Consider the following 115,343-nt stretch of genomic DNA (forward strand, 5'->3'; position numbering starts at 1 on the left):
GACTCCACCGACTGCAAGGATTCCGATCCCACGCTACCTCGTGGCTTCAGCCAGGATAATGATGGGGACGGGTATGGGGATATCTGGGCACTGAGCCCCGCCCCCTTTGGATGCACTCCGCCCGCGGGCTACTCCGCCACGTCCAACGACTGCGACGACGGGAACAGAAGCGTGCATCCCGGCGCCGCCGAGGTGTGCTGGGACGGGGTGGACAACAACTGCAGTGGCTCGGTCGACGAAAGCCCGGTTTGTATTCCCATCACGTGCTCGGCGTGGTTCAGCACCAGCACAGTCCCCAGTGGTGGCACGGCGACCTTCGGTTTCTCGACGTCGGGCTCCATCCCCGCGGGCTCCAGGGCCTACCTGTATGGAACGAGGGATGGCGTGATGGATACGAACGGCACGGTGTCCTACGACCAGACCACGTTCTCCTTCCTCGTCCTCAACTCCCCCGGCCTCCAGGGCTACTATCAGAGGTATGTCGTCATCCGAGGGCCCAACAACGCCACCCTCTGTACGACCAACACCACCTCCCAGTGGTTCCTCCCTCCGTAATCTTTCGAGAGGTCCCCTGGAGGTGCGCGCGCCTCCACGGCGAGGAGCCGGGAGGCGCGCGGGGTTCAGCCTGTCATCCGGCCGCGCTCAGTACGGATAGAGCTCCGACGCCGCCCGCATGTCGCAGGTCGTGATGTTGGCCGCACACACGGTGGGGTTGTAATACATGCTCGAGTTACAATCCCCGTAGCAGGTGTTCAACCGGCTCATGGCGCTCGTCATGCAGCTGCCGCTGGCGTTGTCGTTCGCGCACCCGTACCAGCCATTGGCGACGTCATTGGCCTCGTACACCATGACGTCGGACGTGCCGCTGGCGCGCCAGTAGAGATACAGGCTGTTGTTGCGGAATCCCGCACCAGCTCTGGGCGCTCGGCCCGGTGGGGCGAGCCTCCATCATGCGTGGCCATCGACGGTAGCGGCCCGGCGCTGCGAGCCCGCGTCCTGGATGAGGCCTCGCGCACCGGGAGGCGACCCAGCGGGCCGCCCGTCGCCCTACCGCCGTGATCGTCCTCGTATCAGGCGGGTCTCCGGTGAAGTACATTTCCCGACTTATAAGACTTTACGGCTATTCTCATGACTCCGTGTCCTGACGAGAACGAGCTGCTGGAGTGGGAGCAGGGGCGCCTGTCAGCGGAGGCCGTGGCCGGGCTCGAGGCCCACCTGGATGGGTGCGCGGCATGCTGCGCGGTGGCTGCGGGACTGAGGGGTGGGGAGGCCCTGTCCACGGAGGACCTGGAGCCCCCGGGGCCGCTGACGCCTGGGCCTGGGGCGCACGTGGGGCGCTACGTGCTGCAGCGCCGCGTGGGCGAGGGCGGCATGGGAGTCGTCTTCGCCGCGTATGACCCGGATCTGGACCGGGAGGTGGCGCTCAAGCTGCTCAAGCCCGGGGCGGTGGCGGACGAGGAGGCACGGGGACGGCTGGTGCGCGAGGCCCAGGCCCTGGCCCGGTTGTCCCATCCGAACGTCGTCATCGTCCATGAGGTGAGCCAGGACGGCGACACCGTCTTCCTCGCCATGGAGCTGGTGCGGGGGCGGACGCTGCGCCAGTGGCTGGCGGAGGCCCCCCGGCCGTGGCGCGAGGTGCTCTCACGTTTCCTCCTGGCGGGCCAGGGGCTGGCCGCCGCGCACGCGGTGGGGCTGGTGCACCGCGACTTCAAGCCGGACAACGTGCTGCTGGGGGACGACGGCCAGGTGCGCGTCACCGACTTCGGCCTCGCGCGCGCGGTGCTCACCCCCCGGGCGCCACCGGAGCCGAGGGCCGGAGAAGGCGCCGTCCGGGAGACTCCGCCACGGGGAGTCGACACCGCCACCGGCGTCCGGCTGGGCACGCCCGCGTATATGTCCCCGGAGCAGTGGCGGGGCCTGCGCGCGGACGCACGCAGCGACCAGTTCAGCTTCTGCGTCGCGCTGTACGAGGCCCTCTTCGGCCAGCGGCCCTTCGCGGGTGGCTCGCCCGAGGAGCGCATCCAGGCCCTGCGTGAGGGACGGGTGATGCCACCGCCCCGCGGCTCGCGCGTGCCCGGCGCCGTGCGCGAGGCCGTGCTGCGAGGCCTGGCCGCCGAGCCGGACTCGCGCCACCCCACCCTGGACGCCCTGCTCACCCGGCTCGCTTCCGGCTCACGTGCGCGCCGCGGGCGCTGGGCGGCGGCGGCACTCGCCACGGGAGTGGCGGCCAGCGCCGCCGCGGGCTTCGGCCTGGCCAGGGGTGACGCCTCGCGGGTGTGCACCGGCTTCGAGGCCCGGCTGGAGGGCACCTGGGACGCGGCGCGCCGGGCCCGGCTGGAGCAGCGCTTCCGTCAGGGCGCGCCGCCGGGACGGGGGGACAGCTTCGAGTCCACCGCGCGGGCACTGGACGCCTATGCCCAGGCGCTGGTGGCCCAGGAGCGGCAGTCCTGCGAGGACACACGCGTGCGGCGGGCGCAGTCCGAGCAATTGATGGACCTGCGCGCCGCGTGCCTGGATGGGCGGCGCCAGGCGTTGCACGACCTGGTGGAGCTGCTGGAGGGAGGCGAGCGGGAGGCCCTCACGCGGGCGACCGAGGCCGCGCGGCAGCTCCCCTCGCTGGCCGCGTGCGCGGACCGGGACGCGCTCGCTCGCGTGGACCCGCTGCCGGAAGCCCCGGAGGCCCGGCGGCAACTGGCGGCGCTGCGCCGGGAGGTGGACGGACTGCGCGTGCGGGGCTCGGCCGGCTTCCATGAGCGTGCGCTGCCCCGGCTGGAGGAGATGGTGGTGGCGCTGCGCGGGCTGGGACACCGGCCCACGCTGGCGTGGGCCCTGCTCCTGCTGGGCGAGCTGCGCGGCACCGCGGGGAACTTCGCCGCGGCACGCGAGGTGCTGGAGGAGGCGGTGCGCGTGGCGGAGGCCGGGCACGACGACGAGACGGCCGCGCGCGCGTGGAACCGTCTCCTTTATACGGAAGTCCAGGGCATGGGCCTGGACAAGGAGGCCCAGCGCACCGCGCGCATGGCGGAGGCGGCCCTGGAACGGCTGGGGCCCGAGGCCTCCCTGGAGGTGGCGGCGGAGCTGCGCCGCGTCCGCAGCAGCCTCAGCTACCGGCAGGGCGACTACGCGCGCGCTCTCACGGATGCCAGCGAGGCCCTGTCCCTGATGGAGCGGGCGCGCGGCCCCCAGGACGTGGCGCTCGCCGATGTGCTGATAGGCACGGGCCTGGCCCTCAACGCGCTGGGGCGCTACGCGGAGGCGGAGCGGCACTACGCGCGCGCCCTGGCCCTGGTGGAGGCGGTGTACGGCCAGGAGCACCCGCTGCGTGCGGCCCACCTCAACAACGTGGCCACCGCGCTGCGGCTCCAGGGAAAGGTGGCCGAGGCGGTGGCTCGCTACGGCGAGGCGCTGGAGCTCAGCGAGCGGCTCCTGGGAGCGGAGCACTCCAGCACCAGCATGATCCGGGTGAACCTGGGCGACGCGCTCTCGCGGCAGGGCCAATTGACGGAGGCCCTGCCCCACTACGAGCGAGCCCTGGCCAGTCTGCGCAAGGGAAGGGACGGCGAGCAACTCCGGGTGGCCAACGTGCTGCTGAGCCTGGGCAATGCACAGGGGGACCTGGGACAGCACACGCGGGCGGAGGCGGCCTACCGCGAGGCGCTCGCCATCCAGGAGGCGCAGCTCGGCCCCCGGCACCCGGACGTGGCCCTGTCGCGCAACAACCTGGGCTGGGTGGCGATGGACACGGGCCGCCTGCGCGACGCGCGCGACCATTTCGAGGCGGCGCGCGCGCTGTGGGAGGCCACGATCGGCCCCGAGCACCCGAAGGTGGCCAGCGCCCTGTACAACCTGGGGCACGTGGAGCTGCGCCTGCGCAGGGTGCGTCCGGCGCTCCTCCACCTGCGGCGGGCGCTGGAGTTGCGCGAGAAATCGCTCGGAGCGGAACACCCCCGGGTGGCACAGACGCTCGCGATGCTGGGCGAAGCGTTGGTGGAAGGCGGCCAGTTGCGCGAGGCCCGCGAGCCGCTGGAGCGGGCGGTGGCGCTCTCCACGCGGGTGGAGCTGGCCCCACCCGAGCTGGCCCGGGCACGCTTCGCGCTCGCCCGAGTCCTCTGGCCGTCGCGGGAGGAACGGCCCCGGGCGCTCTCCCTGGCGCGCGAGGCCCACGAGGCCTACGCCCAGGGCGCGCCCGCCTACCAGCCCCGCGCACGCGAGGTACAGTCCTGGCTGTCCGCCCGTGGGTGGAGGTGAGCCGTGACGTCCGAGCAGACCGAGTTCTTCCTGTCGCGGGCGCCGCATGCGCTCGTCCCGGCGCTGCGAGCGCTTCCCGGGCTGGAGGAAGCACTCGCGGGGCTGGTGGAGCAGGCGCGCGAGGCCTGGCCGGAGGTGGGCATGGACGCGAGGGCCTTCCTGGCCTACGTGGCCGAGCGGCTGCCTTCCACGGGAGAGGCCCGCGAGGTGCTCGAGAGCCTGCGCGCGGGGGACTTCTTCCTCGCCTTCGCCTGCGTGCGAGGGGAGGCATGGGCACTCGAGGCGCTCGACGCGCACGTATTATCCCAGGTGGGAACGTGGCTGCCGCGCGAGGACTCCGCCCTCGTGGACGAGCTGCGGCAGCTGTTGCGCCAGCGGCTGCTGGTGCCGGTGGAGGAGGCACCACCCAAGCTGGCCTCCTACTCCGGGCGGGGTCCACTGGGGCAGTGGGTGCGAGCGGTGGCGCTCCGGCTTCACATCGACCGGCAGCGCGCCGCGCCACGCGAGCGGCCCCTGGAGGAGGCCCCGGCGGCCCTGGCGGATCGGCTGGGCGCGGACCCCGAGCTGGCCTTCATCCGCGAGCGGCACCAGGAGGACTTCCGGGTGGCCTTCCGCGCCGCGCTGGGCCGGCTGGAGGCCCGGGAGCGCAACCTGCTGCGGCTGCACCACGTGCACGGCCAGTCCATGGACGCGGTGAGCGCCACCTATCAGGCGCCCCGCTCCACCGTGGCCCGCTGGATTGCCCGTGCCCGCGAGCGGCTGCTGACCCTCACCCGAGAGGAGCTGACGGCGCGGCTGGGGCTGACGCCCGACGAGCTGGACAGCCTGCTGCGCCTCGTGCGCAGCCAGCTCGACGTCAGCCTGCGCCTGCTCCTGGTGGATTGAATGTCCCCCATCAACCACACGGTTTCACTCAGGGAGTGGAGGGTCTCCGCCGGTCTCCCTGTGGTCGCAGGTAGCCCAGGATGAGCGCACTCAGCTCCTCCACGAACTCGGGGGTGCCCATCAGCTCGGGCCGCTCGACGACCGTGGCCCACACGGCGCTGCGCAGGGCCCGGATGATGATGAAGACCACCAGCCCCAGGTTGCGCGGATGCTCGAACTCCAGGTTCTGGGCGAGCACGATCTGCACGAGTGACTCCACGCGCGCCTCGATCTGCTGGACGGCCTGAAGGGGTCCAATGCGAGGCGCCTGCTCCAGGAGGACCCGCTGCAGGCGCGGATTCTCCGCGTAGAACTCCACCAGGACCCGCACCAACTCACGCACCTCCTGCTCCAGATCCGTGATCGGGTGGGGCGCCAGCTTGTCGGAGAGCACCTGCAAGGCCCGCTGGTGGAACCGCTCGAGCAGCATGGCCACCAGCGCCTCCTTGCTCGGGAAGTACTGGTAGAGAGAACCGATGCTCACGCCCGCCCGCTCGGCGACCGCCTTGGTGGTGGCCCCTTCGTAGCCGGAGCTGACCAGAACGTGAGCCGCCGCCTCCAGGATCGTCTCCACCGTGGCCTTCGCCCGCTCCTGACGTGGCCGTTTCCGAGGAGCGGACCGGTTGCGCTTGCTCATGTCACCGCGTCTCCAAAAAGTGAGCCCAATGCGAATTTCGCTCGCGCGAGCGGAGCACTATTCATGGGCCCTGCCCAACTGGAATTCCCATGAGCAAGCCCGCCCTGTCCACGAACATCCCCCAGCCACGCCCTCGCCCCCTCCTGGGGAACGCGCCCGACATCGGCTCCGAAATCCCCCTGCAGAACATGATGAAGCTCGCGCGCCAGCTCGGGCCCATCTTCCGGCTGTCCTTCCCGGGGGCCTCCGTCCAGGTGATCGGCTCGTACGAGCTGGTGGCGGACGCCTGTGACGAGGCGCGCTTCGAGAAGATGGTGACCCAGGCGCTCCAGAACCTGCGCGCCCTGGGAGGCGAGGGCCTCTTCACCGTGGAGACGGAGGACCCCAGGTGGGGCAAGGCCCACCGCCTGTTGGTGCCCGCCTTCAGCCCCGCGGCCATGCGCGACTACCATGACGGCATGCTCGACGTGGCCGACCAGATGCTCACCCGCTGGGCGCGCTTCGGACCCGAGACGGACATCCACGTGTCCGACGACATGACGCGGCTGACGCTCGACACCATCGCGTTGTGCGGCTTCTCCTTCCGCTTCAACTCCTTCTACCAGACGCAGCTGCACCCCTTCGTCGACTCCATGGTGCGAGCCCTGGAGGAGGCGGGCAACCGCACCCGGCGCCTGCCCGTGCAGACGCAGCTCATGGTGCGCACCCGGCGCCAGTTCGAGGCGGACACCGGCTTCCTGCGCGAGCTGACGCAGCAGCTCATCGAGAAGCGCCGGGCCACCCGGCCCGACGAGGCCCCCCGCGACATCCTGAGCCTCATGCTCGAGGCGGTGGATCCCCTCACCGGCGAGAGGCTCGATGACACCAACATCCGCGATCAGCTCGTGACCTTCCTCATCGCGGGCCACGAGACGACGAGCGGCCTGTTGTCCTTCGCTCTCTACTACCTGCTCCACTACCCCGAGGTGCTCCAGAAGGCCCAGGCCGAGGTGGACCGGGTGTTCGGCGCGGAGACGCCGCGCTTCGAGCAGGTCTCCCAACTGCAGTACATCGATCAAATCCTCCGAGAGACGCTGCGCCTGTGGCCCACCGCGCCGGCCTTCAGCCTGCACGCCAAGGCCCACGACACCCTGCTGGGAGGGCGCTACCCCGTCGGGCCCGACGATCCGTTGCTGGTGCTCATTCCCATGCTGCACCGCGACCCCGCCGTGTGGAAGGACCCCGAGCGCTTCGACCCGGAGCGTTTCGCTCCCGAGGTGCGCGACAGCATTCCCCCGCACGCGTGGAAGCCCTTCGGCAACGGGATGCGCGCGTGCATCGGCCGGGCGTTCGCGATGCAGGAGGCCACGCTCGTGCTCGGCATGATGCTGCAGCGCTTCCACCTCTCCGAGCCCGAGCCATACAAGCTCCGCATCCGAGAGACGCTCACGCTCAAGCCCGATGGCCTCAAGCTCCGCGTCCGCGAGCGCAAACCCGCCTCCCGGCCGCTCGCGCCCCGGCCCACGCCCCGCCCCGCGGTGCCCGTGTCCCAGCCGTCCCAGCCGTCGGAGAAGGCGGCCGCGCATGGCACGCCGCTGTTGCTGCTCTACGGCTCCAACTCGGGGGCCTCCGAGGCCTTCGCCCGGCGCATCGCGAGTGATGGGCTCGCGCGTGGCTACTCGGCGAGGGTGTCGCCCCTGGACGAGTACACCGGCAAGCTGCCCACGGAAGGCGCGGTCTTCATCGTGACGGCCTCCTACAACGGCAAGCCGCCGGACAACGCGCGCGCGTTCCACGCGTGGGTGTCCCAGCTCCCCGAGGGCTCGCTGAAGAACGTGCGCTACGCCGTGTTCGGCTGCGGCAACAAGGATTGGGGCGACACCTACCAGGCCGTTCCCCGGCACCTCGACGAGCGGCTGAGCGCCGCGGGAGCCCAGAGGCTCTTCGCGCGCGGCGAGGCGGATGCACGGGCGGATTTCTTCGGGGAGTTCGAGCAGTGGTACGCGCCCTTCTGGGACGGAGTGGGCACGGCGCTCGGCGTGTCCTCGCGCCAGGTGGCTTCCGGTCCGCTCTTCACGGTGGAGGTGGTGCCGTCTGCCAGCGTGGAGCTGGTGAGGCAGAACAAGCTCGAGCTGGCGACAGTGGTGGAGAACCGCGAGCTCGTCGACATGACGTCGCCGTTCGGACGCTCCAAGCGGCACCTCGTGTTCAAGCTGCCCGAGGGCGTGACATACGCGGCGGGTGACTACCTCGCCGTGCTGCCGGAGAACCATCCGGAGCTCGTGGAGCGGGCCGCTCGCCGCTTCGGGGTGCGCACGGATGCCGCCATCGTCCTGCGCTCGACCCGGGGCGACCAGGCCTCCTCGCTTCCCACGGGCAGGCCCCTGTCGGTGCAGGAGCTGCTGGGCCGGCACGTGGAGCTGTCCGCGCCCGCCACGCGCAAGGACCTGGAGCGGCTGGCGGAGAAGAACCCGTGCCCGCCACACGCGATGCACCTGGCCGCCCTGGCCCAGGACGCCGAGCGGTACAAGAAGGAGATCCTCGACAAGCGCGTGAGCGTGCTGGACCTGCTGGAGCAGTACGACTCGTGCATCCTGTCCTTCGGAGACTTCCTCGAGCTGCTGCCCGCCATGCGCGTGCGGCAGTACTCGGTGTCCTCGTCTCCGCTGGCGGATGCCACGCGGTGCACGCTGACGGTGGCGGTGGTGGACGCGGAGGCCTGGTCCGGCCGGGGCCGTTTCCACGGCACCTGCTCGAGCTACCTCGCGCGGCTGCGTCCCGGGGAGCAGGCCGCGGTCGCGGTGCGCACGCCGAACGTGCCCTTCTACCCGCCCACCTCGAACGCCACGCCCATCATCCTGGTGGGCGCGGGCACGGGACTGGCGCCCTTCCGGGGCTTCCTCCAGGAGCGGGCGCTGCGCCACGCGCGAGGGGAGACGGCCGGGCCGGCGTTGCTCTTCTTCGGCTGCGACCACCCGGACGTGGACTTCCTCTACCGGGACGAGCTGGCGAAGTGGGAGCGGGAGGGAGTGGTGGAGGTGCTGCCCGCCTTCTTCCGCCAGCCCGACGGTGACGTCACGTTCGTGCAGCACCGCCTGTGGAAGGAACGCGCGCGGGTGAAGGCGCTGCTCGGCCAGGGAGCCCTGTTCTTCATCTGCGGGGATGGCCAGCGCATGGCGCCCGCGGTCCGGGAGACGCTCGCGAGGCTCCACCAGGAGGCCGTGGGCTGCTCCGCGGAGGAAGCCACGGAATGGCTCTCGGACATGGAGAAGCAAGGCCGGCTGGTCTCCGACGTCTTCACTTGATGAGCTCGCCAGGAGACCTGGCGGGCCCGCGAGGAAAGCACCTGACCGGGCGCGCCCGTCTTGGACAGGTGCCCGACGCTCTGACACCCTGGGTCCCATGCCCACCTCCCCCATCCCACGTGCCGCGCCCTGGTGGGTCGAGCGCGCCGAGACCCTCCTGGACACGAAGGACCTGCCCACGCTGGGCCTGGGTGCGCTGTGGGAGCTCTTCGAGCGGTTCTCCTTCGTGAAGGAGAACGTGGAGCCGGACCTCCTCCTCCTCGATGTGCAGGCGCGTCCGGAGCTCCAGGCCCTCTGGGCAGCACTGGAGGCGCGAGCCCTCTCGGTGACCGAGGCGCTGGATGCGGCCGGAGACGAGGTCGCCCAGCAGCTTCGCACGGGAGCCCTCACGGCTGCTCACTTCCGGGAGCGGTGGGAAGGGTTTGGTTTCACCGAGGCGGAGGGCCGCGCGAGCACCGCGGCGGATGACTGGCTCGAGGGCCTGCTACGCATCACCCGCATCACCACCGGCCAGGACCGGCCTCCATTCGGTCAGGTGAACATGGCCTCGCGGGCCCACCGCATCTCCGACTTCCTCTCCCTCATCAATCCCGGGAAGCGCGACACGGTCTATGACCTCGGCTGCGGCAACGGGAAGTTCGCCATCACCGTGGCCGCGAGCTCCTCGGCCCGGGTCAAGGGAGTGGAGTACGGCCAGACGTACGTCGAGTCCGCGCGCCGCACCGCCGAGCGTTTCACGCTGCCGAACCTGGAGTTCATCCACGCGGATGTCCGCGATGTGGACATGTCGGACGGTACCGCCTTCTATCTGTACTTCCCCTTCTGGGGAGAAGTGGCGCACGCGGTGGCTCGGGTGTTGGGGGGCATCGCGCGAGCCCGGGACATCACCGTGTACGCCTCGGGCCCTCGCCACGACTATGGCGAGCACTTCCTCGAGCAGGTGTCGCAGGGGGCGCTGTGTCTCGCACCGCACCGCATGGACTTCGCGGATGTGATGGTCCTGCGCAGCGCCGCCTTCGCGTGAGGGAGCCAGAAAGCCCCCCCATCTTTCCTATGCGCCTGACTGCATCTTCTCCCGCAGCCAGGTCTCGAGCTCGGAGATGGCGACGCGCTCCTGCGCCATGCTGTCACGGTGGCGCACGGTGACGGTGTTCTTGAGCGCCGTGTCGTTGCCTTCACCGAGCGTGTCGAAGTCCACCGTGATGCAGAACGGTGTGCCGATCTCGTCCTGGCGCCGGTAGAGCTTTCCGATCGCTCCGGTGTCGTCGTAGACGATGCGCATCGCACCGGTCGACTGGAGCTTCCTCCGGATGCTCTTCGCGGTGCTGACGATCTCCGGGTGGTTCTTCTTGAGCGGAAGCACCGCCACCTTGATGGGCGCCAGGTGCGGCTTGAAGTGCAGCACCGTCCGGTAGAACTCATCCACCACCGGGTCCACCTGGCCGCGCAGCTTCTTCGCCACCTCGATGCTCTCCGCGCCGGGCATCGACAGCAGCCCCGTGATGGACGGCAGCCGCTCGCCGAGCGCCTGGGCGATCCGCTCGCCCTCGGCCAGGAGGGCCTCCTTGGCCTGGGCCGGAATCTTGTCGTTGCGGCCCACCGACTTGAGGAACGTGCCGAGCGCCTCCTGCACCGGCTTCAAGCGGTCCGCCGGGGCGGGCTTCACCTGCTCCTCCGCGTAGGCCTCGCTCAAGAGCGCGAGCACCCCGCGGTCCACGCCAGCCGACGGCTCGATCACGAAGGGCACCACGTGCTGCTTCGTCTCGGGGTCGAAATACGTGAGCTTGTCGGTGCTGTGCGAATTGGGGCTGACGCGCGCCCTCAATCCGAGCGCGCCCTGGTCCTTGCTGTGCGAGCCCAGGTCGTAGTCGGTACGGTTGGCGATGCCCTCGAGCTCTTCCAGCCCATGCGGGAAGCGGTAGAGCAGGTCCACCGTCGCCTTGGCGTAGTGGGCGAGCTCCTCGGGCTTCTGGTGGTACGGCTCGAGGTTCCGCCGGGACAGACCCACGGACAGCCACCAGTTGATCCGATCCTCCACCCACTTCTCGTGCCACGCCTCGTCCTCGCCCGGACGAACGAAGAACTCGATCTCCATCTGCTCGAACTCGCGAACCCGGAAGATGAAGTTGCGCGGGGTGATCTCGTTGCGGAACGCCTTGCCGATCTGCGCGATGCCGAACGGGAGCTTGCGCGACGTGGAGTCGAGCACGTGCTTGAAGTTGACGAAGATGCCCTGCGCCGTCTCGGGCCGAAGGTACGAGAACGACTCGGGGTCCGGCACGGGCCCGATCTGCGTCTTGAACATCAAGTTGAACGGACGCGGCTCGGTGAGATCCGTCGACGCGCAATTCGGGCACTTGCCGGAGATCTGATCCGCACGCCACCGCATCTTGCAGTTCTTGCAGTCGACCATCGGGTCCACGAAGGTCTCTTCGTGGCCGGAGTAGCGCCAGGTCAGCTTGTTCATCAGGATGGCCGCGTCGATCCCCTCCATGTCCTCGCGCTCCCAGACATTGGCGCGCCACCACGCGAGCTTGAGGTTGTTCTTCAGCTCGACGCCGAGCGGACCGTAGTCATAGGTGCCCTGAAGACCGCCGTATACCGCCGAGCCAGGAAAGATGAATCCCCGGCGCTTACACAGGGAAACCAACTGCTCCATCGTCTGCGCGGCCATCCGTGTATCGCTCCTTCACCTGCCAGATTGGCGGGGCGGTCAGCCTACACCGATTGGAAAAGAGGAACGGATTCCGGCTACCCTATCCCGTCCAATGGCCACTGGACTCACCGACCCCGCCCGGATCAAGTCATACAAGTTCTCCATTCCTTTCGTGGGCGAAATGCAGTGGGAGCCCGACCCGACCCAGCGGCGCGCGGCCTGGGCCCTCTATGTCGAGCTCGTCACGCGCACCTCGACCCAGCCCCTCGACCTGGATCTGGGGCTCATCCGCGAGGCCCTCAACTCACTCAACGGCATCTTCTCCACGACGCGGCAGATCCTGCGCGAGTCAGGACCCGCGGTGGGCGCCGGGCCGAACACCGTCGGCGGCGTCGCCATCGCCGTGCTCAACAAGGGGCTGCGCCCCTTCCTCTCCAAGTGGCATCCCCTGCTCCAGGCGTATGAGACGCAGCGGCCCCCCAGCACCTCGCCCAAGGAGTGGGAGAAGCAGTGGGACAAGGAGGCCCGGCTGCGCGGCGAGTTGGAAGCGCTGCGCGGCGACCTGGAGAAGTACGCCCAGGCCCTCGCGGAGATGGCGGGCATCAACGACTGAAGTGATTCCACGACGACAGGAGCCCCACCGTTGATGTCGACGCCCACCTACCACCCCAGCCTGGCGCTGTACGTGGTCTGGCACCCGGGTGCTCCCGCGGTGTCGCCTCCGCCAGAGGCCGGGCAGCTCGCCCACGCACTCCACGCCCATTTCCACCGGGACGCCAGGCGGCTCCTCTCCCGGGGCCTCGGCATCCCCGTCTTCTTCCGCGGCGTCCCGACGACGCCCGGCGGTCCTCCAGCGGACATCCCCCTGGACGACGCCGAGCACACCGTCGTCATCCTGCTCATCGATGACACCTTCATCATCGACCCGGCCTGGGAGCAGTACGCCCTGCGGCTCCACCAGAGGGTGGCGGGCCACGCCCCCGGCAAGCACCTGCTCCTGCCCGTGCAGATGGGCGCGAACCGGCTGGAGCTCGGGACACGCAACGCCATCCGGCTCACGGCGAGCGCGCCCCTGGAGCGCGAGCGGCAGCTGACCCTCTCCATCACCCACGAGCTGTGCCGCCTGCTGCTGGGCCATCAACCCGCTCGGAACGGTGCCGGCCAGACGCCCCTCAGCTCCGCTCCCGTGAAGCTCTTCCTCAGTCACGCCAAACTGGATGGTCAGCAGCTCGCCGAGAAGCTCCACCAGTACCTGAGCTCGTCGCGCAGCATTGGCGTGGAGACCTTCTTCGACTCACGCGACATCCCCGCGGGCTCGGACTTCGCCCAGGAAATCGAGGGCAATGTCGAGCGCAGCGCCCTGGTGGTCCTCCAGACGGATGCCTATTCCTCGCGCCCCTGGTGCCGCCGCGAGGTGCTCACCGCCAAGCGCCTGGGCTGCCCGGTGGTCGTGGTCAACGCCATCACCTCCGAGGAGGAGCGCTCGTTCCCCTACCTGGGCAACACTCCGTCGCTGCGCTGGGAGCCCCAGGGCGCGGACCGGGCCCGGGACGTGCTCGACATGGCACTGCGCGAGGTGCTGCGGGCCACCTACATGCGATTCCACCTGCGGAGCCTTCAGCGGATGGGGTGGATTCCCGCCCAGGCCGAGCTACAGCCCCGGCTGCCAGAAGTCATCACCTGCCTGGCCCCCTCCACGCTGGGCGCCTCCCAGGAGGACTCCACGCTGGTGGTATACCCGGACCCGCCGCTGGGCCAGGAGGAGCTGGAGCTCCTGGCCGAGGCCAACCCGCGATTGCGCCTGAGCACCCCCACGGCCCTGGCCATGGGCGGCACCTTCGCGAGCGGCCCCCGGACCCTGGACAAGCGCAAGGTGGCCCTGTCCACCTCCGAGAGCGCGGAGCTACCGGGGCTGGGGCTGGAGCAGGAGCACCTGGATGTGGCGTGGTTGGAGTTCGTCCGTCACCTGCTGGCGGCCGGCTCCACCGTGCTCTACGGAGGGGACCTGCGCAGCGGCGGCTTCACGGAGGCGCTGGTGGACCTCGTGATGGAGCACCGCCGCTCGGCACGGGAGCTGGAGGGCAGCATCGTCAGCTACATCGCCTGGCCCTGGTCCATGGAGGTCTCCGCGGCAAGCGAGGCCCAGCTGGTGCCGAAGCTGCGCTTCCGCAAGCTCACCGAGGACACGGGGATGTCCCCCGAGGAGCAACAGGTGCGCCGGGTCCGGCTGGGCTCCCTGGCCAGGCCCACGGATGGCACGGTGGAGGACCAGCACGTGCTGGCGCTGAACCTGACGGCGATGCGCGGGACGATGGCCCAGGAGTCCCACGCGAGCATCCTGCTCGGGGGCCGGATGCGGGGCTTCCGGGGAACGATGCCCGGGCTGGTGGAGGAGGCCTGGCTGACGATGAAGGACCAGCGGCCCCTCTACGTGGTGGGCGGATTTGGGGGCTGCTCGCGAGCCATCGCCAACGCGCTCCTGGGACAGCCGGCTCCGGGCCTGGAGCTCGCGGCGAGGGAAGACTCCGCGCGGGCGCTCGTGGAGTACCGGCGCGAGCTGGGCATGCCCGCGGGCAACACCCAGGTACCCGAGGACACCCATGCCGCGGAGCAGTTCTTCCGTGCCCGGGGTCTGGCCGGCCTGAACAACGGGCTGAGCGAGGAGGAGAACCGCCGCCTCATGGTGACGCCGCACGTGCCGGAGATGATCTTCCTGGTGCTCAAGGGGCTGTCGCGACTGCCCGAGCCCGGCCGGCCCGCGCTTCCAGCATGACGCGGAAGTAGACGTCATCGAACAGGTGGCCTACCGGCATCCCCGCCGCTCGTGCATCGGCGAGCGGGATGTCGCCGCGCCCTCATCCGTGGGTTGTGCCGCGTTGCGTCGCTCGAATTCCGTGACCTCTCCCTTGTCTTTCTTCGGACAGTGGATAAAGTCGGCGATGGCGCGTTTTACAACTCTGGCGCGGAATCCCCCTCCCCTTCGTTTCACCTTCCTGAGGACCCCCTATGAATCCTCGCAAGCTTCATTTCCGTTTCCTGGCCACGTGCTGTCTCGCCGCCCTCCAGGGGTGCGCGATGGATCCTTCCGCGCTCCCCGAGGAGGTTGACCTCGGGAGCCACGAGCAGGCGGAGCTGGGCTACAACCCGGGCGCCGGCTGGAACCTCGTCTGGCAGGACGAGTTCGACGGCACGGCCGTCAACGGCAACAACTGGACCGTGCTGACGAGCAACTGGGACCCCGTCACCAACAACTGCAACTTCGGCACGGGCGAGCTGGAGTTCCCCCGGGCGCAGAACGTCACGGTGGGCGGCGGCAAGCTCGTCATCACCGCCGAGCGCACGAGCGACAACCCCGTGGACTCGCGGTGCACCGGCTATGGCGCGCGCTCCTTCTACTCCGGCCGCCTGCACACCAAGGGCAAGGTGGAGCGGCGGTACGGGAAGGTCGCCGCCAGCATCAAGATTCCCTCGGGCTACGGCATGTGGCCGGCCTTCTGGACGCTGGGCGCCAACATCTCCAACGTCGGGTGGCCGAGCAGCGGGGAGATAGACATCCTGGAGTGGCACTCCAATGAGCCCACGTGGATGAAGTCCGCCACGCATTGGTACAACGGCGGGCAGGCGGACTGGGGCACGGGCCAGAGCGGCGGCTACAACCTGGCCGACTCCTTCCACACCTACGAGGTGGAGTGGACGGCCAGCAGCATGGTGTTCCGTCTGGACGGCCAGCGCGTGGGCGCCACGTACTACCACAACGAGACCGAGTTCCAGCAGCCGCACTACCTCATCCTGAACCTGGCGCTGGGCGGCAACTGGTACGGCCACCCGAGCCCCGCCAGCATCGCGCTGCCCGCGGGCACGAGGAAGACGATGGAGGTGGAGTGGGTGCGCTGGTACCAGCAGGGCGGCTCCAGCGGTGTCTCGCTCACCAACCCGGGCTTCGAGTCGGGCATGACGGGCTGGGCCACCTGGAGCCCCAACGGCACCGAGGCCGCGGACTTCTCCGAGACGTACAACGGCGGCCACTCGGGCGCCTACCACCTGACGCACTGGAGCGGTTCGCCCTTCGAGGTGTGGACGTACCAGACGCGTACGGGGCTCGCGACGGGCAACTACAAGGTGCGCGCGTGGGTGCGCAAGGGAGGCGGCTTCGACATCGCGCGGCTGCAGGCGAAGACGTGCGGCTCGTGCGGGCCTGTCTCCACGGACCTGGGCACGTACGGCAACTGGACACTGGTGGAGACGCCCGCCATCTACGTCTCCGGTGGCTACCTCGAGCTGGGCTTCCACACCCGCGCCAGCGTGGGCAACTCGGCCAACTTCATCCACATGGATGATGTGGAGTTGATCCGCTTGTAAAGCCAGGCGGGGAGGTTGGGCACCTCATACCAAGGTATGGGTTGCCCAACCCCACGTAGAATGGCCTTGGGCGCGCGACCGGCGCATCCTGTTCGCCATGACGTTTCCCACCCCGTCGAAGACGCTCGTCCTCATCCACGGCGTCGAGGAGGACTGGGAAGAGGTGGCTGACTTCGTCCTCGACTGGGCCGTCGATGCGGCCCGGGCCACCGCGCCCACCCACGCCGGTTTGGGTCGTCCAGCCCAACGTACAAAAGACGGCACGAAGGCCCGTCATCATAATCACTCTCGAGCTTCGTGAAGGTGAGGCCACCGCGAGCCTGCCCTCACGCCAGCCAACCGCCCGCTCGAAGTGAGCCCATGCCGACACAGAGTTGCCTTTCACCCGGAGGCTCCTCCTCCATGACCCGGAGCTCTCATATGCCATCCCCCATCCCTACCGCCGTCAACACGCCCACCCGCTTCGTCGAGCTGAAGGGGCGCCGCCTCGCCTATCGTGACCTCGGCCAGGGCGTACCCATCATCCTGTGCCTGCGGTTTCGCGGCATTCTGGATTCGTGGGACCCCGCCTTCCTCGATGCGCTGGCGGCCCACCACCGCGTCATCACCTTCGACTATTCCGGCCTGGGCCAGTCCACCGGCACGCCCAGCTATGTGCGCACGAAGATGGCACAAGATGCCGTCGACCTGGCCGACGCGCTCGGCCTGGAGCGCTTCGTCATCGGTGGCTGGTCACTGGGTGGGATCGCGGCCCAGGTGGTGGCGCGCCTGCACCCCCAGCGCGTCATCAAGGCCCTCCTGATTGGCACCACCCCGCCAGGCAGGGTGCGCGTGCCGGCGAAGCCCATCTTCTTCGAGCGCGCCTTGAAGCCAGTGAACGACCTGGATGATGAGACCGTGCTGTTCTTCCATCCGGAGTCAGAGAAGTCCCGCGCCGCCGCCGTGGCATCCCACCATCGCATCGCGGCGCGCACGACGGATACCAGTCCGGCGATTCCCATCGACACCGTCCTGAGGCTGTTGGCCGAGACCAAGGGCGATGATGTCTTCGTGGATGACAACGGCTACCGCGACTTCCTCGAGACGACGGACATCCCCATGCTGGTCATCTCCGGAGACCAGGAGATCGTCTTCCCGGTCGAGAACTGGTTCGACCTGACGCCGCGGACGAAGTCGGTCCACCTGATGGTGTTCCCGCAGATGGGCCATGGCCCTCAGCACGAGGCGCCGCAAGTCTGTGCCGACCTGATCGCCAGTTTCATCCGGAACTTCTGAGGACCCACCCAGGCACCCGGCACGGACCGTGCGCGGTTCAGACGGCCCGGGCCGCGGACCGGCTGGCATTTGAAGCGTCCTTGACGAACTCCGCCAGCACGGCCTCGAAGTCCGCTCTCGCTTCGAGGAATGGCAGGTGCCCCACGTTGGAGAACCACGTGCATCGGGCCGTGCGTGCACGTGCCAGCACCACCTCCGAGCTCATGGCCGGGAGAACCACCTGATCGAGCCCGCCATGCAGCACGGCCAACGGACAACCACAGCGCTCGAGCTCCACCGAATAGTCTTCCGCGCGCGACAGGAGCGCGCGGCGGACATGCAGCGGCACACGCAGCATGGTGCGAACGCTCTCCTCGGCCAGCTTCGGGTCCATCCGTCGCGCCGCGCAAGCATCGAAGAAGGAGCGCGCCGCTGCCTCGTAGGACTCCACGTCCTCCGCCAGCAGGCCGCGTGCGTTCGCGAGCATGCCCGGTCCGAACAAGGCGCGGGCGGGCCTTCCCGTCCTCAGCGACGCGGCCACGAAGAAGAGTCCGCCCAGGGCCGCGTCCCCGTGGTGCCGGAGATAGTCGCCGACGACGACCCCCCCGTACGACCAGGCGGCCACGACGGGCCGCTCCAGGCCGAGCTTCTGGATGACCGCCTGGAGATCATCGGCGAAGTGAACGCCGTTCACGTACGGCTCGTCCCCTTCGGGCTTGTCCGAGTCGCCGTGTCCGCGCAAATCGACCGCGACGAGGCGATGGTTCCGCGCGAGACCGCCCTGGAGGACCGCCTCCCAGCTCTGGCGGCTCTGGGCGAAGCCATGCACGAAGAGCACGGACGGAGCCCCTGATGAAGGGCCCGTCTCACTCACCGCGAGCCGAACGCCACCCGGACCTTCGACGAATGAAGTGCGTAGCATGCCGCCGCGAGCCAGTACGCGCATGCGGCCGGGGCGTCAACCCTTCTTGCGGATGCTCCTCGTTTTTGTCGGCAATTCCTTCTCGGTGGGAGGGAGGCCGGCACGCAGACCCGGATGGCCCGCGAGGACGAGCTCGGTCGTCTTCGCGATGTGCTCGGTCAAGAGCGCGCAGGCGCGCTCCGCATCGCGGTCCAGGGTGGCTCGCACGAGGGCGGTGTGCTCGCCGCCGACGTCCCGCCCGGCCTTGCCATACGCCTGGGCAAGGCGGCGGTAGCGCTCGGTCTGGTCGAACAACATCGCATGAAACTTGAGGAGCCAGGGCGAGCCGCACGCGCCGAGCAGGGTCGCATGGAAGCGCGCGTGCTCGAGCTCCCAGGCCTCGTCGAGCGTTCCGCTTCCCGAGGCTGGAACCCTCCGCAGGAGGCGGTGGAGGGCCGCGGTCACCTCGCCCTCCCAGGTGATGTCACCCTGGGCGATCGCCGCGCGCAGCGCGAGGGTTTCAATCTGTTGGCGCGTCCGTGTCAGGTCCAACAGGTCGGCGCGTGAGATGGGCGCCACCCGGAAGCCGCGCTGGTCCTCGATGGTGACGAGCCCCTCGGACGCGAGGCGGCAGCAGGCCTCGCGCAACGGCGTCCGCCCGACGCCATAGCGAGGCGCCAGATGTTCGAGCCTCAGCTTCTCGCCTGGCGGCAACACCCCATGAAGGATGTCGCCGCGAAGCCGGTCCACGACCGCCGACGCGAGCGTGGGTTCGGACACCGGGCCTGGGGCGCGGGATGAAGCAGTCATCGACCTCCTCACGGGAACATCGGCCGTATACGACATGGCCAGGAATTGACACAAGGCGTCGAAATGAATGCAAAGTGAATTTTGTCGACATTCCGTTGATGTGACCCGCCACCCCCGCTAGGTTGAGCGCGCAGGGAGGGCAGCACCATGCGGATTGCTTCGATTCTCGTGAAGGACGGACCGGCGCTCGGTGTGCGTACACCCGGGGGGATGGTCAACCTGACGTCCCTGGATCCGTCGCTCGGGAACTCGCTGCGTGCCCTGCTCGAACGCGGCCCTGGCGCGCTGAAGTCCCTGGTTGGCCGCGCGGCGGAGGCGGCCGAGCGGTACCGGCTCGCTCCCTCGGAATTCCGCTACCTGCCCCTCGTGCCGGAGCCGAGCAAGTTTCTCTGCCTCGGACTGAACTACGTCGCCCATGCGTCGGAGGCGACCTACGAGACACCTCGCTACCCCGTGGTGTTCACCCGCGTGCCATCGAGTCTGCTCGCGCATGGCGAGCCCCTGGTGGTGCCCACCTGCTCGAATCAACTCGACTACGAGGCCGAGCTCGCCGTGGTGGTGGGACGTCCGGGGCGCAACATCCCGCGCGAACGGGCTCTGGAGTGGGTCGCGGGGTACACGCTCTTCAACGACGGTTCGATTCGCGACTACCAGAAGCGCACCCACCAATGGACGATCGGGAAGAACTTCGACGGGACGGGCGCCCTGGGCCCCGAGCTCGTGACGCCTGATGAGCTGCCGGAGGGGGCCAAGGGGCTGCGCATCCAGATGCGCGTCGGGGATGAGCTCGTGCAGGACGCGAACACGTCGGACATGATTTTCGACGTCACCACCGTCCTCGCCGAGCTCTCCGAGGCCATGACGCTCCAGCCGGGTGATGTGATCGCCATGGGCACTCCGAGCGGTGTGGGCGCCGCGCGAACGCCGCCGCGATTCCTCCGCGCCGGCGACGTGTGCGAGGTCTCGATCGAGCGCATCGGTGTGCTGCGCAACCCCGTCGTCGACACAACTCGATGAACCCCACCAAGGAGGACGAATGACCACGTCAGCGAAACTGCCGAGCCGGCTTCACCACACGGCCTACGTGACGAAGGATCTCGAGGCGACGCGGAAGTTCTACGAGGAGCTGATCGGCCTGCCGCTCGTCGCGACCTGGTGTGAATCGGACGAGCTGTTTGGCGCCGTCCGCACCTATTGCCACACGTTCTTCGAGCTCGGCGACGGGAGCGCGCTCGCGTTCTTCCAGTTCGAGAAACCGGAGGATCAAAAGCTCTTCGGACCGGAGATGCCTCCCTCCCCGTTCCACCACATCGCGCTGAATGTCGATCCCGAGACCCAGCGTGGCATCGAGCAACGCCTGCGGGCCGCCGGCTACACCGAGCCCGGGTTGTACGTGCTCGAGCATGGCTACTGCCGATCGCTCTACGTCGAGGATCCGAACGGGATGATCGTCGAGTTCACGCATGACAGCCCGGAGGCCGTGAAGCCCGAGCTGGTGCAGGCCCGCCGCGCCAAAGCACACCGCGAGCTGGCGCGTTGGCTCGCGGGCGACCGCACCTCCAACAACATGTTCCGATGAGACTGCTCACGCTCTCGTTCGACAACGGGCCTGACCCCCACGTGACGCCGAGGGTGCTCGACATCCTGGCGTCGCATGCGGTCACCGCGCATTTCTTCGTGCTGGGGAAGAACCTCGTCGCGGATGAAGGGCGGCGTCTCGTCGAACGTGCGCGCGACGAGGGACACCTCGTCGGAAACCACTCCTTCACGCACGCCGTACCGCTCGGAGAGGATGTACGCCCGGAGGCGGTGGAGGCGGAGATCGCCGCCACGGATGCACTCCTCTCCCCGCTGGTGCCTCCACCGAAGAGGTTCCGCCCCTTCGGCGGCGGAGGCAAGCTGGGCCCGCACCTCCTGAATCAGGGCGCGGTCGACCATCTGCTCACCCACCGGTACTCATGCGTTCTCTGGAATAGCGTTCCAGGCGATTGGCTGGATCCCAAGGGATGGCCAGAGCGGGCGCTCGAGGATTGCACCACCCGCCCTCATACGCTGATGGTCCTGCATGACATTCCGGATGCCTGCCTCGAGGGACTCGATGGATTCCTCCGCGAGGCGAAAGCCCTGGGCCTGCACTTCACCACGGAATGTCCGCGGGACTGTGTGCCCATTGACGAGGGACGCCTCGTCGGCGACCTCACGGGCCTCGTGGCGCCGGCGTGAGCTGAGCCTCGAGGGTACGCGCCCAGTGGGCGAGCACCTTGCGGCGCCGCGCGGTGTCGTCGTTGAGCAGGTTCGCGAGCGCCAGGCCACGGAGGAGGTCCAGTGTCGCGCGCACGGCGTCACGGACCTCACGTTCGCGCTCCTCGAGGCCGAGCAGCTCGACGGTGAGCCGGTGCACCTCCCGGCCCACGTGCGTTTCGAGCGGCAGAAGAAGTGCCTTCAGCTCCGCGTCGGCCACGGCCGCCACCCATAGATGCGTCGCGGCCGTGAAGAGCGGACCCGCGTAGATGTCATAGAGCAGATTCAGCAGTGGCTCGACGCGCCGCCGGCTCTGCGGCAGGCTCTTCGCGCGCTGCGCGAGCTCCTCGACCTGCTGGTGGGAGACATGCTCGACCGCGGCCGTGACGAGCGCCGTCCGCGTCGGGAAGTGGTGTTGGCAGGCACCCCGAGACACCCCCGCCCGCTCGGCGATGGCGCCGGTCGTCGCCCCTGCCCAGCCCTGCTCCGCGAGCACCTCGATGGCGGCCGTCATCAGCTTCTGCCGCGTCACACGGCTGCGTTCCTGCTCCTGCCTCGTCGCTCCGCTCGCCGGACCGCTCATGCCCCTACCCTCTTTCAACATCTGGAAAAAATCAATCACGCTTGCTTTTTTCCGGGCGAGGGGGACAGACTCACCCCTCACCGTCACGGGAGGGTCGATGGACGCGCGATCGCTGCGAATCGGCAATGCATCCGGCTTCTATGGCGACCGCTTCTCCGCGTTCCGCGAGATGCTGGAAGGCGGTCCTCTCGACGTCCTCACGGGCGACTACCTGGCCGAGCTGACGCTCCTCATCCTGGGCCGCGACCGGCTCAAGAACCCGGCGAGCGGATACGCCAAGACCTTCCTGCGCCAGCTCGAGGAGACGCTCGGCCTCGCCATGGAGAAGAAGGTCCGCATCGTCGCGAACGCGGGTGGCCTCAACCCGGCGGGGCTCGCGAACGACCTGCGCGCGCTCGCCACGAAGCTCGGTCTGTCCGTCCGCATCGCGCACGTCGAGGGTGACGACCTCGTCGGACGAGCGGACGAGCTCGGCTTCGGTCAGCCCCTCACGGCGAACGCGTACCTCGGCGGCTGGGGCATCGCGGCGTGTCTCGACGCGGGCGCGGACATCGTCGTCACGGGGCGGGTGACCGATGCCGCGCTCGTCGTCGGCCCCGCCGCCTCCCACTTCGGCTGGAAGCGCCACGACTGGGACCGCCTCGCTGGCGCCATGGTCGCCGGCCACGTCCTCGAGTGCGGCGCCCAGGCGACCGGTGGCAACTTCGCGTTCTTCGGAGAGCTCGACATGCGCCGGCCCGGATTCCCGCTCGCGGAGATCTTCGCCGACGGCTCGAGCATCATCACGAAACACCCGGGCACCGGCGGCGCCGTCACCGTCGATACCGTGAAGGCCCAGCTCGTCTACGAGATCGCCAGCCCCCGCTATGCCGGCCCCGACGCCACCGCGCGCTTCGACACCATCACGATCGAGGCCGCTGGCACCGACCGGGTGCGCCTGTCGGGCGTACGCGGTGAACCGCCGCCTCCGGATGTGAAGGTGTGCCTGAACCGGCTCGGCGGGTTCCGCAACGAGGCCAACTTCGTGCTCGTCGGCCTCGACATCGAGGAGAAGGCCGCGCTCGTGCGGGCGCAGTTCGACGCGGCGCTCGACCCGCGGCCGGCCGAGCTCGTCTACACCCTCGCGCGCACCGACCACGCCGACGCAGCGAGCGAGGAGCAGGCCTCGGCGACACTGCGCGTCAGCGCGAAGGATGCCGATTCGAAGGTCGTCGGACGCCACTTCAGCAGCGCCGCGGTGGAGCTCGCGCTGGCCAGCTACCCTGGCTTCTTCATGACCGCGATTCCCGGCGACGCCTCGCCCTTCGGTGTCTACACGCCGGCCTGGGTCGATGCGCGGAAGGTGCCGCACGTCTCCGTGCTTCCGGATGGAACACGCATCGACGTGGCGCCCCCGGAGGAGACGCTCGGGCTCGAAGCGGTTGCGGAGCCGGCACCGCCAGCACCCCTGCCGCCGGGACCCACCCGGCGCGTGCCGCTCGGCCGGGTGGCCCTGGCCCGCAGTGGAGACAAGGGCGGGGACGCGAACATCGGCGTCTGGGTCCGCACCGAGGAGGCGTGGCGCTGGCTCGTGCACACCCTCACGGAGGAGAAGCTGCGCGCGCTGCTGCCAGAGACGCGCGCGCTTCGGATCCACCGGCACGTGCTTCCGAACCTGCGCGCCTTGAATTTCGTCGTCGAGGGCCTCCTCGGAGAGGGCGTCTCGTCGTCCACCCGCTTCGACCCACAGGCCAAGGCGCTCGGCGAGTGGCTGCGCGCACGCCACGTCGAGGTACCGGAACAGCTTCTCTGACCCTTCGCAGGCTCCCAAGCCCACCGAGAAAGCCCATGCAGCAGACCCAGGAACACCGCGCCATCCGCCAGACCGTCCGCAAGTTCGTCGAACAGGAACTGAACCCGCACATCGACGCCTGGGAGGCCGCGGAGATCTTCCCCGCGCGAGAGGTGTTCCGGAAGCTCGGTGAGCTCGGGTTGCTCGGCATCACCAAGCCGGCGGAGTTCGGCGGGCTCGGGCTCGACGCGTCGTTCTCGGTCGCCTTCGCCGAGGAGCTCGGCCACTGCACCTGCGGCGCGCTGCCCATGGCGATCGGTGTCGTCACCGACATGGCGACGCCCGCCCTCGCCCGCTTCGGCAGCGACGCGCTGCGGCGGGAGTTCCTCGCGCCGACGCTCACTGGCGAGCGCGTCTGCTCCATCGCGGTGAGCGAGCCTGGTGCCGGCTCCGACGTCGCGGGGGTGACGACCACCGCGCGCCGCGACGGCGACGACTACGTCATCGACGGCAGCAAGATGTGGATCACCAACGGCATGCAGGCGGATTGGATCTGCCTGCTCGCCAACACGGGCGACGGGCCGGCACACGCGAACAAGTCGCTCATCGTCGTGCCGATGGACCGCCCCGGCATCACCCGGTCGAAGATCCGCAAGCTCGGCATGTGGGCGTCCGACACGGCGCAGCTCTTCTTCGACGGCGTGCGCGTGCCGGTGCGCTTCCGCATCGGCGAGGAGGGGCGCGGCTTCGCCATGCAGATGCAGCAGTTCCAGGAGGAGCGGCTCTTCGTGGCGGCGAGCACGCTCGTCACCTTCGACCGGCTCATCGCGCAGACGGCGGAGTACACGCGGCAGCGCAAGGCGTTCGGGCAGCCGATTCTCGACAACCAGACCGTGCACTTCAGGCTCGCCGAGCTGCAAACAGAGGTCGAGGCGCTCCGGGCGCTCATCTACCGCACCGTCGAGCTGTACGTGGAGAACAAGGACGACGCCGAGGTCGTGAAGCTCGCCTCGATGTGCAAGCTCAAGTCGGGCCGCCTCGCCCGCGAGCTCGCCGACGGGTGTCTCCAGTACTGGGGCGGCATGGGCTTCACCTGGGACAACCCCGTCGCACGCGCCTACCGCGACCTGCGCCTCGGCTCCATCGGCGGCGGAGCCGATGAGGTGATGCTCGGAATCATCAGCAAGGCAATGGGCACCCTGCCCCGCAAGTCGCGCGGCTGAGGCGGAGACACACCATGGGATACCGTTCAGTCTTCGCTCCTGGAACCTTCGCGAACCGCACCATCATCGTTACCGGCGCGGGCAGCGGCATCGGCCGGTGCACCGCCCACGAGCTCGCGTCGCTCGGCGCACACGTCGTCCTCATCGGCCGCAAGCCGGAGAAGCTCGCGCGCGTCGCCGGAGAACTCGCCGCCGAGGGACACACGTCCACGCAGCACGCCGTGGACATCCGCGACGAGGAAGCGGTGCGCACCATGGTCGCCACCGTCGTCCAGGCGCGTGGCCGCATCGACGGACTCGTGAACAACGCCGGAGGGCAGTTCCCCTCGCCGCTCACGCAGATCTCCAAGAAGGGCTTCGAGGCGGTCGTCGCGACGAACCTCACCGGCGGATTCCTCGTCGCACGCGAGGTGTTCGCACAGTCCATGAGCGAGCACGGCGGCGCCATCGTGAACATGCTCGCGGACGCCTGGAATGGCATGCCGGGCATGGGGCACTCGGGCGCGGCGCGTGCCGGCATGTTCAACCTGACGCAGACGGCCGCCGTCGAGTGGGCCTCCGCCGGGGTTCGCGTGAACGCCGTCGCGCCCGGCTGGGTCGCCTCGAGCGGCCTCGACACCTACGAGGATCCGGCCATCCGCGCGCTCATTCCCCAGCTGCGCCGGCAGGTGCCCCTGCACCGGCTCGCCACCGAGGCCGAGGTGAGCGGAGCCATCGTGTTCCTCCTCTCCGACGTGGCGGCGTTCATCACCGGCGAGGTCATCCGCATCGACGGGGGCGCGTCCTGCAACACGAAGACCCTCCCGCTGCCAGCGCACTCGCGCTCGAAGCCATACGACGGGTTCCATCTCGCCGCGCCGCCGAAGATCCTCGACGGCCCGAAGGAGAAGTGACGTGCCGACGCTCGCCTCCCGCATCGAACCGGCCTCCCCCGCCTTCGTCACGAACCGGAAGGAGATGCTCGCCCGTGTCGCCGAGCTGCGCGCCATCGAGCAGAAGTCGCGTGACACCGAGCAACTGGCCCGCGAGAAGTTCCAGCAGCGCGGGCAGCTCCTGCCGCGCGAACGCCTGGCGCTGCTGCTCGACCGGGGCTCCCCCTTCCTCGAGCTCTCGACGCTCTGCGGCTACAAGCACCACGACGACACCGATGGCTCGCTCGCCGGCGGCAATACCATCATCGGCATCGGGTTCGTCTCGGGCGTGCGCTGCCTCGTGAGCGTGAGCAACTCCGCCGTGAAGGGCGGCACCGCGACGCCCTGGGGAACCCAGAAGGTGCTGCGCGCGCAGGAGATCGCGCGTGAGAACCGGCTGCCCGTCGTGTCGCTCATCGAGAGCGGCGGCGCGAACCTGCTCTATCAGCAGGAGATCTTCATCCCGGGCGGGGAGACCTTCTACAACCAGGCGAAGCTGTCGGCGGCCGGCATCCCCCAGGTCACCATCGTCCACGGCTCGAGCACGGCCGGCGGCGCGTACATTCCGGGGCTCTCCGACCACGTCATCATGGTCCGAGGAAAGGCGAAGGTGTTCCTCGCCGGCCCGCCCCTCCTGCGCGCGGCCACGGGCGAGGTCGCCACGGACGAAGAGCTCGGCGGCGCCGAGATGCACGCCACCGTTGCCGGCACCGCGGACCATCTCGCCGAGGACGACTCCGATGGGGTCCGCATCGCGCGTGAGATCATCGCGTCGCTCGGGTGGAACGATGCCTTGCCACCGCTCGCGCGCTCCGCCTTCGAGCCCCCCCGCTACCCGGCGGAGGAGCTGTGTGGCGTCGTACCCATCGACTACCGGCGGCCCTACGACTGCCGCGAGGTGATCGCGCGGCTCGTGGATGGCTCGGACTTCACGCCCTTCAAGGACGACTACGACGCGCTCACCGTCTGCGGCTGGGCGCGCCTCGAGGGCCGGGCGATTGGCATCATCGGCAACAACGGGCCCATCACGCCGAGGGGCTCGACGAAGGCGGGGCAGTTCATCCAGCTCTGCTGTCAGGCGCGGACGCCCATCGTCTACCTGCAGAACACGACCGGCTACATGGTGGGAACCCAGTCGGAGCAGGGCGGCATCGTGAAGCACGGCGCGAAGATGCTGCAGGCGGTGGCCAACGCGACCGTGCCGCAAGTGACGATCCTGCTCGGGGGTTCCTTTGGCGCGGGCAACTACGGCATGTGCGGCCGCGCGTTCCACCCGCGCTTCATCTTCGCCTGGCCGAACGCGCGCACGGCGGTCATGGGCGGCGAGCAGGCGGCGAAGGTGCTCTCCATCGTCATGGCCGAGAAGGCCCGGCGCTCCGGCCAGCCTGTCGACGAGGAAGCGATGAACGAGTTCGCGCGGCCCCTCATCGAGCAGTTCGACCGCGAGTCGGATGCCTTCCACTGCAGCGCGCGGCTGTTCGACGACGGCGTCATCGATCCACGGGACACGCGGCGGGTGCTCGGGTTCATCCTGGCCACGTGCGAGGAGGCCGAGCGCCGCACGGTCTCGCCCAACACCTTCGGCGTCGCCCGGCTGTAGCGAGGGAACCATGAAGCGCATTCACAAGGTGCTGGTGGCGAACCGGGGTGAGATCGCCGTGCGCGTGCTGCGGACCTGCCGCCGCCTCGGCCTGCGCACGGTCGCCGTCTTCTCCGACGCGGACCAGGACGCCCCCCACGTACGGCTCGCCGACGAGGCGGTGCGCCTGGGGCCGGCACCAGCGAAGGAGTCGTACCTCTCCATCGAGCGGGTGCTCGCGGCGGCGGCGGCGTCCGGTGCCAATGCCATCCATCCCGGTTACGGCTTCCTCTCGGAGAACGAGGACTTCGCGCGCGCGTGCGCGGAGGCCGGCCTCGTGTTCATCGGGCCACCGGCGGAAGCCATCGAGCTGATGGGAAACAAGCGGCAGGCGAAGCTGCGCATGCAGGCCGCCGACGTGCCGTGCATCCCCGGCTACGAGGCCGCCCGTCCCGGCGAGTCGCTCGACGACGAAGCCCTGGCCGGTGAAGGCAAGCGCATCGGGTTCCCCGTCATGGTGAAGGCGGCGGCGGGCGGCGGCGGGCGTGGCATGCGCCTCGTCCGCGAGCCCGGTGCACTGCTCGACGCCATCCGCTCCGCACGCTCGGAGGCGGAGAACGCCTTCGGCAGTGGCGAGCTCATTCTCGAGCGTGCGATCGAAGGCGCGCGTCACGTCGAGGTGCAGGTCTTCGCGGACGAGCATGGGAACGCGGTGCACCTCGGCGAGCGCGACTGCTCCATCCAGCGGCGGCACCAGAAGGTGGTCGAGGAGAGCCCGTCCCCCGCCGTCACGCCAGCGCTTCGCGAGCGCATGGGGGCCGTGGCGGTGCAGGCGGTCCGCGCCATCGGCTACCGCGGCGCGGGGACCATCGAGTTCCTCCTCGCTCCGAGCGGCGACTTCTTCTTCATGGAGATGAACACGCGCCTGCAGGTCGAGCACCCCGTGACGGAGCTCGTGACGGGGCTCGACCTGGTCGAGTGGCAGTTGCGTGTCGCGGACGGCGAGCCGCTCCCGCTGACGCAGCCGGAAATCGACTTCCGTGGGCATGCCATCGAGGTGCGGCTGTGCGCGGAGGACCCGGCCCACGGGTTCCTTCCCCAGACGGGCCGGCTCCTCGCGTGGGCTCCGCCAGCCGGCGAGGGCATCCGTGTCGACCACGGCGTGCGCGAGGGCCAGGAAATCACGCCGTTCTATGACTCCATGCAGGCGAAGCTCATCGCGCACGGGCCGGACCGTGAGACAGCGCGCGAGCGGCTGGCCGCGGCGCTGCGGGAGCTGACGGTGTTCGGTGTCACCACGAATGGCACTTTCCTCCAGCACGTCCTCGCGCACGAGGCGTTCCGCTCGGGCCACTACGACACGGGCTTCGTCGCCACGCACATGCCCCCGGAGACGCTGCGTGCGCTGGGGCAGGCTTCCGCCGAGGACCAGGCCGTCGTGGCCGCCCTGCTCTTCCACGACGACGCGGTGGCGCTCGCGCGGCGGGGAGGCTTCGACGCGACGCTCGCCGGATGGAGCAGCTCCTACGCCCTACCGGTGCCGATCGTCCTGAATGATGGGGCCTCGGAGTTCCGCGCATCGGTCCGCCCCGTCGCTCCGGCGGAGTACGAGGTCCACATCGGCGACATCCGTGTCGCGCTGTCCCTGCGCTCCATCGCCCCCGAGCACGCCGAGGTCGAAGTGGCGGGAAGGCGCCGCGCGGTCCGGTACCGGCGCGCGGGTGGAACCCTGTGGTGCTCGCTCGATGGCGTCACGCGCCACCTCCACGACGTCTCCTTCCGGCTGCCCTCCGAGCGTGAGCGCGCCAGCGACGGCCGCCTGCGTGCGCCGATGGACGGCCGCATCATCCGGGTGAACGCCGAGGCCGGCGCGACCGTGAAACGGGGCGACGTGCTGGTGGTGCTCGAGGCGATGAAGATGGAGTCGCCGCTCGTCGCGCCCACCGACGGTGTCGTCACGGCGGTGAACGTCACGGTCGGGGCGCAGGTGCCGGCACGCCACGTCGTCGCGGTCGTCTCGCCGGGGGGAGAGTGAGCGGCCTGCTCGCCCTCTGTACGCACAGGAAGTGCGTCCAGTTCGAGGGGCCCGACTACCAGGTCACCGGCATCTCGTACGCGCCGAGCACGTTGTCGTTCCGCTTGAAGGGGATGTCCTGGACAGGCACGGCCAGGCGCAGGGTGGGGATTCGCCGGAGCAGTGTGGGGAACACCACCTCGAGCTCGATGAGGGCGAGCGCCCGTCCCGTGCACAGGTGGATCCCATGACCCAGGGCGAGGTTGCGCTGCGGTGTGCGGTGGATGTCCAGGCGGTCCGGATCGGGAAAGACCGTCTCATCGCGGTTGGCGGAGTCCGTCTGGACGAGGACGCCTTCACCGGCGCGGATGAGCTGACCGCCCATCACGAGGTCCTCCGTGGCGACGCGTTGCCGGCCGCTGTGTGAGACGGTGACGTAACGCAGCAGTTCCTGGATGGCCGCGGAGAGCTGCGTGGGGTCATCCGCGATCGCACGCAGCTCGCCGCGCTGGTCCGGGTCGAGCAACAGCGCCAGCGTGCCCATGATGATCATGTACGCGGACGGCCCATGCCCGGCGTGGAACAGCATCTGGAACATGGCGGCTGCATCCTGCTCGCTCAGCATCCCCTTTCGCACGTACTCGGCCACGACGCGGCCGACCACCGTGTCGCTGGGATTGCGCACGTTCTCGGCCACGAGGCGTTCGAAGTAGCCATCCAGCTCCTTCAGGGCCCGCCCCGCAGCATCCTTCGGCGAGTCACGAGACCCGACCGTGCAGCTGAGGCCGTGCAGGTACTCGCAATCGTCTTGGGAGACGCCGAGCAACTCGCAGATGACGCGAATGGACACGGGGAGCGCGAAGGCCCCCAGCAGGTCAGCCGGCCGCGGCCCGGCCAGCATCGCGTCGAGCGCCTCGTCGGCAATACGCTGGATGCGCGGCCGCAGGACCTCCATCCGCCGAGGCGAGAACTCCTGCATGATCATGGCCCGCTGGGCCCTGTGCTCCGAATCGGAGCGGAACGAGAACGGCAGGACTGATTCCAGCCGGGCGGCCGATGAGGGCGACGTGTGGGGGAAGCCCGGCAGCCTGAAATCCAGGCTCAGCCGCGGGTCGCCGAGGGCCTGACAGGCGTCGTCGTAGCGGGTGATCAGCCACGGCGTGCTTCCATCCCATACGCGAACCCGAGTCACCGGGGCCTCTCTCCTGAGCCGCTTGTACTCGGCTGGAGGGTCTAGCGGGCAGCTCCAGTTCTTGGGCAAGGGATAGGAATCAGTCATCGTGACGCTCCTGGTTGCGCCAGCAGGGCAGCGGCTCCGGCCGCCGTTGGGGTTGCGTACAAGTCGCGCAGCCCGATGTGACGGCCAAGCTCGGCACGGACCCGGACGGCCACGTCGATCAGCTGCAAGGAATGGCCGCCGAGACGGAAGAAGTCGTCGTGTGGCCCGACGGATTCGAGACCCAGCACGTCGGCGAAGATCCGGGTGAGGGCTCGTTCGGTCGCGGAGCTCGCGGGTAGCAAGCGAGACACCGGTACATCGGGAGCAACGGCGCGCAGGACCGACTCATACGCCGACAGCAGGCTGTCGATGAAGCCGGTGTCGAACACGCTCTCGTCGAACTCGGCCCAGACGATGCCCGCGCCGCTGCCGGTCTCCTCGACACGAAGGGTGAGCTCGAACTTCGCGGTGGCGAAGTCCCGTGGGTGTTCCGTCACCGAACAGCCATGCAGCGCCAGCACACCCGCCGTGCCCACGGGGTGGTAGGCGAAGTTGACCTGCACGATCGGCGACCGGGTGGGGTCTCTCGGCGGGGCGAGCTCCGCGACGAGCTGCTCGAAGGGCAGATCCTTGTGAGCGTAGGAGGCGGCCAGCGTCGTGGCGACCCGTGCGAGCAGTTCGCGGAAGGTGGGGTCTCCACTCAGGTCGACCCGCAGCGCGACGGTGTTGACGAAGAACCCGAGAACCCGCTCGAGCTCCGGCGGCTCGCGATTGGCCACGGCCAGACCGAGCAGCACCTGTGGCCTGTGCGCGCGGTGCCCGAGCACGGCCCCACATGCGGCGGCCAGGACCGTGAAGACGGTCTGACGCTCGGACCTCGCGAAAGCATGCACCGCCGTGACGACCTCGGAGGGAAGCGCTCGATGCATGCGCCTCCCCCTCCCCTGCGCGCGGCGGGGCGGAACGAGGTCCAGCACCAGCGGCAGTCCGGAAAGTTGCTGACGCCACCAGCGTGATAGCTCCGCCCGCCGCTGCCCGGTGAGCTGCTCTCGCTGCCACGCCGCCCAGTCCACGTACTGCACGGGCAGCTCGGGCAACACGACGGGCTCGCCGGTGACCGCCGCCCGGTAGGCGATGGCCAGTTCCTCGAAGAAGACCTGCAGCGAACAGCCGTCGGCCACCAGGAGATGCATCGAGAGCACGAGGTAGTGCGTCTCTGGCGCCTGCCGGAGCACGGTGAGCCGCAGCAGCGGCCCGTGTTCGAGGTCGAACGGCTGGGACACCACGGCGTCCGCTTGCCGTAGCGCCTCGGATTCGTCCGGCACGTCGAGCACCCGCACATGTCCGCATCCCTCTGGCAGCACATGCTGATGCGCACCGAGCGGAAAGACGGTCCGCAGCGCTTCGTGCCGGGCCACCAGCATGTCCACCGCCACACGCACCGCGGCGGTGTCCAGCGGGCCCGTGATCCGGAAGCAGCGTGCCGAGCTCTGGGCGAAGCCCGAGGGGTCGAGCCAGTGCAGGAAGCACAGCCGTTGCTGGGCGAAGGACATCGGGAACACGGCCGTCATGTGCGCGGCTGCTTCCCGATGGCCGGCCGTGCGGGCGGCAGGGTGGTGAGCACGTCGGCGAGCTGAGCAATGGTCGGGCCCGCGAGAACGGTGGCGAGAGAGACCTCCCGGCCGCTCATCCTGCTCAGCCGCGAGGCGAGCTTCATGGCCTGCAAGGAATGCATGCCCAGCGCGTACAGGCTGTCGTGGACACTGACCCGCTCCACCCGCAGCAGCTCGATGACGAGTGCGGCGATCCGGGCTTCGGTGTCGTTCCTGGGAGCCGTGAACGGCGTATCCGTGCTCCCATGAGCTCTGGGCAGCCGGGACCGGTCGAGCTTGCCATTGGTGGTCAACGGCCACGCGTCGAGGACCAGAACGGCACCAGGCACGAGATGTCCGGGCAACCTGCGCGCCACGTCCTCGCGCACGGCGTGGCCGGAGACCTCCGAGCCCGGTGCGGCCAGGACGTAGCCGATGAGCCGCCCCTCGCCCTCCGTGCGATCAGCGAGAGCCAGGGCGTCGGCCACCCCGGGGTAGGCGGCCAATGCGGTCCGGACCTCGGCCAGCTCCACCCGGACTCCGCGGATCTTCACCTGCTCGTCGCGGCGACCCAGGAAATCGATCACCCCGCCGGGGAGCCACCGGCCCAGGTCCCCGGTGCGATACAGCCGTTCGCCCGGAAGCACCCCGAATGGGTTCTCCACGAACCGCTCGGACGTGAGCTCCGGCATGCCGAGGTACCCACGCCCCACGACAGGCCCGCCGATGCAGATCTCCCCGGCCACACCGGGCGGCACCACCTGGAGGTGCTCGTCGAGCACGACGAGCTGCGAGTTGGACAGCGCTCGGCCAATGGGCACACGGTTTCCATCCACGTCGTGCCAATCCTCGAGCCGCTGAGCGCTGACCACGATGGTCGTCTCGGTGGGCCCGTAGACGTTCGTCACCCTCGTGAACCCCCGGCGCCAAAGCGCCCGGAACGCGTCCGGAGAGACGACATCGCCCCCGACCAGAACCCGCTCCATGGAGTCGAACACCTCCGGGCTCTCCGCCACCAACGGGTGGAACACCGCGGGCGAGAGAAAGGCGTGGGTGATCGCATCGTGGGTGAGGCACCGCGCCAGGCCCTGCATCTCCCAGCCAGGACTCAAGAAGTGGATCGCGGCACCGTTCAAGAGCGCTCCCCAGATCTCCAGCACCGACACGTCGAAGGCGACCGATGCCATGGCCAGCAGGGTCTTGCCCGGCCCCACCTCGAGCGCTTCCGTCTGGTACAGACGGGCCACGACCGAGCGGTGCTCGATCTGGACTCCCTTGGGCCTGCCGGTCGACCCGGACGTGTAGATGACGTACGCGAGGTCGGTGGGCGCTCCCGAAGGCAGCGGGACCTCCGGCGAGTCGGGAACGTCATCCAGCACCACGGCCGGAATGACTCCCGATACCCGATGGGCCAGCCCGGCCGTCGAGACCACGGCTCGTGCCCCAGCGTCCTGAACGAGCAGCTCCAGACGGGACGGCGGATGGCTCGGATCCAGCGGGAGGTAGGCCGCACCCGACTGGAGAACCCCGAGCTGCGCCACGACGAGCTCCGCCGAGTGAGGGGCACACACCGCCACCACGTCTCCGCGGCCAATCCCCATCCCACGGAGATGGCGCGCCAGCCGCCCCGCCCGGAACATGAGCTCGCGGTAGGACATCGGTGCGTCACCCGATGTCACGGCGGGTGCGTCTGGAGTGCGTTCGGCCTGAAGCGCGACGAGGTCGGGCAACCATTCCGCCGGCGCGTCACGCCGGGGGCCCGTGACGACGAGCGCCAGCCGTTCCGCATCGTCCAGGAGGGGCAACCTCGACACCGGGGTGTCTGGAGCAGTGGTGATGGCGTGCAGCAGCCGCTGGTACGCGGACAGCATCCCGGCGATGAAGAACTCCTCGAAGAGGTCGGAGTCGAACTCCCAGGAGAGTGTGATCCCGCACAAGGACGAGCGCGGGCTGGCACGCACCGGGGCATCGGACCTGGGAATACGCACGACATCACCCGCCAGCTTGCTGATGTGCCCCGGCTCGGCGTAGCGGGGAACCGCGACGACGGACAGCTCGAACTTGGCCGAGCCATTGCCGAGCCCCTCGACGATGGAGACCTCGAGCGGAGCCTCGCTGAGCGAGCCTGGCGAGGAGTCATGGAAGCTGAACATGGCCTGGATCAACGGGTTGAGCCCACCGTGATGCCGTGCGGGCGACTCCGCGAAGATCATCTCGTACGGCAGCTCCTGGTTGTCGTAGACCGCCAGGGAGGTCCGCCGCACCCGCGCCAGGAACTCCTCGAACGTGGGGTCTCCGTGCAACCGGCCGCGCAGCACGACCGTGTTGACGAACATGCCCAGGACATTCTCCGTGTCCTGCCAGCGCCGGTTGGCGACGCCGGAGCCGACGAGGATGTCCCGGGACCCGGTGTACCTGTGTAGCAGGACGAAGAACGCCGCGAGGAGCGTGTTGAACAGCGACGTCTGGTTCCGGTCGGCCAGTGCCTGGAGGCGGCGCGCGAGCTCGCCGTCAATATCCATCCGGGGTGCCCTTCCGCGGAACTTCCTCGAGTCAGGCTCCGCGCGGCGGGGGAGCTGGAGCACGGTCTCGGCACCGTCCAGCTCCTGGCGCCAGAAGCGGCGCTGCGCCGCCGCGGCCTCCGTGCCACACCACTGCCGCTGCCATCGCGCGTAGTCGGAGTACTGCACGGGAAGGTCCGGACGCCGCACCCGGCCGTGGCGCACGAAGTCGGCATAGCCGTCGAGCAGCTCGCGAACGAAGACGTTGAACGACCATCCGTCATGCACGACGTGGTGCTCGACATGCACGAAGACGTGCTCGTCCGCGCTGAGCCTGAGCAGCAACCAGCGGAACGGCCTGCCATCGGCGAGCGAGAACGGAGCATGAACCATGTCGCGAACGGCCGCACCGACCAGGGCCTCCTGCTCGGCCTCGTCCGCGCCGCTGAAGTCCCGCAGTGGGACTTCCACTTCCCAGGGCGGATCCACCTCACACGTCAGCTCCCCGTCCACCTCGGGAAAACGTGTGCGCAGCGCGCTGTGGCGCCGGATGATGTCCGACAGGCTGGCGTGCAGGGCGGTGATGTCCAGCGCTCCCGCCAGCCTGAGCACCGCCTGCGTGTGGTAGGCCCGTGCGTCCGGGTTGAGCTTGTGCATCAGCCACACCCGCTGCTGGGCGTACGACGGAGCAAGCTCGGCGCCAGGTTCCGCCCTCCTCGGGCCGAGCTCCGCACCGTCGAGCCGGTCACCGATCGTCGCCGCGATCTCGGCGACCGTGGGGGACTGGAGGACAGCACTCAGCTCGACATGTGCCCTCAACGCACCACGTGCCCTGGCGACGAGCTGGGTGGCGAACAGGGAATGGCCGCCCCACTCGAACAGGTTGTCGTGCACCCCCACCTGCCCCATCCCGAGCAGCTCCGCCGCGATCCCCGCCAGCACTTCTTCCACGGGCGTGCGCGGCGGCTGATAGCCGGTGCTGTCCGCCCGTTGGAGCCGGGGCAGCCGGGTGCGATCGACCTTGCCGCTAGTCGTCAGCGGCCACTCGCCGACCGGCACGATGACATCCGGAACCAGGTAACCCGGCAGGAGACGGCGGAGCTCGGCGCGCATCCCGTCCACCGACAACACCGTGCCAGCGGCCGGTATCACGTATCCCAGGAGGCGTTCACCCCTCCCATCGATGACGGCGACCGCGTCACGCACGCCTGGCAGTGAGGCCAGTGCCTCCTCGACCTGGCCTGTCTCGATGCGCACGCCGCGGACCTTGACCTGGTTGTCGCGCCGGCCGAGGAACTCGATCGTCCCGTCCGCCAGCAGTCTGCCGGCATCCCCACTGCGGTACAGCCGGCTCCCCGGCATCGGACTGAACGGATCGTGAACGAACCGCTCGGCGGTGAGGCCGGGCTGTCCCAGGTAGCCGCGCCCGACGCCGTCCCCGCCGATGCAGATCTCTCCCGGGGTTCCATCGGGAACCGGCCGCAGGTGCTCGTCGAGGATGACGACGTGGCAGTTGGAGATGGGGCGGCCGATGGGCACTCGCTCGCCGTCCTGGGCATCCACCGGGTGCAGCGTGCTGGCCACCGTTACCTCCGTCGGGCCGTAGCCATTGACGAAGCGATGGAACGCCGCCCATTGCCGAGCGGTCTCCGGCAGGCAGACATCGCCGACACTCATCACCACCTCGAGGTCGGTGAACAGGCCCGGGTGCAGCGTGCGCAGGACAGCCGCGGGCAGCACCGCGTGGGTCACCCGGCGGGTCAACAGCACGTCCGCCAGCGGCTCTCCGGAAATCTGTGAGTCGTCGATGCACTCCAATCGGCCGCCATTGGCGAGCGCCAGCACGAGATCGAACACGGCCGCATCGAAGGCCGGGTGAGCGAACTGCAGCACCCGCATTCCGGGCCCCAGCTCTCCCAGGAAGTCCCGCTGGGCATGGAGCAGATGGGAGACCCCCCGATGCTCGAGCATGACCAGCTTGGGCTCACCGGTCGATCCGGAGGTGCAGATGATGTACGCCAGGTCATCCGGGGCGAGCGCTTCCCCGCCCGATGCGTCCTCGAGCGCTGGCACGGAGGAAACGGGAGCACCGCCCAGCTCGAGGTGGGGCACGCCCGGCATGGCGCTGGCCCGGGACTGACCCACGACCAATGCCGCCCCCGCCTTCCGAATGACGTCCTCGCGCCATGCCGCCGGGTGGGCAGGAGCCAGCGGGAGATAGGCCGCACCACTCCGCCAGACGGCGAGCACGATCTCGACGAAAGTGGGTCCGCGGTCCATCACGACCGCGACGACATCACCGCGCCCGATTCCCCTGGCTCGCAGCATCCCGGTCAGGGTGAGGGTCCGCTTCCACATCTGAGCGTAGGTCACCTCGAGGGATGCATCCGCGATCGCGACGCGGTCTGCGTGCAAGCGCGACTGCTCCTCGAGCACGTCCAACACCGACCGCCAGGGACCGTGGTCTTTCCGGCTGTCCCGCACGCGTGAGGCGATCCGAGAACCGTCTACCTCTTCCGGCGGTGCACTCCGAGCGGGCTCCGATTCCACCGCCCACGGGCTCTTCAGCCGGAGGCTGGACAGCAGTCGTTCGTACTCGGTTCCAGTGACCAGGGTGGCCGGGGGCGTGGAATGCAACGATGCCTCCTGAGGAGATCCGAGACGGATGTAGAGCACCGTGCCTTGGGACAACACCCCCGAAAGTGCATGAAAACCTTCACTCAGAAGAGGGAGCGATCACTCACCTCCCCTGGTGACACATGACCGGTCTCGCCGATCGTCACTTGTCGATGCGCTCCTGGACCTCGAAGCTCCCGGCCTTCACGACGTGCTTCTCGACCACGAGCTTGCTGGCACGCAGCGTGCCGCGAACCTCCAGCGCATAGTCGTTGTAGTAGGCATCGACGAGCGAGGCCTGGAGGTTGCCGCCGATGATGACCGGGCCCTCCGTCTTGAACGTCTCGCATGTGAAGTCGCCGCCCACGAAAAGCGCGCGGCCCTGGACGTTGGACGCGGTGCCCTTCACCGTGAGGTTGCCCGTCACCAGCAGCGAGCCGATCTTCAGGTTGCCGTCGATCTCCAGATTGCCGTGGTGGCACAGCGTCGAGGCCGAGAGCTTCTTGACCTTCTTGTCCTTGGGCGCGCGCGTGGACACCGCCCGGATGAGCCCGATGGCGGCGAAGACAAGGTCCGGGCTGAACGAGGACTGCTCCTCGATGCCCTCGTAGAACTCGTCGATGTTGACGGAGTGCGCCTCCACGAAGACGCCCTCCATGAGCAGCCGCAGCCGAGCCCAGGACTCGGCGCTCACGCCCGCGGGCGCCTCCGCCGCGAGGTAGCGCAGGACGTTCTCCTCGGAGAGGTCCTTCGCCTTCTTGGGAGGCGGCGGCCGCTGCGACTTCGTTGGCTTCAGCAACTCCACCAGCAGGGACACCACGCCCTTGCTGTGCTGCGAGCCGCGCGCGCGGCCCAGGACGGTGCTCCCGCCTGGTGACGGCGCGCGCGGGTCCATGCCCTGCTCGATGAGGAAGCGCACCACGCGCGCCGCGCCGAACTCCGCGGCACGGTGCAGCGGCGTGTCGTAGTGGACGGGCGCGCGGATGTCCGCGCCGTACTCCATGAGGAGCTGGATCAGCTCGACGTTGTCCTGGGTGACGGCGATGAGCAGCGGCGTGTGGCCGTTCACCGTCTCGAAGTCCAGTCCTACGCCCGAGGCGAGGAGCTTCCGGATCTCCCCGAGCGTCACCTCGTTCTCCGCCTGCTCCTCCTTCAGACGTTCGAGGTACTCGGCCTCGTTCTTCGTCTTGACGTAGGTCTCGATGTAGTGGTGGCTCTGGATCCTGCGGATCAGCGTCTCCAACTCGTACTGCTGTTGCGTCATGTGTGCCTCCTGAACCTTCATGGGTCACGACCCGCGCTTGCGCGGCTTCCGCTCCGCCGCGGCCTGGCGTGCGACGTCCACGAAGGCCCGCAGGGCCGGCGAGACCTGGGCACGGCTGGGGAAGTAGAGGAAGAGGCCCGGGACCACGGGCGCGAAGGGCTCCAGGACCACCTTCAAGCTCCCGCGCCGTAGCCGCTCGGCGACGGTGGGCTCGAACGCGTACATGAGCCCCATGCCGGCCTCGACCATCTCCAGCATCAGCGTCGTGTCGTTGGTGATGATGGGCCCCTGGACCGGGATGCGCCAGCTCCGCTGCCCGCGCTCCAGCTCCCACTGATAGAGGCCACCCGTGGTCGTGGAGCGGATGCAGATGCAGTCGTGGGACAGCAGCGCCTTCGGCGTCTCCGGGACGCCCTTCCGCTCGAGGTACGCTGGCGCGGCCACCACGACGAAACGGCTGGGCTCGAACAGCCGGACCTGCACCATGTCGCGCTCGATGGACTCCGACAGACGGATGCCCGCGTCGAGCTCCTCCGCCACGATGTCCACGAAGCGGTCCTCGACCCTGGCTTCCACCTCCACCTTCGGGTAGAGCGCATGGAAGCGGGGCAGCAAGGGAGCGACGACGACGGGCACGGCGATTGCCGGGACGGACAGCCGGACCCGTCCCGTCACCTCGCCTGGCTGAGCCGAGGCCGTCTTGAGGGCGTCGAGCGCCTGGTCCACGGCCGGCCCGGCGTTCTCCAGCAGGCGCCGGCCCGCCTCCGTGAGCGCCACGCTTCTGGAGGTTCGGGTGAGCAGGGTGACACCCAAGCGCTCCTCCAGCTGGCGGACGGCCTGGCTCAGGGCGGACGGAGAGACGCCCAACATGGAGGCGGCGGGCGCGAAGCCACGGTGGCGGGCGACTGCGAGGAAGCCGTGCAGGGCATTGAGTGGGGTCAGGGCCATCGTGAAGATTTTCTAAGTGGCCCATATGCATTCCGCCAGTTTCGAATGCGATGTATCCGGTGCATATCAGGAGCGGTCGAGTCAATCCCCCTCCTGAAGGAAGACACCATGCTGAAAGCCATCGCTTACGCCGCCGCCGCCGCTGACAAGCCCCTGGCGCCGTTCTCGTTCGAGCAGCGCGAGCCCGGTCCCCATGACGTGCTCATCGACATCCTCTACTGCGGCGTCTGCCACTCCGACATCCATCAGGCGCGTGACGAGTGGGGCGGCTCCATCTTCCCCATGGTGCCGGGTCACGAGATCATCGGCCGGGTCAAGCAGGTCGGCCAGCACGTCACGAAGCTCAAGGTGGGCGACATGGCGGGCGTCGGCTGCATGGTGGATTCCTGCCGTGACTGCTCGTCGTGCCGTCAGGATCTGGAGCAGTTCTGCCTGAAGGGCGTCGCCTACACCTACAACAGCACCGAGATGGATCGGAAGACGCCGACCCGCGGCGGTTACGCCTCGCAGATCGTCGTCGCCGAGCACTTCGCCCTGAAGGTCCCCGCGGGCCTGGACCCCGCGAGCGCGGCGCCCCTCCTGTGCGCCGGCATCACGACGTATTCGCCGCTGCGGCAGTGGAACTGCAAGAAGGGCGACCGCGTGGGCGTGGTGGGCCTGGGCGGGCTCGGCCACATGGCGGTGAAGTTCGCCGCGTCCATGGGGGCCGAGGTGACGGTGCTCAGCACCTCGCGCGCGAAGGAGGCCGATGCCCGCCGGTTGGGCGCACAGGGGTTCGAGGTCACTCGGGATGAAGCCACCTTCCGGAAGCTCGCGGGCCGCCTCGACCTCATCATCGACACCATCTCCGCGCAGCACGACTACAACCAGTACCTGAGCCTGCTGCGCCCCCAGGGCGCGATGGTGCTCGTCGGCGTTCCGCCAGAGCCGACGCCCGTGGGCGCGTTCTCGCTCATCAACGGAAACAAGCGGCTGGCCGGCTCCAGCATCGGAGGCATCGCCGAGACGCAGGAGATGCTCGACTACTGCGCCAAACACCAGATCGTCTCCGACATCGAGATCATCCCCATCCAGAAGATCAACGAGGCCTACGAGCGCATGATCAAGGGGGATGTCCGCTACCGCTTCGTCATCGATCTGGCATCGCTCTCCAACGAGAACGCCCGGTAGGCGTCAGCCGGAGCTCCCCTCCCGCACGGGTGACGCACGCGCGGCGGCGAGCACCTGCTCACGAAGCCACCGGTGCGCGGGCTCCTGTTGCCGATGCGGGTGCCAGAGCTGCTGCACGCGGAGCGGCTCGTGGGGGCGCTCCACCGGCACCACGGTGAGCGGGAAGGCCTCGGCGAAGCGGCGCGCCACCCGCTCTGGCAGCGCTGCGATGATGTCGGTGCTCGCCAGCACCCAGGGCGCCACGAGGTAGTGCGGGGTGAAGAGCACCACGTTGCGGCGGAGCTTTGTCTTGCGCTCGAAGCGCCCCTCGATGCCGCCGCGCGGTGAGACATGGAGCTGTGGCAGTGACAGGTCGAACCGCCGCGGATCGCGCAAGGCGGGATGGTGCGCGCGGCCGACGAGCATGAAGCGCTCGCGCACCAGCACCTGCCGCTGGAGTCCTCGCGGTGCACGGTCCCCCGGAGCGAGGTCGAAGACGCCGAGGACCAGGTCGAGCTCTCCGGATTCCAGCTCGACGGTGGGAAAGTCACGCGGGAGCGGTACCACGCGGAACTTCACGCCGGGGTAACGCGCGAGCTGGGCCGCGAGCTGGGGAAGCACGATGAGCTGGGCGTGGTCGCTCGCGGCCAGCACGAAGGTGCGGTGCGCGGTCTCGGGCACGAAGTCCTCGGGCGGCATCAGGGCTTCCTGGAGCTGCCGCAGCGCGAGCGTGAGCGGCCCGCGCAGGGCCTGGGCCCGTGCGGTGGGCACCATGCCCTGACGGCTTCGCACGAAGAGGGGGTCTCCGAGCGCGTCTCGCAGGCGGGCCAGTGCGTTGCTGGTGGCCGGCTGCGAGAGCCGCAAGCGAGCCGCCGCGCGCCCCACGCTCTGCTCGATGAAGAGCGCGTCGAGCACGCGGAGCAGGTTCAGGTCGAAAGTGGCGAGATTCACGCCATGAATCTCAATCATTCCCACATCCAGAAGGCAAATGACGCGGCCGACGGGCACCTTTCGCTCGAACCCTCCAGGAGGAGTGCCTCATGCGAAAGCTCATCGTGTTGTCGTTGCTGTCCACCGCGTGCGCGTCGTTGCCCCCGGCGGCGCCCCACGCCTTCGTCCCCCCACCGTCCCCGGGCACGCCGCTCCAGGTGTGCTGGGTGGACACGGGCGGCTTGACGGCGCCAGGGGGGTACGGCGCGGGCGGCGCCACCGTCGCCGACACGTGGGAGGTCACTTCCGCGGCGCTCGTCATCCGCCACCCGAAGGGCGATCTCGTGCTCGACACCGGCATCTCTCCCCACGCGCAGGAGGAGAAGCGGGAGCTGGGCGCCTGGAAACGCTTCATCTTCTCGCAGACGGCGGGCCGCAACGTGCCACGGCGGAACTTGAAGGACGCCCTCACCGCGCTCGGGGTGACGCGGCCGAAGGCGCTGCTGCTCTCTCACGTACACGCCGACCATGCCGGCGGAGTGGCGTCGCTGCCGGACGTGCCGGTGTGGCTGGCCGCCGAGGAGAAGCAGCTCATCGAAGCGGAGCTCGAGCACCCGCACGGGGTGACGCTCCCCGCGCATGCCCGGGCCTTGAAGGGCCGCATGGTGCCCATCCCCTTCGCGGCGGAGCCCTACGCGAACTACGAGACCCGCTTCGACGTCTTCGGTGATGGCACCGTGGTGGTGGTGCCCACCTTCGGGCACACACCGGGCAGCGTGGCGACGTTCGTGAACGTGTCACCCACCCAGCGCTTCGTGCACGTGGGAGACCTCATCAACCTGAGGGAATCCATCGAGCGGAACGTGGGGAAGTCGTGGTTGATGCGGCAGTTCACCGACGAAGACCTCGCACGCACCCAGGCGGAGGTGGCGAAGCTGGTGCAGCTCCACGCGCGGGCTCCAGGGTTGCTCATCCTGCCCGCGCACGATCGCCGCGCCTTCGTGGAGCTCTTCGGCGCCGACGACCATGAGGTGCCACCGTGCATTGGCGTACCGCCAGCGGCACCGTCAGCCGGGTAACGTCATGGCGAGGACGAGCGTCACGAGCTCACCCCGGCTTCCCCACCCGTCAAGCCTCGGCTGAGCCCGGCTGGAGGCCAGGGTTTCCCTCGAGCGCCCCCTGGAGCGGCCGCGGGTGCTCCCCGGCGAAGCGTCCTTATCCGACCTATGCGCTCCGGTGCGTCAGAAACAGGACACCCCTTGCAGACATCTGCATGTGAGACCAGTTCCAGCCCTACGAGGCATCTGACACCTTCGGCGGTGTGGGGGGGACCCATCTTCGAACGGTGGTCGTATGACCCGTGAGGTGTGGCCATGAAGGACTCACTCCCCCCTGACCCGGCATCACATGCATGGCCCTGGTTCCTGGACAACGGCAGCGAGATGGGACGACGCATCCTGGCGAGGGATTGGTCCCAGACGCCGCTCGGGCCCATTGAATCCTGGCCCCAGCCGTTGCGCACCGCGCTGGGCATGTGCCTGTCGACCCGCTTCCCCATGTTCATCTACTGGGGGCCCGAGCGTTTCCAGCTCTACAACGACCCTGGCATTCCCATCATGGGAGACAGGCACCCGCACACGGCCATGGCACCCGTGCGCGAGGTGTTCCCCGAAATCTGGCACGTCATCCGGCGGATGTTCGACGACATCGAGCGCACGGGACAGCCAACGTGGTCGGAGAACCAGCTCCTGCCGCTCGAGCGGAACGGCATCGCCGAGGAGCGCTACTTCACCTTCTCGTACAGCCCCATCCGCGATGACGCCGGGGCGGTCGCCGGTTTCTACACCACGGCCATGGAGACGACGGGCCAGGTGCTGGGCCAGCGCCGCCTTCGCACCCTCCAGGCCATCGTGGACCGCGCGGCTGGCTCCACCTCCGTGGAGGCCGCGTGCCGTGAGGCGCTGAACGCGCTCGGGGACAACTCCGCGGACGTGCCCTTCACGGTGCTGTATCTCACGGACGCGGATGGCTCGAGTGCGTCACGGATGGGCGCCCGCGGCGTGGAGCCCGAGAGCGCGGGTCTCCCTTCACGCGTGGATTTGCGCACGGCCTCCGACGATCCATCGGGATGGCTCCTGGCCCCCGTCGCGAGCACCGGCCAGGCCCAGCTCGTCACGGACTTGAAGACCCGGCTTCGCGCATTGCCGGACCCGAACGGAGCGGGCGCACCCCACTCCGCGCTCGTGCTTCCGCTGGCGACAGCGCAAGGAGAGAGCGCCTTCGGCTTCCTGGTCGTGGGACTCAGCCGGTGGCTGGTCCCGGATGGTGAATACCGGAGCTTCCTCGAGCTCGCGGCCGGGGCCATGGTACGGGCTGCCTCCAGCGCCCGCATCCAGCAGGAAGCGCGCGAACGGGCCGAGCGGCTCGCGGCCGTGGACCGGGCCAAGACCACCTTCTTCAGCAACGTCAGCCACGAGTTCCGGACACCGCTCACGCTGATGATGGGGCCCCTGGAGGACGCGCTCAACGACTCCGAGGAAGCCCTGGGCCCTCGCCAACGCGAGCGGCTGGTGCTTCTGCGGCGCAACGCGGTGCGCCTCTTGAAGCTCGTCAACACGCTTCTCGAGTTCAGCCGCCTGGAGGCAGGACGCGCACAGGCCTCGTTCGAACCGGTGGACCTGTCCACCTTCACCCGGGAGCTGGTGGGCCACTTCGAGTCGACGGCCAGGCGTGCGGGCCTCACCCTCACGCGGCATGCGCCCCCCCTCCCCGAGCCCGTGTGGGTGGATCGTTCCTCGTGGGAGAAGGTCGTCTTCAACCTGCTCTCCAATGCCTTCAAGTTCACCTTCGAGGGTGGCATCACGGTGTCCCTCTTCCTGGAGGGAGCGGAGGTGGTGCTGCGCGTGGAGGACACGGGCACGGGTATTCCCGAGAGGGAGTTGAGCCACCTCTTCGAGCGCTTCCACCGCGTGGAGGGCGCCAGGAGCCGGAGCCACGAAGGCAGTGGTATCGGCCTCGCGCTGGTGCAGGAGCTGGTGAAGTTGCACGGAGGCAGCGTGGGCGTGGAGAGTACGCTCGGCCAGGGCTCGGCCTTCACGGTCCGCATTCCTCGAGGACACTCCCACCTGCCATCCGAGCGCGTACGACAGGAAGCGCTGCCGACGAATGGAAGTCACGAGCGGGCGGAGGGATACCTGCAGGAGGTGGCGAGCTGGTTGGCGGCGGAACCCTCGAAGGGTGTCCCCGCGAACGCAAGCGCCGGACGGCCGCTGTCCGGTGCCCGCGTGCTGGTGGCGGATGACAATGCCGACCTGCGCGCCTACCTCGAGAGCCTCCTCGCTCCCCATTTCTCGGTGGAGACGGTGGGAGATGGGCATGCGGCCTTGGAGGCGGCGCGAGCGCGCAAGCCAGACCTCATCCTCTCCGATGTGATGATGCCGATCCTGGGAGGCTTCGGCCTGTTGCGCGCACTGAGGGCCGACCCTTCCTTGCGCGCCATCCCCTTCATCCTTCTCTCGGCCCGGGCGGGCGAGGAGGCGAACGTCGAGGGCCTGGAGGCGGGCGCGGACGACTACCTGGTGAAACCCTTCAGCGCACGCGAGCTGTTGGCGCGTGTGAGCACCCAGCTGGAAATGGCCCGGGTGCGCCGTCAGGTCGCGGCGCATGAAGCCCGGGAAGCCATGTTGGAGGAGGCGGTCCGCGCCCGGGACGACTTCCTGTCCGTGGCGAGCCACGAGCTCAAGACTCCCCTGGCCGCGTTCCGGCTACAGCTCGAGCTGCTCGAGCGAGCCCTGGGTGCCGAGGCGCGGACTCACCTGAGCGAGCGCCTGTCCGTCACGCACCGGCAGGTGCAGCGGCTGGCTTCCGTGGTGGAGATGCTCCTGGACGTCTCGCAAATCACCTCCGGCCACTTGCGTCTGCGCCTCGAGGAGCTGGACCTCGCGACCCTCGTCACCGAGAGCGTGAGCCGGATGCGTGAGGAGATGACGGTGGCGGGGCATCTGGTGACGCTCACGGCCACCGCCGCGGTCGTGGGCCACTTCGACCGCGAACGCATGGAGCAGATGGTGCGGAATCTCCTGTCCAACGCCATGAAGTTCGGGCAGGGCAAACCCATCGAGGTGAGCATCAGTCTGGCGGGAGGGCTGGCGCGCTTGAGGGTGGTGGATCATGGCATCGGCATCCCCCCCGAGGAGCACGAGCGCATCTTCGGGCGATTCGAGCGTGCCGTGTCCGCGACCCACTATGGCGGCCTGGGTCTGGGGTTGTGGATGACACGGCAGGTCGCGGAGGCGCACGGCGGCTCGGTAGACGTGGCGGATACAGCCGGCGGTGGAGCCACCTTCATCGTGGAGCTGCCGCTCGCTCCGGAGACGGTGTCCGCAAAGGCCCAGGCTTGAACCTGGAGGCCACGTGTAGCAAAACCCGTCTCAGTCTGGCCGCCAGCGCTCCGGGTCCACCGCGACGATCCGGAACTCGCCCGTGTACGTGTGGCCCTCGGCATCCGGCAGCCAGGTGTGGTCGATCGCCGGGAGCATCTCGGAGACGAATACCGACTTCGCGCCCTGGAGCATCCGCAGGAAGTTGTCCACGGCGTGGGGACTCTCCAGGTCCAGGTAGCTGGGCTTGCGCTCCGAGGAGGCCTTGAAGAAGAGGAAGCGGGGCAGACCGTGGGCACGGGCCCAGCGGCGCACGCCGATGAGGCGCTCCACGGTGGTGGGGGCCTGGACGAAGGGCAGCTCGGCCACCTGGAAACGCCACGCCTCGCGCGCCACCACGAGGCCGTCGATGGTGATGCGTGGCATGTACGGCAGCGGGGGCAGCAGCGGGACGGTGATGACGGGGAGGATGACCTGCGCCACCTGCATGACGTCCCAGCACCGGGAGCCATCGCGCGTACAGGACATGAGCCGTCCGTCCACCATCCGCATCACCAGGTCGCTGAGCGCCACCACCTGGGAGCGCGGGCGCCAGGAGCGGGAGGCACCGAACTCGAAGACGACGTCCTCGGGGTGATCCGCGAGGGGGGTGACACCGCGGGCACTGTAGATGTCTCCCTTCATCACGACGGGAGAGAAGCGCGGCCCCACGTCCTCGGCGATGGCACCCAGCAGCCGCGCGGGCTCCGGGTGCGAGTCCATGAAGAACTCCTGCTCGAGGGAATTGACCGCGAAGTGGAGCTCGCCCAGGACGACCTGATAGTCGCCGCGCTGGAGGGCCTCCAGGCTCCTGGCGTTGATCATCAGATCCGGCGAGTGGTAGCGGGAGTTGGGCCAGCCGGGATGGGGGGCGGCGAAGAGCTCGCGAACGAGGGGCTCGAGCGCGTCCGAGGAAAGCTCGAGCACGCGCTGCCCAGGAGCCTGGGGCATGCCGAAGACGCGGGACCAGCGGGCCGTGAAGTCGGCCAACACGGGTTCGGCGAAGGCGGGGGGCTTGTTGACGTTCTCGGGGAAGATCTCGGTGGCGGCGGGCCAGAACAGGACGCCCTCCACGGTGTCCGTCCCCAGCTGCTCGCACATGGAGCGGAAGAGCCCGACCAGGGTCTCATGGCACCGGAGACCGATCTGGTAGCAGTACCAGCGCCCGCCGAGCATCAGCAGCGAGAGGGGACGCCGGATGCGGTCGAGCAGCTCGGGGCCGAACGTCACGTCGAGGCCCCGGCGGCAGTCCTCGTAGATCATGGTGCGCCCGCCGTACGTCATGCCGGCGTTGCGGGTGGCCCCCATGGACGTCAGGCGGCTGAAGCGGCTCTCCACCTCGCCGAGGGCCCGGTCCAGCGCGGCCGGGTCTCCCGCCGCGCGGGTGACGGCCTCGCGGGCATCCACCAACTCCGCGAGCTCGGCGAGCGCGGTGGAGCGCGCGGCCTCATCGCCGATCCGCTCCAGCAGTTGCCGCAGGACCACCTCGCGCCCATGCGCCCGGGTGGGCAGCTCCAGCTCCCAGACGAGGACGCCGCGGGAGCGCTTCTCCTCCAGCGCGGCGTAGACGTCCTCCTTCGAGGAGAACAGGCCCTCGGCGATCACCGTGGTGGCGATCTCCCGGGCCATCCGCGCGCCATCGCACAACGTGAGCAGGCGCAGCGGCGTGGGAGGCAGCTCTTCGCGTCCCAGGGGCATGTGCAAGGTCCGCCCCTCGAGGCGCGCATAGGCCATGAGGCGGGGAGCGAGCCACGGCCTGATGCCGGGGAACCTGGAGAACTTCTGGGCCAGCGCCTCGATGGGCCAGAAATCGAGGGACACCCGGCGGCCATCGATGAGCGAGGGGCCGGGAAGAGCCGAGACGGAGGGGCCCTCCTCGGAGAAGGTGCCCCAACCGAGCGGGCCGAAGAAGCCGATGGAGTCGTTCTTGACGGTGTAGCGCTGGAGGTAGTTGGCGACGAGCTGCTCCCGGGTGCGGCTCTTGGCGCTGCGCTCATCCGGCGGGCTGCGCAGCAACGGCTCGATGGCCGAGTGGAGCGCGGCGCGGTTCTGCCACACGAGCGCCTCGCGGAACAGGCTCTCGCGAGCCTGGGCCCGGAGGATCTCACCGAGGCGGGTGCTCTCGCGTTCGAACAGCGTGTCCAGGCGGGCCCGGGCCGCCTCCTGCTCCGCCAGGCTGGAGCGCAATGCCTCGAAGCGCGTGTGGGCCTCGTCCCCGGCCTGGAGCTCCTGGGGCAGTCCTCCCCGGGCCAGACGTTTGATGGCGCCGTTGAGCGCGCGGGCCTCGTCCGGAGGCAACCCTTGCCGTACGCGATCGAGGGAGGCGATGAGCTCTTGACGGAGCGCGCGGGTGCGCTCCTCGAGGTCCAACCACGCGTCCACCGCCGAGGCGAGCTCCCTGCTGGCGAGCTTCAGCACATCCGAAGCGGGGAACCCCGCGCCACGAACGCAGAAGTCCTTCCAGAGAGACCAGCCATTCGAGAGGGGGACCAGATGTCCAGGGGCGCTCTTCGGCATTGTCCGGACTTTCTAGCCCCCCGGACACAGGGCTGACAATGGTGGCCCCTGGAGCGACTAGGCTGCGAGCCCATGGGACTCGACCGCATCTATCAGGCCATCCCCGCCACGGCCGGCCTCATCGAGCGGGCGCGGGAAGACGCCTCGTTGGGTGAGTGGCTCGGGCTCGCGCCCGCGTGGTTCCGGAAGGGACCTGGCGGCGCCCTGGCGCCAGGGAAACCCGATCCGGGTGAGCTCGAGCTGTGGCAACGCGTCCACGCGCTCCTCGAGCAGCAACCAGGACTGGAGGAGCGGAACTGCGACCTGGGGCGGAGTTGGGACCAGCTCCACTACGTGCTGTCCGCCCACCGTCGAGGCGAACCGGGTTCGGAGGCCGACGCGCTGCTCGATGTGGCGGTGCGCGGGGAGTCCCTCATCGCCGAGCACGTGCGCTCGGGACAAGGCGTGCCGGTGCGCTACACGCCCCCCGAGCGGGTCGCGGAGATCGCCCGGGTGCTCGCCCCGATGACGTGGGAGTCACTCGAGAAGCAGTGCGTCCCGGACAGAATGGAAGCCGCGAGGGTCTACAAGTTCTTCGCCAGCCACGCCAACGAGCAGGAGTGGAGCTGGCTCCGCGAGTACTTCCACCGCTTCCGCGCCTTCTACCTGACGGCCGCCGAGCACGGGAACACCGTGCTGGTCTGCACGGATTGAGCTCTCGGCTGCTCAGCCCAGGAGCTGATCGCCGAGCAGGTAGCCAACGGTCATGGCCAGCACCAGCAGTGCGCCTTGCAGTTTCGGCGGTGCGGGCAAGGGGATGTCGAGCAGGCGGCAGCCGGCACCGATGGCCAACGCCAGGACAGGACCGACCATGAGGTGCATCATGTGCGTGTCTCCCGGGTCTCACCGCTGGGCCCGCCGCAGTCGTGGCGATGCTTCGCGGGGTGTGTCGCGATGAAATGGTCCGCCAGCAGGTAGCCGCTCGTCATGGCGACAACGAGGGACGCCCCCACCAGCATGGGCGGCGCGGGGACAGGAATGCCCAGCCAGCGGCAACCCAGGCCGATGGCGAGACCGAGCAGCAGACCAATACAGAATTTCCAGCTCAAGGAACGTTCTCCAGCGCGACGATGTGAGTGCTCGCGGGTGTGGCTCCGACGAAGTGGCGCACGGACGGAGGCCGCGCGTCGCGATGCAGGGCGCGGAGCTTGTCCTGCAAGTGCTGCTCCTCGTGGGTGACACGCTCATGCTGGCGGAGATGCTCCAGCCAGGAATCGAGGATGAAATATTCGAGAAAGCGGCCCGGCTGCGCCGCGTCTTCCATGACGCCCCACTGCACCGCCCCGTCGCGCCGGCGGGTGCCTCCGAGCAGGTGGATGTGATGCAGGAACTCCTCACGATCCGCCGGCTCGATGAGGTACTCCACCGTCACGAGCACCGGACCCCGGGCATGGCTCACCTCCGCGGCCACGGCCGGCCGCGGCCAATGCGCGGACGGAGTGGTATCCCGTGCCATGGCCGCGCTCAGACGGAAACGCAGCGAGAAGATACCCGCGAGCACCGTCGAGACCGCCGCCACGGTCAGCGAGACCCCGGTGCCAGCCTGCTGCGCGAGCGCCCCCCAGATCAGACTGCCCCCCGCCATGCCCGCGGAGAAGACCACGATGTAGAGCGAAAGCGCCCGGGCGCGTACCCAGCCGGGTACCGAGACATGCGCGGCTGTCTGCAGCGATGACAGCACGGTGATCCACGACATGCCGTTGGCCAGCATCGCCACGCAGAGAATCCGCGTGTCGCGGATGCCCGCCAGGGCCAGCATGGTGAGGGCGTAGAGCAGGGTCGCGGCTGGCACCAGCTTGTCGGTATCGAACTGTTTGCGGAGCTTCGGCAAGGCGATGGCGCCACCGATCGCACCCGCCCCGATGAACCCCAGCAACATTCCGTAGGTGCCCGCTCCAGCGGAGAGCTCCTGTCGGACCACGATCGCCAGCAGGGCGGGGGCGGCACTGGCGAACACGAAGAAGCAGGCCGCCTTGACCAGCACCGACCGGAACTCACCGGCTTGCAGCGCATAGCGCAACCCCGCGCGCAGTGCGCCGCCGAAGGACTCGGCCGGCAGGGCCGAGGCGGACTTCGACGGTTTCCATTGCCACAGGACGAACACCAGCCCCAGGAACGACAGCGCATTCAGGGAGAACGCCCAGGCCGCGCCGAATCGCGCCACGACCAGCCCGCCCAGCGCGGGGCCGATGGAGCGCGCGATATTCATACCGATGGAGCTCAAGGCCACCGCCGGTGCCAGCGCCTCGCGCGGGACCATGTCGGCGGTGAGCGCGGCCTGGGCGGGCATCGCCATCGCCGCGCCCGTGCCGAGCGCGAATGTCAGACACAGCAACAACCAGGCATCGAGCCGGCCGGCATGTGCCGCCAGGGAGACCAGCGTGGCCACGAAGAGCATCCACAGCTGCACCCCGATCAGGTATCGCCGCCGGTCAACGATGTCCGCCAGCGTGCCGGCAACGAGCGCGAACGTCACGACCGGCAGCGTCGTCGCGGACTGCACGGCCGCGACCATGAGCGGAGAGCCCGTCCGCTCCGACATGAACCAGGAGGCGGCGACATCCTGGACCCAGGTTCCGATGTTGCTGGCCAGGACCGCCAGCCAGAGCGCACGGAACCCGGAGTGGCGAAGCGGGGCCCATGCCCCAACCGCCGGAGCTTCAGAAGGCATAGCACAAGCATCCCAATGCACCCCAGAAGTCACGCAGCCCGCCGCCGGGCGGGGGGTGATGTGCGGCGTGATCCTTGCCGTGACCATGCACGGCACACGACGTTCCGGGTGAGTGCGAATGCCGTTGCGCTCGGGCGAACAGGGCACGGGCCTGAGCCTGGGTGCCGCCCTGGTAGCCACCGAACCGGTTCACCGGCGACCAGTCCGGCATGGGCTTGGGCAACGCGGGAGCGAGCGGGCCGAAGTCATCGCTGCCGTGCACCACCCTGCCACCCACCACGGTCAACACACTGGTGATGTCCTGGATGGCTTCTTCCGGCACACGGAGGAAATCCGAGGACAGCAGCGCGAAATCGGCATAGTGGCCCACCTTCAGGAGGCCCTTGCGATCCTGCTCATGGGAGAACCACGCGCTGCCGTGCGTATACAGGCGCAGCGCTTCTTCCCGTTCCAGCCTGTTGTCTTCGCCATACATCGACAGGCCGCCCACCGTGCGGCCGGTGCTCAGCCAGTACAACGACACCCACGGGTTGTAACTGGCCACACGCGTGGCATCGGTGCCAGCACCGACCGGCACGCCCGCGTCCAGCATCTTGCGCACCGGCGGCGTGTTCCGGGTCGCCTCACTGCCGTAGCGCTCCGCGAAGTACTCGCCCTGGTACGCCATGCGATGCTGGACGGCGATACCGCCCCGCAGCGCGCGCACGCGTTCGATATTGCGCTCGGAGATGGTCTCGGCGTGATCGATGAACCAGTGCAATCCGTCGAAGGGCACCTCGCGGTTCACCTTCTCGTAGACATCGAGCACACGGCTGATGCTCTCGTCGTAGGTGGCATGGATGCGGAAGGGCCAGCGGCGCTGCGCCAGCAGGCGGACCACGTCTTCCAGCTCGCCCTCCATCCCCTGTGGCAGTTCCGGGCGCGGTTCACGGAAATCCTCGAAGTCCGCCGCCGAGAAGACCAGCATCTCGCCCGCGCCGTTGTGGCGCAGCATGCCGTCACCCTGGAGCGGCGTCAGCATCCGCGACCACCTGTCGAAGTCCGCGAGCTCGCCCCCCTTCTTCTGGGTGAACAAATTGTAGGCGATGCGCACCGTCAGCTCGCCATCGGCATGCAGCTTCTGGATGATCTCGTAGTCTTCCGGGTAGTTCTGGAAGCCTCCGCCAGCGTCAATCACCGAGGTGATGCCCAGCCGGTTCAGCTCGCGCATGAAATGGCGGGTGGAGTTGAGCTGGAATTCCGGCGGCAGCTTCGGTCCCATCGCCAACGTCGCGTAGAGGATCAGCGCATTGGGTTTGGCCAGCAGCAGTCCGGTGGGATTGCCGGCCTGGTCCCGCTCGAGCCGCCCACCGGGCGGATCCGGACTGTCCTTGGTGTAGCCCACGGCGCGCAATGCGGCGCGGTTGAGGAGGGCCCGGTCGTACAGATGCAGGATGAAGACCGGGGTCTCCGGCGCGGCCTCGTTGAGCTCCCGCAGCGTCGGCAGCCGCTTCTCGGCGAACTGGTGCTCGCTGAAGCCGCCCACCACGCGCACCCACTGCGGCGCCGGCGTCCGAGCCACCTGCTCCTCGAGCATCGCCATCGCGTCGGCCAGCGTGCGCACGCCGTCCCAACGCAGCTCCAGGTTGTAATTCAGGCCACCGCGGATCAGATGGAGGTGGCTGTCATTGAGACCGGGGATGATGCGCCGGCCCCCGGCGTCGATGATCCGGGTCCCCGCGGTGGCATGTGCCATCACCGTGGCATCGTCACCGATGGCCAGCAAGTTGCCACCGGCGACGGCCAACGCCGTCGCCGATGGGTTGTCCCGGTCCAGGGTGGTGATCCGGGCGTTTCTGACGATCATGTCGGCCATCGGTACAGTCCTTCCCATTCCGGCGACTCGAGCCGGAAACAATCGTTATCGCCTACGACATCCCGATGGCCGCATGGCCATCAGTGACCGCCTTCGGACGCGCTGAACATCGTCTTGGCGTACTGGATGCCGATTCCGTAGCCGCCGCCGTGGGTCTTGGCGATGCCGGTGGTCAGGCCATACGTGGCCTCCCGCGCCCAGTCGCGCTGCAGCTCGAGCAGGTACTGCAGGCTGGTCATCGGAGCCGCACCGGCCTGGATCATCCGCTGCACCGCGCGCTCGTGCGCCTCGTCGGACACGTCGCCGCAGGCATCGGTGATGACGAACGTCTTGAAGCCCTGGTCGATCGCCGACAGAACGGGGCCGACGATGCACACGCCGGTCCACAGTCCCGCGAACACCAGCCGCTCCTTCTCGAACGCGTTGATCTGGGCGATCACCTGCTTGTCTTCCCAGGCATTCATGCTGGTGCGGTCATAGACCTTCGCGCCAGGAAACGCCTCGGTGATCTCCGGGAACAGCGGCCCCGAGAAGCTCTTCTCCGCGACCGTGGTCAGCAGGGTCGACACGCGGAAGCCAGCGGCGGCCTTGGAGATCAGCGCGGTGTTGTTGCGCAGCGTGGCGATGTCGATCGAATGCGTCGCGAACGTCATCTGCGACTGGTGATCGATCAGGATCAGCGCATGGTCGGTGGGGGACAGAAGGCCCTTTCCGGGCGTAGGGGTAGCCTTGAGCGACATGGAATGACTCCTCTTCGGGTTGGGGTTTCAGCTCGGTTTCTGTCAAACAGACTAGAGCGTCAGGATTTGATGGAAAACACCCGAAAGCGCATGAAACGACTCACCCAAAAGAGGGAGCGGACACCCACCGGCCCGCTATTCATCAACGCGGGTGTTCTTGCGCGGCGGCAGGGTGATGCTTCAGGAAGGGTCACGCCGCCCATGCTCAGGAAGTCGTAGAACGAGAACAGGCCACACACGATCGCGAGGAGGGGTGTCAGCACGCCCAGGCAGAGGCCGAGGGCCGTGAGCGCGAGCGCCGCATGCACCAGCGGTCCACCGGAGGGGTGGAGCAGCAGTGACAGGGCAACCGACAGGCGGAGCAACAACAGTCCGGCCCCGGGGCCACCTTCGGGAAACATGGAGAAGAGGCGTTGCACCCGTCAACCTTCCCCCCCTGGTGCACCCTGGTTATATCTGGGATAAGGGAGCCCGGCCTCCCCATTTCGGGGGATTCCAACGATGTCGATGCCGGGTATCCAGCATTCATTCGCTGGCCGAGCCAACGGGATGAAGCCGATGTTTCCACGACGAAGCGCGATGATTCCCGGTGGAATTGCCTCGTGGGGCGGCATGGACCGCGCTGGCCGCCCGGCGGAGGGCTCTGAGCGATGAGCGCCACGAATCCACCCATTCGCATCCTGATTGTCGACGACCATCCGCTGCTTCGCGAAGGGCTCAGCAGCCTGATCGCCGGGCAACCGGACATGACGCTGGTCGCCGAGGCGGAGAATGGGGAGCAGGCCCTGCGAGCCTTCCGCGACCATCAGCCAGACATCACGCTGATGGACGTGCAGATGCCCACCATGAATGGCATCGATGCGATCACGGCCATCCGCACCGGGTTCCCCACCGCGAGAATCATCGTCCTGACGACCTACAAGGGCGACATGCAGGCGTTGCGCGCCATCAAGGCGGGCGCATCCGGATATCTGCTCAAGAGCATGCTGCGCAAGGAGTTGGTGGAAACCATCCGCAGCGTGCATGCGGGACGCCGCCGCATCGCCGCCGACATCGCCACCGAAATGGCCGAGCACGTGGCGGACGACGAATTGACTGCAAGGGAATGTGACGTCCTGCGCCTCGTGGCCCTCGGCAGCGCCAACAAGGAAGTCGCCGCCCGGATGGGCATCTCCGAGGAGACGGTCAAGACGCACATGAAGAACGTTTTGACCAAGCTCGGCGCCAGGGACAGGACGCATGCGGTGGTCGTCGCGCTGAAGCGGGGAATCATCGACATCTGAGCGTGGATGCGGGGACCGATGGATGTAACGAGGCTCAAGGGACCCCTCGGGGTCTGGCTCCAGAGGCTGTTCCTCGTGCTCGTCGCGGTGCTTTCGTCCGCCGCGGATACGGTGCTGGCGTTCAGTCAGGACCGGCGCCTCACGCAGTTCCACCACACCCGGTGGACGATCAAGGAAGGAGCTCCCGGCCAGATCTCCGCGATCGCCCAGACGGAAGACGGGTATCTGTGGATCAGCGCCGCCGCGGCGCTGTACCGGTTCGACGGCGTCCGCTTCGAGCGGTTCGAGCCGCCCTCGGGCGATCCCTTCTCCGCCATCCAGACCTTGTACGCCCCGCCCGGTGGAGGGCTGTGGATCGGCTTCCAGATGGGCGGCATCGCGTTCCTGAAAGGGGGACGCTTGACCCGGTATCGTGGCACCGAGGGCGCACCGGCCAGGCAGGTTTCCGCCTTCGCCACGGACCGGAACGGCGACGTCTGGACCTCCGAATTGGCTGGAGGACTGTTCCGTCTGTCCGGCGGGCGCTGGGAACAGGTCGGAGAATCCTGGGGATATGCCGGCAAGGAGTCCCGGTACCTGTTCGTGGACCAGGACGGCACGCTGTGGGTCGCCGCCGAGAAGACCCTGCTGTATCTGCCGCACGGCGCGCGCAGATTCATTCCCACGGGCACCAACGTCGGGTGGGTGTTGCAGTTGAGGCAGGCGCCGGATGGAAGGATCTGGATGACGGAATCAGGCGGTGACGTGCGGCCGATTCCGGTGCCCGGCCACGGACAGACGGAGAATCCCCCTTCCCTGCACGTGGATTCGGCGGGCGTGCAGTTCGCCCGCGACGGGAGCATGTGGCTCACCACCCTGGGTGATGGGCTCCGCCGCATCCCCCACCCCGAGCGATTGCCGGCCGGCGACGTGGCGTCGGTGGCCGGGGCGGTGGAATCATTCACCGAGAAGGACGGCCTGAGCGGAGATTACGCGTGGCCGGTGCTCGAGGATCGCGAGGGCAATCTCTGGGTGGGAACCAGTGGCGGGCTGGATCGCTTCCGCGTCAGCTCGATGGTGCTGGCGGAGTTCCCGCGCGGTTCACACGACTTCGCCCTGGTCGCGGGGAATGCCGGCGAGCTCTGGGCGGGTACCACCAACCGCCCGCTGATGCGCCTGAGCCATGGCGAGGTCTCGTTCGAACAGCCCGGTGCCCCGGTCCGCTCCGCCTACCGCGACCAGGAGGGGGTGATCTGGCTGGGAGCGGACAACGGCCTGTGGCGGGTGGAGGACGGCCGTCTGAGTCACGTCACGCCGATGCCGGTTCCGCTCTCGCAGGTGCAGGCCATGACTCGCGATCACCGTGGCACGCTCTGGGTGTCGCTGACGGGCCACCCACAGATGCAGTGGGTGGATGGCCGTTGGAACCCGGTCACGGAGCGGCTGGGATTCTCGGACAAAGAGCGCATCCACACCGCGATGACCGATGCTCGCGGGCGGGTATGGCTGGGCCATAAACGGGGCATCATCACCCGGGTCGACGGCGACGAAGTCCGGCGGTTCACCGAGGAAGACGGGCTCCGGCTGGGAGTCATCACCGCCCTGACCGCTGGCCGCCAGTATGTGTGGGTCGGCGGCCAGTTCGGACTGGCCCTCCATGACGGCCAGCGCTTTCGTCCACTCGTCGCCGACGGTGACGAGCCATTCCGCAACGTGAGTGGCATCATCGAGCGTTCCGACGGCAGCCTGTGGGTGCATGCCGTGCCGGGTGTCTTCCACATCCCGGCGGAGGAGGTCCAGCGCGCGCTGGGCGATCCCAGCCATCGCGTGCGCTACGAGTTGTTCGACTTCCTCGACGGACTTCCAGCCAGGCCGACGCTGCTGCGTCCGCTGCCCACGGCGGTCGCGGGCGACGACGGGCGCCTGTGGTTCGCCACCAGCAACGGCGTGGTCTGGATCGATCCGCAGCGGATCACCCGCAATCCCATGCCTCCACCGGTGTCCATCCTCGCCGTGCGGGCCGATGGCCGCCGGTACGCGCCCGCGTCGGACGTGACGCTTCCCATCCACCCCGCCAACCTGGAGATCGATTACACCGCGCTCAGTCTGTCCATCCCCGAGCGCGTGCGCATCCGCTACCGGCTGGAAGGCGTGGACGAGCACTGGCAGGACGTCGGTACGCGGCGCACCGCCTATTATGGCAACCTGGCTCCGGGGCGGTACCGCTTCCAGGTGATCGCATCGAACAACGACGGCGTGTGGAACGAGCGCGGCGCGAGTCTCGAGCTCGTCGTTCCGCCCGCGGTCCACCAGACCTGGTGGTTCCGCACGCTCTGCGTGGCGGCAGGATTCCTGCTGCTCTGGCTGCTGTATCTGCTGCGTCTGCGCCAACTGACCGCGAAGATGCGTGGCCGTCTGGAGGAGCGGCATGCGGAGCGCGAGCGGATCGCCCGGGAACTGCATGACACCCTGCTGCAGAGCGTGCAGGGGCTGGTGCTCCGGTTACAAGCCGTCGCCGAGCAGCTCCCCGCGCACGAGCCGGCACGGCAGGCGATGGAGAAGGCCCTGGACCGCGCGGACCAGGTACTGGCCGAGGGCCGCGACCGGGTGATGGAGCTGCGCTCGTCCATCCATGCTGACCGCGACCTGTCGGACGCGCTCGTGCAGGTCGGGGAAGAGCTGGCGGAGGACATCCCGGCGTCGTTCCGTCTGATCGTGGAAGGAGTACCGCGAGAGCTGGACGCGGCCGTGCAGGTGGAGATCTTCTTGATCGGCCGGGAGGCCCTGCTCAACGCGTTCCAGCACGCCGGGGGCACGGCCGTGGAAGCGGAGCTCCACTACGACTCCGACGAGTTGCGCGTGCGGATCCGGGACGACGGCGCGGGCGTGGCCCCGGAGATTCTCGAAATGGGCGGCCGTCCGGGGCACTGGGGCCTCGCGGGGATGCACGAACGGGCAGCGAGGATCGGAGCCACACTTCAAGTGTGGAGCCAGACCAATGCCGGCACGGAGGTGGAATTGAAGGTCCCGGCCGCGATCATCTACCGGCGGAAGCCGAATGCGCCCCTGTGGCGCAGACTGAAGGGTGCCGCCCGCATGGGACGAGGGCGATGAGCGCGCCCCAAACATAGGAGTTCCAACCACTTGCGCAGCCGGCGACGATTTCGAACGACCGACCGATGAGTACCCTGCCCTTCCTCGATGAGGCAGCGCGGTAGCTCGAGGTATCGGCGTCCTCGGTAGACGGAGTGGAGGCGGCGGGACTCGAGCCCGCCGCCGGAAACCTGCTCCTGGAGCTACGGGGACTTCGTGCCGGGGTACAGCGGCCCCGTCGGCGAGGGCTCCAACGGACCGGGGTCGACCAGGGACTGGCACGACCACTTCCGGTTGCTGAGGCACCTGCAGGTCCCCGCGACAGCCCTGCCGACGCAGCAGCTCCGCGAGGAACCAATGGTCGAGCACGTCGTCCCATTGAGATTCGTGCAGGAGTTGCTCGAGGAGCAGGTCGGAGTGGGATCAATGACGAGCCCACAGGTCTGGGTGAGACCATCACACGTGACACTCTGGCCATCCGTGGCGGAACAAGTCGTCCCCTGACAGGAGAGGGAGGTTCCGTTCGGGCAGGTCGTCGAACAGGTGGAGAGCGCGCTCTCGCTCTGTCCCAGGAGGCCCTCGTCGTGCTCCAGCTCCGTGCCACCACAGCCAGACACAACGGTCAGGACAAACGTCGCAAGAATGAGCAGGGATTTCTTCATGTCTGACTCCTGTCAGCGGGTCTGACATTCACCGTACAAACCTCACGAATGCACGTCAATTCCTCGCGTGCACAACGGTTGAATCACCTTGATTCCCTCTCAATTCGTTGCTGCAGAGGCAACAAGCCAGAACAAAGGTCTGTCATAATTTCCTGGCACTTGCTGGCTTTGTTGCCCTCGAGGCGACAAGAGGCAATGCGCCCTGGCCGTCTTGTCAGGCTATCAGACTCCAAGAAATATCATCTGCTCAGTGCCGGGGCGCCGTGCCGCTCAGAAGGTCGTGCCCAGGCGCAGCAGGTTGAGGTTGATGCCCAACACCGGCGCCGAGCCCCGCCTGGACTCGTAGCCCAGGAACTCCGGGTGAAAGACTCGGCTGGGTACGAAGGCGGGGCCGCCCGACAGCGTCCTTCCGCCCCCGCCAGGCATGTTGAAGCCATAGCCCACGCTCACCCCGAGCACGGGCGCGATATAGACGCTCCCGACGGCGAACTGCCACCCGACGTCCAGCCCCAGGTGCAGCTCCAGGCTCGCGCCTCCGGCGTGATCATCGTCACCGTAGCCGTACGCTGGCTCATACGAGAAGTTGGTGAGCAGTTTCGGCTGCACGAAGGGACCCGACACGGGTCCGCCCGACCGCGCCAGCGGGAACACGGGGCCGGCCGCGGCCAGCACGCGCCAGTAGTTCGGCACCGCTCGGCTGCCGCCACCTCGGTACTCATGGGTGGAGCGCATGGGGAGCCCGTCGTCACCGTGAGCTCGACCCCGAGGCCCGTGCTCGAGTCCTCCCCCAGCGGATGGTTGGCGCCAAGCGAAAGGTAGAAGGCGGAGTTCTCCCGCATGGCCAGCCCCACGAAGGCGGTGCCGATGGGTTGAATCCAGATGCTCCGGCGCGGGGCCGAGGCCTCGCTGGGAGTGGTGACGGGAGCCTGTGAAGACGCGACGACGAGCAACGTGGTGAGCAGGGCGTGCATGCCCGCCCGTGGAGCAACGAGCATGCCGCGCGATGGCGCCTCTCGGTGAAGGCGCACACCGCACTGGCGATATCGAGCAGGGTCTCAGGAATTCGACGCTGGCGAGACGTCGATGCCTCTACGCCTCCAGCCGGACGCCGGGCTCCGGACGAGCCGCCTGCGTGCGGAGTGGCAGCCCCACGAGGGTGAGCATCGTCGCGGGGGCACCGGGCGCCCGCGGGTGGGCGATCTCCCACTGGTAGTCCGGCGCCTCCAGCCCCGCCAGGAGCTCCCGCAGATCCTCCTCGGTGTACGTGCGTGCGTTCGACACGGCCCCGTCCCAGGCGATGAGCAGCGGGAGCACGGGAAGTACGTAGGTGAGCAGCACCTGCCGCAGCCGGAGGGGGCGGATGAGGGGCGTCAGCAGGAGCACCATCAGCACGCCGGCGGGGATGGCCGTCCACCAGAGCCAGCGCGGCTGGGAGTTGTCGCTGATCTCGAGCACGCAGAGCGCCTGCCGCTTCTCGAACGCGTCCTGGAGGATGCGGCGCGCGACCGGCGGGGGCATGTGGTGGAAGCTGCAGACCATGGTCCGGACGCCCTGGAGCGTGTCGGGGACCTGGCCCGCGTCGACCGGGTTCTGGAGGTAGCGAACCCGCGCCGCTTCCCCTGCCGCGTTGATGCGCGCGGCAGCGTCCGTGTTCGGATAGAGGTCGGTGAGGGTCACGTCTGGCCGGAGACCGTGGTCGGCTTCGAGCCGTGCGGTGGTTTGCAGCAGGGGCCCGCCGCCCCCTGAGCAGAGGTCCACGACACGGTCGGTGGCCGATGCCTCCAGGGCCCTCGCCAGCAGGGGCGCCAGGAGCCGCTCGGTGCCGAGCACCCGGTGCATCGCGGCGATGTAGAGCGTCAGGCACTCCCGGAGGCCGCCCGGGAACCAGCGGAAGTCCTCGAACTCGAACAGTGACATGCGCTTCATGGTGTTGACCCCCTTCGCGCCCGCACTCTAGGTCACGGCGCGAAGAGACGTGACGCACCGGCATTGCTCGGACTGATGGGGCCTGGAAGCGCGCACTGTCAGTCCTTATGTGATTTCACGTATATGATTTTACGTTTGGGCTCCCACCGCCAATCGTTGGCGGCTCCCGCCTCTTTGTCATGGTTCTGATGACGGAGGCTGATGTCCGAAGTTCTGGTGGGCGGGCCAATGATGAAGCTCGACGCTGTCCCCCGTTACGCGCTATTCTCGGAATCCGTGGAAGTCAGTGTTGTAAAGGCCCTGGTGAGTCCAGAGGAGAAGCGTGACATGTGCCAGATGCTCTGTGGAAACGACTCGAATCATGGCGGTGAGCCCACTCAAGAGGGCTCCTCCCGTCGCGAGTTTCTCGCCAAGGGGGCTTCCGCCCTCGGTGCCGCGATGGTCTCTTCGGCGCCCATACCGGCGCTGGCCGCGTCCGCACAGGGTGGCCTGTCGCCGGAGAGCGATGCCAGGAACCAGGACCTGCCAAGGGACACTGGCGCTTCGCACCGGCGTTACCTGCTGAAAGGCGGCGCGGTCCTCAGCATGGATCCCCAGGTGGGAAACTTCGCCCGGGGTGACGTGCTCATCGAGGGCAAGCGGATCGTCGCGGTGGGGGCCAACCTGCATGCTCCCGGTGCGGCGATCATCGACGCCGCGGGCATGATCGTCATGCCAGGGTTCGTCGACACCCACCACCACCAATACCAGACCGCGCTGCGGAGCTTCCTGTCAGACGGCCTGCTGTTCAACGATGGGCTGCCGCACGGCGAGAAGAACTACCTCGACTACATCCACACGAGGCTCACGCCGGTCTTCAGGCCGGAGGACGCCTACCTCGCCGAGCTCGTCTCTTCGCTCAGCCAGCTGGACGCGGGGGTGACCACGGTCGTCGACACGTCGCAGGTGGGCCATACGCCGGCACACACCGATGCCGTCATCCGGGGGCTTCAGGATGCGGGCCGCCGCGCGGTCTTCGTGTACTCACCGGGCGCGGGCCCCGGCAACATCTTCCCGAATGATCTCCAGCGGATCCGGAGCCGGTACTTCGCCTCGGCCGATCAGCTCCTGACCCTGGCCATGGGCGGAGAGGTGTTCGACCCCGCGTTCCGGACCTACTGGGCCATCGGGCGCCAGAATGGCCTGCCCATCGTGACGCACCTCGTCGGCAGCCTCGGCCAGGAGACGCTCGTGGAGCAGCTCGCGAGCGAGGGCCTGCTCGGACCCGACCTCGTGTTCATCCACGCCAGCCGCATCTCGGAGGGCTCCTGGCAGGCGATCGCCCAGTCGGGTGTGAACGTCTCCATCGCCGCCCCCATCGAGATGGCCATGCGGCATGGCATGCCGCCGATCCAGTCCGCGCTCGATCATGGAGTCCAGCCCGCGCTCAGCACGGATGTCGAGTGCACGATGACCGCGGACTTCTTCACCCAGATGCGGACCGTCTTCACGCTCCAGCGGGCGCTCATCAACGAGCGCGCGCTGAATGGCGAGACGAACCTGCCCGAGCTCCTCACGTGCCGCGATGTGATTCGCTTCGCCACGCTCGAAGGGGCCCGGGTGGCCCGGCTCGCCCACAAGATCGGCTCCCTGACGCCGGGCAAGGAGGCGGACATCCTCCTGCTACGCTCGGATGCCCTCAACGTGGCCCCGCTCAACAACGTGCCGGGGGCCGTCGTCACGTTGATGGATCGCGGCAACGTGGACACGGTCATCGTCGCGGGAAGGATCCGCAAGTGGCGGGGAGCCCTGCTCGATATGAACTGGACCCGTCTCCGCGCCGCCCTCGAGGCGTCCAGGGACTACCTCCTCCGGGCGGCGGGAGTCGAGCGAGCGCTCTTCTGAGAGGGGGGCTCCAGGGACTTGCATGAGCGGGTCCCTGGGGGTGGACTCCCTCCATGTTGAACCTCCCAGGCTACACGCTCCGCCGCCCGGTCCGCGCCACTGACTCGAACATGCTGTTCCTGGCGGTGCGCGAGGCGGATGGCGCACCGGTCATCATCAAGACGCCGACGGGCCCCACCGTGGGGCCGCGTGAGGAGGAGCGGTATCGCCGGGAGCACGGCATCCTGCAACGGCTGCTGGGCGTGCGCGGCGTCACCCAGCCCCATGGTTGCGAGCGGGTCAACGACCGTCCCGTCCTGGTCCTGGAGGAGGTGCATGGGGTGGCCCTCTCCGAGGCGGTGGGCAGACCCTTCGAGATCGCCCGCTTCCTCGAGCTGGCCGTCGCCCTGGCCTCGACCCTGGCGGAGATTCACCTCCGGGGCGTCATCCACAAGGACATCAAGCCCTCCAACATCATCGTCACGCCCTCCGGCGAGCCGCGCATCATCGACTTTGGCGCCGCCACCCTCCAGCGGACCGAGCACGTGGACGCGGCTCCGACCCACCTGCTCGAGGGAACGCTGGCCTACATGTCCCCGGAGCAGACCGGGCGCATGAACCGGGCGGTGGACTACCGCACCGACTTCTACTCGCTGGGCGTGACGTTCTACGAGCTCCTCACGGGCGCCCGGCCGTTCCAGGGGCGTGACGCGCTCGAGTGGTTCCATGCGCACATGGCCCAGATGCCGAGGCCGCCGCACGAGCTCGTCGCCAGCGTCCCGCCCGTGCTGTCCGCGATCGTGATGAGGTGTCTGGCCAAGATCGCCGAGGAGCGCTACCAGAGCGCCGAGGGGCTGAGGCACGACCTCGCGGAGTGCGTGGAGGGCCTGCGCCGGGGCGCCCTCGAGCTCTTCGTGCTGGGCAAGCGGGACATCCCCAGCCGCTTCCAGCTCCCCCAGCGGCTCTACGGGCGCGACGCCCACGTCGCCACCCTGCTCCAGGGCTTCGAGCGAATCGTGCGCGGAGGCAGGCCCGAGCTCATCCTGGTCCGCGGCTACTCCGGCATCGGCAAGTCGTCGGTGGTCCACGAGCTGCACAAGCCCGTGGTCCAGCGGCGAGGGTTCTTCCTGAGCGGCAAGTTCGATCAGCTCCAGCGGGATGTTCCCTACGCCACCCTGGCCCAGGCCATCCGGGGCCTGGTGCAGCACCTGCTGGTGGGCACCGATGAGGAGGTGGCCCGGTGGCGTGAGCGCCTGCGGGAGGCCCTCCAGGGCAACGGCCAGGTCATCGTGGACCTGGTTCCACAGCTCGCGCTCCTCCTGGGCCCACAGCCGGCGGTGCCGGAGCTTCCGCCCGCCGAGGCGCAGCACCGCTTCAAGCAGGTCTTCCTCCAGTTCCTCGGCGTCTTCGCCACCGCCGAGCACCCGCTCGTCATGTTCCTGGACGATCTGCAATGGGCGGACCTGGCCAGCCTCCGGCTCCTCCAATCCCTGCTCACCGAGGAGGACGCGCCACCCGTGCTGTGGATCGGCGCCTACCGGGACAACGAGGTCAGCCCCTCCCACCCGCTGATGATGACGCTCGGGGAGGTGCGCAAGGCGAACGTCCCGGTGACCGACCTCCAACTCGAGCCGCTGAGCCTGGAGCAGCTCCAGCAGCTCGTGGGCGATGCGCTCCCCGGGGCGGGAGCGGAGCTCATCGTGCCCCTCTCGGGACAGGTGTACGAGAAGACGGGCGGCAACCCGTTCTTCCTCCTCCAGTTGATACTGGCGTTGCACCACGATGGCCTCCTCGGCCGCACGCCCGGAGGGGGCTGGCGGTGGGATGCCGAGAGCGTCCGGGCCAGGGGGTACTCCGACAACATCGTCGACTTCATGGCGCGCAATCTGCACCAGCTTCCCGAGCGCACCCAGCACCTGCTCCCCCTGGCGGCGTGCGTGGGCAACAGCTTCTCGCTCGGGATGCTGGCCCTCATCTCTGGCCTGGAGGTGGTCGAGGTGGAGCGGGGCCTCGAGCCGGCGCTCCAGGAAGGCCTGGTGGTGCGCAGCGACTCGGAGCAGTACCGGTTCCTGCATGACCGCATCCAGCAGGCGGCGCATGCCCTCATCCCCGAAGGGGAGCTCAAGGCGGTCCACCTGCGCATCGGGCGCCTGATGCTGGAACGTCTGTCTCCCGAGGAGGTGCGCGAGAAGCTCTTCGAGATCGTGAGCCAGCTCAACACCGGGGTGGAGCTGATCAGCGACCACGAGGAGCGCCACCACCTCGCGCGCCTGAACGCCGAGGCGGGCAGGAAGGCCCAGGCCTCGAGCGCGCACGACTCGGCCGCCGCCTATCTCTCGATGGCCTTCGCGCTCATCCCGGGCGACCCCTGGGAGACGGACCCCGCGCTGGCCTTCAAGGTACAGCTCGAGCAGGCGGGCAGCGAGCTCGTGAGCGGCAACTTCGCCCAGACCCTCCGCCTCCTGGAGGGGCTGCGCTCTCGAGCGCGAAGGCGGGTGGACATCGCCGCCGTCTACGGCCTGAGGCATGAGGTGCACCTCATCGCCGGCGAGATCGAGGCCTCCGTCACCTGCCTCCTGGAGTGCCTGGCCCTGCTGGGCATGCCGATGGACCCCCACCCCACCTGGGAGGAGGCCCTGGCCGCCCGTGAGGAGGTCCAGGCGCTGCTGGGAGGCCGTCCCATCGAGAGCCTCATCGAGCTGCCGCTGATGACGGACGCGGACATGAAGCCGGTGATGAGCGTCCTGGCCCGCCTCTTCCCGTCCGCCTACCTCACCGACAACAACCTGCTCATCCTCCATGTCTGCCGGCTGGTCGCCCTGAGCCTCCGCTACGGCAACACCAACGAGTCGGTGATCGCGTATAGCTCGCTCGGCGTGCTGCTCGGCCAGTTCTTCAAGAGCTATCAGGAGGGCCATGCCTATGGAATGCTCGCCTGCGCGCTCGTCGACCGGCACAACCTGACCCATGAGCGGGTCCGGGCGCTCTTCAACCTGGAGATGATCAGCTACTGGTGCCGGCCCCTGGCCGTCGCACACGAGCACGCCCTGAGCGCCTTCCAGCACGCACTCCAGACCAACAACTACCTGTACGCCTGCTACATCGTCGGCCACGTCGTCTGGAACCGGCAGGCCATGGGGCACCCCCTGGACGACGTCTACCAGGACGCGATCGCCCGGATGGACTTCATGCGCAAGACGGGCTTCGTGGGAGTGGTGGACACCACCCTCATCGTCCTGCGCTACATGCAGACCCTGCGGGGCCACTCGCCCACGTTCGGCACGCTGGATGGGGAGGGTTTCGACGAGAAGGCCCTCGAGGCCTCGCTGTCGCCGGCCCACATGAGCAGCATGGTGTGCCAGTACTGGCTCTCCAAGATGCAGGCGCGCTTCATGTGCGGCGCCTACGCGGAGGCCCGTGAGGCGGGGGACAAGGCGGCGGCGTTCATCTGGTCCTTCATCAGCATCATCCCGCGCCTGGACTTCTACCTCTTCCGCGCCCTGAGCCTGATCGCGTGCTGCGAGGGAGCGGCGGAAGAGGAGCGGCAGCGGTACCTCGAGGGAGCCGAGGCGCACTGGAAACAGCTCGAGGAGTGGGCAGCCAACTGTCCCGAGACCTTCCGCGCGCTCGAGCGGCTGGTCTTCGCGGAGCTGGCCCGTATCCGGGGCGGCCTGGACCAGGCGCTCCCCGCGTACGAGGAGGCCCTTCGCGCGGCCCGCGAGAACGGCTTCATCCAGCACGTGGCCCTCGTGTGCGAGCTGGCGGCGAACTTCTACCGCAAGCGGCAGGCCCCCTTCATCGCGGAGGCCTACGCGCGCCAGGCCCGGGAGGCGTACGCGCAGTGGGGGGCCCACGGCAAGGTCAAGCAGCTGGACGCCCTGTGGCCATCCCTGGTCACCCTGGCGGCACCCACGAGCACCGCCACCACCACCTCCTCCTCGGAGTCCCGGGAGCTCGACGCGCTCGCCGTGGTCAAGGCCCAGCAGGCCGTCTCCAGCGAGATCGTCCTCGAGCGGCTGGTGTCCACGCTCATGCGGGTCGCCACCGAGAACGCGGGGGCCCAGCGTGGAGCCCTGCTGCTGCCGCGCGGTGACAAGCTCGAGGTCGTGGCCGACACGGAGGGCGCCTCGGAGGCCGCGCTGCCCTGGACGCTCCTCTCCTACGTCCGGCGCACGCACGAGCATGTCCTCATCGGCGACGCGGCGGCGTCCCACCCGTTCTCGGGCGAGCCCTACCTCGAGCACAGCGGAGCCAGGTCCGTGCTCTGCCTGCCGCTGATGCGCCAGGAGTCGCTGTCGGGAGTGATGTACCTGGAGAACAGGTTCGCCTCCGGGGCGTTCACCCCCGAGCGCATCACGCTGCTGGGACAGCTCGCCTCGCAGGCCGCCATCTCCATCGAGAACGCACGGCTGTACGCCGAGCTCCAGCGCACCGAGGCCGCCCTGCGCAGCGCCAACGACGGGCTGGAGCGGCGGGTGGAGGAGCGCACGCGAGAGCTCAAGCAGGCGCAGGCCCAGCTGGTGGACACGGCACGTGCGGCGGGCATGGCCGAGGTCGCCTCGGATGTGTTGCACAACGTGGGCAACGTCCTCACCAGCGCCGTCATCAACCTGGAGCAGATGCGCTCCGCGGTCGCGGCCTCGCGCTTCGACCGGGCGGCGCAGCTCTCCGCCATGCTCAAGGAGCACGAGGAGGATCTCGTGGGGTTCCTGACGCGCGACCCGCGTGGCCGCGTCCTGCCGAACTACCTCTCGGCCCTCACCGAGGAGCTCTGCCACGAGCGGACCCAACTCCAGACGAGCCTGAACGAGATGGGCCTGCACCTCGAGCACATCCACGCCATCATCCGGGTGCAGCAGGACTACGCCAGGACGGCACTCCTCCTCGGGGAGTGGGACCTCGCCCAGCTCATCGAGGACAGCCTGCGCTTCCAGATGACCACGCTGCAGCGCCACGGCGTTTCCGTGACGCGTGAGTTCACCTCCATCCCCAGGATGCAGGTGGACAAGCACAAGGTGCTGCAGATCCTCATCAACCTCCTCAGCAACGCCAAGGACGCCATGGCCGAGGTCCCCGAGGGGCAACGTCACCTGTGCGTACGGCTCACGGCCCAGGGGAATGTGGCCCGGATCCAGGTGGTGGACAACGGCAAGGGCTTCACGCCGGAGCTCCGCAAGCAGCTCTTCGCGCTGGGATTCACCACACGCAAGGAGGGGCATGGCTTTGGCCTGCACTCGAGCGCGCTGGCGGCACAGGTGATGGGGGGACGCCTGCTACTGGAGAGCGAGGGTCCCGGCCAGGGCGCCACGGCCACGCTCGAACTCCCTGTCTCACAGTCCCGCTGACAGGGGACACGGCCCCCCCTTCCCTGGCATACCGCTGCCCGGCCTCCCTCTCCGCCACGGCGCCGGACGCGAACGGCGTGGCGGTGTCCTACGCCCCGGCCACCGCCACGGATGACCGGGATCCCCCCGTCATCGAGTATGGACGGGCGTCGGGCAGCATCTTCCCGGTGGGCACCACGGCGGTGACGGAGGCGGCGAACACGATACCGATCGCGATGAGCCACATCGGCACGACGAACGTCCAGAATGACGGGGCCGCGAGGAGCTGCCCGGCTGTCAGCAACGCCGCGCCCAGCAACAACATGAGCATGCCCCGAGTGAGGCTTCCCGCCAGCCCCAGCTCGCCACGAAGCGCTTGGCGAAGCGCGTCGTCAGAATCATCGCGAGCGCGGCGGTGGCGAATGGCCGCGGCAACGGTTGACGTGTCGCCGCGGCTCACTCATCCGCGGATGCCGTGGTTCCCATCGGGCTGTCACCCCTGTGCGTAGAATCAGGACACGAAGGCCGAGTCTGGGTCCAGACCATCACCCGGCCGTGGCCGGACGGGACGAAGACGCCGAGCCCTTCCTGACATGGGGTGACTGAGCGCCAGGCGACCCAGCCCACACCAGGAAATTCAATCCCTTGCCGGGGTCCTACACCGGCCCGGCGGCCCCGTCATCGGGGCTACGTCAGGCCCATCTCGTATACAGCCACGGGTAGTGCCCACGCTCCCCAAGGGCGCGTGAGGCCCTTCCTTCGACCGCTCCGCACCTCAACCCAACCGCGTGGAAGCACCGCGACACTCAACGAGGAGGCAGTAGATGACTGCGCCCACGAAGTTCACACCCGAGACCGTGTCCGCCGTTCCAGAGTCGAGCCATGCCGAGATGGTCGACCAGGTGAAGTCCCGCTTCCGCTATGCCACCACCCGCTACATCAAGAACCTGATGGAGCAATCCGACGCGGTGCGCAAGCAGTTCGAGCCCAGCTTCTATGAGCTGATGGATTTCGGCAAGGAACAGCCTTTCGAAGAAGGCAAGGACAACTCCGGCATCTATGGCCTGGAGCGCATCTACGAAGATCGCGCCGTCATTACTCCCTACTTTGGCTGCGCCTCCTACTGTCGCTACTGTTTCAAGAAGACCCGCACCCTTGGCGGTGACAACAAGGTGATGGCGGAAGAAAACATCGATGCCGCGTTGGAGTACATCCGCTCGGATTCGCGCATCACGACGGCGTTGATCACCGGCGGAGATCCCCTGGCCAAGCCCGCGCTGGTGTACAAGATCCTGGAGCAGCTCTCGGCGATTCCGCACATCACCAAGATTCGCATCGGCAGCCGGCACATCCTGTTCCAGCCCGACAGGATCACCACGGAGCTGGCCGAGCGCATTTCCAGCTACAACCGGGTCGATCCCGAGAAGCCCCTGGCCTCGAAGAACATCTCCATCGGTGTCTCCATCAATCACGCCGACGAGCTGCAGCCGGAGGTGATCCGCGCGGTGCAGCAGTTCACCAGGCGCGGCGTCACGGTGCGCGGCCAGATGGTGCTGATGAAAGGCATCAACGACGACGTCGCCACCCTGAAGAACCTGCTGGATCACTTCCTGGCCACCGGCATCGTCCCCTACTACCTGTTCCACTGCATGGATGTGGTTGGCACCTACCACATGCGGACCAGCGTGCAGCGGGGGTTGGACATCCTGGCGCAATTGGCCGAGTTCTCCGGGACCTACTCGGTGCCCTACGTCTACGTCACGCCCGTTGGCAAGCACCGCGTGTCGCCGGGCATGAAGCTGGACTACGAGGAGATCGACGGCAAGCGGTATATCCGCAGGACCTCGCCCTACAAGGCCGAGCGCTTCCTTGCCTTCTCCGGCAAGAAGAGCCTGCCCGAGCTCCATGAAGTGGACGAGAACGGCTACATCGTGTCCCGTTACCTCGACGGCAACGACACCTACCTGCCCTACTGAGCGAGAGCCCGGCCGCTGGCCACCCGCCGCCCGATAGGGATTGGCGGCGTGGCCGGCCCGCGCTTCAGCGAGAGACTCACATGCCCCAACCGACAATCATCCTTCTGGAGAAGTTCTCCTTCTATTCGACCCGTGCGGTCGCCCGCCGAGCGGTGGACATGGGCTTCGCGGTGGTGGTCGTGGCACCGACGACGATCCCCGGGCATCTGGTCGCGGATCAACCGTTCGAGGTGGTTCGGACCGATGACTGGTCGTCCGCCAACCTGGGTGCCATCTACCAGGAGCTGGCCAGCACACGGCACATCGTGGGCATCAACACCATCCTTGGCTTCTTCACGGGCCAGGGGTTGTTGGGCATGCAAGTCGCTGAACTGGCACGCCAGCATGGCTTGCCACACAACAACCCGGATGCCCTGCTGCGGGCCAACAACAAGTATTTGATGCGCCAGACCCTGCAGCAGGCGGGGGTCTATACCGTGCGGCATGCGCTGGCCGCCAACGAAGCGGAACTCGATGAAGCGATCCGCACGGTGGGCTTCCCACTGATCATCAAGCCGCTCGTCGGAGTGGGCTCCAGCTTCATCTCCCGCTGCACCACGCCGCAGCAGGCGCGCGAGGTGCTCCGGCACTACCTCGAAAACGTGCGCAAGGGCTACTACGCGCACTTCTTCGCGGCCCATGAGTACCAGGATCCCCAACATGGCACGCGGCGCTTCGACCCATTGGCCCAGGTGCTGGTGGAGGAGGCCATCGACGGCTGGGAACTCAGCGTGGAGTTCCTCTGTACCGAGGACAAGGCCTACCCGGTGCTCATCCATGACAAGCTCGACGTCACGCAAGAGGCCTATTGCTCCTATGAGAATCTGCTGGTCACTCCGCCCGTGCGGCTGGACGAGACCATGCAACAGCGCGTCCGGGACTATACCGTCGACGTCATCCGCAGCCTGGGGTTGAAGAACTGCTTCTGCCACGTCGAGTTGCGCTACGACAGCCAGGGGCGCCCGAGCGTCATCGAGGTCAACCCGCGCATCGGTGGCATGCGGGTGAGCGACAGCTTCAAGACGCTCGCGCATGTCGACTACGCGGACACCTTCATCCGGCAGACCGTGGGCCAACCTGTCGCCGAGCCTGTCGTCCAGAAGCCCGAGGGTCTGTACGGCATGATGGCCCTCTACCCACGCCGTGGAGGCAAGCTCCGGAGCATCACCGGGTTGGAGCAGGCGTCCGCCATTCCCGGCATGATGGATATCGCGGGCTATGCCAAGCCTGGAGATCACGTGGGCGGTGACTACGAGGAGGTGTTCGTGGTGGACGCCTGGTTCAAGGGCAACTCGGTGGCCGACATCCGCCGCATCGATGAGCAGATCAGGGCGCTGGTCTCGGTGGAGGTGGACGTTGGCGCCTGAATCCCCCGGCGCCCCTCCGCCGGCCTCCAACGCGGTGCTGCTGGTCTCGGCCCGCTTCGTCTCCGACGTGGGGGCCTTCCTCAACATGGTGGCACTGTCCACCTACGTCTACCTGCAGAGCCAGAACGCCATCATGGTGGGGCTGTTTCTCGCCTGCCGCGTCGGCGGCGGCATCGCCGCCAGCCTGATGGGCACCGTCTTCTTCCGCCGCTTCCCAGGCCGCGCCCCGCTCGTGGTGCTCGATGGAATCCGTGCTGGCGCCATTGCCGTGTTGCTCCTGCTTCCCTCGGAGCTGCATGTGCCCGTGCTGCCATTCATCGCCCTGGCACTGGGGCTGTGCAACTCGCTGTTCTCCATTGGCCTCAACAGCCAGTTGCCAAGACTGGTGCGGCAAGAGCTGCTCATGAGGGTGAACGCCTGGCTGACGTCCGTATCGTCGCTGGGCATGGTGCTGGGCAGTCTGGCCTCCGGTCTGCTCATCGCCCTGGCCAGCTATCAGGCGGTATTCGCCATCAATGTGCTGACCTACCTGGTGGCGGGGCTGCTCATCCTTCCGCTGCGGTTGGATGGGAGCGCTGCGGGCAGCCGGAGCAGAGGGAGCAGCTATCTGGACGAGTGGCGGCAGCTGCGCGTTGGCCTGCGAGCGCTGCCGGTCCTGGCATCCATGCTGCTGGTGACGCTGTTCGATACCCTGGGGAGCGCCGCCCACAACGTCGGCTTCCCGGTACTCGCCAGGCTCATCGATGCCCAGGGCGCCGCCCGGGTGATGGGTTTCCTGCTGGCGTGCTGGGCCATTGGCAAGTTCACCGGGGCCCGGCTGGCCAGTAGCCTCGGCCGGCGCGCCCCCCGGCCGGAGCTCTGGTTGGAACGGATGTTCTTCGCCGGCGTGGTGATGATGTCCGCCGGCTTCATCCTCTGTTTCCGCCAGGACGGCCTGCCGCTGCTCCTGCCCTTCGCGGCATTGGCGGGGCTGGGTGACGGATTGGCCGAGGTGTCGCTGGTGTCCCGCGCCCAGCGGACGAGTGACGAGCTCCGGCTGCCCATCTTCAGCCTGCTCACCCTCATGCAGATGGTGGGGTTTGGCATTGGCATGCTGATCTCCGCGCCGTTCTTCGAGTGGATGAGCCCGGCGGGAGTGGTTTCGCTGTTCCACGGCTTGCCGCTGCTGGCGGTGGCGATCATCGGCTTGCGCCTGCTCACGGCGGGGCGCCGTCCGAAGCTCGGCGTCGAAGCATCCTGACTCGTTGAGCACCCAGGAAGGAAGCAAGACAGTGTCAAGGCTCGCGGGATTGATAGCGGCGTGGGTGGCATTGCCCACGCTGGCGGCGGTGGAGGGGCCTGGGGTGGGGCAGCTCATCCAGGCCACTCACACCACGGCGCAGATCCGGGCGGATGGGAAGTTGGACGAGCCCGCCTGGCAGCAAGCGCCGGTGTTCGACGCCTTCGTGCAGACCTTTCCCAAGGCCAATGCTGCTCCGTCCCAACGCACGCAGATGCGTGTCTTGTACGACGAGAACAACCTCTACTTTGGCTTCCACCTCCAGGACTCGCACCCGGAGGAGATCATCCGCAAGCTGGGGCGGAGGGATCAACCGCCCCACTCGGACGCCATCCAGGTGATCATCGACTCGGCGCATGACCACCGCACCGGCTATGTCTTCAAGGTGACCGCGGGCGGGGTGCAGGCCGACTCGCTCTTGTTCCAGGACAACAAGGAGACGCTGGAATGGGATGCCGTCTGGGACGGCGCCGCCTCCATGGCTCCCGACGGCTGGACGGCGGAGATCGTCATCCCCTTGCGGATCCTCCGTTTCCCGTCCGCCCCGGTGCAGACGTGGGGCTTCGCCGCCCAGCGCACCATCGCCCGGCTCTACGAGGAGAACCTCTCGGTCTTCATCCCTCGCGACGCCAACGGCAGGGTGTCCCGGTTGGGCCACCTCACCGGGATGGAGCAACTCCAGAATACGCGGCGTCTGGAGCTCACGCCCTACATCGCGACCCGCATGGTGCTGCGGCCACAGTTCTCCGACGCGACCATTCCCGATCCACGTCTGTTGGATCCCTCCGCGGATCTGGGGTTGGACGTGAAGGCCGCGCTCACCTCCGAGCTGACGCTCAATGCCACCATCAACCCGGACTTCGGACAGGTGGAGGCGGATCAGCTCATCCTCAATCTCTCCACCTTCGAGCAGTACCTCCCGGAGAAGCGGCCCTTCTTCACCCAGGGGATGGATCTGTTCCAGTCCGTGCTGGGCACGGATTCGCCGCACCAGCTCTTCTACTCGAGACGAATCGGCCTGGACGCACCCATCCTGGGTGCGGCGAAGCTGACAGGGACGGTGGGCAAGGGGCTGGACGTGGGGTTTCTGGACGTGCTCGTGGCGGGCGCGCAACGGAACAACGTGGACGAGGCCCGGCCGGATCGCACCCTCCGGTTCAATCTGATGCGGCCGCTGCACCTGGGCCCGGACCACGAGCTGCCCGCCACCCTGCCAGTGCCGCAGAATTACTTCATGGGCGTGGTGCGCGGCGCGGTAGGCCCCAACTCCACCGTGGGTGGGCGCGTCAGCTCGGCGGTTCCCCTCACCGGCCGCTGCACCGAGGCGGAGGCCGCCCTGCCCATCCCGCCACCCTCCTGCACCGCCCAGGGCGGCAACGTGGCCGCGGTGGACTGGGATCTCCACACCGCGGACGGCACCTGGGCGCTCCAGGGGCAGATGGAGGGCTCCCAGGTGGTGGGCGGGCCCCCCTCGCGAACGCTGCTGGACGGCGTCGTGCTGGCTCGAGGGGCGGGCGGCTTCGGCGGCTACATCACCGCCGGAAAGCTGGGCGGCGAGCCGTTCCGCTTCGACGTCAACTACCGCTACGCCTCGCCCACCTTGGATCTCAACGCGGTGGGGTTCCTCCGCAGCCAGAATCAGCAGATCGCCGGACTGGGATTGCACTACACGCGGCCCAATGGAGTGGGCATGCTCCACCGCTTCGACGTGGACTTCACCGCGTCGCAGTCCTGGACCACGGATGGCCGCCTCCTGCCGCGCAACGGGGCGGTGAACCTCAACGTCCGCGGCGTCTTCCCAGGCTGGTACACCCTGGGCACCGAGGTGGGCATGACCCTGCTCGGATACGACGTGCGGGAGATCTCCGGAACGGGCCTCGGCTTCTACCGCCGGCCGGAGCTCTACATGGCGGTCCTCTGGAACACGGACGAGAGCAAGTCCTTCTTCGTGAACACCTTCGCGGCCATCGGCTTCAACAAGCAGATGGATGGCAGCGTGAAGCTGGGTTACGGCTCCACCGTGAGCGCCATCTTCCGGCCGAATGACTGGCTGGAGACGCGGCTGAGCGTCAACGTGGACCGCACCGTGCACGGGCCCCGCTACGTGGAACCCGGAGAGGCAGGGCAATACTTCTTCGGGGAGCTGCACTCGGAGTTCGCCTCGCTCACCCTGCGGCAGCAGTGGGTGGTCACCCCGAAGCTGACGCTCCAGGCGTACGCGCAGCTCTTCACGGATTTCGGCCGTTATGGCGCCTTCTACGAGGCCCGCTCCAGTGGCGCGCCCATCCGGGTGGACAGGGATCTGACGCCGTCCAGCTACGTGGGTCCCCCTGGCTTCCACGACGCGGCGCTGAATCTGAACCTGGTGCTGCGCTGGGAGTACCGGCTGGGCTCCACCCTGTTCCTCGTCTACAGCCGCGCGCAGCACGAGGGCCCCTACCCCAGGGGGGTCACTCCGCCCGCGACACTCCTGCCCGCCAACCTCTTCTCGGGGCCAGCCAACGACGCATTGCTCCTCAAGTGGTCCTATTGGTGGAGCGTCTGAGCGGGTGTTGGTGAGTGGCCGTGCATTCACCGGATGGATCGCCGCGTCGGCGGAAACGCAGCTGACGCCGGGCCTCCGCGCTTCAACCCCGGAACAGGTCGAGGGAGTGGCACCCTGATTACCGGGGCGCCACTCCCTCCCTCGCCCCCTACGAATCTGACACCCGGGCGCTCTCGCACCCGGATCAGGCCGCCGTCCCCGCTCGCCCCCCCAGACGCGGGCGTGCTCCGGGCGTGCCTTGCCCGAATACCGAGCACCCGGATCGGCAGGAGGGCCATCCACCCACGGCCCTCACAAATCCAGCTCCCCTCTCTAACCCTGTAGGCCGCGGCGAGCCTGAGTCCCTGGCCACCGCCCGAGCCTCGAACGCCTCGTGGACCACGCCCCCAGGCTGGACCACGACCGCCCCTGATTCGCCTCCGAGGAGCACCCGTGATGACCCATGACGAACTCCTGCCCGCCACCGAGCCGGACACGGACACCCTGCCCGACCCCGTCCCGCTCATGGGCTGCCCCTACAAGGCCAACCCCTACCCCCTGTACGAGCGGATGCGTGAGGCCGGTCCGGTCCACCGCGTGCTCTTCCCCAGCGGCGTCCGGGCCTGGCTCGTCACCGGCTACGAGGCCGCGCGCTCCGCGCTGAACGACGACCGCCTCGGCAAGAACCATGACCGGGGCAACGACCGCTGGCGGGCCCGCGCCGCGATCATGCCGGAGCCGCAGCACTCGCAGCTCCAGGTGCACCTGCTCCACCAGGACCCGCCCCGGCACACCCGCCTGCGCCGGTTCGTGACGGACGCCTTCACGCCCCGACGCATCGAACAGCTCCGCCCCCGTTTCCAGGAACTGGCCGACGCGCTCGTCGACGGGCTACCCGAGTACGGCCCGGCGGACCTGGTCACCGGCTTCGCCGCCCGCTTTCCCTTCCAGGTCCTCGCCGAAGTCATCGGTCTCCCACCCGGGTTGGCGGGCCGCTTCGACCGCGACTGGGGAAAGGTCGTCCAGCCAGTCGGCCCCACCGACCCCGGCCGGCCGCTGTACGAGGCACGCCTGCACGGCCTGCAGCGCTACATCGCCGACGTCGTCGCCCACAAACGCGAGCACGGGGAGGACGACCTGCTCAGCCGCCTCGTCGTGGCCCGCGACCGCGGTGAACTGTCCCAGGAGGAGCTGGACTCGATGATCTTCCAGCTCCTCGTCGCCGGCCAGGAGCCTGTCACCAACCAGCTCACCACCGCACTGATCGCCCTGTTCCGTCACCCCAACCAGCTCGCCCGCCTCCGCGGCAACCCGGACCTGTTGCCTCACGCCGTCGAGGAGCTCCTGCGCTACGACAGCGCCTTCGAGCTGACCACCTGGCGCTTCTTCGACCGGGACAGCGACCTGCACGGCGCGCGCGTCCCCGCCGGCGACTCGGTGATCGTCTCCTTGTGCGCCGCCAACCGCGACCCGCGCCGCTTCCCCGAGCCCGACACCCTCGAGCTCGACCGCGGCACCAATCCCCACCTCGCCTTCGGCCACGGCATCCACTTCTGCCCCGGCGCCACCCTCGCCCGCACGGAGCTCCAGACCGCCCTCGGCACCCTGCTCGCCCGGCTGCCCGGCCTGCACCTGACCCTCAGAGAGGAGGACCTCGAGTGGATCCCGGCCGTCCTCGGCCGCGGCACCCACCACCTGCCCGTCGGCTACGACCGACGCCTCTGACACCGGCACACGGCTGACCGGGCCCGGCCGCACCGCCCGACCCGGCCAACCGACTCCACCCGATACCCGACGGCGCCCGGCCGTATCCCCCACGGCGCCATGCCCCCAGGAGAACCGCCATGCAGATGACGACCGTACCGGATGCCCTCACCACGAGCATCAGCACCTCGATCCTGAACCTCCTCCTCCGTCACCACCGCACGACCGACCCAACGCCCGCCCCCGCGATGGCGTTCCCCCACCAACTGCGCCACATCTCCGCATTCGTCCGCGAGGGTGCCCCCGTCGTCTTCACCCTGCCCGGATTCCCCTGCAAGTCCCCCAACCCGGCCAAGGTCCTGGGCCACCTGCCCGACCAGGGAGAACGTCTCTCCCTCACCTTCCTGGACAACCTCTGCACCGATATCCAACGGCTCCATCCGCCCGGCGCCCGCGTGATCATCTGCTCCGACGGCCACATCTTCGGTGACTTCATCGGCGTCCCCGACAACCACATCGACGCCTATACCGACGAGCTCCGCACACAGATAGGTCAATTGGGCCTGAAGAGACTGTGTGTCTTCGACCTGCGCGACGTCCTCGGCAACCTCCCACACCCCGAGAAACGCACCCACGTCCACGACCGCTACGCCCCCGCCCTGGATGATCTGCGCGCCGAGATTCACGCCGACGACAACACCCTCTCTCTCTACCGGGGCATCACGCGCTTCCTCGTCGAGGACACCCCCCACTGGCCCGGCACCCGCTCCGCGCTCCAACGCGTCTGCCGGTCACGCGCCTATGGTGTCATCCAGCGCAGCCGCGCCTGGGGCAACCTCATCGCCGAGCACCACCCGAACGCCGTACGACTGTCCATCCACCCCCAGCCCGTCGGCGCGGCCAAACTCGGCATCCGCCTCCTCGACGCCCCCGACGCCTGGACCACTCCCTGGCACTCGGCGGCCCTGCGCCGCGCGGACGGTACCTGGACCCTCATGCCGCGCGCGAAGGCCGCGGGACTCGGGCGTCTGGTGCACCTCGACGGCAAACCCAGCCACTTCCAGCAGGACTGAGCAGGAGCCCGCCTCGTGTTGCGCCTCAGCGCAGGTCGTACACGTACTCGTAGTAGCGCGAGCAGCCGGTGCAGACGTCGAAGATGCCGAAGCCATGCGGCCCTTCTCGGCGGGCGGAGGCCATCCAAACCTTCTCGAAGGAGACGAGCCGAAGGAGCGTCTGGTGGACTACTTCGGGCGCGAGAAGCATGAGCGCCTCCGGGCGCTGAAGCGCACGTGGGATCCATAGAACGTCTTCCATCGAAACGAGAACATCGAGCCGTAACCGGTTGGGAACAGGGAACATCGTCAATCCCGGGCCCTGTGTTCTACACCGCTCAATTCCTGTCCAGGTGCCCCTTGGGGCTCCTCTGGGATTGGGCGGAAGTAGCTAGGTTGGCGTGCCATGCGCGCTCTCTTCGCCCTGATGTTGCTCGTCGCCGCCTCCGCCCGAGCGGAGCTGCCCCTGCAGGAGCTCCTCGAGCGACTCGGTGAAGCCGAGGAGAAGAAGCTGGCTGTTCCCGCCTGCCTCTTCGTGGAGAGCTCGGTGACGGAGCAGTTGGACAAGGAGGGGAAGAGCCTGGGGCGGATCACCCGCAGTTACGAGGTGCTCCGCGCGGGGACGAAGGTGGTGTCGCGCAAGAAACTCTCCGAGAAGGAAGAGGGAGAGCTGGTCGGCCAGCTCAAGGCCGAGCCCCGGGATCAGAATCAGAATGAAGATCCACGCGGGCAGCTCTCACCCTTCCACCCCGGGATGCGCGACGAATACCAGTTCGAGCAATCCCCGGGTCCTCGCGAGGGATGGGTCACGGTGAAGATCACCCCGCGCGAGAAGGACAAGAAACGGATGAAGGGCACGGCGGTGGTGGATTCGAGGACGGCCCAGCTCATCTCCCTGCACCTGTCACCCTCGGTACTGCCCGCCATGCTCGACAGATTCCAGGTCGACTTCGTCTACGCGGATACCCCCTGCGAGCGGCATCCCACCCAGCTCCAGTTCGCGGGCTCGGGCGGCGTGCTCGTCTACAAGGTGCGCTTCCGCACGCAGGTGATGATCTCCGGACACCGGCGTTTGGACTCCGCCGCCGTGGGGGGCAGCGGTCCCTGAGCAGCTCACCAGGAGCGGTCGCTCGCGTCAGCGCCCCGGCGGACGGCCGCGCTCCGGGCGCAAGATCGCCACCTCTCCATCGAACGCCCCTTCTCCCAGGCGGGAGAGATGGAGCGCCTCTGGCCCCGCATGCAAGACGAGATCGTCCGCGTCCAGGAGCCCGTTTGCATTCCCGTCGGAGTAGAAGGCCCCCACGTGCTGGAACTGCCTCGCACGGGTGTACCGCACGGCGAACAGATCGCCCGGCCGGACGTCCTTGCCAATGGATAGAGCCCGATCCGGCGCGCCCTGGCGGATCTGGACCGTGGCCGCCCTGGGAAGCTCCTCCACCAAGGAGGCGACGTTGAAGTCGCGCTCGAGCGGCTTGCCCATCCAGCGGGCGCGCGCGGCCATGAGCACGTCCGCGCAGTCCACGCCGATGTAGTTGTAGCTCTGGTGCGGAACGGAGCCGAACACGCCCGGGACATTGAAGAAGGAGGTGAGGTAGCCCAGGTACCCTTCCCCCTCGCGGATGGAGATTCGGAACACTTGGGGTGAAAGACCTCGGTGATCGCTCCGTTCGAGCCCCGGGGAGCGCGAGACGGCGCCGCCTGCCTCCACCTCGGCCTGGAACCAGAAGGTGCCCACGTCTTCCACGTAGTGGGGTGCCTTGGCCGGATGCGGCTCCAGCTCCTCGCCCCGGAGGACTCTCCCGGAGGTGTCGAGCGGGTTGATCTCCCAGCGGCCGCGCAGGCCCTGGAGCTCCTCGCGGAGGTAGGGAATCTTCCCCCAGCCCGCCCAAGCATACGGGGAGGGCTCCCAGGGATGGTTGGCGTTCTTGTAGTAGCGCGAGAGGTCCGCGTAGATGCGGTACCAGCGAATCGTAGCGCCTGGGCGGGGAGCCACACGCAGGGCGATGGCCTCGCCCTTGCGTGGCGAGATGGACGCCCCACGCATCCAGCGCCCGGAGTCAACGCGGGCCTCGAGCGAGAGGTCTCCAGCCCGGGAAGAGAGGGCGGCCAGCAGGCTCGCCGAGAAGAGCAACGCTCGTGGTCCCATGGACCCTACGGTAGCACTGCTCGCGAATGGGTCTCTCGTGAGCCCCGGCACCGCCGCGGCCGACCTCAACACCGCCCCCATTCCGCCATGCTCCCGTCGCGGCGTCAGAATGTCGCCGTCATCGGATCGGGACCGATGCGGCCATTCGCGCTATCGAGCTTCGCGATCCGCGCCATGTCTTCTGCATCGAGCCTGAAGCCGAAGACATCGAAGTTTTCCTTGATGCGGGCGGGCGTTACCGACTTCGGGATGACGACCAGGCCATTGTCGATATGCCAGCGGATCACGACCTGCGCCGGCGTGCGCTTGTGCCTGGCGGCGAGCTGGCCGATCACCGGATCCGACAGCAGCTGGCCCTGGCCGAGCGGGCTCCAGGACTGGGTGACGATGTTGTGCCTGGCATGGGCCTCGCGCAGCGCCTTCTGCTGGAAGCGCGGATGCAGTTCGATCTGGTTCAGCACCGGGACGATGCCGGTCTCGCCGATGATGCGGTCGAGATGCTCGGCGGTGAAGTTCGAGACGCCGATGGATCTGGCGCGGCCCTCTTCCTTCAGGCGCTTCAGCGCCTTCCAGCTCTCGACATAGAGGCCCTTGCGTGGCGCGGGCCAGTGGATCAGGTAGAGATCGACGTAATCGAGGCCGAGGCGCTTCAGGCTCTGGTCGAAGGCCTCGAGCGCGCTGTCACCGCCCTGCGCACTGTTCCACAGCTTGGTGGTGATGAAGACCTCCTCGCGCTTCACGCCGGAGGCACGCAGGCCCTCGCCAACGCCTTTCTCGTTGTCGTAGATCGCGGCCGTATCGACATGGCGGTAACCGGCCTCGAGCGCGGTGCGCACGGCAAGTGCCGCCTGCTCGTTCGAGGACTGCCAGACGCCGAGCCCGACCTGTGGGATGGAACGGCCGTCATTGAGTTGGATGGAAGTCTGGGCGGACATGGGGAACTCCTCTTTGGCTCGAAACAAGAGGGTTGGCACGATAGGGCCCAACCGGTCCGCCGAACAGGGAATGGGCGGTACGGAAATGACGACGCCGGAGCTCCGGGGGAGGACCCCAGCGCTCCGGCGTCAGACTTCACGTCAGCCACCCCTCCCCCACCCAGACACCGGAGGGGGAGGGACGCCGCGGCTCAGTTCAGCCGACGGCGGCGCAGCAGACTCAGCAGGCCGAGGCCCAGCAGGCCCATCGGCGCGCCGGCGCCCGTGGACGAGCAGCCTCCCCTCACCGGCGTCACCATCACGCTGACGATGGAGGCCGAGCTCGCCGAGGAGCCATCGCGCACCACGAGGCTGAAGCGCAGCTCCGTCTCCACATCCACCTCGGGGGCGGTGAAGGACGGAGTGGCGGTGTCCGCCCCGGACAGCGACACCGTCGGGCCAGCCACCTGCGTCCACTCGTAGGTCACCGCATCGCCGTCCGCGTCCACGCTGGCACTGCCGTCCAGCTGGACCTGGTCGCCCGGGGTGCTCAGCTGGGCGGTGCCCGCCTGCGCCTGGGGCTCACGGTTCACGTTGCGCACCGTCACCTTCACCTGGCGGGTGACGGAGGTCTGGCCGTCGAACGCCATCACCTCGAAGACGATCTCGGTGTCGGCGGCGACGTCACCCGCCACGAAGGTGGCGCGAGAGGAGTCCTCGTTCTGCAGCGTCACCATGGGGCCGGACAGCTGCATCCAGTGGTAGCTGAGCGTGTCGCCGTCCGGATCCGAGGCCAGGGCCACGAGCTCGACGGGGCGACGCTCGTCCGCGCTCAGGTCCGCCACCAGCAGGGTGGGCCCACGGTTGAGGTTCTTCACCAGCACCTCCACCGTGGAGGTGATGGTGTCCTTGCCGTCGTTCACGCTCAGCTCGAAGGCGAGCGTCTCGTCCGCCATCACCTCCGGAGCGGTGAAGGTGGGGTAGAGCGTGTTGGCGTTGCCGAGCGTCACCGCCGTGCCCGCCGTCTGGCGCCACGCGTAGGTGAGGCTGTCGCCGTCCACGTCCGACGCGGAGCCCGTCAGCGTGTAGCGGGAGCGCTCGTCCGCCACGCCGGTCACGCCCGCGTTGACGGTGGGCGCGCGGTTCACGTCGCGCACCGTCACGTTCACCGTGGAGCTGACGCTCTCGCGGCCGTCGCTGACCGTGAGCGAGAAGCTCAGCGTCTCATCCAGGGTGACCTCCGGCGCGACGAAGCTCGCGGTGAGCTTGTCCGCGTTGCTCAGCGCCACCGGCGTACCGGCCGTCTGCGCCCAGCGGTAGGCGAGCGCGTCGCCATCCGCGTCCGTCGAGGAGCCCATCAGCGTGTGGGTGGCACGCTCGTTCACCATGCCCGCCACGCCCGCGTTGACGGTGGGGGCGCGGTTGACGTTGCGAATCGTCACGTTCACCGTGTCGATCACCGAGCGCTTGTCGTTGGAGACGGTCAGCTGGAGCACCACGACGGAGTCCGCCGTCACGTTCGGCGCCGTGAAGGACGGGGTGAGCGTGGCGGGGTTCACGAGCGTCACGGCGGGGCCGGACAGCTGCGTCCAGTTGTAGAGCAGGCTCTTGCCCGCCGGATCCGTGGCGCTGCCCGTCAGGTTCACCACCGCGCGCTCGTTGGCCGTGAGGTCCGGACCCGCCGAGGCCACCGGCGAGGAATCCGTGCCGCACACCCCCGACTGGGGAGCGAGCGCCGTGAAGGGCTTGTTCGTCAGACCCGAGAACTGCAGGTCATCCAGCACCCAGCCCGCGCCCGCGGAGGCGTTGTCCGAGCCGATGCGGAAGCGCACCTGCACCGTCTTGCCCGCCCAGGCGGTGCCCAGGTCGAGCGTGGCGGTGGTCAGGGCGGGGTAGCCCGCGCTGCGGCCCACGATGGCCTGCTTGCCCTTGAGGGGGTTGCCGTTGGTCGGGTAGAGCACCGGATCGTGGAACAGGCTGCCCGCGTACAGGGCGCTGCCCACGTCCACCCAGTCCGACGTGCCCGCCTCGGAGACCTCGATGATGGCGCCGTCGTAGTAGTCCGGCGGAGAGACGGTGTTGTCCGTCTCGAAGTCATAGGCGTGCTTGAAGGTGATGATGAAGGGCTCGGTGCCCACCTGGAGGAGCGGCGTGGTCAGGCGAACGTCGCCGGCGCCGCCGGGGTTGGGGCCGAAGAAGGAGCGGCTCAAGTCGCTGGCCTGCACCACGGAGAAGTCCGCGTTGGCCAGGGACGTGTCGTGCGTGAACGTCCAGGGCAGGGTCTTGGCCTCCACCGTCTCCGTGGTGGTGGCGTTGGGCAGCTCGTTGTAGTTGGCCTTGGCCGAGAACGTGGCCGTCTTGTCACCCGGCTGCGCCTGGTTGGCGTCGCGCAGCGCCACGATGAAGTCCAGCCGCTGCTCGGTGGCCGCGCCGCTCAGCGACACGGGGATGACGGCATCGACCATGCCACCCGCGGGGATTTCCGGAACGGAGGCCGTGCCACCATTGCCCAACGTCACCCCACGGCTCGAGGAGAGCACGGTGATGGAGGTGGCGGTGGCCGTCGTGGCGCCCGAGTTGCGCACCTTGACGCGCAGCTGGCCCGTCTCGCCGTTGTCCAGGATGCCGTCCGAGTCGCAGGAGCTGCCCGACAGGTCGTCCGCGAGCGACATGGACACGAAGTCCACGTTGGTGCCCACCTCGAAGCTCTCCACCAGGCCCGCGTGGGTGGTGGAGGTGCGCGGCGGGGCCACCGCGCCCACGCCCGCGCCACGGGAGGCGAAGGCCTGCCAGAGGCGCTCGGCATCCGCCGGATCGTTGGCGCGCGCGGCGGCGATGATGGCGTCACGCGCCTCCAGGTACGTGGGCGCGTTGGGCGTCATCTTGTAGCCCGTCACCAGGTAGCTCTTCATGCGGTCCTGCGCATCCTGGAACGGATGGGCGCGCAGCAGCCGCACGTAGCACTCCCAGAGCATCGTGGCCCAGATCTCGCCCGAGTTGTGCACCTGCGAGTTCACGCCGGTGTTGGGCAGGAAGGGCGCCGTGGTGGGCAGGGCCACCCCGTTCATGATGTGGCGGAAGCTCAGCGCGTTCTTCGCCCGGTCCACCGAGTAGGTGCCGCGGCGGATGCCGAAGAAGCTGGCGTTGTTGGTCAGTCCGCGCGTGGCGAACTCGGCCGCGGCATAGGCGCCCGTCCAGTTGGCGTTGGAGGGCACGTTGATGTCCTCGGCGCGCACGATCATCAGCAGGGCGTGGAAGTCACCCCAGCCCTCGCCCATGGAGCGGCCCTGGTTGTTGCTCAGACCGGCGGCGTTACCGACGAGGCGGTTGCTGATGTAGTGGCCCCACTCGTGGGCCACGATGCCGTTGTCCACGGTGCCATCCAGGTTGAGCGCGGGCTGGCGCCGCAGCTGCACGGTCACGCCGGAGACGCCCCGGAGCTTGTTGCCATCCGCGAGCGTGACGCGCAGCGTGGGGATGGTGATGGTGGTGGAGGTGCCGCCCATGTTCGCGACGCCACCCGCCACGTTGTCCGCGATGATGACGCCCGTGGCGCCCGCCGTCTGCGCGTTCGTCACCTTGACGGTGAAGTCGCAGTTGCCGCGGTCGATGATGGCGATCTTCCCCGCCACCGCCGCCGCGTTGGTCAGCTCCGTGCACCCATCGGTCGCGGGCGCCGTGCCGTCCTCCGCGACCACCACCTCACCCGAGACGTCGAAGGTCTGGGGACCGAATCCCGCCGCGATGCCCACCTCGTAGACACCCGCGACCGACGCGGGCGAAAGCGCCGTGAGCCGCGCGTCCTTGCCCGTGAAGACGTACATCTGCATGCGCGGGGACGCGCCGTCCGCGGGCGTGGACATGTTGGCGTTGTTGGTGCCGCTGTAGTCCTGCGCCTCGGCGCGGATGGCGTCGTTCTCCCTGCCACCCCGGCCGAAGTTGTTCGCCTGGGCGTTGCCGGAGGCCTCGTCGAAGCCCGCGTCGTAGAACCAGTCGTGCAACCAGTTGTTCACGAAGAACAGGTTCGTGGTGGCCGCGGCGATCTGCTCCGCGTTGGCGTTGGGCTGGATGTCGAACAGCATCGTGCGGTCGAACACGCCCGGCGCCGTCACCGTGGGACGCAGGTCGCCGGTGTTGTACCCATCCGGCTCGACGAGGTCCGCGTACGCATCCACGTTGTTGCCGGTGGTCACCGTGGCCCCCTCCGGCAGCCAGGGATCATTTCCGCTGAAGGGCGCGTTCCGCAGGGTGACGAGCGCGGGGGCGACGAAGGGCGGCGTGTAGCCGTCGAGGTTGCCCGTGGGGTGCGGCGTGGCCGCGGAGCCCGAAGGGCCTTCGTGCGGCGTATAGGGCGGCGTGGTGTCCGCGTAGGTGCGGTAGCTGAACTCCGCGTGCGCCGTCAGGTTGTTGCGGAAGAGCAGCCGGCCGTCCACCGCGGACACCACGTAGGAGTAGTAGTCCGAGTCGGTGCTGCCCGGACGCCCCGTGTTGAGCTCCACGTAGTACGCGGGCAGCAACGCGTCGGGCATCGGGTAGAACACCTGCTTGACGCGGGCGGGGATGACGAGCCCCTCGGCCAGCGGGCGCGCGTAGGACACCAGCTCGTAGTGCGAGTAGATGTCCTTCTCGTCCGAGCGCTGGCGCGTCAGCAGCGTCGCGTCCAGCGTGCCGCCCGTCAGGTCCCGGTAGGCCGTGCTGATGGCCTCGGCCGCGGACATGCCGAAGCGCAGGCGCTCCATCGAGGTGTCCGCCGACACGTGCGGCGACAGCGAGCCGGAGAGCGCCACCAGCTCGTTGCTCGGGTTGAGCAGCGCCTTGAGCGACTGGTTGAAGATTTCATGGCCACCCACGTTCTGGGCGAAGGTGACCACCTTGGCGCCCCGGGCGTTGCGGCTCACGGACGACACGCGCGCGCCCGAGGCCTCCACCGACGCCGCTCCGTAGAGCGACACGTGCTCCTGCACTTGCAGCAGCGCCGCGTCCTCGACCGACATCCGCGCCAGCCGCGAACGCTGCGGCGAGGGCGCGCCCTGACTCGCCCACACGAACGTGGGCAGGCCCCGCTCCTCATCCATATGGGCAACGCGCGACAGGTTGCCCGTCACTGGCTGACGGCCCGCGGCCTTCTTGAGCGCGGGTTTGAGATCTTGCGTGACTTCGTAGTTGGGGAGGTTGCGGGCAGTGGCGCCAGTACCGCACAGCGCCAGGGACAGGCTCGACAGCGTGGAGAACAGCCTTCTCACGTCAGGGACTCCGTCTTCGCGAGTGACAACGGGGGTTCATCACCTGGCCACACGCCACCTCGAGCGCTGCTTCCGGAGACCTCACCGCGTCCCCGATTCGCCTCGTGGCAGCAAAGTGTTGCCAGGCTGAAGAGTACGGGGTCCGGGATGTCGCCGACTAGGCGACACCCTCATTTTTCCCTTGAAAAAGTACCGCCCGGTGCGTCGTAGCTCGTGAATAAACGGAAGTGATTGGAGTCCCCGGCGATCGTTGCTGCCGAATACGAAGGCGGTACTACAGGAATCGGCTGAGTGGTCGCAATGCAGGCAGGCAGGCGCCAGGTGCTGGCGAACCTGACGGCTCCCAGGTGGCTGACGCCACCCGCTCAAAACAAACGTGACGCGCGCCCGTGCGCCCGGCACCGCACTCAATACAGCAACGAGCGAATGACGGTGCTCGAGTACGTGGGGACTCCTCCAACCCCCACTGGCCTTGGACGTTGTAGCCCCAGGCCCACACGGCCCATCAGCGCTCCGAGCCAGACTCCCAGCAGTCCAGACATCCATCTTCCTGTATTGCGTTGCATTTCAGGGCTCCTGGTCAAATCGGTGGCCGCAGTCCCCCGCCCCCCCCTGGGACGGGTTTCTGGATGGCTTCTGTCATCGCGCTACTGGCACCACCGGAATTTGATGGAGCGACTTCACTCGGTCAGGCCACGATTGATGCCTCGAAGAGCGCTGCCCACGCACTCTCAAGAAGTGCGCACGCTCTCTCAAGAAATGAGGCGGATGGGGTTGGCCCAGCGATGCCCTGCACGATTGCATCCGCCATACCAGGGAGGGAGACGGATGGCTTTGGACGACTCAGGGAAATCCCACTCAGGGGAATCCCTTAGAGCGGAAGCCATGGCCATGAGCGACGCCTGGAACGCAATCATCCATCTTTACAGGAAATGCCTTGAAATACCGTTTTGATTTGAAATGCCTCAATCGGCAGTGCTAGTAAGGCATTGGCTTCGGCCAACCCCAACACAACCCAATCAGGAGAAGTCCATGACGAGGAACGTGAAGCGTTTCCTGGCTGCCTCTCTGCTGTCCCTCACGCCGTCGATCGCGTTCGCCGGGCAGGATGAGTCCGGCTTCTTCCTGGACCTCCTCTCCCAGCGTGACGAGTTCGTCACCCTCCGGGAGGTGGCGGTCCAGATTCCCGTGCTGCGCGACGCGCCGGCGGCGTCCATCGCCCCCGCCGTGGAGAACCTCCTGGTCCTCAACCAGACCGGCGCCGACATCTCCCTGGGCCTCCAGGTGTTGACGGGGACGCTCAACGGCGTGTTCAACCCCTACCCCGTGCCCACCGCCAACATTGGCGGCTTCCAGGTCAGCGCCCCCGCCCCCACGCCGCTGGTGGCCCAGCAGTACTACTGGACGGTCGATCCGGCGAACCCGGCCGGCGCGAAGACGTGTGTCTGGCGGGTGGAGGTCAGCGACGTAGGCGGTTCCTGCTCGGCGCAGGTCTTCTTCGGCACCTACGGCGGCGCCGTCTGCACGGTCGACGCGGCCAACTCCTTCATCAACCCCACCACGTGCGAGACGCAGATCCTCACCGTCATTCAGTGAGCTGACTTCAGTGAACTGAGCCGTGAACCGTCTGGGGTGGCTGCGCGGACAGCCACCCCGGGCGGGAGGGATTGAGGATGTCGCCAGAGTGACGAACTGCAGACGGAGCAGAAGCCGCGACGCGTCTTCTCGGACGACTGGAACCCGAGCCCCGCCTGGAAAGCCGGCCTGGGCTGGGGCGGGAACATGACCTGGTGGCCTATGCTCCCGGGATGCGTCTCCCCGCCCGGGCTCCCGATGCGTCCTTCGCTCCCCTCGTGCTCGATTCGGACGAGCCCCGGGCACGCCGCTTCCGCGTGAGCGGGCTCGCCGGCTCCACCGCGAGGGGCGGCCTGCGCTGTTCGGGCAGTGCCCAGTTCTCCCTGGCGGGCTGGGAAGACGTCCAGGAGCGGCTGGGCCGCCCTCTCCCATGGAGAGTGGAGGCCCTCCACACCCGGCTCGCTCCAGGGGTGAAGCGTTCTACGCGGCGAACAGTCCAGCCGCCGAGCCGGACGGGGACACGGAGAGGGGCAGCGCCTCCAAGCCGCGCAGGCCGATGTTGGGACGCCAGCGCAGCTTCTCCGCCGGCACCGCCAGGTCGAGGCGCGGGAAGCGCCGCAGCAGCGCGGGGATGGCGACCCGCGCCTCCAGCCGGGCAAGCGGGGCTCCCAGGCAGTAGTGGATTCCGTACCCGAAGGACACATGGCGATTCGGGCTGCGGGTGATGTCCAGCTTGTCCGCGTCGGGGAACGCCGTCTCGTCCAGGTTCGCCGAGGCGATCAGCAGGGAGACCGCGCTGCCCTTGGGAATGAGGACACCCGCGATCTCCACATCCTCCTTGGCGAAGCGCGGCGCCACGACCCCCACCGGGTTGGTGAAGCGCAGCATCTCCTCAATGGCACTGTCGATGAGGTCGGGCTGCTCGCGCAGCTTCTGGAGTTGGTCAGGGTGCCGCACCAGTTCCAGCACACCGTTCCCGATGAGGTTCACCGTCGTCTCGTGCCCGGCGAAGAGCAGGAGGAAGACCATGGAGATGAGTTCGTCCTCACTGAGCCGGTCCCCTCCTTCCTCGGCCTGCACCAGCGCCGTCACCAGATCATCCCCCGGCTGCTCGCGGCGCAGTTTCACCAGCTTCCGGAGGAACCAGTTCAGCCGCAGCATGTTGGGGTAGTTGCGGATGAACGCAGTGGGGGTCACCGCCGAGGAGTCCAGGACCTTGGCGATCAGCCCGCGGAAGCGGATGCGGTCGGACTGGGGGACGCCGAGCATCTCCGCGATGACCGTCAGCGGCAGGGGCAGCGCGAAGTCCTCCATGAGGTCCACGACCGGCTTCCGGGCGGCGGCGTCCAGCAGCTCTTCGGTGATCTGCGCCACCCGCCCGTTCAGGTTCTCGACCATGACGGGGGTGAACGCCTTCTGGACGAGGTTGCGCAGGCGGCGGTGATCCGGTGGATCCTTGAGCACCATGCTGGAGACGAGCAGCCTCAGGATGGCCGGCATCCACCACCGGTCCAGGGAGGAGCCACCGGGGACATTCCGGCGGTCATTGGCGAACCGAGGATCCTTGAGGACGCGGACGACCTCCTCGTACCGGGGGAGGACGAAGCCCTGGCCGAAGAGGTCCGTCGATTGAAGGACCGGCCCCAGTTTCCGCAGCTTCGCGTAGACGGGGATCGGATTGGCTCTCGCCTCCTGGGCCTTGAATTCGCGTTGAAGGTCGACGCGCGCTGTCTCCACCATGTTGAACCCGCCTGTTCGTGGCCCCCGGGTGGGGCGGTTGGGGGGTTGGTTATGCGCGAGGGGTCCGGCCGGCACCAGGGCCCACATTGCGGTGAAAATTGACCGGGCTCAGCCGCCCGCCTGACGGTGTCTCTCGCGCCAGGCCCGGGGCGTCATCCCGTGCGCGCGCCGGAAGCCGCGGACGAACGAGGTGGCATCCGAGTAGCCGACCTGGCTGGCGATCGACTCCACGCTCGTCGTCGTCTCCAGCAGGCGGCGTCGCGCCTCGGCCATACGGTGTTCGCGGAGCCAATCGCCCACGGTCAGCCCGGTCTCCTCGCGCACCGCCGTGGCGACGTACGAGGGCGTCCGGTCCACCGCCGCCGCCACATCCGCCAGTGAGATGGGTTCCAGGCTGTGGGTCGCGACGAAAGCGAGTACGTCCCGCACCAGCCTGCCCGGCGATGGCCAATGCCCAGACGCGTGCTCGCGCGCCTCGCGCTGGAGCTCCGTCAGCAGCAGCGTGAACAGGGCGCTCGTCGCGCGTTCAAAGCCCCACTGCCGTTCGCGCAGCTCCGCGTCCAGCGCGGCGATGAGGCGCTCGATCCGCTGGCGCCGCGCCTCACCGAGCAGGAGCCTGAAGGACCACCGGGAGGCGAGGCTGCTTGCCAGGTCCGCCCCTCCTGTCATTGGGGTGCGGCCCGGCGGCTCCGTCTCCAGCGAGCTCAGCAGCGTGGGGTCGAAGGCCACCAACCAGCCCTCCAGCTCACCCACGTTGAGGGCGTGGATCTCCACCCCCGCGGGGATGAAGTGGAGTTCCCCCGGGCGCACGTCCACCAACTCCAGGTGGCGGCCGCATCCCTTGCCTCCGGTGACGAGGAAGAAGAGAGCGAAGGTGGCGACAACCGGTTCGTGCGAGGACGAGAGCGTGCGGCTGGCGATGTGGTTGACGTGGAGCGGGAGTCCCCGGGCGCCGAGCGCCGCCAGCGTAATGATACGGTGTCGCGGCTTTCGGGAAGAGGGTGGCATGGAAGCAGCCTACGCCGCACGGGGGGCACGGCGCGCGGCGGACGCGGAGCTTTCCGCCGGACGGCATCGTATACGCGCCAGGGCGCTGGACCGGCTGAGCGGCCTCGACTGAGCCTCGAGACTCTCTGGCAGGGGCCGCCCGAGCCGTGAGCCCGGTCGGTGGAGACGACGCGCGGCCCCTTGGTCGGTCAAGCGACGCCGCGTCAGCCTGCGTCTCGCCTCACGGTGCAGGGGGCGGAACCCCCTCCCGCCCCACGAAAGGCGGGGCCTGCTCTTCCCCGCGAGCTGGCACTGCGGCGCGGCGAAGGGTGGGGCATCGAACCCAGGGACAATGGCCTGTCCTGACGAGCGAGCCATGGGCATCTTCATTTCGGAACTCCAGTGACGGTGCCCCCGTGCGCTCCCGCTGCGGCCGCCCGTGCTGGGGCAAGCCACAGGGGGCCACCATGCCAACACGCGTCTCGCTGAACTTCGATGACTGTCTTTCCAGCCAGCTCCAGGCCGCGGCGATACTAGAAGCCCGGGGAATGCGCGGCACCTTCTACATCAACAGTGGGAGGCTGGGCCTATCCGGCCGTCTGACGGTCGCCCAGGTGCGTGCGCTCCAGGACGCCGGACACGAGATTGGCGGCCACACGCTGACCCACCCTCACCTGACCACGCTGTCGGCGGACGAACAGCGGCGGGAAATCTGCAACGACCGGGTGGCCCTGCTGAACCAGGGCTTCCGGGTGACCTCGTTCGCCTACCCATTCGGTGACAAGGACTCCGTCACACGGCAGATCGTCATCGACTGCAACTACAACTCTGCCCGGGAGAGCGGCGGCCTGCGCACGCCCACGGGCGGCTCCGGCAATCCCTACGCGGAGTCCGTTCCCCCCGCGGACGCCTACGCCATCCGCACGCACGGCTCCGTGCAGGACACCACCTCGCTCGCGACCCTCCAAGCCTACGTGCTCCGGGCGGAAGAGAGTGGCGGCGGGTGGGTGCCCATCGTCTTCCACCACATCTGCGACGGGTGCGGTGAGACGTATGCGATTACTCCGGCGAACCTGGCGGCGTTCCTCGACTGGCTGGCCCCGCGCGCCTCGCGGGGAACCACGGTCGTCCGCATGGACACCGTCATCGGCGGGGAGCTGAAGCCGCCCGTCACCTTCCCACCGGAGGTGACCCCGACGCAGCTCTTCAAGAACCCGTCGCTCGAAGCGGACAGCAACGGGGACGGGACGCCGGACTGCTGGCAGCGCGGCGGCTTCGGCACCAACTCCTTCACCTGGACTCGGACGACGGATGCACACGGCGGAAGCTGGGCGCAGCAGGTGCGCATCACCAGCATCTCCAGCGGAGACCGCAAGCTCATCAACCTGCAGGACGGCGGCTCGTGCGCGCCCCCCGCGACCACCGGCCACCACTACCGAGTCTCCGCCTGGTACAAGGCCACCACGTCGGTTCGGTTCAAGGCGTACTACCGCAACACCTCGGGTGGTTGGGATTTCTGGACGCAGGGGCCGCTGCTGCCGGCGACCAGCACCTACACCCGGGCCGAGTGGACGACGCCCGCCGTGCCCTCGGCGGCCAGGGCGCTCAGTCTGGGCATGTCGCTCGACCGGGTGGGCACGCTCACCATGGACGACTTCTCGCTCACCGACATCGACGAGACCGCCTCACCGTGAACCCGGGCCCACCGTGCTCGTGCGCACCGGGCGTAACGCCTCGTGGCGTCGCTTCGAGGAGCTGGTTCGGCCTCGAGCCACGGCTCGGGCAGGCGACGTTGCCGGGCTTCATGGCTACTTCCAGTGGAGGCGGCGGGAATCGAAGCCGCCGCCGGCGGCCCCTGGAACGACGTGGTCAGCGCGGGGTGCTCAGTAGTAACAACGCCAATACGAGGCCTCGCCCCCGTCGCAGTAGCACGTGGCGTGACCGACATCCCCGATCTTGCACGTCCGTGGGTTGGCTCCAGACGATGGGCAGGCGGTACCATCCAATTCGGCGCAGTAAAGCAACACCGCGGCACGGACCTCGCCTGTCTCATGGGCACCCGGCTGCTCCGTACCGAGCGGCGCGGCATCCCTGTCTGCTTCGACACCACCACAGCCCGCCAGCAAGCACGCAGACAACACGACCCTGATGATTCCTCGCATGTGCCCTCCAAGTTGTGAAGCTTCGCGAGGCTCTCACGACTCTGGGGCAATGACTACCGCAAACGCGTGCAGCCGATGCACCGGTGGCCTTCCGTGGGAGAGCGCTCCAGCACGAGTCTGCTGGAGCACCCATTCCACCTATACCTCGCTCGCGGGGCTGGAGGACACCTTCGCTTCGGAGGTCCGTGTAGGGCCCCGTGGTGCAGCTGTCCGAGGACAGATAGTTGCATCCTTGGCCCTCGAGACGCGGAAGCAGACCAGCTCCGCGGGAATGCCATCAAGGAGCTGCGTGCCGCGAAGGCCCTCGGTCTCGCGGACGCGGTGCTCGCGCGGTGTCACGCGTCCCTGTAGCAAGGCACGTCGCGACGGCCCTGGCGGCCTCGAACCGCCGCCGCCCCACCAGGCGGAGGTGGAGCCTGGCGCTGGAGCGCTTCGAGGAGGCGGAGGACGGGCACATCGCCTGGAGGAGTAGAGTAGGAAGTGTGCCCCACCCTCTCGGGTGTTCGCATGAATGAGGTTCTCATGGAGCACAATCCAGAGTCCCCGCGTGACACGTCGAACGCACCGGTTCAAGAACAGCGGGCGCTCACCAGGGTCGGGGACGAGGGGACGGGCGAGCGCGGTCCGGTGGAAGCACGCCTGGCGATGCAGAGCAGGCTGCTGGAGCTGGTCGCGAGAGGCACGCCGCTGCCAGACATGCTGAATGCCATCACCCGTGGCATCGAGCAACTGGCCCCGGGAATGATGGCCTCGGTGCTATTGCTGGACGAGGAGGGCAGACTGCACATGGGCGCGGGGGCGAGCCTGCCGCCGGCCTACAACGCCGCCGTCGAGGGGCTGGCCATCGGCCCCAACGTGGGCAGCTGCGGCGCGGCCGCCTACTGGAAGACCCTGGTCGTGGTGACGGACATCAACACCCATCCCAACTGGGCGTTCTTCCGGCACAACATGAAGGGATACCGGCTCCAGGCCTGCTGGTCCGGCCCCATCCTCTCCTCCGAGGGGCGGGTGCTCGGGACGCTGGCCATGTACTACAACGAGCCGCGCGCCCCCAAGCCGCACGAGCTGCACATCATCGAGACCATGGCCCATATCGCCTCCGTGGCGCTGGAGAAAGCCCAGGCCGAGCGGGAGCGGGAGCGCCTGCTGGCCCGCGAGCGCCAGGCCCGCCATGAGGCCGAGGCCGCCAGCCGGATGAAGGACGAGTTCCTCTCCACGCTCTCCCACGAGCTGCGCACGCCCCTCACCTCCATCCTCGGGTGGGCCCAGCTGCTGCGCACCCGTCCCATGCCCGAGGAGAAGCGCCAGCGGGCCCTGGAGACCATCGAGCGCAACGCGCGGGCACAGACACGGCTCATCGAGGATCTGCTGGACATCAGCCGCATCGTCACCGGCAAGCTGCGGCTGGACGTGCATCCGCTCGAGCCCCAATCCGTGCTGGAGGCGGCACTCGAAGCGGTCCGCCCGGCGGCCGAGGCCAAGGGCGTGCGGCTGGAGCTGCGGCTCTCCCCCGACGTGGGGCCCCTGCCCGTGGACGCCGAGCGGTTGCAGCAGATGGTGTGGAACCTGCTGACCAACGCCATCAAGTTCACGCCGGCGGGAGGCCAGGTGGTGGTGCGGTTGGAGCGCGGGGAGCGCGAGGCCCGGCTGGAGGTGGAGGACACGGGCGAGGGCATCTCCCCGGACTTCCTGCCGCATGTCTTCGAGCGCTTCCGCCAGGCCGACAGCAGCACGACCCGCGCCCATGGTGGACTGGGCCTGGGGTTGGCCATCGTGCGCCACCTGGTGGAGATGCATGGAGGCTCCGTGTCGGCGCACAGCGAGGGGCCAGGCCGGGGCGCCACCTTCCGCATCCGCCTGCCGTTGACTCCACCACGCGCACCGGAGCCGCCACCGGCCCGTCTGGCCCGGCCGGCTCAACACCCCCGGCTCCTGGCGGCCGAGACGCCCTCCCTGGAAGGACTTCGCATCCTGGTGGTGGAGGACGAGCCGGATACGCAGGCCCTCCTCTCCGAGGTACTGGAGGGCAGCCACGCCCAGGTGTTGCGCGCGGCGAGCACCCGGGAGGCGCTGGAGCTGCTCGGCTCCGTCCGGCCCGACGTGCTCGTCTCGGACATCGGCATGGCGGGAGGCGAGGACGGGTACTGCCTGATTCGCCGGATCCGCGCCGGGGAGCGTGACGGGCAGCACCTTCCCGCGGTCGCGCTCACGGCCTTTGCCCGGGGCGAGGATCGGCGGCGCGCCCTGGCCGCGGGCTTCGACATGCACGTCGCCAAACCGTTGAACACCTCGACGCTGCTCTCCGTGGTGGCCTCGCTCATTCCCTCCCGAGGCACCTGACGGCCCAGTCTTCTGGCGCGGATGGCGCGCCTTCGCGGTGCACTACGCGAACGCCTTCGCGCGCGACGACGCGGGGCACCTGCTGGCGAATGCCTTCCACGGCGCATGGGACGAACCCGCATGGCCTGTCTGTCTTCCCATGCACGGAGAGGGCCCGCCTTCCACATCCAGGGGTCATGCTCTCCGGCGGGCACGCGTCACCCGTTTAGATGACAGGCTCAGCAACGGTCTTTCACTTACAGTGCGTTCACCGTGCGATCGATGAGGCCCATCGGAGTGGGCTGCCCGTATGGCTGAAGGACCAGCCTCCTTCATCTTTCGGCTGGGGGTGGATCTGCGCGGCCCCACTGCAAGGAGAAGCACATGCGCCTTGATCGGCACTGGTTCATCCGCGCCGCCACACCTCTCTTCCTGGGAGTGATGGGGCTCAGCGGCTGTAGCGAAGCCCCGGGAAATCCCGCGGCGACAACGGTAGATGCATTTGGAACGACGGAACAGGACGTGCGCGTCACCCCGGCGCAGATGGTCGGGGCCGCTCTGCTGGGGACGGGCTTCTCGGTGGAGGACGAGTCCTTCCGGGGACAGTGCCTCCAGGGCTCCGTGGCCTACTCGGGCGCGGCGATGAGTGATGCCTCGCTCGTGCTGGTGGACAGCTACGAGCGCATCAAGAGCGACCTCGGCATCAACATCTCCGGCAAGGCCACCTTCGCCACCTGGGATCTCAATGCCGCTGCGCGCTTCGCGATGAACGCGGCGGAGACCCTCAACAGCTCGAGCATGACGTTCCGCTATCAGGTGCGGGGCCGCAACGCGATGCTGGTGGACGCGGTGCCCACGGCGCGGGCGCTGGAGGCGCGCACGCGCGGCTCGGAGGCGGTGAAGCAGATGTGCGGCACCGAGTTCGTCCAGCAGGTGGAGCTGGGCGCGGGCCTGTGGGTGAACGTCAAGTATGACTTCCTGGACCAGGCGGCCAAGTCGGAGTTCGCCGCGGACGTGAAGGTCAACATCCTCAAGCTCTTCTCGGGTTCGGGTGCCGTCACCCTGGAGGACGACCGGCTGAAGAAGAGCGCCAGCATCACGGTGTCCGCGCTGCAGCTGGGAGGCGACCCCACCCAGCTGAGCTCCATCTTCTCGACGACGTGCCAGGACGAGGCGAGCCAGCCGACGGGTGGAGGCACGGCGGGCCCGCCGCGCCGGTGCATCGCGGCGTTGTCGTGCTCGCTGGAGCGGCCCCAGGACTGCCAGGCCGCGCTGGAGCGGATTGTCACGTATGCGGCCGAGGAGTTCCCCGCCCAGTTGCAGGACCTGCGGTACGACCCGACGAGCACGTCGGGGGCCGCCATCATGGCCTACATCACCCAGGGCTATAAGACGGGCGGCTTCTACGATCTGCTGAACGAGGACAGCCCGCTGGTGGAAGTGGCGGTGATCAACGCGCGCTCGCAGTTGCACGCGCGGCTGCTGCATCTGGTGTCGGACAGCCAGCGCGTCATGCAGTTGCTGAGCCCGTCGTTCCGGCTGACGTCGGAGGAGCGCCTCGGGTACGAGTCCACCCAGTCGCGTATCTCCAATCAAATCAACATGCTCGTGGCGGCGGCGAACATCTGCTACACGCGGCTGAGTGACTGCGTGGGGGAGGTGGCGCGCTTCGACCTGGCCATCCAGACACCGGAGCTGCGCTACGACCGGGATACGCTGGCGAAGGTGCCGACCTTCTACGAGTACTGCTCGGGACTGGCGACGGCGGACGACACCAAGAAGACGGTGACGGTGATGCGCGAGAAGCTGGGGGCCTCGGGCTTCACGTGTGACGAGGCGGCGCTCTACCTGGAGCAGGAGGAGGCGCTGGATCTGAGCGGACAGGGGCTGGTGGACCTGCGTCCGCTGCGTGGGGCGAAGAACCTGCGCTACCTGTACCTGCGCGACAACGCGCTGGTGAACATCCTCCCGCTGGGGGACCTCCCGCTGCTGCGCACGCTGGACTTCCGGCACAACTCGGTGCGGAGCCTGGGCGCGGTGGCCAATCTGAAACGGCTCGAGCGGCTCACGGCCTCCTACAACCAGGTGATGTCGGTTGATTCCCTGGCGGCCCACCCCACGCTGCAGGAGGTGCGGCTGCTGGACAACCCCATCGTCGACGTCGCCCCGCTGTCCACCATCCCCAACCTGAAGCTGCTCGTGGTGACGCTGGATGACGTGTGCAAGGTGGAGCGCAAGTGGCTGCTGGACAACGGCCGCATCACCGCGTCCATCCACGACATCTACGAGCGGCGCAACTTCGGCCCCACCTACGCCACTCCCGGCAACCGCAACACGGCCATCACCGGCTGGTTCATGTGCGCGGCCGTGGCCTCCTCGCTGACCGAAGCCCAGTAGCAGTCCTTCCAGGGAGGGGTTGGCGCCAGAGGGCCGCCCCTCCCCGGGAGTCTCACCCGTCGTATCCGAGGGGGTACCTCGTGAAAATGAATTGGTTTGCCCAGAAGGCATGGAAGGGCTCGCTGGTCATGGGAGGCGCGGTCCTCCTCGCCAGTGGTCCGGTGTTCGCACAGACGATGCGCTTCGCGCCTGGCAGTCCGGAGGCGCAGGCGCTCTGCAAGAAGGACGTCGCGTCGAGGAACGACAAGGAGTTCCTCTACATGCGGCTGAAGTGGCTGCGCGGCTGCAACCGCATCACGGATGCGCAGCTCGCCGCCTTCGGGCCGGACATCGCCGCCATCGACAACGAGATGATGATGCGGGGCGATGCCACCCTGGCCAGCATGCCGAGCTACCAGGCCGCCCTGAGCAAGGACTGGACCTACCCGCTCTTCGTCACAGGGGATGGGACCCTCCCCGTGGAGCAACTGATCGTGTGGAAGCCGAACTACTTCGGCAACTTCCTCCAGAGCATCGATGAGTACGGCGAGCTCAGCACGACCTCGGCCTCCTGCCCGTCTGCCGCCGCCATGCGCACCATGGTGACCACGTGCACGAACGTGCAGGTGACGCAACCCGCTGTCTTCGGTGGGATGGACATCGGTGACAACATCGAGGCGCGCTGCCGTGTCGAGGACGTCATCGGCGTGCAGGAGATGGCGAGGCGCCGCAGCGACTGGGCGCTCCAGTGCGGGATGATCTTCGAGGAGGAGTGGTGGAACCTCTACTACGAGATCAGCGGCGGGACCCGGCGCACGCTCCCGGTGGGCGAGACGCGGTACGTCTCCTTCGCCCAGTACCCGCCCAGTGGCACCAATGTGGAGACCTGGACCTGGCCGCTCTGGAAGCCAGAGGTGACTCCCTACAACGCGGCGACGGGCGCGCGGCTGCCCACGCAACTCATCACCGACAAGGATGAGGGCGGCAACCTGGTGGCCAACGTGACCGTGCTGGCCAAGAACAACATGGGCGTCTACCCGCAGTGCGACATTCCCGCCGGGGTGTCGCTGTTCGGGTTCTGCCCGTTTGGCTGCTTCGCGCCTGACCAGGAGCTGATGTTCGAGTCCGGGCCGATGGCCATCGAGGGCGCGATGAAGGCCGGCAAGGTGGACCTCATCACCCTGGCGCCGGACGCCACGCTGGAGCAGCTCAGCTTCATGGCCAACACGGTGAACCGCTACGTCGCGGACCCGCTGCCGCAGAAGCAGGAGCTGGTGTCGCTGCGGATGGAGAGCGGCGGCAGCCTGCGCGTGACGCCGAGCCATCCCCTCATCGTCGAGGATGGAACCATCCGCCAGGCCCGCGACCTGCAGGTGGGGGACCAGCTGATGCGCGCGGACGGAACGCTGGACGCGGTGTCCGAGCTGCAGACCTCGGAGTACTACGGCAAGGTGTTCAACGTGAAGCCGGTGACGCTGGACACGACCACCAACGTGCTCATCGCGCAGGGCTACCTGACCGCCTCGCAGCGCTACCAGAGCGATGGGGAGCGCTACCTGCGCCGTGCCATGCTGCGGCGCACGCTGCCGGACTGGACCCTCTCCGAGTGAGGAGAGCGGTCCCCTGACGTGACCTGGCGGGGAAGGGCCGTGCTCGCCGCGCGGCTCCTCCCCGCTCCTGTTGCCCGTTGATGGTGTCTGGCCGCGTGCCCTTCGACACCTGCCCTGGAGTCCTGTCATGAATGTCAAGCACCTGCTGCTCGGCTGGGTGGCCATGCTGAGCCTGACGAGCGGCTGCGGAGAGCCCGTTGCCCCCCCCGTGTCCCCCCCGACCGATGATGGGGGGTCGGACCTGTCGACGACCGTCGACCACACGCACCCGGTCTTCCTCGGCAGGCCGCTGGACGCGGCGTTCCGGACGGAGCTGTTCAGCGACCTCCAGAGCCGATGCGTGGCGGCGGGAGGCACCTTCCGCGACGACGCCTGTGATTGCGGCACCGAGCGCAACTTCCGCTCGGCGCTCGTCCGCGGCAAGACGTCCGCCGTGCTGGGCGCGAGCGCCTGCGCGCCGCTGCGCCCCCTGCGCGCCACGACGCCGACCTTCACCGCGCGCCTCCAGGCCGAGGGCCCGACGGGCCTCGCCGGCCACCTGGGCGTGCTGGGCGTGAAGTTCGCCTTCGCGGGGGACGACACCACCATCCAGTCGCTGGCCACCCGCACCGCGCAGTGGGCCGACGACCGGAAGTTCTACCTGCTGAACACGCCCCTGGGCAGCCGCTTCTTCCACAGCGCGCAGCAGGGGGAGGAGGCCCCGCTGGGCGCGCCGGACGGCCTGACCGTGTACGTGGGCAAGCCCTCCGCCGAGACGCTGCGCACGCTCGTCAGCCAGACCCTGGAGCGCTACCAGATTGCCTTCGATCCGCTGGACCTGAAGGAAGGCCCGTTCTTCTACCGCAACCACACGGGCATCGTGGAGCCGGAGCCCACGGCGCTGGGCTCCGTGCTCGGGACGTATGGCGAGTGGGCCCTGCCTCCCCGGCTCGCGGCGCCGCCCGTGGACGGTTTCCCCGAGGGAAGCGAGGAGCGGGTGTTGGCGCAGGCGCTCATCACCGCGCACGACCGGGTGCTGACGGGCCCTGTTCCTTTCGTGCAGGGGCAGTCCCTGGTGGGACAGGGGTGCATGGGCATCTGCCGCCTGGTGTCCGCGCCCACGCCGGTGCAGGACGGGCAGCCCCTCACCTTCCGCCTCGACCGGCTGTACGTGTACGGGACCGTCGCGCGCGAGACGGTGTGGCTGGAGCAGGGGGCACGGCTGCGCGGCTTCCTGGTGCTGGGGCCCACCCGCGGGCCGGGACTGCTGGCCCTGGTGCGGGACTCCATCACCGCCGCCTCCGCGAAGAGCACCTACCGCGTCCATGACCGCCAGTGGACCCACCTGGGGGACGTGTCCTACGAGGAGGTGCCCCCCGCGTGGGCGGCCTCGCCGCGGAGCGTGCTGGGGAACGCCCCCACGCGCCGGCATACCCTCGTCCTGTGCGAGGCCACCGGCATGCCTTCCCTCATGGCCGACGCGACGCTGGCTCGCCGGACGCTCCTTGGACCCTACCCGCCGGAGTTCGACGCCAACGGCGCGCTGCTCAGCGGCTCTCTCTTCGGGTGGCTCGGGGGACTGACGGTGGCGCCGAACCCGGGGGACTACCTGCACGGCCTCGTTCCGGGCACGTGGGGGTTCCGCACCCTGGAGTCGGATGCCGGGGCGCTGGTGAGCACCCATGCCGCGGACGTGGCCCGCACCGCGATGGCTCAGGCGGACGCGATGCTCGCGGCTGGCTCGTCGGAGGGGCAACTGCTGGTGGCGCCCATGGGCACGCAGACGTGTCTGTTGCCGGGCCGCTGGCTGTCCCGCCTCACCCGCTACACCCGGGTGGTCAACGCCAGCTACAGCTACCGCTTCCCCTTCGAGCGCTGCAGCGACTCGGAGGACTATGCGTTCGGAGAGACCTCCAGCTCGCTGCTCTGGGTGATGAGCGCGGGCAACTCGGACCGTCCGGATGGCACGCTCGCGTGTCCGACCAAGCGCCTGGCGGGGCGTGACAATGGCCTCGTCGTGGCGGGGCTCGCGGGGGAATCCCTCGGGCTCGGGAGCAACTACGGGGCGGCGTTCGCGGACATCGCGGCCCCCTGGGATGCGGAGGGACGGCCGGGGGTGACGGGGACGTCCTATGCGTCTCCCCGCGTGGCCGCCGTGGCGGCCATGCTCGCGAGCAGGTATGACCGCCTGGAGCCGAAGGAGCTGCGGATGGCCATCCTCGCGGGCAGCCGGCCCCTCTCTTCGCTCCAATCGGCGGTCCGCTCCGGCGGCGCGCTGGATGCGGTCGCGGCGGACACCTTTGCCTTCTGTTTGCAGGATGCCCTGGTGTCCTCCGGCACCCGGACTCCCGCGCTCTACATCGAGTGCGCCAGGGAGGCTGGCGCCACGAGTGGGCGCGTCACCTTCCTCCAATCGCGCGGCATCCTCCCGATGTCGAGCACTCCCTGAGCAGCCTCCAGGAGCCCGCCATGTCCCAAGACTCGTTTCCCAGGCCTGTTGTCGCCCGCCGTGCCGCCGCGGCCCTCGCCGCGGTCCTGCTGGGTGCGCTCGTCCTCGGTGGCTTCGTGCTCTCCAGCCGGACCTCGCGGGCTGGGGGCGACCCCACGTCCCCGCGTCCCGGCACGCATCCCGTGACCGGAGCCACGGCCCCGGGGGGCGCGCCCACGCCTCCGCCGGACGCCACGGCCAGCGTCACGCCGCAGGACCCTGTTCCCTATCCGGAGGGCGCGGACCTCCCCGAGCCGCCCGTCGCGGCGGGGAATGAGTTCCTCATCGACATCGAGCGGTGGGAGCGGCAGGTGCGCGCACGCCGGCCGCAGGTGGTCGAGTTCCGCAAGCTCGCGAACAAGGCCCTGCGCTCGCAGGAGGAGAACGCGCGGCTGAGGGAGCTGCTGTCCGACCCGCGCATGCTCGCCACCGCCGTGGAGGACCTCGCGGGCCGCAAGGAGGCGCAGCTGGATCGCGACCGGCAGCTCCAGCGCAACTACCAGGTGGACGTGCTGAACGCGGCCATGTCGTGGAAGGAGAACCCGGCCCGTGAGGCGGCGGTGCAAGCCGCCATGAAGGCCGTGGCCTTCGACAACCTGGACCCCTCCCTTCCGAAGGACCTGCGCAAGTCGTTCGCGGGCGACAAGGTGGAGCTCTACGCCGTGCTGCTTCGCGGAGATCCGGCGCGGACCGAGGAGCTGCGCCGCGCGGCCAGGGGGACGCGGCTGGAGCCGCTGATGCGGTACGGGAACCTGTGGGGCAACTACCTGCTGACCCAGACGGAGCGGGCCCAGCTGCCGCTTCCCTCGGTGGCGGACGACGCGCAGTGAGCCCGCGCGGCTCTCGGGGACGGACATGGACGGATGGATGAAGGGCCGGGCAGTGGGTCTCTTGGCGGCGGCGTGCCTCGTCTGGGGCGCGCCCGCCGCGGCGCAGGAGTTCTCCCTGCGCATCCCGCGGCTGGACACGGCGCCGGCGCGCGTGCTGGGCATTGGCTGGGACAGCCGGGACCGGCAGTTCCGCGAGGTGTGCGTCACGGGAGACGTCGTCTACGACGCCAGCACCGGCTCCAGCGTGCTGGACCTCCAGCATTCACTCTCCACCTATGAGTTCCACTCCAAGCTGAGGGGGACGGTGAGCGCCGGCGTGGACCTGGTGCTCGCGAAGGGCGAGGCGGAGGTGAACATCACCAAGCTGGTGGACCAGAGCGAGTACACGCGCACGCTCACCTTTTCCTTCGACGTGCTCGGACGCCGGGCCCTGCTGACCCACCTGCGCCTGACCCCCGCGGGGCAGGAGGCCGCCAGCAGCGGTGACCCGGACTTCATCCGGCTGCGGTGCGGGGACGAGTGGGTGATGGCGGTGGAGCTCGGCGGGCAGCTCTTCCTGTCCTCCCGCTTCGACTTCCGGGACGAGAAGTCGCGCAACGAATTCGAGGTGGCCATCACCGTCTCGGTGCTCGGCTTCTCCCACACCGAGCGCTTCACCCACCTGGAGCAGGACGCGCGCAGGAACACCTTCCTCTCCCTGGAAGGGGTGCAGGTGGGGGGAGACCCCGCGCAGCTCAGCACGCTCCTGGCGGCGCTGAGGACGCGCCGCTGCTCGCTGGAAGCCATCGCGGAGTGTGATGAGGCGGTGGCGGAGCTGGTGAGCTACGCGTCGGATGACACCGGGTTCCGGGCGCAGCTCGGCAACCTGCAGTACCAGGGAGCGGGCTCTTCCGTGCGGGCCTACCTCACGCGGCGGTACGCGGATGGCAGCTTCCCGGAGCTGGCGCCTCAGCCAAATCCCATCTCCACGGAGCAGGAGCGCGCCGCGCTGCGCTCGCTCGAGGACAAGGTCCAGGAGACGCATCAGTTGACGTCACGGGCGCGTCAGTTGCTCACCACCCGCCTGCGTCCGGCGCATCAGGCCGACCTGTTGCAATTCCTCGAGACCGCCCGCTGGAACCTGGCCACGCTCGGCAATGCCATCGATCGCTGCTACGTGCGGCGGGCGGAGTGCCCCCAGCGGGCCCAGGAGGCGCTCGCCGGACTGTCGTTCCTGGACCGCGCCCGGCTCCTCCGCCCGATGACGACGTACGACTACTGCCGGCTCACGAACCGCTCGAGCGGCGACGAGCGGCTCCTCGCCGCCCTGGGGCCGTTGCTGGGCGCTTCCACGGGGGACCGGGGCGATGCGGCCTGTGTCGCCTTCGAGACCCGCCTGGATGGGGCCACGGCGCTGGATCTGCGCAACCAGGATCTCACCGAGCTGGGCGCACTCCGCGGGGCCTCGGCCCTGAAGCGGCTGGTGCTCCGCAACAACCGCATCAGCTCCCTGAGCGTGGTGGGCTCGCTGCAGGGGCTGGAGGTGCTCGACGTGACGAACAACGACATCACCACGCTGGGGAACCTGAACCGGCTCCCCACGCTGCGTCAGGTCGATGCCGGCTACAACCTGCTGACCACGGTGGATGGGCTGGAGGGGCTCCAGCAACTGCGGTGGGTGGCCCTCCACGCCAACACCGTGGGGGACGCGGATCGCCTGAAGACGCTGCCGAACCTGAGCACCCTGGTGCTGACGGTGGACCAGCGGTGCGCGCTCGAGAGGAGCTACGTCCTCGCGAACGGCCTCTCCGATCCACGCACGGTGGAGATGTTCGCCCTGCGGAACTACGGGCCCGTGTACGTCCAGCCCGCCAACCGCGCCGCGGGCGTGATGGGCTGGGCGCACTGTTCCATCATCACCCCCGCATACTGAGGAGCGCCGCCATGAGGCTGATGCACCAGGTTGGAGCGCGTGGCCCAGGGGGCGTTCTCACGCTCCTCGTGGGGGTGCTGGTGTTGTCCGCGGCCCAGGCCCGGGCGGGCACCTTCTTGTCCAGGGGCGCGGCCGCCGTCCTGCCCGGAATGGGCTTCGAGTCCACGTCCGAGCGCTGGCTCGGCGTGTGCGTGACGGGGGATGTGCTCACCACGGGGCAGGCCCAATCCAGCTCCTACATGGCGGCCCCGCTGCGCGGGGTGGCCCTCGAGGAGGCATTGGGGCTGCCGCGCGAGGTGGTGACGGACACCACGTCCGCGACCGACCTGCTCCGGGAGCGGTTCCTGCGGACGGTGCAGGAGGACGCGCGCTCGCTGGTCCTGACGTATGGCTTCGTGGTGGGAGGACGCAAGGCGCGCTTGGAGAACCTGCGCCTGACGGGGACGGGCAACCGTGCCGCGCAGCTGGGCCCCGCGGACCGCCGCGCGGCGTGTGGTGACGAGCTCGCCCGGGAGCTGGAGATAGGCGGGCGCATCTTCGTGGCCATCCGCTTCGACTTCACGTCGGAGGCCACCCGGACGCAGTTCCTGCGTGAGACGGACATCGCGCAGGCGCCCGCCTCCCAGGTGGGGACGAAGCTCCGGGCCGTGGCCTCGTACTACCAGGGCGCCCTGACCATCTCCGTGCATGCGCTCCAGCTGGGCGGGGATCCGCGCCTGCTCCGCCAGCTCATCGGCGGCGTCCAGGGGGCGGGTGCCCTGTTGCGCTGCCAGGTGTCCAACGTGGCCGCGTGCGCGCAGCTGGTGGAGGACGTGCGCCTGTACATGGTGGGGACGGGGACCCAGGCCTTCTGGGCCCAGGTGAGCCAGGGGGCGTGGTCTCTGGAGCAGCCCGTGGGGCCCGCGCCCCTGCGCGTCACCACCGAGAGCTATGCGACGGCCGGTCTCCTCGCGCTGGCGCAGGAGGCGCCCCATGGCGTTTCTCCCGCCTATGCCGCGGCGCGCACGCGTCTGGCGCAGCAGCTGGCCACGGCCTCCGGGGACGTGCGCCGCATGCAGGCGCTCGCCTCGGGCTTCCCCCTGTCCCGCCTCCAGTCGCGGGAGCTGGAGCCTGCCTTGGAGGTGGCCGGGACCCACGTGGCCCTCCTCCGGGGTGTCCTGGAGCGGTGCGCGGAGAACGTCTCCGCCTGCCTGGCGCGCGAGCAGCAACTGGCGTCGGGCCTCCTGCGCCCCTACTCCATGCGGGTGGCGAATGCGCCCGAGTGGTTCCTGCCCCTGTGCCTGGCGCAGACCCAGGCGCCCGACCCGGCGCTCAAGCTGGACGTGCTGCGCGCCGAGGCAGGGGAGACGGACTGCGTCCGGGCCTCGGAAGCCCTGGAGGAGCTCTCCTTCTTGAGCCTCCGGTCGAAGGGACTCACCGACGCGAGGCCCCTCGCGTGGCTGGGCGCCGTGCGCCAGGTGGACGTGCGGGACAACCAGCTGGCGTCCTTCACACCGCTGGGGACGCTGGCCAACATGGAGCGGCTCCAGGCCTCCTACAACCAGGCCTCCGCGGTGGCGCCGCTGGTTCCCCTGGAGCTGCTGCGCGACGTGCGGGTGCAGGGCAACCCGCTGGGAGACGCGGCGTTGATGCGGGCACGTCAGCTCCCCGTGGCCTTCCTCACGGAGGAAGACGTCTGTGCGGCGGCGCGCCTCGCGCTGCTGTCCCGAGGGCTGCTCTCCCAGGCGGACCATGACCGCTACACCCAGGAGGGGCTCGGGCCGGTGTTCGCCACGGCGGCACGCGACGTCCCCCCCATCGGGTGGGTGCCGTGTACCCAGGCCGCTCGCGCGCTCGACCCTTGAGCGGAAGTTTCATCATCTGTTCGGGGACAGCGGGGCGAAGTGCCCTCCCCCTCCATGACGTTTCCTCTTGAGATCGTCGTGCACGGAACCACGGCGAGGAGCACCCCATGCGCTTGGATTGTCAGTGTCTTCTCCGCGCCGCGCCCCGGCTCATGCTGGGCATGGCGTTGGGACTGGGAGGGTGCCGTGAGGCGCGGGAAGGCGCGGGGCGGGCGGGGAGTGAGGCGGTGTCCGCGCAGGAGCAGGCGGTCCGCATGACCCCGGCCCAGGTGATGGGGGCGTCCCTGCTGGGCGTGGGCTTCTCTTTGGGGGACGAGGGCTTCCGTGGGCAGTGTCTCCAGGGGAGGGTGGTCTACGCGGGCACTCCCGTGGCGGACACCGCGATGGTGCTGCTGGAGAGCGAGGAGCATCTCCGGGAGGACCTTGGGCTCTCCGTCCCGGGACGCGCCTCCCTCGCCGGCTGGGAGGCGAGCGCTGCCGCGCGCTTCACGATGAACGCGGCGGAGACCCTCAACAGCTCGAGCATGACGTTCCGCTACCAGGTGCGGGGCCGCAACGCGGTGCTGGTGGACGCGGTGCCCACGGCGCGGGCGCTGGAGGCGCGCGCGCTGGGCCCGGAGGCGGTGAAGCAGATGTGCGGCACCGAGTTCGTCCAGCAGGTGGAGCTGGGCGCGGGCCTGTGGGTGAACGTCAAGTATGACTTCCTGGACCAGACGGCCAGGTCGCGGTTCGCCGCGGACGTGAAGGTCAACATCCTCGAGCTCTTCTCGGGCGAGGGGGGCTTCACCCTGGAGGACGACCGGCTGAAGAAGAGCGCCAGCATCACGGTGTCCGCGCTGCAGCTGGGAGGCGACCCCACCCAGCTGAGCTCCATCTTCTCGACGACGTGCCAGGACGATGCGGGGCTGGGGACGGATGGAGGCACGCCGTCCGGGGATGGCGGCACGTCGGGGACGGCCGGCCCGGCGCGCCGGTGCTTCGCGGCGCTGTCGTGCACGCTGGAGCGGCCCCAGGACTGCCAGACCGCGCTGGAGCGGATGGTCACGTACGTGGCCGAGGACTTCCCCAGCCAGTTGCAGGATCTGCGGTACGACCCGGCGAGCGCGCCGGGAGCCGCCATCATGGCCTACATCACCCAGGGCTACAGGGCGGGTGGCCAGTGGGATCTGCTGAACGAGGACAGCCCGTTGGTGGATGTGGCGGTGCTCGACGCACGCGCGCGGTTGCACGCGTGGCTGCCGCGGTTGGTGACGGACAGCCAGCGCGTCGCGCGATTGCTGGGCCCGTCGTTCCGGCTGACGGCGGAGGAGCGTGCCGGGTACGAGTCCATCCGGTCGCGCATCTCCACTCAAATCAACCTGCTCGTGGGGGCGGCGAACACGTGCTACCTGCGCCTGGGGGACTGCGTGGGGGCGGTGGCGAGCTTCGACGCGGCCATCCAGACGCCCGAGCTGCGCTACGAGCGGGAGGCGCTGGCGAAGACGCCGGCCTTCTACGAGTACTGCTCGGGGCTGGCGACGGCGGATGACACCCGGAAGACGGTGACGGTGCTGCGCGAGAAGCTGGGGGCCACGGGCTTCACATGCGACGAGGCGGCGCTCGTCCTGGAGCAGGAGGAGGCGCTGGACCTGAGCGGGCAGGGGCTGGTGGACCTGCGCCCGCTGCGCGGGGCGAAGAACCTGCGGTACTTGTACCTGCGCGACAACGGGTTGAAGAACATCACGCCGTTGGGAGACCTCGCGCAGCTGCGCACGCTGGACCTCCGGCGCAACGCGGTGCGCAGCCTGAGCGCAGTGGCCCGGCTGAGCCGGCTCGAGCGGCTCACGGCCTCCTACAACGCGGTGGAGGACGTCGCACCCCTGGCGGCCCACCCCACGCTGCAGGAGGTGCGGCTGCTGGGCAACTCCATCCTCAACGCCACGCCGATCTCCACCATCCCCAACCTGAAGCTGAGCGTGGTGACGCTGGATGACGTGTGCCGGGTGGAGCGCAAGTGGCTGCTGGACAACGGCCGCATCACGGTGTCCGCCTACGACATCTACGAGCGGCGCAACTTCGCTCCGGCCTACGCCATTCCCGGCAACCGCCACTCGGCCATCACCGGCTGGTTCCTGTGCTCGTCCGTGGCCTCCTCGCTGCCCGAGGCCCAGTAGCGGTCCACCCAGGGAGGCCCACCCGTCGCAGCCAGGTGGCTACACGGCGGACCCGCTGCCGCGGAATCAGGAACTCGAGACGCGGACCTCGGAGTACTACGGCGCTGAGGCAACGCCCCGCCGCTCCCTGGCGGCGGGGGCTCAGCCGAGCCTGTCCCCGTCTCCCGTGTGCGTGCCCTTGCCCGACGTCTCCTGCGCGAACTCCGGCGCGTGACGTCCGGGGGCGGGCTGCACCTCGGGATGGAGCGCCCGGACGAGATCCGTGCGATTGGAAACGCCGAGTTTCTGGTAGACGCGGCGGATGTATGTCTTGACGGTGTTCTCACTCAGGCCCGTGATGGCGGCGACATTGACGCCGCTGTAGCCCATCACGAGCAGCCGGGACACCTCCCGCTCGCGTTCGGAGAGGCAGGCCGTGTCGGCGGGGGGCACCTCTGGCTGCGGCTGACCGTTCTCCCTCCAGAGAATCGAGGCCACGAGCGGGACGAGCTTCTCCACCTGTCGGCAGTCCTCCTGGAGGAAGGGGGACTCCAGGGGACCCCGAACCAGGGCGGCGAGCCCTAGCAGACGGGAGTGGCGGCTGAAGCACACGACGAGCAGCCGGGAGCAGTCCGCCGCGAGCGAGCGGAACGCGGCGGAGCCCAGGGTCATCACCATGCTCCGGCACGACTCACCTCCCACGCACACCTGCCCGGGGTGTGGTCCGAAGAATTGGGTGGCCCAGGCGAAGGCCGAGTCGAGCACATGGGATTCCGGGCGGAGCGCGACATATTCCAGGTCGACACCACACAGCCCCTGGCTGACGCGTCCCCTTCTGGGGCTGAGCACGAGCGCCCCGGATGCCGGTACCAGGGCCCGCAGTGTCTCGACGATGCCACAGAAAATGTCGAGCTCCGGGTCCTCTCCCCCACTCACATGTTCCTGGCACTGCTGCGTCTCGTGGGGAGCCAGGGCCTCGCGGGCCAGTGCGTGGGCGCGCTCCGCTGGCACTCCCACCTCGGAGGCCACGCGCATGAAGCCCGCTTCATCCAGCTCACCGCTGCGGAGCTGTTGGACGAATCGTCCCATCCGACTCTGCTGCTGGAACATGACGCCCCCTGATTACAGCCATCCCTGGGATGCTGGATTGGCAGGATGAGCGGATCTCGCTGTTATTGCACGTTTAAAACGCGACACGACACCACGTTGCCTTCAGGTGCCATCCTCACGCATCTTCCCTTGGATTCTAATTTTTCAATCATCCTGGGAATTTCTTCGATGCGTCTGTTCTAGCGGAGGGCCATCCAGGCCCAAGCCCCCTGCTCCCCTGCCCTGCTGGCAGGTCGGCCGGGGCCACTGCTCAGCGACAACTACACCGCCCCATCCCGCCTATACACAGTCACCAGCAGGAGGGCGCCAGGCAGTACGGAGGCTGTTGCCGGGCGCACCCGCCGACAAGCGCGTTTGCTTTCACAGCCCTTGAGCTCAGGGCGTCGCCGAAAGGGTTGCATTCACAATGCACAAGTCATTGATTCCCTCGGGCTTTTGGTCGGCATGACAGGGGTCGGCTGCGCGGGTCTCGACGAGGCCGAGGCGGTGGACTCCTCCGTGCCGGCGGACACGACCTCCCAGATTGCCTTCAGCATGGCCGACCTGAGCGGGCCGCCGGAATGATGCACCCCATCGTGTCTGCCGCCCATTCCAAGAAGCCCAGCAATCTCGAGGGGTTGCTGGGCTTTGTCGAAAAAAATGGGCCTGGCGGGAAGATCGAATTCGACCGTCGTTATTTCCGGTGAAGCACGGAAGAGACGCCTTACCGGGTCAACGCGCCAGAGGCGCGAAGCCCCTCTTTCTCCCAACAGGCTTCGTCCGAGCAGTCGGTGACCGGAACCGACCGCCACGGGTGCGTCATCCATCCATCCGGCAGAAAGAAGCTGCTCACCACAATGAAGACCACCAATCTCGCCGCGCTGGCTGTCCTCGGGGCCCTGTCTCTCACGGGCTGTGGAGTGGATGCGGGTGACCTGCCCGTCGATGACAGCAACGCGGAGCAGCCGTCCCAGGTGCTCCCGGGCACTTCCAAGGACAGCGCCCAGGAGGCGGAGCTCCCCGCGCTCGATGGCAGGGCGGCCGCGGCTGAAGAGGGTGTCCGGGGAATGGCCGTGACCCCTGGCCTCATGGGGCTCACGTCGTCGTGGTACTCGGGCTCCGTGGCGCCCGGTGCCACCCAGCACTGGTACTGGAACAACTCCAGCGCCACCTCCGCCTACGAGGTGGGCTTGTCGCCGACGGGAGCGGCCACCACGGGCCCGTGCCAGTTCGAGGTCACTCGCACCTGGGATGTCCAGCAGTACGGCGGGGAGCGCGAGTTCCACTTCAACATCAAGAACGTTGGCGGCATCACCTGCGGCACGAACATCCTGCTCGAGTCCCAGACCCGCACCTCCACCTGGGCGACGGGCGGGCTCGATGTCGGCGCGTCGAAGAGCTGGACCTGGAACAACGCCAACCCGCTCACCGCCTCGTATATCGTCGGCGTCGCGCCGTCCGGAGCGACCAGCGGCAACCCCTGCCAGCTCGAGGTGACCAACACCTGGTACACCCAGCAGCCCGGCGGAGAGCGTGAGTTCAAGTTCACGGTGAAGAACGTCGGCGCGATCGCCTGCCAGGGTGACATCCAGCTGGCGAAGGTCGCCAACTCGGCCTCGTCCTGGTCTTCCGGCACCCTGGCTCCGGGTGCGACCAAATCCTGGGTCTGGAACAACGCCAACCCGCTCGACCGCGTCTACGCGCCCGGGCTGTCCCCGGCTGGCGCGAGCGCCTCCGACACCTGCGATCTCAAGGTGTCGCGGTCCTACTACCAGCAGAAGATCAACACGGACGGCACCGCCGAGCGCGAGTACTACTTCACCATCCAGAATGTCGGCTCCCTGAGCTGCTCCGGGACGGTGCTGCTCAACTACTTCTGACCCGGCCAGAGGCGCAGCGCGGCGCTCTTCGGTCCCACGCCAGACCCCCCGCGGCCCTCGAAAGGGCGGCGGGGGGGCGGAGTGCCGATCTTCCCAATTTTCAGGGCTGGCCGGCCCGGTGCCGCGGACCTCGGCCAAGGGGGAGCGGCATGAGTTGGCCGCCTGGACCCTGGCCCAGCAGACCCACGGCCGGGTGGACCTCACCGGCGCCGAGGCCACTCCCTCCCGGGTGCTGGCGGAGATGGCTACTGGCCTTCTGCCGCGCGGCTCGCACCGCGCCCTACTACCACGAGCCCTGGAGCCTCCGGTCGCCCTCCTCGAGGCCGGAGCACGTGCCGTCATCGCCTCGCCCACGGACATCCCCGGTGACGAGGCCGGCCCCTTCTTCGACACCGTGCGCGCCCGTATCCGCGCCGGTGAGTCCCCCGCCGTTGCCGTGCGCAACGAGCGCCTGCGCCTGCGCTCCAGCAAACCCCAGAGCCGGGCACGCACGGTTGTAATTTTCGAGCAACAAGGTAAAACCTGGAAAACAAGGACATGGAGGAAACCATGAGGCGATACGTGTATCTGCTGTCGGCGGTGACCCTGGCGCTGAGCGCGTGTGGCCCGGAGGCAGGAGAGGAGGCGGCACTGGCGGCGGAGCAGGCACCGGTGGGCGAGGCCGCGCAGGAGGTACTGGTGATACGCCCTGTCTTCACGCCCGTGGCGCAGGTGTACCAGCCTCCGCAGCCGGCCCTGCTGGACCTGAGCACGACCAGGATCTGGCCGACGCGATTCATCCCCTCGACGGTGAAGAGCTCCTACACGGTCATCTACAACTTCCCCGGCGATCCCGGCACGTTCTATGCCTTCGGGTTCGACGTGAAGAACTACACGACTGTCTTCATGGTGCGAGGGCAAAGCACGCAGAAGGCAGCGTTCAAGTCCGAGATAGACGCGGACCTGCGGGCCCTCTCCTACGAGGCCGCCCTGGGGCTGAGCACGGGGTACGAGGGTGGCCGTCAGATAGACGTTCCCACTCCGCCCTCCCCCACGCCCAATATCAACGATCTGCTCGCGAAAGCCTGGGACGAGTCCAAGTACCAGTACATGGCGGACGTGGCGCAGCCGATCATCTACATGCCGAGCGCCGTGCTCTATCTCCAGCCGTAGTCGATGACTTTCCGGGATTTAGCTCAGCGGCCGGGCCAGGGGCCGGCGCTCACCCTGACTCCCCAGTGGCCAGCTCGGGTTGCGCAACCTCCGCGAGGTGGCCACCCTCTCAGAGCGACACCGTCGTCCGCCACGAGCCCCGAGCCCTGGATGAACCCCGAAGACCTGCCCCAAGGCCCGTACAAGGCGGAACCCGAGCCAGCCGCTCCTCCCCCGGTGCGCCAGCCGTGGCCTCCGGTGTGCGCGGCCGTCCTCGGGGGCTCGGTGGCCCTCTTCGTCCTGGACCTCCTGCTCGCCCCGTCCGGAGCCAACCCGGGGGCGCTCGGGCCCGTCTTCCAGCGGATTGCCCTCTTCGGGCCGCTCGTCCAGAACGGGGAGTACTGGCGGGTGCTGAGCTGCGTCTTCTCTCACGGAGGCCCCCTCCACCTGGCCTTCAACATGTGGGTGGGCTACTCCATCGGCGTCCCCTTGGAGCGGACCATCGGCAGCGGGCGCTTCCTGGTGCTCTCCCTGATGGCCGCGCTCGGCTCCTCGGCCTTCGCCCTCTTCTTCAACTTCGACGTGCCCACCGTGGGGGCCTCGGGGATGATCCTGGGCTGGGCGGGGGCCATGGTCGTCATCGCCACGCGCGAGTCCCGCAAGAGCCTCTTCATCTGGCTGGCCCAGGTGGCGGTGCTCAGCCTGCTGCCCGGGGTGAGCTGGGCCGGACACCTGGGAGGCTTCCTCTTCGGCGTGCCCGTGGGCTTCGCCCTGCTCGCCGGTCACCGCGCCTTCGCTCGCGCCGCCCCCCTGCTGCTCGCCGTCGCCACGGTGGCGGTCTACCTCACGGCCCACCCGGAGCGATTCAGCGGTCCAAGCTGAGCGCGTTGAAGCCGGGTCGAGAGGAGGTACCCGTCCGGCGTTCGACGTGGAGGTAGCGGTTGAAGACGGACGGGTGCCGTGCTCGGAGCAAGAGCTACCTCGGGGCCGGGCTCAGGCGGTATCAGTGGCACGCAGGCGCTTCCAGGCCACTGGCAGTAGCTCGTCGAGGCGGCTGTTGGGATGGGACTGCACTCGCGTGAGGAAATCCGCGAGGTACGCCTCGGGGTTGAGCTCATTGGCGACACACGCGGCTCTGGGCTTGCCCACCGAAGGTGCCAGCCTGCTCCCGGCGCCAGCGCCACCCCAGGCCGCGTGGTGTTGAGGCCCGCGCCGCCATAGCCAACAGGCCCAAGCCCCCTGCTCCCTTGCCCTGCCCCTGCTGGCAGGTCGGCCGGGGCCGACGTGTGCCTCAAGGCGGCCTCACTCCGCCGCGTGCACCGGCATGGCTCAATTCTCTTGGGCTCCCGTCAGATGCCTTCCCCCGCCTCTCTGCCCCAACCCCCTGCCCTCATCCGTGTCCCTCTTTCTCTTATGCGCGACACGTCGGCCCTCCGCGTTGACACGTCAGCCCTCCGCGTTGACACATCAGCCTTTTACGCCGGGGTGAAAGGCTTCCTCCCTTCCCTCACCGAAAAGGACCGCGCGTGCGCCTTCACTCCAGGATGACGCACTGGGTGCGCGCGTCGGCCCATCGTGACTGACGGCTGGCGTCTACCGGACGAGTTGTGGGCGAAGATGGAGCCGCTGCTGCCACCGAGACCACCGCATCCGCTGAGGTGCCACAACCCGCGCACGCCCGACCGGCGGGCCATGGAGGGCATTCTTCTGGTGCTGCGCACGGGGATGCAATGGCGTGCGTTGAAGGCCACGGCCATTTGCGGCCCCTCGTCGGCCTACCGGCGCTTCCGGGAGTGGTTGGAGGCGGGAGTGTTCCGGGAGTTCTGGCGCCAGGGAAGCGTGAGGACACGTACCTGGCGATGCTTCACCTGGCGCTGGGCATCATCACCTGGTTCCACAACCTGCTGCCCGCGTAGGCAGCGGGCGACAAACGGCGCACAAGCACAGCACGGCCGGCAACAGCCCCAAACGCATGGAGGCGCATGGCCCCGTGCGTCCCGAACTCTTGCGCGGCCTGTCCTGGTCACGGTTGGAACCTGTCTCCGCTCGGACTACAGCTCGCTCGCACGAGGCATGGCCTTGCTATCGCTTCGGCTCCTACCGAAACAGGTCCTTATACGCCAGCGTCTCGCCGAACGAGTCCAGGCCATTTCCTGGATGGCCTTTGCCCTATGTGCTCCGTGCGCACAGAGTGCCCGCTGTGATCCGCATCACCCCCGGAGTGTGAGTCGGATCACGGCGCGGATGGGGTGTTCGTAGCAGCGTGGCGTACTAACAGAAACCCAACGCTGTGGCTCTCGCTGGAGGTAGTCCCATGGTGAAGAACGAAGCCGTCCTGGAGCGGCTGGCACGTGAAATCCTGATGGTCGATGATCACAATCGTCCGCTCATCCCCGAATACGAAACCATCATCGGGAAGGGATTCCCGGAGCCACTGCCCCCCAGCGTGGAGCGGCGGGACGTGCTCATCATCGGCGCGGGCATGGCGGGCCTGATGGCGGGCAAGGTCCTCAAGGACGCTGGCTACAACGTCACCATACTGGAGGCCAATGACAACCGCATCGGCGGTCGCGTCAAGACTTTCCACTCCACGCCGGACGGCGTCGCCCCGTTCAAGGATCCGCGCCAGTACGCCGAGGCCGGCGCCATGCGGATTCCCACCACGCACCCGTTGGTGAACAAGCTCATCGACGTGATGGGCCTGCGCGGCCTGGCGAGACCCTTCTTCAATGTCGACGTCTCCAAGACCGATGCCACGAAACAGCGCTTCCGCACCTGGCTCAAGACGAACGGGGTCCAGGTCCGGAACCAAGCCTACAACGCCCGCGACCTCCCGGAGGAACTGCGGACGTTGGGCTTCCCTGTCGGGCCCGAGTACCGCGAGAAGACCGCCTCGGCCCTGCTGTCCGATGCGCTCGCGCCGCTCAACGCCCTCATCGCTCCCGGGCAGCCCATCGAGAAGCAGGTCGAGGGCTGGAAGCAGGTCATCGCCCAATACGACGCCTACAGCATGTTCCGCTTCCTGAGTGAGTCCTATCCGGAGACGGTCGTGCAGTACATC

General features: G+C 68.6%; 78 protein-coding genes and 3 pseudogenes (1 of these 81 running past the window's edge). 51 read left to right on the forward strand and 30 right to left on the reverse strand.

The window, feature by feature from the left end:
- Positions 1–555 (forward strand): putative metal-binding motif-containing protein (locus Q664_RS54455; protein WP_200883653.1); only part of this gene is annotated, 555 nt, incomplete at its 5' end.
- Positions 556–642: 87 nt separating this feature from the next.
- Here the strand turns inward: Q664_RS54455 and Q664_RS57300 are convergent.
- Positions 643–849 (reverse strand): hypothetical protein, encoded by a 207-nt coding sequence (locus Q664_RS57300; protein ID WP_152621902.1) that lies wholly within the window; start codon positions 847–849, stop codon positions 643–645.
- A gap of 279 nt (positions 850–1,128) precedes the next feature.
- Here Q664_RS57300 and Q664_RS62045 point away from each other — a divergent pair, with 279 nt between their 5' ends.
- A complete protein-coding gene (locus Q664_RS62045; protein ID WP_052517653.1) occupies positions 1,129–4,248 on the forward strand; it encodes a serine/threonine-protein kinase in 3,120 nt (1,039 codons plus the stop codon).
- Between the two features lie 3 nt (positions 4,249–4,251).
- Positions 4,252–5,133 carry a sigma factor-like helix-turn-helix DNA-binding protein gene (locus tag Q664_RS04205; RefSeq protein WP_043390024.1) on the forward strand — a complete coding sequence of 294 codons (882 nt, stop codon included), beginning with the start codon at positions 4,252–4,254 and terminating at the stop codon, positions 5,131–5,133.
- A 28-nt stretch (positions 5,134–5,161) separates the two neighbouring features.
- Here Q664_RS04205 and Q664_RS58820 read toward each other — a convergent pair whose 3' ends face one another.
- Positions 5,162–5,809 carry a TetR/AcrR family transcriptional regulator gene (locus tag Q664_RS58820; protein ID WP_043390026.1) on the reverse strand — a complete coding sequence of 216 codons (648 nt, stop codon included), beginning with the start codon at positions 5,807–5,809 and terminating at the stop codon, positions 5,162–5,164.
- 89 nt (positions 5,810–5,898) lie between these two features.
- Between Q664_RS58820 and Q664_RS04215 the strand changes: the two genes are divergently transcribed.
- Together Q664_RS04215 and Q664_RS04220 are read left to right on the forward strand one after the other, a co-directional pair.
- A complete protein-coding gene (locus tag Q664_RS04215; RefSeq protein WP_043390028.1) occupies positions 5,899–9,093 on the forward strand; it encodes a bifunctional cytochrome P450/NADPH--P450 reductase in 3,195 nt (1,064 codons plus the stop codon).
- A 97-nt stretch (positions 9,094–9,190) separates the two neighbouring features.
- Positions 9,191–10,117, forward strand: a complete 927-nt coding sequence (locus Q664_RS04220) for a class I SAM-dependent methyltransferase (protein ID WP_043390030.1) — start codon at positions 9,191–9,193, stop codon at positions 10,115–10,117.
- A 27-nt stretch (positions 10,118–10,144) separates the two neighbouring features.
- Here Q664_RS04220 and Q664_RS04225 read toward each other — a convergent pair whose 3' ends face one another.
- Positions 10,145–11,767, reverse strand: a complete 1,623-nt coding sequence (locus Q664_RS04225; RefSeq protein ID WP_043390032.1) for a glycine--tRNA ligase — start codon at positions 11,765–11,767, stop codon at positions 10,145–10,147.
- Between the two features lie 94 nt (positions 11,768–11,861).
- Here Q664_RS04225 and Q664_RS04230 point away from each other — a divergent pair, with 94 nt between their 5' ends.
- The 5 genes from Q664_RS04230 to Q664_RS04245 all read left to right on the forward strand — a co-directional run bounded on the left by Q664_RS04230 (position 11,862) and on the right by Q664_RS04245 (position 17,383).
- Positions 11,862–12,362 carry a hypothetical protein gene (locus tag Q664_RS04230; RefSeq protein WP_043390034.1) on the forward strand — a complete coding sequence of 167 codons (501 nt, stop codon included), beginning with the start codon at positions 11,862–11,864 and terminating at the stop codon, positions 12,360–12,362.
- A 33-nt stretch (positions 12,363–12,395) separates the two neighbouring features.
- Entirely contained in the window at positions 12,396–14,522 is a 2,127-nt protein-coding gene (locus tag Q664_RS04235) for a TIR domain-containing protein (protein WP_043390036.1), read from the forward strand.
- Positions 14,523–14,755: 233 nt separating this feature from the next.
- A complete protein-coding gene (locus tag Q664_RS04240) occupies positions 14,756–16,108 on the forward strand; it encodes a glycoside hydrolase family 16 protein (RefSeq protein WP_043390038.1) in 1,353 nt (450 codons plus the stop codon).
- Positions 16,109–16,205: 97 nt separating this feature from the next.
- Entirely contained in the window at positions 16,206–16,409 is a 204-nt protein-coding gene (locus Q664_RS58825) for a hypothetical protein (protein ID WP_160174331.1), read from the forward strand.
- Between the two features lie 119 nt (positions 16,410–16,528).
- Complete coding sequence (locus Q664_RS04245; protein ID WP_043390040.1) at positions 16,529–17,383, forward strand: alpha/beta fold hydrolase; 855 nt, start codon at positions 16,529–16,531, stop codon at positions 17,381–17,383.
- A 37-nt stretch (positions 17,384–17,420) separates the two neighbouring features.
- Here the strand turns inward: Q664_RS04245 and Q664_RS04250 are convergent, their stop codons facing one another.
- Both Q664_RS04250 and Q664_RS04255 read right to left on the reverse strand, forming a co-directional pair.
- Positions 17,421–18,200, reverse strand: a complete 780-nt coding sequence (locus tag Q664_RS04250) for an alpha/beta fold hydrolase (protein WP_235216550.1) — start codon at positions 18,198–18,200, stop codon at positions 17,421–17,423.
- A gap of 120 nt (positions 18,201–18,320) precedes the next feature.
- Complete coding sequence (locus Q664_RS04255) at positions 18,321–19,073, reverse strand: GntR family transcriptional regulator (protein WP_084609517.1); 753 nt, start codon at positions 19,071–19,073, stop codon at positions 18,321–18,323.
- Positions 19,074–19,220: 147 nt separating this feature from the next.
- Here Q664_RS04255 and Q664_RS04260 point away from each other — a divergent pair, with 147 nt between their 5' ends.
- Genes Q664_RS04260 through Q664_RS04270 form a run of 3 tightly spaced genes read left to right on the forward strand, consistent with a single transcriptional unit; the run spans position 19,221 to position 21,296 of the window.
- Complete coding sequence (locus tag Q664_RS04260) at positions 19,221–20,090, forward strand: fumarylacetoacetate hydrolase family protein (protein ID WP_043390043.1); 870 nt, start codon at positions 19,221–19,223, stop codon at positions 20,088–20,090.
- Positions 20,091–20,109: 19 nt separating this feature from the next.
- Positions 20,110–20,652 (forward strand): VOC family protein, encoded by a 543-nt coding sequence (locus Q664_RS04265; RefSeq protein WP_043390045.1) that lies wholly within the window; start codon positions 20,110–20,112, stop codon positions 20,650–20,652.
- Positions 20,649–21,296 (forward strand): polysaccharide deacetylase family protein, encoded by a 648-nt coding sequence (locus Q664_RS04270; protein WP_043390048.1) that lies wholly within the window; start codon positions 20,649–20,651, stop codon positions 21,294–21,296. Before Q664_RS04265 ends, Q664_RS04270 begins: the two co-directional genes overlap by 4 nt.
- On the opposite strand, the gene Q664_RS04275 is transcribed toward Q664_RS04270, so the two are convergent.
- Complete coding sequence (locus Q664_RS04275) at positions 21,271–21,897, reverse strand: TetR/AcrR family transcriptional regulator (RefSeq protein WP_052517654.1); 627 nt, start codon at positions 21,895–21,897, stop codon at positions 21,271–21,273. The genes Q664_RS04270 and Q664_RS04275 overlap by 26 nt on opposite strands.
- Positions 21,898–21,994: 97 nt before the next feature.
- Between Q664_RS04275 and Q664_RS04280 the strand changes: the two genes are divergently transcribed.
- Genes Q664_RS04280 through Q664_RS04300 form a run of 5 tightly spaced genes read left to right on the forward strand, consistent with a single transcriptional unit; the run spans position 21,995 to position 29,416 of the window.
- Positions 21,995–23,689: an acyclic terpene utilization AtuA family protein gene (locus Q664_RS04280; RefSeq protein WP_043390053.1), complete on the forward strand. Its 1,695-nt coding sequence runs from the start codon at positions 21,995–21,997 to the stop codon at positions 23,687–23,689.
- 35 nt (positions 23,690–23,724) lie between these two features.
- Positions 23,725–24,891 (forward strand): acyl-CoA dehydrogenase family protein, encoded by a 1,167-nt coding sequence (locus Q664_RS04285; RefSeq protein ID WP_043390056.1) that lies wholly within the window; start codon positions 23,725–23,727, stop codon positions 24,889–24,891.
- Between the two features lie 14 nt (positions 24,892–24,905).
- The gene (locus Q664_RS04290) at positions 24,906–25,784 is read left to right on the forward strand and encodes an SDR family oxidoreductase (protein ID WP_043390059.1); all 879 of its coding nucleotides are present in this window, start codon (positions 24,906–24,908) and stop codon (positions 25,782–25,784) included.
- 1 nt (position 25,785) lies between these two features.
- Complete coding sequence (locus Q664_RS04295) at positions 25,786–27,402, forward strand: acyl-CoA carboxylase subunit beta (protein ID WP_043390061.1); 1,617 nt, start codon at positions 25,786–25,788, stop codon at positions 27,400–27,402.
- 10 nt (positions 27,403–27,412) lie between these two features.
- Positions 27,413–29,416 (forward strand): acetyl/propionyl/methylcrotonyl-CoA carboxylase subunit alpha, encoded by a 2,004-nt coding sequence (locus Q664_RS04300; RefSeq protein WP_043390064.1) that lies wholly within the window; start codon positions 27,413–27,415, stop codon positions 29,414–29,416.
- A gap of 55 nt (positions 29,417–29,471) precedes the next feature.
- Here Q664_RS04300 and Q664_RS04305 read toward each other — a convergent pair whose 3' ends face one another.
- The 5 genes from Q664_RS04305 to Q664_RS04325 form a co-directional block, all read right to left on the reverse strand.
- Positions 29,472–30,587, reverse strand: a complete 1,116-nt coding sequence (locus tag Q664_RS04305) for a cytochrome P450 (protein ID WP_052517655.1) — start codon at positions 30,585–30,587, stop codon at positions 29,472–29,474.
- Positions 30,588–30,670: 83 nt separating this feature from the next.
- Positions 30,671–32,185 carry a condensation domain-containing protein gene (locus Q664_RS04310; RefSeq protein ID WP_043390068.1) on the reverse strand — a complete coding sequence of 505 codons (1,515 nt, stop codon included), beginning with the start codon at positions 32,183–32,185 and terminating at the stop codon, positions 30,671–30,673.
- Positions 32,182–37,401 (reverse strand): non-ribosomal peptide synthetase, encoded by a 5,220-nt coding sequence (locus tag Q664_RS04315; protein ID WP_326938663.1) that lies wholly within the window; start codon positions 37,399–37,401, stop codon positions 32,182–32,184. Before Q664_RS04315 ends, Q664_RS04310 begins: the two co-directional genes overlap by 4 nt.
- Positions 37,402–37,486: 85 nt before the next feature.
- Positions 37,487–38,587: an ankyrin repeat domain-containing protein gene (locus Q664_RS04320; RefSeq protein ID WP_043390070.1), complete on the reverse strand. Its 1,101-nt coding sequence runs from the start codon at positions 38,585–38,587 to the stop codon at positions 37,487–37,489.
- A gap of 24 nt (positions 38,588–38,611) precedes the next feature.
- Positions 38,612–39,535, reverse strand: coding sequence for a LysR family transcriptional regulator (locus Q664_RS04325; RefSeq protein ID WP_043390073.1), 924 nt, complete (start codon positions 39,533–39,535; stop codon positions 38,612–38,614).
- Between the two features lie 108 nt (positions 39,536–39,643).
- Between Q664_RS04325 and Q664_RS04330 the strand changes: the two genes are divergently transcribed.
- Positions 39,644–40,705, forward strand: coding sequence for an NAD(P)-dependent alcohol dehydrogenase (locus tag Q664_RS04330; protein WP_043390074.1), 1,062 nt, complete (start codon positions 39,644–39,646; stop codon positions 40,703–40,705).
- 3 nt (positions 40,706–40,708) lie between these two features.
- On the opposite strand, the gene Q664_RS04335 is transcribed toward Q664_RS04330, so the two are convergent.
- Positions 40,709–41,653 carry a LysR family transcriptional regulator gene (locus tag Q664_RS04335; RefSeq protein WP_043390078.1) on the reverse strand — a complete coding sequence of 315 codons (945 nt, stop codon included), beginning with the start codon at positions 41,651–41,653 and terminating at the stop codon, positions 40,709–40,711.
- A gap of 71 nt (positions 41,654–41,724) precedes the next feature.
- Between Q664_RS04335 and Q664_RS04340 the strand changes: the two genes are divergently transcribed.
- Both Q664_RS04340 and Q664_RS04345 read left to right on the forward strand, forming a co-directional pair.
- Positions 41,725–42,693 carry an MBL fold metallo-hydrolase gene (locus tag Q664_RS04340; protein ID WP_043390080.1) on the forward strand — a complete coding sequence of 323 codons (969 nt, stop codon included), beginning with the start codon at positions 41,725–41,727 and terminating at the stop codon, positions 42,691–42,693.
- Between the two features lie 363 nt (positions 42,694–43,056).
- Positions 43,057–46,014 carry an ATP-binding protein gene (locus tag Q664_RS04345; protein WP_235216552.1) on the forward strand — a complete coding sequence of 986 codons (2,958 nt, stop codon included), beginning with the start codon at positions 43,057–43,059 and terminating at the stop codon, positions 46,012–46,014.
- A gap of 30 nt (positions 46,015–46,044) precedes the next feature.
- On the opposite strand, the gene Q664_RS04350 is transcribed toward Q664_RS04345, so the two are convergent.
- Positions 46,045–48,549, reverse strand: coding sequence for a lantibiotic dehydratase (locus Q664_RS04350; RefSeq protein ID WP_043390083.1), 2,505 nt, complete (start codon positions 48,547–48,549; stop codon positions 46,045–46,047).
- Positions 48,550–48,621: 72 nt separating this feature from the next.
- Between Q664_RS04350 and Q664_RS04355 the strand changes: the two genes are divergently transcribed.
- Entirely contained in the window at positions 48,622–49,242 is a 621-nt protein-coding gene (locus tag Q664_RS04355; protein ID WP_043390086.1) for a DUF1877 family protein, read from the forward strand.
- A 12-nt stretch (positions 49,243–49,254) separates the two neighbouring features.
- Here Q664_RS04355 and Q664_RS04360 read toward each other — a convergent pair whose 3' ends face one another.
- The 6 genes from Q664_RS04360 to Q664_RS04385 form a co-directional block, all read right to left on the reverse strand.
- Positions 49,255–49,413 (reverse strand): DUF1427 family protein, encoded by a 159-nt coding sequence (locus Q664_RS04360; protein WP_043390088.1) that lies wholly within the window; start codon positions 49,411–49,413, stop codon positions 49,255–49,257.
- Positions 49,410–49,637: a DUF1427 family protein gene (locus tag Q664_RS04365; protein WP_043390090.1), complete on the reverse strand. Its 228-nt coding sequence runs from the start codon at positions 49,635–49,637 to the stop codon at positions 49,410–49,412. Before Q664_RS04365 ends, Q664_RS04360 begins: the two co-directional genes overlap by 4 nt.
- The gene (locus tag Q664_RS04370; protein WP_043390092.1) at positions 49,634–51,259 is read right to left on the reverse strand and encodes an MFS transporter; all 1,626 of its coding nucleotides are present in this window, start codon (positions 51,257–51,259) and stop codon (positions 49,634–49,636) included. Before Q664_RS04370 ends, Q664_RS04365 begins: the two co-directional genes overlap by 4 nt.
- On the reverse strand, positions 51,249–53,105 hold the full coding sequence (locus Q664_RS04375; protein ID WP_235216553.1) for an amidohydrolase: 1,857 nt from the start codon (positions 53,103–53,105) through the stop codon (positions 51,249–51,251). The genes Q664_RS04370 and Q664_RS04375 overlap by 11 nt, the downstream gene beginning before the upstream one ends.
- An 89-nt stretch (positions 53,106–53,194) precedes the next feature.
- Positions 53,195–53,854 (reverse strand): hydrolase, encoded by a 660-nt coding sequence (locus tag Q664_RS04380; RefSeq protein WP_043390099.1) that lies wholly within the window; start codon positions 53,852–53,854, stop codon positions 53,195–53,197.
- A 59-nt stretch (positions 53,855–53,913) separates the two neighbouring features.
- Complete coding sequence (locus tag Q664_RS04385; protein ID WP_043390101.1) at positions 53,914–54,273, reverse strand: hypothetical protein; 360 nt, start codon at positions 54,271–54,273, stop codon at positions 53,914–53,916.
- Between the two features lie 231 nt (positions 54,274–54,504).
- On the opposite strand from Q664_RS04385, the gene Q664_RS04390 reads away from it, so the two are divergent.
- Together Q664_RS04390 and Q664_RS62050 are read left to right on the forward strand one after the other, a co-directional pair.
- Entirely contained in the window at positions 54,505–55,137 is a 633-nt protein-coding gene (locus Q664_RS04390) for a response regulator (RefSeq protein WP_043390104.1), read from the forward strand.
- Between the two features lie 18 nt (positions 55,138–55,155).
- Positions 55,156–58,230 (forward strand): sensor histidine kinase, encoded by a 3,075-nt coding sequence (locus tag Q664_RS62050; RefSeq protein WP_052517658.1) that lies wholly within the window; start codon positions 55,156–55,158, stop codon positions 58,228–58,230.
- A gap of 911 nt (positions 58,231–59,141) precedes the next feature.
- On the opposite strand, the gene Q664_RS04405 is transcribed toward Q664_RS62050, so the two are convergent.
- Together Q664_RS04405 and Q664_RS04410 are read right to left on the reverse strand one after the other, a co-directional pair.
- Positions 59,142–59,603: a hypothetical protein gene (locus Q664_RS04405; protein ID WP_043390110.1), complete on the reverse strand. Its 462-nt coding sequence runs from the start codon at positions 59,601–59,603 to the stop codon at positions 59,142–59,144.
- Between the two features lie 357 nt (positions 59,604–59,960).
- Positions 59,961–60,797 carry a class I SAM-dependent methyltransferase gene (locus Q664_RS04410; RefSeq protein ID WP_052517659.1) on the reverse strand — a complete coding sequence of 279 codons (837 nt, stop codon included), beginning with the start codon at positions 60,795–60,797 and terminating at the stop codon, positions 59,961–59,963.
- Positions 60,798–61,124: 327 nt separating this feature from the next.
- On the opposite strand from Q664_RS04410, the gene Q664_RS04415 reads away from it, so the two are divergent.
- The 3 genes and pseudogenes from Q664_RS04415 to Q664_RS62870 form a co-directional block, all read left to right on the forward strand.
- The gene (locus Q664_RS04415) at positions 61,125–62,681 is read left to right on the forward strand and encodes an amidohydrolase family protein (protein ID WP_043390112.1); all 1,557 of its coding nucleotides are present in this window, start codon (positions 61,125–61,127) and stop codon (positions 62,679–62,681) included.
- A gap of 53 nt (positions 62,682–62,734) precedes the next feature.
- Positions 62,735–68,005 carry a trifunctional serine/threonine-protein kinase/ATP-binding protein/sensor histidine kinase gene (locus tag Q664_RS04420; protein WP_043390113.1) on the forward strand — a complete coding sequence of 1,757 codons (5,271 nt, stop codon included), beginning with the start codon at positions 62,735–62,737 and terminating at the stop codon, positions 68,003–68,005.
- Between the two features lie 23 nt (positions 68,006–68,028).
- Positions 68,029–68,136: pseudogene (locus Q664_RS62870) on the forward strand (hypothetical protein); the annotation flags it as partial.
- 47 nt (positions 68,137–68,183) lie between these two features.
- Here Q664_RS62870 and Q664_RS60555 read toward each other — a convergent pair.
- A pseudogene (locus Q664_RS60555) lies at positions 68,184–68,407 on the reverse strand (CmlA/FloR family chloramphenicol efflux MFS transporter); the annotation flags it as partial.
- Between the two features lie 401 nt (positions 68,408–68,808).
- Here Q664_RS60555 and Q664_RS04430 point away from each other — a divergent pair.
- From Q664_RS04430 to Q664_RS04455, 6 genes are all read left to right on the forward strand, one after another.
- The gene (locus tag Q664_RS04430; protein WP_084609519.1) at positions 68,809–69,960 is read left to right on the forward strand and encodes a KamA family radical SAM protein; all 1,152 of its coding nucleotides are present in this window, start codon (positions 68,809–68,811) and stop codon (positions 69,958–69,960) included.
- Between the two features lie 80 nt (positions 69,961–70,040).
- Positions 70,041–71,366, forward strand: a complete 1,326-nt coding sequence (locus tag Q664_RS04435; RefSeq protein ID WP_043390117.1) for an ATP-grasp domain-containing protein — start codon at positions 70,041–70,043, stop codon at positions 71,364–71,366.
- Positions 71,356–72,606, forward strand: coding sequence for an MFS transporter (locus Q664_RS04440; protein ID WP_052517660.1), 1,251 nt, complete (start codon positions 71,356–71,358; stop codon positions 72,604–72,606). The genes Q664_RS04435 and Q664_RS04440 overlap by 11 nt, the downstream gene beginning before the upstream one ends.
- Before the next feature lie 31 nt (positions 72,607–72,637).
- Positions 72,638–75,190 (forward strand): DUF5916 domain-containing protein, encoded by a 2,553-nt coding sequence (locus Q664_RS04445; protein ID WP_043390119.1) that lies wholly within the window; start codon positions 72,638–72,640, stop codon positions 75,188–75,190.
- 435 nt (positions 75,191–75,625) lie between these two features.
- Positions 75,626–76,894 carry a cytochrome P450 family protein gene (locus Q664_RS04450; RefSeq protein ID WP_043390123.1) on the forward strand — a complete coding sequence of 423 codons (1,269 nt, stop codon included), beginning with the start codon at positions 75,626–75,628 and terminating at the stop codon, positions 76,892–76,894.
- A 119-nt stretch (positions 76,895–77,013) separates the two neighbouring features.
- Positions 77,014–77,946 (forward strand): L-tyrosine/L-tryptophan isonitrile synthase family protein, encoded by a 933-nt coding sequence (locus Q664_RS04455; protein ID WP_043390125.1) that lies wholly within the window; start codon positions 77,014–77,016, stop codon positions 77,944–77,946.
- Between the two features lie 25 nt (positions 77,947–77,971).
- Here Q664_RS04455 and Q664_RS58830 read toward each other — a convergent pair whose 3' ends face one another.
- Positions 77,972–78,136, reverse strand: coding sequence for a hypothetical protein (locus tag Q664_RS58830; protein ID WP_160174332.1), 165 nt, complete (start codon positions 78,134–78,136; stop codon positions 77,972–77,974).
- A 195-nt stretch (positions 78,137–78,331) separates the two neighbouring features.
- Here Q664_RS58830 and Q664_RS04465 point away from each other — a divergent pair, with 195 nt between their 5' ends.
- Positions 78,332–79,033, forward strand: a complete 702-nt coding sequence (locus tag Q664_RS04465) for a hypothetical protein (RefSeq protein WP_043390130.1) — start codon at positions 78,332–78,334, stop codon at positions 79,031–79,033.
- Between the two features lie 27 nt (positions 79,034–79,060).
- Here Q664_RS04465 and Q664_RS04470 read toward each other — a convergent pair whose 3' ends face one another.
- From Q664_RS04470 to Q664_RS04480, 3 genes are all read right to left on the reverse strand, one after another.
- Complete coding sequence (locus Q664_RS04470; RefSeq protein ID WP_043390133.1) at positions 79,061–80,071, reverse strand: hypothetical protein; 1,011 nt, start codon at positions 80,069–80,071, stop codon at positions 79,061–79,063.
- 104 nt (positions 80,072–80,175) lie between these two features.
- Positions 80,176–81,006: an aldo/keto reductase gene (locus Q664_RS04475; RefSeq protein ID WP_043390135.1), complete on the reverse strand. Its 831-nt coding sequence runs from the start codon at positions 81,004–81,006 to the stop codon at positions 80,176–80,178.
- A 191-nt stretch (positions 81,007–81,197) separates the two neighbouring features.
- Complete coding sequence (locus tag Q664_RS04480; protein WP_043390137.1) at positions 81,198–86,228, reverse strand: myxosortase-dependent M36 family metallopeptidase; 5,031 nt, start codon at positions 86,226–86,228, stop codon at positions 81,198–81,200.
- A 1,032-nt stretch (positions 86,229–87,260) separates the two neighbouring features.
- Here Q664_RS04480 and Q664_RS04485 point away from each other — a divergent pair.
- Entirely contained in the window at positions 87,261–87,824 is a 564-nt protein-coding gene (locus tag Q664_RS04485) for a hypothetical protein (protein ID WP_043390139.1), read from the forward strand.
- Between the two features lie 459 nt (positions 87,825–88,283).
- On the opposite strand, the gene Q664_RS04490 is transcribed toward Q664_RS04485, so the two are convergent.
- Positions 88,284–89,543 (reverse strand): cytochrome P450 family protein, encoded by a 1,260-nt coding sequence (locus Q664_RS04490; protein ID WP_052517661.1) that lies wholly within the window; start codon positions 89,541–89,543, stop codon positions 88,284–88,286.
- A 108-nt stretch (positions 89,544–89,651) separates the two neighbouring features.
- On the reverse strand, positions 89,652–90,551 hold the full coding sequence (locus Q664_RS04495) for a helix-turn-helix transcriptional regulator (RefSeq protein ID WP_052517662.1): 900 nt from the start codon (positions 90,549–90,551) through the stop codon (positions 89,652–89,654).
- 446 nt (positions 90,552–90,997) lie between these two features.
- Here Q664_RS04495 and Q664_RS04500 point away from each other — a divergent pair, with 446 nt between their 5' ends.
- The 9 genes from Q664_RS04500 to Q664_RS04540 all read left to right on the forward strand — a co-directional run bounded on the left by Q664_RS04500 (position 90,998) and on the right by Q664_RS04540 (position 108,203).
- Complete coding sequence (locus tag Q664_RS04500) at positions 90,998–92,224, forward strand: polysaccharide deacetylase family protein (RefSeq protein WP_084609520.1); 1,227 nt, start codon at positions 90,998–91,000, stop codon at positions 92,222–92,224.
- Positions 92,225–93,214: 990 nt separating this feature from the next.
- Complete coding sequence (locus tag Q664_RS04505; RefSeq protein ID WP_235216554.1) at positions 93,215–95,032, forward strand: hybrid sensor histidine kinase/response regulator; 1,818 nt, start codon at positions 93,215–93,217, stop codon at positions 95,030–95,032.
- A gap of 363 nt (positions 95,033–95,395) precedes the next feature.
- Positions 95,396–97,408, forward strand: a complete 2,013-nt coding sequence (locus tag Q664_RS04510; RefSeq protein ID WP_152621905.1) for a leucine-rich repeat domain-containing protein — start codon at positions 95,396–95,398, stop codon at positions 97,406–97,408.
- 80 nt (positions 97,409–97,488) lie between these two features.
- Positions 97,489–98,997: a Hint domain-containing protein gene (locus tag Q664_RS51555; protein WP_152621906.1), complete on the forward strand. Its 1,509-nt coding sequence runs from the start codon at positions 97,489–97,491 to the stop codon at positions 98,995–98,997.
- Positions 98,998–99,124: 127 nt separating this feature from the next.
- The gene (locus Q664_RS04520; protein ID WP_043390143.1) at positions 99,125–101,425 is read left to right on the forward strand and encodes a S8 family serine peptidase; all 2,301 of its coding nucleotides are present in this window, start codon (positions 99,125–99,127) and stop codon (positions 101,423–101,425) included.
- 20 nt (positions 101,426–101,445) lie between these two features.
- On the forward strand, positions 101,446–102,294 hold the full coding sequence (locus tag Q664_RS04525) for a hypothetical protein (protein WP_043390145.1): 849 nt from the start codon (positions 101,446–101,448) through the stop codon (positions 102,292–102,294).
- Positions 102,295–102,319: 25 nt separating this feature from the next.
- Entirely contained in the window at positions 102,320–104,206 is a 1,887-nt protein-coding gene (locus Q664_RS04530; protein ID WP_152621907.1) for a leucine-rich repeat domain-containing protein, read from the forward strand.
- An 11-nt stretch (positions 104,207–104,217) separates the two neighbouring features.
- Positions 104,218–106,050 carry a leucine-rich repeat domain-containing protein gene (locus Q664_RS04535; protein WP_043390150.1) on the forward strand — a complete coding sequence of 611 codons (1,833 nt, stop codon included), beginning with the start codon at positions 104,218–104,220 and terminating at the stop codon, positions 106,048–106,050.
- A gap of 107 nt (positions 106,051–106,157) precedes the next feature.
- A complete protein-coding gene (locus Q664_RS04540) occupies positions 106,158–108,203 on the forward strand; it encodes a leucine-rich repeat domain-containing protein (protein ID WP_152621908.1) in 2,046 nt (681 codons plus the stop codon).
- Between the two features lie 141 nt (positions 108,204–108,344).
- Here the strand turns inward: Q664_RS04540 and Q664_RS56045 are convergent, their stop codons facing one another.
- Positions 108,345–109,271 carry a helix-turn-helix transcriptional regulator gene (locus Q664_RS56045; protein ID WP_160174333.1) on the reverse strand — a complete coding sequence of 309 codons (927 nt, stop codon included), beginning with the start codon at positions 109,269–109,271 and terminating at the stop codon, positions 108,345–108,347.
- 581 nt (positions 109,272–109,852) lie between these two features.
- Between Q664_RS56045 and Q664_RS62055 the strand changes: the two genes are divergently transcribed.
- The 5 genes from Q664_RS62055 (at position 109,853) to Q664_RS04565 (ending at position 113,164) form a co-directional block, all read left to right on the forward strand.
- Complete coding sequence (locus Q664_RS62055) at positions 109,853–109,978, forward strand: hypothetical protein (protein ID WP_268811374.1); 126 nt, start codon at positions 109,853–109,855, stop codon at positions 109,976–109,978.
- Between the two features lie 150 nt (positions 109,979–110,128).
- Positions 110,129–111,151, forward strand: a complete 1,023-nt coding sequence (locus tag Q664_RS04555) for a hypothetical protein (protein ID WP_043390159.1) — start codon at positions 110,129–110,131, stop codon at positions 111,149–111,151.
- 154 nt (positions 111,152–111,305) lie between these two features.
- Entirely contained in the window at positions 111,306–111,704 is a 399-nt protein-coding gene (locus Q664_RS57315; protein ID WP_152621909.1) for a CHAT domain-containing protein, read from the forward strand.
- A complete protein-coding gene (locus Q664_RS04560) occupies positions 111,701–112,303 on the forward strand; it encodes a hypothetical protein (protein ID WP_152621910.1) in 603 nt (200 codons plus the stop codon). The genes Q664_RS57315 and Q664_RS04560 overlap by 4 nt, the downstream gene beginning before the upstream one ends.
- Before the next feature lie 150 nt (positions 112,304–112,453).
- Positions 112,454–113,164, forward strand: coding sequence for a rhomboid family intramembrane serine protease (locus tag Q664_RS04565; RefSeq protein ID WP_052517665.1), 711 nt, complete (start codon positions 112,454–112,456; stop codon positions 113,162–113,164).
- A gap of 111 nt (positions 113,165–113,275) precedes the next feature.
- Here the strand turns inward: Q664_RS04565 and Q664_RS56050 are convergent, their stop codons facing one another.
- On the reverse strand, positions 113,276–113,431 hold the full coding sequence (locus tag Q664_RS56050; RefSeq protein WP_160174334.1) for a transposase domain-containing protein: 156 nt from the start codon (positions 113,429–113,431) through the stop codon (positions 113,276–113,278).
- A gap of 426 nt (positions 113,432–113,857) precedes the next feature.
- On the opposite strand from Q664_RS56050, the pseudogene Q664_RS04570 reads away from it, so the two are divergent.
- Both Q664_RS04570 and Q664_RS04575 read left to right on the forward strand, forming a co-directional pair.
- Positions 113,858–114,193: pseudogene (locus Q664_RS04570) on the forward strand (transposase); the annotation flags it as partial.
- 403 nt (positions 114,194–114,596) lie between these two features.
- Positions 114,597–115,343, forward strand: partial view of a flavin monoamine oxidase family protein gene (locus Q664_RS04575; RefSeq protein WP_043390163.1) — the 5' end (the start) only. The gene runs 987 nt beyond the window's last position; 747 of the gene's 1,734 nt are visible here — the first part of the coding sequence; the start codon lies at positions 114,597–114,599; the stop codon falls past the right edge of the window.

It is taken from the genome of Archangium violaceum Cb vi76, assembly GCF_000733295.1.
Classification (GTDB): domain Bacteria; phylum Myxococcota; class Myxococcia; order Myxococcales; family Myxococcaceae; genus Archangium; species Archangium violaceum.

Excerpts from the sequence above, each read along its gene's own strand:
- Q664_RS04485 (WP_043390139.1), top strand. The coding sequence starts at position 87,261 with ATGACGAGGAACGTGAAGCGTTTCCTGGCTGCCTCTCTGCTGTCCCTC.
- Q664_RS04260 (WP_043390043.1), top strand. The coding sequence starts at position 19,221 with ATGCGGATTGCTTCGATTCTCGTGAAGGACGGACCGGCGCTCGGTGTG.
- Q664_RS04495 (WP_052517662.1), bottom strand. The coding sequence starts at position 90,551 with ATGCCACCCTCTTCCCGAAAGCCGCGACACCGTATCATTACGCTGGCG.
- Q664_RS04475 (WP_043390135.1), bottom strand. The coding sequence starts at position 81,006 with ATGTCCGCCCAGACTTCCATCCAACTCAATGACGGCCGTTCCATCCCA.
- Q664_RS04325 (WP_043390073.1), bottom strand. The coding sequence starts at position 39,535 with ATGGCCCTGACCCCACTCAATGCCCTGCACGGCTTCCTCGCAGTCGCC.
- Q664_RS04220 (WP_043390030.1), top strand. The coding sequence starts at position 9,191 with ATGCCCACCTCCCCCATCCCACGTGCCGCGCCCTGGTGGGTCGAGCGC.
- Q664_RS62055 (WP_268811374.1), top strand. The coding sequence starts at position 109,853 with ATGATGCACCCCATCGTGTCTGCCGCCCATTCCAAGAAGCCCAGCAAT.
- Q664_RS04285 (WP_043390056.1), top strand. The coding sequence starts at position 23,725 with ATGCAGCAGACCCAGGAACACCGCGCCATCCGCCAGACCGTCCGCAAG.
- Q664_RS04355 (WP_043390086.1), top strand. The coding sequence starts at position 48,622 with ATGGGACTCGACCGCATCTATCAGGCCATCCCCGCCACGGCCGGCCTC.
- Q664_RS04375 (WP_235216553.1), bottom strand. The coding sequence starts at position 53,105 with ATGATCGTCAGAAACGCCCGGATCACCACCCTGGACCGGGACAACCCA.
- Q664_RS04470 (WP_043390133.1), bottom strand. The coding sequence starts at position 80,071 with ATGGGACCACGAGCGTTGCTCTTCTCGGCGAGCCTGCTGGCCGCCCTC.
- Q664_RS04380 (WP_043390099.1), bottom strand. The coding sequence starts at position 53,854 with ATGTCGCTCAAGGCTACCCCTACGCCCGGAAAGGGCCTTCTGTCCCCC.
- Q664_RS04565 (WP_052517665.1), top strand. The coding sequence starts at position 112,454 with ATGAACCCCGAAGACCTGCCCCAAGGCCCGTACAAGGCGGAACCCGAG.
- Q664_RS04245 (WP_043390040.1), top strand. The coding sequence starts at position 16,529 with ATGCCATCCCCCATCCCTACCGCCGTCAACACGCCCACCCGCTTCGTC.
- Q664_RS58825 (WP_160174331.1), top strand. The coding sequence starts at position 16,206 with ATGACGTTTCCCACCCCGTCGAAGACGCTCGTCCTCATCCACGGCGTC.
- Q664_RS04370 (WP_043390092.1), bottom strand. The coding sequence starts at position 51,259 with ATGCCTTCTGAAGCTCCGGCGGTTGGGGCATGGGCCCCGCTTCGCCAC.
- Q664_RS04435 (WP_043390117.1), top strand. The coding sequence starts at position 70,041 with ATGCCCCAACCGACAATCATCCTTCTGGAGAAGTTCTCCTTCTATTCG.
- Q664_RS04265 (WP_043390045.1), top strand. The coding sequence starts at position 20,110 with ATGACCACGTCAGCGAAACTGCCGAGCCGGCTTCACCACACGGCCTAC.
- Q664_RS04540 (WP_152621908.1), top strand. The coding sequence starts at position 106,158 with ATGCGCTTGGATTGTCAGTGTCTTCTCCGCGCCGCGCCCCGGCTCATG.
- Q664_RS04290 (WP_043390059.1), top strand. The coding sequence starts at position 24,906 with ATGGGATACCGTTCAGTCTTCGCTCCTGGAACCTTCGCGAACCGCACC.
- Q664_RS04560 (WP_152621910.1), top strand. The coding sequence starts at position 111,701 with ATGAGGCGATACGTGTATCTGCTGTCGGCGGTGACCCTGGCGCTGAGC.
- Q664_RS04350 (WP_043390083.1), bottom strand. The coding sequence starts at position 48,549 with ATGCCGAAGAGCGCCCCTGGACATCTGGTCCCCCTCTCGAATGGCTGG.
- Q664_RS57300 (WP_152621902.1), bottom strand. The coding sequence starts at position 849 with ATGGTGTACGAGGCCAATGACGTCGCCAATGGCTGGTACGGGTGCGCG.
- Q664_RS04255 (WP_084609517.1), bottom strand. The coding sequence starts at position 19,073 with ATGACTGCTTCATCCCGCGCCCCAGGCCCGGTGTCCGAACCCACGCTC.
- Q664_RS04490 (WP_052517661.1), bottom strand. The coding sequence starts at position 89,543 with ATGGTGGAGACAGCGCGCGTCGACCTTCAACGCGAATTCAAGGCCCAG.
- Q664_RS58830 (WP_160174332.1), bottom strand. The coding sequence starts at position 78,136 with ATGCTTCTCGCGCCCGAAGTAGTCCACCAGACGCTCCTTCGGCTCGTC.
- Q664_RS04335 (WP_043390078.1), bottom strand. The coding sequence starts at position 41,653 with ATGATTGAGATTCATGGCGTGAATCTCGCCACTTTCGACCTGAACCTG.
- Q664_RS04530 (WP_152621907.1), top strand. The coding sequence starts at position 102,320 with ATGGACGGATGGATGAAGGGCCGGGCAGTGGGTCTCTTGGCGGCGGCG.
- Q664_RS04405 (WP_043390110.1), bottom strand. The coding sequence starts at position 59,603 with ATGCGCTCCACCCATGAGTACCGAGGTGGCGGCAGCCGAGCGGTGCCG.
- Q664_RS04410 (WP_052517659.1), bottom strand. The coding sequence starts at position 60,797 with ATGAAGCGCATGTCACTGTTCGAGTTCGAGGACTTCCGCTGGTTCCCG.
- Q664_RS04340 (WP_043390080.1), top strand. The coding sequence starts at position 41,725 with ATGCGAAAGCTCATCGTGTTGTCGTTGCTGTCCACCGCGTGCGCGTCG.
- Q664_RS04235 (WP_043390036.1), top strand. The coding sequence starts at position 12,396 with ATGTCGACGCCCACCTACCACCCCAGCCTGGCGCTGTACGTGGTCTGG.
- Q664_RS58820 (WP_043390026.1), bottom strand. The coding sequence starts at position 5,809 with ATGAGCAAGCGCAACCGGTCCGCTCCTCGGAAACGGCCACGTCAGGAG.
- Q664_RS62045 (WP_052517653.1), top strand. The coding sequence starts at position 1,129 with ATGACTCCGTGTCCTGACGAGAACGAGCTGCTGGAGTGGGAGCAGGGG.
- Q664_RS04535 (WP_043390150.1), top strand. The coding sequence starts at position 104,218 with ATGAGGCTGATGCACCAGGTTGGAGCGCGTGGCCCAGGGGGCGTTCTC.
- Q664_RS04455 (WP_043390125.1), top strand. The coding sequence starts at position 77,014 with ATGCAGATGACGACCGTACCGGATGCCCTCACCACGAGCATCAGCACC.
- Q664_RS04500 (WP_084609520.1), top strand. The coding sequence starts at position 90,998 with ATGCCAACACGCGTCTCGCTGAACTTCGATGACTGTCTTTCCAGCCAG.
- Q664_RS04320 (WP_043390070.1), bottom strand. The coding sequence starts at position 38,587 with ATGACGCAACAGCAGTACGAGTTGGAGACGCTGATCCGCAGGATCCAG.
- Q664_RS62050 (WP_052517658.1), top strand. The coding sequence starts at position 55,156 with ATGGATGTAACGAGGCTCAAGGGACCCCTCGGGGTCTGGCTCCAGAGG.
- Q664_RS04450 (WP_043390123.1), top strand. The coding sequence starts at position 75,626 with ATGACCCATGACGAACTCCTGCCCGCCACCGAGCCGGACACGGACACC.
- Q664_RS04520 (WP_043390143.1), top strand. The coding sequence starts at position 99,125 with ATGAATGTCAAGCACCTGCTGCTCGGCTGGGTGGCCATGCTGAGCCTG.
- Q664_RS04275 (WP_052517654.1), bottom strand. The coding sequence starts at position 21,897 with ATGAGCGGTCCGGCGAGCGGAGCGACGAGGCAGGAGCAGGAACGCAGC.
- Q664_RS04555 (WP_043390159.1), top strand. The coding sequence starts at position 110,129 with ATGAAGACCACCAATCTCGCCGCGCTGGCTGTCCTCGGGGCCCTGTCT.
- Q664_RS04215 (WP_043390028.1), top strand. The coding sequence starts at position 5,899 with ATGAGCAAGCCCGCCCTGTCCACGAACATCCCCCAGCCACGCCCTCGC.
- Q664_RS56045 (WP_160174333.1), bottom strand. The coding sequence starts at position 109,271 with ATGGGACGATTCGTCCAACAGCTCCGCAGCGGTGAGCTGGATGAAGCG.
- Q664_RS04430 (WP_084609519.1), top strand. The coding sequence starts at position 68,809 with ATGACTGCGCCCACGAAGTTCACACCCGAGACCGTGTCCGCCGTTCCA.
- Q664_RS04345 (WP_235216552.1), top strand. The coding sequence starts at position 43,057 with ATGGGACGACGCATCCTGGCGAGGGATTGGTCCCAGACGCCGCTCGGG.
- Q664_RS04510 (WP_152621905.1), top strand. The coding sequence starts at position 95,396 with ATGCGCCTTGATCGGCACTGGTTCATCCGCGCCGCCACACCTCTCTTC.
- Q664_RS04505 (WP_235216554.1), top strand. The coding sequence starts at position 93,215 with ATGGAGCACAATCCAGAGTCCCCGCGTGACACGTCGAACGCACCGGTT.
- Q664_RS04330 (WP_043390074.1), top strand. The coding sequence starts at position 39,644 with ATGCTGAAAGCCATCGCTTACGCCGCCGCCGCCGCTGACAAGCCCCTG.
- Q664_RS04280 (WP_043390053.1), top strand. The coding sequence starts at position 21,995 with ATGGACGCGCGATCGCTGCGAATCGGCAATGCATCCGGCTTCTATGGC.
- Q664_RS04270 (WP_043390048.1), top strand. The coding sequence starts at position 20,649 with ATGAGACTGCTCACGCTCTCGTTCGACAACGGGCCTGACCCCCACGTG.
- Q664_RS04390 (WP_043390104.1), top strand. The coding sequence starts at position 54,505 with ATGAGCGCCACGAATCCACCCATTCGCATCCTGATTGTCGACGACCAT.
- Q664_RS04300 (WP_043390064.1), top strand. The coding sequence starts at position 27,413 with ATGAAGCGCATTCACAAGGTGCTGGTGGCGAACCGGGGTGAGATCGCC.
- Q664_RS04230 (WP_043390034.1), top strand. The coding sequence starts at position 11,862 with ATGGCCACTGGACTCACCGACCCCGCCCGGATCAAGTCATACAAGTTC.
- Q664_RS04525 (WP_043390145.1), top strand. The coding sequence starts at position 101,446 with ATGTCCCAAGACTCGTTTCCCAGGCCTGTTGTCGCCCGCCGTGCCGCC.
- Q664_RS04225 (WP_043390032.1), bottom strand. The coding sequence starts at position 11,767 with ATGGCCGCGCAGACGATGGAGCAGTTGGTTTCCCTGTGTAAGCGCCGG.
- Q664_RS04465 (WP_043390130.1), top strand. The coding sequence starts at position 78,332 with ATGCGCGCTCTCTTCGCCCTGATGTTGCTCGTCGCCGCCTCCGCCCGA.
- Q664_RS04420 (WP_043390113.1), top strand. The coding sequence starts at position 62,735 with ATGTTGAACCTCCCAGGCTACACGCTCCGCCGCCCGGTCCGCGCCACT.
- Q664_RS04360 (WP_043390088.1), bottom strand. The coding sequence starts at position 49,413 with ATGATGCACCTCATGGTCGGTCCTGTCCTGGCGTTGGCCATCGGTGCC.
- Q664_RS04240 (WP_043390038.1), top strand. The coding sequence starts at position 14,756 with ATGAATCCTCGCAAGCTTCATTTCCGTTTCCTGGCCACGTGCTGTCTC.
- Q664_RS04415 (WP_043390112.1), top strand. The coding sequence starts at position 61,125 with ATGTGCCAGATGCTCTGTGGAAACGACTCGAATCATGGCGGTGAGCCC.
- Q664_RS04310 (WP_043390068.1), bottom strand. The coding sequence starts at position 32,185 with ATGACGGCCGTGTTCCCGATGTCCTTCGCCCAGCAACGGCTGTGCTTC.